The following is a 111,424-nucleotide window of genomic DNA, read 5'->3' as shown; positions in this document are numbered from 1 at the left end:
CCGGCCGTGACCGGGGCTGGCGCTGCGTACCCGGCGACGCTTGGGGTCATCCTCGCCGGCGGGCTGGCGCGCCGGATGGGCGGCGGCGACAAGCCGATGCGGACTGTCGCCGGGCGGCCGATCCTTGATCACGTCATCGAGCGCATCGCCCCTCAATGCGACGGGCTGGTGCTGAACGCCAACGGCGACCCGGCGCGCTTCGCCGCCTGGGGGCTCCCGGTGATCGCCGACACGGTCGAGGACTATCCCGGCCCGTTGGCGGGTATCCTCGCGGCGCTGGAGTGGGCCGCGGAACACCGGCCGGACGTCGAATGGGTGGCGAGTGCGCCGGGGGACTGCCCGTTTTTGCCGCGCGACCTGGTTTCGCGGCTCCATGAAGCGCGCGTCGCCGCCGGCGTGCCGCTGGCCGTCGCGACGTCCGGCGAGCAGGCGCATCCGGTCGTCGGTCTCTGGCAGGTCGGGCTGCGGCAGGACCTGCGCCAGGCGCTGGTCGAGGAGGGCTTGCGCCGGGTCGACCGCTGGACGGCGCGGCACGGCGTTGCCGCCGTCGCCTGGCCGGCGCTGCCGGTCGATCCGTTCTTCAACGCCAATACGGTCGAAGACCTCGCCGAGGCGGAGCGGCTGGCGGCAAGCCTGCCGGCCTGAGGTCAGGCTTTCGCGAAGCCGGCATCCTCCAGCGCCCTGGCGGCCTCCGGCGATGCCAGCGCCTCCAGGAAGGCGGCGACGCCCGGCCGCTCTTTTCGCGCCGTGACGAGGGCGAAGTCGTAATGCTCCTCGGTCAGCGGGATGAACGCCAGGCCGGCGGCGGCAGCGACGGGTTCGATGGCGACGCCCCAGTCGGCGCGTTGCTGTGCCACGGCCGCGGCGACGGCGTTGTGCGACTTCGGCTGGTTGAAATAGCCGTCCGGGCGGGCCCCGCCGAGCAGCCGGTCGATCAGGATCCGGGTTCCTGCGCCCTGGTTGCGGTTGACCATCAGGCAGTCGGGATCGGCGAGCGCAGCAGTGACGGCCTCCTCGGCCGAACGCCCGTCGAACCGCGGGTCACCCGGACGGTGGACGATGCCCTGCATGCGCCGCCAGCCGCGGACGAGTTCCAGCCCGGGCGCCAGGAACGGTTCGTTGTAGGTACCGGTCTTTTCGTCGAAGAGGTGGATGGGCGCGAGATCGCATTCGCCGCGTCGTGCGGCGGCGAGGCCACCGAGGCTGCCGACCGCCAGCGTTCGCACCAGCAAGCCCCTGCGCACCAATGGCGCTGCGACCCTGTCGAGCCCGACGCAATGGCTGCCGATCAGCACGAGGTCGGGGACCCGCAGTTCCGGGGTGAACAGCATGACCTTCGCCCGCGAGCCGGCCGGCAGATGATCGGCCAGCGCCTCGATGCGCAGGAAGCCGTCGGCCTGGGCAAAGGATGTGATGGCACCCGAGCCCTTGCCGGTCGGATAGGCGACAAGCCCCTCGGCGCCCTCGACCAGCGAGGTCATGACGAATTCGGTACGCCCCAGCTCCGAGCCGATGCGCACCGGGACCGTCGCTTCGACCGAATGCTCCGCCCGCGGCGGCAGGCCGGCCATGCGGCGCAGCACAGGGGCGATGATGTCGTGGAAGGTGAACATCGCCGAGGTCGGGAAGCCGGGCAGGATGACCACGGGCTTGCCGTCGCAGACGGCGAGGCAGAGTGGCTTGCCCGGCTTCAGCGCGACGCCGTGGGCGAGAATGCCGGGTGCCCCGAGCCGCGGCACGATGCGATGGCTGACGTCGCCGGCGCCCTTGGAGGTGCCGCCCGAAAGGATCAGCATGTCGTGCGAGGCCAGCGCCGCGCGCATCGCCGCTTCCAGTACCGCTTCCTCGTCGGGGAAGGCGCCGAGGAAATGTGGCTCGCCGCCGTTCTCGGCGACGGCAGCGGCGACGATCGCGCCGTTGACGTCGTAGATTGCCGCGGGACGCAGCGCCTCGCCGGGCGGCACGAGTTCGTCACCGGTGGAGAGGATTGCCACGCGGGGGCGGCGGGCGACGGGAATGGCGGAAATGCCGCAGGCGGCGAGCATGCCGATCTCGCGCGAGCCGATCAGCGTGCCGGCGCGTAGCAGCACTTCGCCACGGGCGATATCCGAGCCGGCATAGGAGACGAACTGGCCGGGGCTCGCGGCCCGGCGGATCTCGATCCCGGCCGCCTCGTCGGCCGGCTGGGTGTGCTCGACCATCACGATCGCGTCGGCGCCGCGCGGCACGGGGCCGCCGGTGGCGATGGGGGTCGCGGTACCCGGCCCTACCGGCAGCAGCGGCTGGGTGCCGCAGGCGATCGTCTCGCCGTTGAGGCTCAGCGTCGCGGGCAGCGACTCGCCGGCACCGGCAAGGTCCGCCGAGCGGATGGCGAAGCCGTCGACATTGGCGCGGTCGAAAGGCGGCACGTCGATTGGCGCGACGACGTCCTCGGCCAAGGCCGCACCGAGGGCCGAGCCAAGTGGTCGCAACTCGGTCGCTGCTCGTCGCGGAAAAAGTGCCGCCTCGAATCGCGAAAGGGCTTCCTCGCGCGAGAGGATCGCGAGGAACTGTTCCTGCTCGTGGCTGCTGCCGCCGGCAGCAGCCACTGGCGGCACGGGGTCATGCGTCATGCGATGCTCGTAGCAGAAACCGGGAAGGCCGCCACCGGCGTTCCCGCCGCGTGACCCTCGCTGTCACCCGGCACGGCGAGCCACGCTTCGGCCTCGGCGAGGCGGTGGAGCGGAAAGCGCCCGATCGCCAGCGGAAGCCAGGTCTCTTTTGCTTCACGGAGCAGGACGAGCTCGGTGACGCCGACGGCGGAGGCGATCTTGCGGGCGAGCGGCAGGATGCGGGCAGGCGGCCGGGCGCGTCCGGAGAGACGGTCGATGACCGGTCGGACTAAGGTCCAGAAGGCGGCCAGTGCCTGGTCCGGGCTGCCGGGCAGGGCGATGACTGGCACCGGGCCGCGCCGGCCGATCGCCGTGGTGGTGCCGGGCGCCTGCGCGATGCCATGCGCCAGCAGGATGCCGCTTGCCGCGAGCGCTCCGGTGGTGACGTCGCCAGCACCGGCGCCGGTGCCGCCGACCATGACGATGATGTCGTCGTCGGCGGCCTCGACCGCGTCGCCGATGGCGGCGACGTCGCGGGCGACGGCGGTCATCGCCGCGACCCGTGCGCCGGCGGCCCGGGCGAAGTCGGCGACGAGTTCGGCGCTTGCGGCACTGCCGGTGTCGCCGCCAACGTTCAGGAGATGCAGTTTCGGCCGGCGGACCGGCAGATCGGTCAGGCCAGCCTGCCGGGCGACGAGGATGTCCAGGGTACTGATGGGCCGCCCCGCGGTGATTGGCAGGAAGCCCGCCGGCAGATCCTCGCCGCGTCGGCTCATACCATGCCCGGACACCACCTCGCCGGCGATCTCGACCAGCGGGCCCGTGCGGTCGACGAACCCCGCCTCGACGACGCAATCACAGCCGTCAGGGAGCGGATCGCCGGGCTCGACCCATCGCAGCGGGCCGGCGGGCACGACCGGCGAATAGGGCGAGGCACCGAGCAGATCGGCGGCCGCGAAGGCGAAGCCGTCGATCGTGGCCGTGTCGGCTGCCGGCAGCGAGGCGGCCAGCGGCGCCGCTTCCGCCGCCACCCAGCCGAGCGCTTCAGATAGCTTCAGGCGGGTTGCCGCGATCGGGTGCAGCCCTTCCGTAAGAAGGGCCAGAGCCGCCTCGACAGGGGTCAGCTCAAGGGCGGGACTCGGCACGATGATCATCGCCCATGATGGGCCGGGCGAGGATTGCTTGGCAACGGCGCCGCTCAGGAGCGGCTGTCGGCGGCGTTCGGGAAGAACAGCTGCTGGCCACCGATCCTGTAGTCGGCGATGGCGGCCTGGCCCTCGTTCGAGATCAGCCAGTCGACGAAGGCCTGGCCGAGTTCGGTCTTCACATGCGGAAATTTCTCGGCGCTGACCAGCATGACGCCGTACTGGTTGAACAGCCGCTTGTCTCCATCGACCAGCACGTCGAGATCGCCGCGATTGCTGAAGGAGAGCCAGGTGCCGCGGTCGGCGAGCACGTAGGCTTCCATGGCGCCGGCGGTGTTGAGGGCGGCGCCCATGCCCTGGCCGATCTCGCGGTACCACTCGCCCTTCGCGGCCTCGATGTCGATGCCGGCATCCTTCCAGAGCCGCAACTCGGCCGAATGGGTGCCGGACTTGTCGCCGCGCGAGACGAACGGCGCCTTGACGGCTTCGATCGCCTGCAGGGCGGCGGAGATGTCCTTGGTGCCGGCGATGCCGGCCGGGTCGCTCTTTGGGCCGATGAGCACGAAGTCGTTGTACATGACGTCGAAGCGCTCGACGCCGAAGCCGTCGGCGACGAAATTCTCCTCCTGCGCCTTGGCGTGGACAAAGACGACGTCCGCGTCGCCGCGCCGGGCGGTCTCCAGCGCCTGGCCCGTGCCCTGGGCGACGACCTTCACGGTGATCCCGGACTCTTTCTGGAAGAGCGGCAGGATATGGTCGAAGAGGCCGGAATCCTGCGTCGAGGTCGTCGAGGCGACAACGATGGAGCGGTCCTGGGCGGTGGCCGGATTGCCGGTGATCGCGGCGAGGAAGGCCCCGCCGACGAGGGCGAGAGTCGACATGAAGGCGCGCATGGCAGTCTCCTTGGGTTGATCTCAGATGACGAGGTCGCCGCGCAGGAAGGCGGCGGCCTCGGGCGTCGACTGGCTGTCGAAGAATTCCGCGACGGGCTTCTGCTCGCGCACCCTGCCGGCGGCCATGAACAGCACCTCGCCGGCGAGGCGCCGGACCTGACCGAGGTCGTGCGAAGCCATCAGCACCTTGATGCCGGAGGCTGCCGCTTCCTGGATGATCGCCTCGACGGCGAGGCTGGCGGCAGGGTCGAGATTGGCCGTCGGCTCGTCGAGCAGCAGCAGTTCCGGCTCGCGGGCGAGGGCCCGGGCCATAGCGAGCTTCTGTTGTTCGCCGCCGGAGAGTGAGCGTGCGGGCCGGGCGGCGTGGTCGCGAAGGCCGACGCGCTGCAACAACGCCTCGGCCCGTAGGGCCCGCAGCCCCCGGGGGCAGCCGGCCTGCGCCAGCCCGTAGACGACATTGGCGAGGGCAGAACGGCGCAGCATGACCGGACGCTGGAACAGCATAGCCCGCCGCACGGGGAGCGAATCGATCCGGCCGCCCCAGGTGACGCGGCCCGAAGACGGCGCCGTCAGCCCCATGCAGATGCGCAGGAGCGAGGATTTGCCGGCGCCGTTCGGCCCGACGATGACGGTGGGTGCGCCGGCGCGGATGGTCAGGGTCAGGCGATCGAGGATGGAGCTTCCGCCGGCGACCAGCGAGACATCTTGGAGAGACAGCGGCAGGTCGGTGCGGGCCAGCGCCTTCATCCGGTCACCCGCCGTTCCGACCAGGCGCGCAGGCCCCAGGCCAGCGCGTTGACCACCAGGATCAGGGCGACGAGGATCGCGCCGAGGCCCAGGGCGAGGGCAAGGTCGCCCTTCGAGGTCTCCAGCGCGATGGCGGTGGTCATGGTGCGGGTGAAGCCGTCGATATTGCCGCCGACGATCATCACTGTCCCGACCTCGGCCGCGGCGCGCCCGAAGCCGGCGAGGAGGGCGGTGACGAGGCTGATGCGGCAGTCCCACAGGAGCGTCGCGACACGGCCGGCCGGCCCGACATTCATCGCCGTCAGCTCTTCGCGATATTCGTGCCAGAGGTCCTCGATCGTCTGGCGGGCGAGCGCCGCGATGATCGGCATGACCAAAAGGGCCTGCGCGATGATCATCGCCTGCGGCGTGAACAGGATGCCCAGCGATCCGAGCGGGCCGGAGCGCGACAGGAGGAGATAGACGGCAAGCCCGACCACCACCGGCGGCAGGCCCATGAAGCCGTTGAGGATGACGATTACCGCGGTCCGGCCGGGAAACCGCGTCAGCGCCAGCACGGCGCCGAGCGGAAACGCCACCAGCGAAGCTGCGGCGACGGCCGACAGGCTCACCAGCAGCGACAGCCGCACGATGGCGTAGAATGCGGGATCGCCGCTGAGTATCAGGTGCCACGCACCGAGAGTATCCGGCATGACGCCTCCCTTCTGGCTTTCTTCTGCAAGGAATCGGTGTATGTCAATTCACGGATTTGGTGCATGCAGGTGCAGGAATATGCCGATGGAATTGCTAACGACGGGCGAGGCCGCCGACTATCTCCGGCTCGGCGAGCGCAAGCTCTACGAGCTGGTTGCGGCGGGGGCGATCCCGTGCTCGAAGGTAACCGGCAAGTGGCTGTTTCCCCGCCACGAGCTTGATCGCTGGGTGATCTCCGGCCTGGCGCGGCCGGCTGGGATGGTGCCGGGCGAGGCGCCGCCGATCGTCGGCGGCAGCCAGGACGACCTCCTGGAATGGAGCCTGCGCCAGTCGGGCTCTGGGCTCGCTTCACTCACCGAGGGCACCGAGGCGGGCGTCGCCCGGCTGCTGCGCGGCGAGATCGCCGCGGCGGCGATCCATTTCCATGGGGCCGCCGACGAGGACAATGTCGCGTTCGTCGAGCGCATGCCGCAGCTGCATGATGCGCTGCTGGTCGGCATGGCGCGGCGCGAGCAGGGGCTGCTGCTGCCGCCTGGTAATTCGAAGGGGTTTGCCAGCCTGGAAGACGTGATCGAAGGCAAGGCCCGGCTCGCCGTCCGGCAAAAGGGCGCCGGGGCACAGATGCTGCTCGACGCGATGCTGGCGCGGCTCGGAGTCTCGGTGGAAAGTCTCAATCGCCTGGAGCCGGCTTGCCTCAGCGGCCCGGACCTTGCGGCCGCCATCCGCGAAGGGCGGGCCGATTGCGGGGTTGCGACGCGCTCGGCCGCTCGCGCCGCCGGTCTCGATTTCGTGACGCTGACCTGGGAGAGCTTCGACCTGCTGATGCGGCAGCGGACCTATTTCACCCCGCCGCTGCAGGCGCTGGTCGAGTTTTTGGCCAGCGAGGGAGTACGGCGGCGCGCCGCCGACCTCACCGGCTACGACCTGACGCCCGCCGGCACGATCCGCTATTTCGCCTGATCGGACAGCGTCGGGACGAGTGGCGTCGCCGCCCGCAGGCGCACCAGGCCGAGGACGGTATCTATGGTCGGCGTTGGGCTGTCGGTGAGGCGCCCCAGCTCCTGCACCGCCGTCACTAGTGCGTCGATTTCCATCGGCCGGCCGAGTTCCAGATCCTGCAGCATGGACGTCTTGTGCTCGCCGACCTCGGCGGCACCGGCGATGCGCTTGTCGACGTCGATGGGAAAGCGGATGTCGAGCTTCTCGGCGATGGCCTGCGCCTCCAGCATCATCTGCCGGGCGACGGCCCGCGTGCCCTCATTGCCGCAGATCGCGGCGAGGGTGGCGCCGGTGAGCGCCGAGATCGGATTCAGCGAGACGTTGCCCCAGAGCTTGATCCAGATTTCCGAGCGGATCTGCGGGCGCACCGGTGCGCGGAAGCCGGCGGCGACCAGCGCCCGCGACAAGGCCAGCGTGCGCTCGCTCTTCTCGCCGGAGGGCTCGCCCAGCGGCAGGCGGTCGCCTTCGGTGTGACGGATGATGCCCGGCGCCTCGATGTCGGCGGCGGGATGGACGACGCAGCCGATCGCCCGCTCGGGGCCGATCGTGTCCCAGATCTTGCCGCCCGGATCCACCGCCTCGACCCGGTGCCCCTCATAGGGCCCGCCGCTGCGGTGGAAGTACCACCAGGGCACGCCGTTCTGGGCGGTGACCACGGCGGTGTCGGGACCAAGCAGGGTGACGAGGCCGGGCAGGATCGCTGGCACCGAATGCGCCTTGAGCGCCACGAAGACGTAATCCTGCGGCCCGAGCTCGGACGGATCTTCCGTCGCCTGCACGGCGACGTTGGTTTCGCCGGCCGCATCGCGCACGGTCAGGCCGTTCTCGCAGATCGCCGCCAGATGCGGGCCGCGGGCGACGACGCTGACCTCCGCGTCGCCGGTCGCGGCGAGCTTTGCTGCGACGAGGCCGCCGATCGCGCCGGCGCCGAAGATGCAGATCCTCATGCCGGCGCCTTGCCGAGGCCGAGCTTGTCGGCAAGGCCGATGCGCTGCAGCTTGCCGGTGGCGCCTTTCGGGATCTCGTCGAGGAAGACCAGCCGGCGCGGCACCTTGAAGTCGGCCAGTTTCGTGGCGCAGAAATCGCGGATCTCGCGCTCGGTGGCGCTCATGCCCTCGCGCAACACGACGGCGGCGGCCACCTCCTCGCCGAGCTTGTCGTGCGGCATAGCGAAGGTGACCACCTGCTGCACCGCAGGATGGTCCATCAGCACGTCGTCGACCTCCAGCGGGGATATCTTTTCGCCGCCGCGATTGATGATCTCCTTCAGCCGGCCGGTGAGCCGAACGAAGCCGTCCTCGTCCATCGTGCCCTGGTCGCCGGTATGGAGCCAGCCATAGGCGAAGGCTTCGGCGTTGGCCTTGTCGTTGTTCTCGTAGCCCCTGGTGACGTTCGGGCCGCGGATGCAGATCTCCCCGATCGCGTCGGCCGGCAGCACCGTGCCATCCGGCGACAGGATCGCCACTTCCGGGCCGGCGGCGGGACCGACGCTGCCGGGCTTGCGCTGGCCGGGCGGCAGGAGATTGGAGGCCATCTGGTGCGCGGCCTCGGTCATGCCGTAGGATTCGATCACCGGGCAACCGAAGGCAGCTTCCAGCTCGCCCATCACCTGCGCCGGCAGCGAGGCGGAGGAGGAGCGGATGAAGCGCAGCTTCGCCTTGTCGACGCTCTCCTGGTTGCGCGGCGCACGGGCGAGGATCGCCTGGTGCATGGTCGGGACGGCCGTGTACCAGCTGGGCCCGGCCGCATCCATCCACGCGAAGAATTTCAAGGCGTTGAAGCCCGGCGTGCAGACGACGGATGCGCCGGCAGAAAGCGACGCTAGCACCGCGGCGATCAGCCCGTGGATATGAAACAGCGGCATGATGTTGAGGCAGCAATCGCGCGGAGTCAGCGCCAGCGTCTCGCGGATGTGGCGCGCCGAGGCCTTCACGTTGCCAAGGCTGAGCGGCACGATCTTCGGGCGGGACGTGGTGCCGGAGGTGTGCAGGACGAGCGCGATGTCGTCGTCCGCGCTGTAGCCCGGCCGATCGGTCGTCCCCACGGGCTCGCCCTCGAGGGTGAAGGCGCCGGCAGGTGCGCCATCGGCGACGCGCAGCCGAAGGACGGCAATGCCGAGCCTGGCGGCGACGGCTTCAGCCGCCTCGTGGCCGGCGGCGTCGACGATCAGCGCTTTGGCACCGAGATCGTTGAGGTAGAATTCCAGCTCGTCCGCCCGGTAGGCCGGATTGAGCGGCGCCGTGGTCGCTCCCGCCGCGACGGCAACGAAGCAGGCCGCCATCTCCGGGCCGTTGGGCAGCACTATCGCCACCCGGTCGCCTCGGCCGATGCCGAGCGCGTTGAGGGACGAGACCGTCGTCGCAACCAGATCGCCGAGGCCGGCAAAGCTCAGGGGATCACGGTCCGGCGCGCCGATGGCCGGATCGGCGGGGGCGCCCCGCCGCAGGAGTTCGAGCATGTGGTTGCCGTCCTTCAAGCTGCGGAAAACCGGCGGCGCGGGGCGCCGCCGGCCGGTTCGGGTTCGCTCGTCAGGACACGGTGACGCGAAGATCGCCGATGCCGTCGATATGGCCTTCCATGACGTCGCCGCGCTGGACGGCGCCGACGCCGGCCGGGGTGCCGGTCATGATGACGTCACCCGGTGCGAGGCGGAAGAGGCCCGACAGATACGAGATCGATTCGGCCACCTTCCAGATCATCTGGTTGAGGTCGCCGCTCTGGCGGGTCTCGCCATTGACCTTGAGCCAGATCGCTCCGGTCTCGGGATGGCCGATCTCGGAGGCCGGCACCACCGGTGACACCGGCGCCGAGTCCTCGAAGGCTTTGCCGATCTCCCAGGGGCGGCCCATCTTCTTGGCCTCGCCCTGCAGGTCTCGGCGGGTCATGTCGAGGCCGACGGCATAGCCGTAGACATGCGACAGCGCGTCCTCGACCGGGATGTTCTCGCCGCCCTTGGAGAGGCACACCACCAACTCGATCTCGTGATGCACGTCGGAGGACATCGCGGGGTAGGGGAAACTGTCGCCGACGATCAGGTTGTCGGGGTTCTTCTGGAAGAAGAAAGGCGGCTCCTTGTTCGGGTCGTGACCCATCTCGATGGCGTGGTCGGCGTAGTTGCGACCGACGCAATAGACGCGCCGTACCGGGTATCGCTGGCTGGTGCCGGCCACAGGCAGGGTCGGGGTCTTCGGGGCGGCGAAGACGTAGTCCTCGCCTGTGTCCGGACGGTTGGCGGTCACGGATATGTTCATCAGCTTCTGGCTCCTGCGTAATATTCGATGCGGGTTTCCAGCCGTGCCACGAGGCCGGCCAGGGTGAGGGCGAGGGTGAAGAGGATCAGGATGAGGGCCCAGAAATGCGCCATCAGGAAATTGTTCGAGTAGAGGGTGAACAGCGCGCCGACGCCGATGATCGACACCAGCAGCTGGCCGATCACCACGCCCTTGACGCCGCGAATGACGCCGAGCCGGACGCCGGAGAGGATTTCCGGCAGCGCGGCGAGGAAGACGATCTTCAGTCGCTCGAACCGCGAGGCGCCGAAGGAATGCGCCATCTCCATCAGCGAGCCCGAAACATGCCGGACGCCGGCCCTGGTATCGAGCGCGATGATGAACACCGAGAACATGAAGACGGTGACGATGACGGTGGGCGTTCCCATGCCGAAGAGGATCATGAAGATCGGCACCAGCGCCGAAAGCGGCGCCGAGAGGAAGATGTTCACCCACATGTTGAGCAGGCCGTCGACCGCCGGCACGAGACCCATCAGGAACCCCATCGCGATGCCGACGACGATCGCCAGCGAAAGTCCCATCACGTAGGAATAGACCGTGATGCGCATCGCCTCGGCGAAGCTCGCCGAGGTCACAACGTCGCCCAGCGCGGCCAGCACCTCGGTGAATGGCGGGAAGAGCATCACCAGCTCGAGCCGGCCGACGATCTCCCAGATCACCACCCAGACCAGCAGCGACGCCATCTTGGGCACCTTGTAGCCATAGAGGGTCATCGCATCTACTCCACGTAATGCTTCAGGCCGTGCCAGATCTCGTCGACCGTATCGAGATAGACGGGATCGCGGCGGATCGCCTCGGGATCGTCGCCGCGCGGGATGTCCGGCTCGATGATCTGCGACACACGGCCGGGGCGGGGCGACAGCATGATGATGCGGTCCGACACGTAGACCGCTTCCTCGATCGAATGGGTCACGAACAGGAAGGTCTTGTTCTCGACCTCCCGCAGCCGGATCAGATCCTCCTGGAACTTGCGGCGGGTCTGCTCGTCGACGGCCGAGAAGGGCTCGTCCATCAGCAGCACGTCGGCATCGACGGCGAGCGCCCGGGCGAGGCCGACACGCTGGCGCATGCCGCCGGAGAGTTCGTGCGGGTACTTGTCCTCGAAGCCGGCGAGGCCGACCTCGGCGATGTAGTGCCGGGCCTTGTCCTCACGTTCCGCCCTGGGCCGGCCCTGCATCTCCAGACCGAAGGCGGCGTTGCGCAGCACCGTTGCCCAAGGCATCAGCGCGAAATCCTGGAACACGAAGGCGCGCTCGGGCCCGGGGCCGGTGACAGGGCGGCCATGCACCAGCACCTCGCCCTGGTTGGGTTTCAGCAGCCCGGCGACGATCTTCAGGAGCGTGGTCTTGCCGCAGCCGGACGGGCCGAGAAGACTGGTCATCTTGCCGGTCTCGAACACGAGGTCGATGGATTTCAGCGCGACGACGTCGCCGTAGACCTTGGAGACGCCGCGGACCTCGATGATCGGCGGTGCGGCAGCGACCCCCGAAGGCTGGGCGGCGGGCGCTCGTGCCGTGGCGGGGAGGATGGCGGCATTACTCATCAGGCGCTCCGCGTCTCGGGCCGGAAGAGGGCCGTTTCGACGTATTGAAGGACGGTGACGGCCAGGACCGCGAAGAGGATGATCGAGGCGATGGCCGCGTACATGTTGTCGTAATTGGCCACCGAGCGGTGGAAGGTGATGAGGTCGCCGATGCCGGTGGGCGTGATCAGCAGTTCGGCGAGAACGACACCCGAGAAGCCTTCCGCGACGCCGAGGCGTAGCCCCGCGAACATCATCGGGCTGGCGGCCGGCAGGATGATCCGGAAAATCTGGTGGCGCCGGCTGCCCATGAAGGACTGGCACATCGACACGAGCGAGGGCGGAACGTTGCGCACCGCCTTGTAGCTGTTGATGGCGATCACCGGCATCGCCAGCATCACCACGGCGAGCACCTTGGACGTCAGGCCAATGCCGTAGACGAAGGTGATTAGCGGAATGAGGGCGCTCATCGGCGCCGCCTGCATGACGATGAACATCGGCAGGGTGAACCACTCGAAGTCCTTGCGCAGGCCCATCGCCACGCCGGACGAGATGCCGACGGTCAGCGAGATCACCAGCCCGATGAGCAGCGGCTCGATGGTGCGCAGGTAGGCCGCGCCCATCGTCCCGTCCGCGACCATGGCGAAGAAGGCACCGAGCGTTGCGGAAAAGGACGGAAAGGCGAAGTTGAAGTTCGAGCGGCCGGCAATCTCCCAGGCAAGGAAGAAGATGACCAGCGACACGATGCGCCATGTCCAGGAGGCGCTGCCGGCACGCCGCAACAGGCCGGGCGGCTCGCTGCCCTGGTCGAAGCCGACTTTATCGAAGGTCGTGTTGGCAGTGGACATGGCGGCCTCACCCTCGTTGTTCTGGACGCGCGCGTAGGACGGCGCAGTGCCGCGCAGGACTGCGGGTGGCATTCGTGACCTCGGGAAATGAAGCGCTGCGCGCCGTCGCGTGATGGCAGAGCGCGCAGTCGCTCCCCGTCAGTTCGCCGGTGCCGCGTCGGCTGCCCCGGCTTCCGCAGGCGCTGCCGTGCCGCCTGCTGCCTTGGCTGCTTCGAGCGGGCCGAAGTCCCAGAAGGCCTCGACGTCGACCTCGCCGTCGGCTTCCACCTGTCCGGCCGCAGCAAGGAACTCGATGTCGTCCTGGACGTCCGCCGGCTCGCCGCCGTCCAGCGGAAAGACGCGGCCCTCGACGGATTCGGTATAGTATTCCGTGATGTCGGCCGCGGCCTCGTCCGGCAGGTCGGGCAGCAGGTCGTATTCGTCGCGCAGCTTGGCCACGATCGTCGGATCGGCGTCGATCTCCGCCCAGGTTCGCAGCAACTCCTCGACGAAGACCTGAACGTCCTCGCTACGCTCCTCGAGGAGCTCCGTGTTGGCGTAGAGCGCCTCGTCGGTGGCGTTGACGCCGTCGATCGGCAGGCGGATGAACTTGCCGCCGCCCTCGCTCTCGAGAAGGCGCATGCCGGCGGAGTCGACGATGGTGGCGTTGATGTTGCCCTGGAGCATCGCGCCGGTCCGCACTTCCGCCCCGGGCACGTAGCTGATGTTGGAATACTTGATGCCGTTGGTCTGCTCCATCAGGCGCATCAGCGCCTCGGTGCCGGAGCCGCGCGAGTGGACGGTGACCTCCTGGCCGTCGAGATCGGACCAGTCCTTGTACATCTCGCTGTTCACGACGGGGAAGAACAGCAGCGTGCTCATCCGGTAGAACATGCGCACCGGCGCCTGCGAGTTCTTCAGGAAGGCGTAAGGGGCGCCGACGCCGATGTCGGCCTGGCCGCCGACCACCGCCTGGACGGCCACGTCCTCGGAGTTGAAGAAGGTCAGCTCCATCGGCACGCCGCGCTCCTTGGCGCGTTCGATGGCGATGAGCAGGTTGAGGCTTTCGACGCTGGCGATGTCGCCGAACGCCACCTGGATCGGATCCTCCTGCGCCATGCCTGGCGCGACCGGCACGAAGCTGGCGACCGCGAAGGCGATGGCGCCCGCGCAAGCTTCTGCGAGCGTTATGCGTCGTGATGTCATGTTGGCCTCCCGATGGTGGCCGGGCTAAGCCGCCGGCCTTGGCTCTCCTCACCGATCTCCCGTCGGCTTATCCAATGTCTGGATTGGTTAGAGTAAATGATACGATTGGTTAGGCGTCAAGCCGCAATTGTGCGCTTCGACATATTGGGCTAATGCGTGAAATCTAACCAATCATTTCATTGGTGAAGTTTTGAAATCGATGACCGGCCATGAAGGGCATCTCATGAGCGTGGACAACGGCCGGGGCGCCGCCCTGGTACAATTGCGGGCCTGGCTGGCGCAAAGGGAGCTGCCGGGCAATTCGCGGCTTCCCCCCGAGCGCGAGCTGGCCGAGATCGTCGGCGTCTCGCGCGGCGACCTGCGCAAGGCGCTGGCGACGCTGGAAGCCGACGGGCTCCTTTGGCGTCACGTCGGCAAGGGCACGTTCACGGGGGCGCGTCCGACAACTGAGATCGACTCCATCGCCGTCATCGCCAACCAGACGAGCCCGGCGGAAGTGATGCGCGCCCGCCTGGTGCTCGAGCCGGAACTGGCCCGCGAGGCGGCTCTCCATGCGACGGCCGACGATATCCGGGCGATGCGGCTCTGTACCGACGGTGGCCGCGCCGCCGAGACCTGGCGGCAATATGAGAACTGGGACAACCGGCTGCACCGCACCATCGCGGAAGCGGGCCGGAACGCCCTGCTACTCTCGGTTTTCGACACGATCAACGCGGTTCGCCGGACCGTCGTCTGGGGCCGGCTGCGCAACGACCAGCTGCTGCCGCCCGCCGATCACCACAGCTTCGGAGACCATGACGCCATCGTCGACGCGATCGAGAACCGCGACCTGTCGGCAGCCGCCAGCCTCATGCGGACGCACCTGCAGCGCGTGCAGGCCAATCTGATCGAGCGGCACCAGTCCGCGCAGGATTGAGCGGCGACATCGGCGGGACGCCGTGAGTGGTGCGGGGTCATACATCCTGCGCTGCCGCTCGGCCGCTTCAAGTCCGGACGGCAAACGCGTTATCCTCGCCGATCTCCAGCGATTCGGATCAGCATGAATACGTCCAGTACCAGCGACGCCGGTGTCGTCATTGCCGGCGGGGGCCAGGCGGGACTGCAAGTCGCGGCGAGCCTGCGGCAGCTCGGCTTCGCGGCCCCCGTCACGATCGTCGCGGCGGAGGATCGGCTGCCGTACCAGCGGCCGCCGCTGTCGAAGACCTACATCAAGTCCGACGCCGGCTTCGACAGCCTGCTGATCCGGCCGGAAAGCTTCTACGTTAAGAACGACATCGCCGTGCGGACGGGGGAGGCGGTCGCTGCGATCGATCGGCGAGGTTCGACGGTCACGCTGGATACGGGCGAGCAGCTGGCCTACCAGCATCTCGTGCTGGCGACGGGCGCCGCCAATCGCGTACTTCCGGTCGAAGGCGTGACACTGCCGGGCGTCCACGGACTGCGGACGGCGGCCGACGCGGAGGCGCTGCGCGCGGCAGTCCATGCGGCGGAGCGGCTGGTCATCGTCGGCGGCGGGTTCATCGGGCTCGAGGTCGCCGCGGCGGTCCGCTCGCTCGGCAAGGACGTCGTGCTGGTCGAGGCCGCCGACCGGCTGATGGGGCGGACGGTCTCGCGACCGGTCTCGGCGTTCTTCCTCGACCAGCACCGGGGTATGGGAACCGACATCCGGCTACAGACGGCGCTGGCGGCGGTAATCGGCGAGGAACGTGCCGAGGGCGTGCTGCTGGCGGACGGGTCGACGATCGCAGCCGACATCGTGCTGATCGCCGCCGGTGTCGTGCCGGAGGACCGGCTGGCGCGTGAAGCCGGCCTCGCCACCGACAACGGCATCGTCGTCGACTCATTCATGACCACGGCGGACCCGCAGATTTTTGCGATCGGCGACTGCGCCGTGTTCGAGAGCCCCTTCACGGACCGGCCGGTGCGGCTTGAATCGGTGCAGAACGCCGTCGACCAGGCCAAGACCGTCGCAGGACGGATCGTCGGCGGCGACGAGCCCTATCGCAGCGTGCCGTGGTTCTGGAGCGACCAGGGCCCCTTCAAGCTGCAGGTCGTCGGCCTGACGGCGGGGGCCGATCATGTCGAGCTCGGCCGGCTCGGCGAGGAGGGCCGGCTCATCGCCTACTGCTTCCGCGGCGACCGGCTGCTCGGAATCGAGACGGTGAACCGGCCCGGGGAGCACATGCTCGGCCGCCGCATCCTCGCCCAGGACCTGAAGATCGCGCGGGCCGAAGCGGCGCGCGACGACTTTGATCTCAAGGCGCATGTGGCGAGCCTGTCCGAACGCTGAGACTGTTCCCACCGCCCCCGTTGCGGGTTCGACTGTGCCGCCGTTGATCCTGATCAAGGCTTGCTGGCCGTTCCGGGCGCCTGATACGACTGCTTCGACGATCAGGGCTCGGCGGCATGACCGACCTGCCGACGGGGCGGCACCAGATTGGGAGAAACAGCATGATGTCGACCGCCGGGACGAACGCGACGCCGGAACTGACGCCGAATTTCCGGCATGTGCGCCTGGAACTCGCCCGCGAGAAGGGACATCCGGAGGGCGACCGGGAGCACGGCTACGACCTTCTCGTGCCGCTGGATGCGGAGGGAAGGCTGGATGCCGCGGAATGGAAGACGCACCAGGCGGCCTGCCGGGTCCGGCGCTTCGTCCACGGGGAGACCGAGCTCGTCGGACGCCTGCGCCGCAAGCCCGGCGGGACCTGGTACTTCGACTATGCCGAAGGTGAGGGCGACGACGAGGTCGGCTTCCGCCTCGGCGAAGAACGTTTCGTGCCGGGGGAATATGTGTCGATCCGCAGTGGCGACGCCATGCACACCTATCAGGTGAAGCTCGTCGAGCGGCTCTGACTCTCGGCGGCATGGCGACCGCCGTTCGACGCCGCGCCACCACATTATCTCCGCCCGCCGCCTCGCACGGTCGGCAAGGCGGCGGTCGAGATCACTGCCTCCGTCGTGATCCATGTAGGCGGTGATGAGGGCCTTCGGAGCTGAGTTCGTGAGCGGCTATTCGACGATAAGGCTGGAAGTGGCTGCGGACGGCATCGCCACGCTGACGCTGGCGCGGCCGGAGCGCCACAACGCGATGGATGCGGCGATGATCGGCGAGCTTGCCGATGCCGCAGCAGTCCTCACGGCCAATGACGCGGTCCGCGTCGTCGTGCTGACGGGCGAAGGGCGCAGCTTCTGTGCCGGTGCCGATCTCGGCTGGATGCAGGCGCAGTTCGCGGCCTCGCGGGACGAGCGAATTCGCGAGGCCACGCAGCTGGCGCGCATGCTGAAATCACTCAACGAGCTGCCGAAGCCGCTGATTGGTCGCATCCACGGCCAGGCGTTCGGCGGCGGCCTTGGCCTGATGGCGGTGTGCGACGTCGCAGTGGGCAGCCTTGCCGCACGCTTCGCCTTCACCGAGACGCGGCTTGGCCTGATCCCGGCAACGATCTCCCCCTACGTGATCGCGCGCATGGGCGAGGGCAGGGCTCGGCGGGTGTTCATGTCGGGGCGTCGGTTCGAAAGCGCCGAGGCAGTCGCGCTGGGACTCCTGGCCCGGGCGGTGCCCGAGGGCGATCTGGATGCGGCGGTGGCGACGGAGGTGGAGCCGTATCTCGGCTGCGCGCCAAGGGCCGTGGCAGCTGCGAAGGCACTCGCGCGCTCGCTCGGCCCGGTCATCGACGAGCACACGATTGCCGCCACGGCGAGCCGGCTGGCCGATTGCTGGGAATCCGAGACGGCCCGTAGCCGAATCTCGGGGTTTCTCGGTCGCTGACGCGGCTGCTGCAGGAATTGCACTGGCGGCACTTGCTGGGCCGAATTCATGAACGGCCGAACCTGCCTCAGCGGGATCGCTGCAGGACGTCCTGCTGTCTGTCGCCAAAGTCGACGACTTCGGAAACCATGATTGATGAGGATCGAGCTCCTCACATCATCGGCAATTGACAGTCTTTGCAAATCAGAATTAGATTTTTTTGCGGCGATATGACGGCTAATTCTGGTTGGAGTTCGCGTGATGAAGAATTTCCTGATCACCCTGGCGCTGATTGCAACATCGATTCTCGTCGGGGTCTCAAGCGCAGCCGCAGGTCTCGTAGCGAAGGTCGATCTTTCCAGTCAAACCATGACGGTTATTCAAAACGGCAAGGTGGCTTATCGCTGGCCGGTTTCGACGGCGCGCAAGGGATACGTCACGCCTACCGGCAGCTGGCGCGCCAAACGCATGCACCGCATGTGGCATTCCCGCAAATACGACATGTCGCCGATGCCCTATTCGGTCTTCTACCACCGCGGTTACGCCATCCACGGGACCGGCGCCGTCAGCCGCCTCGGCCGTCCGGCTTCGCATGGCTGCGTGCGCCTGCACACGGCAAACGCCAAGACATTCTACTCGCTGGTGCGCAAGCACGGCATGGGCAATACCCGCGTCATCGTCCAGCGCTAGCTGGTCGCGGCCAGGTCATGACGATTGTCCTGCCGTCACTGGCGGCGGGACGCATGTCTGGTCCAACCAGAACGATCAGGGCGCGAGCTGGACCACCCGTTCGGCGAGGTCCGCGCCTCTCGGGCGCGCGACCACCACCGTCACGCGATGGCCCATCCGACGCACCCGATCCGCGTCGCGAACCGCGGCCCGCAATGCGTCGACGCGTCGGTCGAACGAGCCATGCGGCGTATGGCAGAACGAGATCGTCCAATGCCGGCCGAGGGGTTCGACGTTGTAGCTGAGTTCCGAGGTATGCATGGTCATGCCTCCCGTACTGCTCGCCTCAATGGCTCATCAGCAGCGGAATCGGAGATGATTTCAAGAGGTCACGCGTCACCCCGCCCAGAATCATCTCCCGCAGCCGCGAACGGCCGTAGGCGCCGGAGACCAGAAGCTCGGCACCGACGATCTTCGCCTCGTTGAGCAGCGCGTCGGCTGGTCGGTTCCATTTCGGCAGATGCCGGACCTCGACGGCGATGCCGTGACGAGCCAGGTGCCGCGCCATGTCGGCCGCCGGCTCGCTGTGGCGCTCCTCGCTCGCGGTCGCTTCGGCCACTGACACGAGGAAGACTTCCCGGGCCCGCTTCAGGAAGGGCAGGGACGCCGCGATCGACCGGGAGCATTCGGTCGAGTCACGCCAGCCGATGACGATCGTCTGCGGATCCCTAGCCTCCGTTGCCTCCGCCGGCACGATCAGCGCCGGGCTGCCGGCGTCGAAAAGTACCGCCGCGATCATGTCGGCCAGCGACCGGTCGTCATCGGGACGTCCCAGGATGACGAGGTCGAGTGTGCGGGCGAGGCGCGCCGCAGCGAACGCCAGCTCGTGCGGCATGCCGTCGACGCGCCGCAACGCGCAGCCATCGCCCAGGCGGTCGAGGCGGCTCCGGATCGCTTTTTCCGCGACATCGCCGGCGGCGCGGCCCTCTTCCCAAATTTCGGCTGCGACGCGCTCGTAGCCGGCGCTGACGGGGATGAAGGAGGTCGGGATGGGGTTGGCGAAGAAGCCTTCGACATGCGTGCCGAATATCGTCGCCAGCATCTGCGCGTAGGCAAGCCGGGGCTCATCGTAGCCGGAGCCGTCCAGATGAACGGCGACGTCGGCGATACGATGGAGGGCCGGCGCCGTCAGCGCCTCGCCTTTCGACCCGGAATATGAGTCGTCGTTCTGAAGGGTGCTCATAATCGATCCTCTCGCTCCCTCACGCGCGCAAGGTCCGAAGGCCAAACCCGGCGTGAAAATGATCGTTCGCAAGCGGCGGGAGCCGCGACGGACTCACCGCGGAACAGCCTGCGCCTGACGATGCGCCGCAGTATCGGGCGCACGGATCGGCAAGGCGTTGATCGGGATCAATCGGCGCGGATTTGTCGCAGGCGGGTCGCGGCGCGCCCTGACGCTATTTGCGGCGCTTCCTCACGGGCCGGCGCGACTGCCAGCGGTCGTGGAACCACATCCATTGCTCAGGATGCTCGCGCACCCAGCCCTCGACGACGTCGTTGAGCAGCTGGCAGCTGGCCTCGACGTCGATCGCGCCCGTGGAGCCGCGCGGCAGGTCGAGGCGCGGCTTCAGTTCCAGCCGGTAGCGGCCGTTCGGCAACCGGATCGAGCGGGCAGGGTAGATCTCCGCATCGTACTGGCGCGCCAGCTTGGGCAGCAGCGGATTGGTCTTGCAGGGCCGGCCGAAGAACGTGGTGCCGACGCCCTTCTGAAACTTCTGGTCGACCAGCATGCCGACGGCGCCGCCGCGCTGCAGGATGCCGGCCAGCGACCAGGCCGCCCCGGCCTTGGAGGGCACCATGTGGCCGCCCGTGGTCCGGCGGGCCGACAGCACTTCCTTGGCGATGTAGCGATTGTTCGGCTGGCGGAACAATGCGGTGAATTCCAGCCCGAAGGCCGCGGCACCGATCGGCAGCAGCTCGAAGCAGCCGAGATGGCCGGTGAAGAAGATGAACGGGCCCTTGCGCTCGCGCAGTTCGATGAAGGTCTCGATGCCCTCGACCTCGATCCGGCCCTCGCCGGGCCGCTCGGGATCGAAGTCGAAGAGATCGTCGAGAAAGACGTACTCCGCCGCGATGCGGCCCATCTGGCCCCAGTTCGCGCGGGCGGTCTTCTCGACCCAGGCTTCGTCCTGCTCGGGAAAGGCCTGGCGGAGATTGTCCTTGGCGAGCTTGTGGCGCGGCGTCAGGGGACCGATCAGGCGGGAGGCCCGGTCGGCGAAGGCGAGGCCCGCCTCGGCGGGCAGCAGCCGGAGCAGCCGCAGGATCGCGAACAGGATCTGCGCCACGACATAGTCGCCGGCCCGCTTCAGCCGCAGCAGGAGCCGCGTGGCCCGTGGACTCATGAGCTAAGGGTTTCCGCGCTCTCGCGGTTCACGTGCAGAATGATCTTGCCGAAGACTTCGCGGGCTTCCATCCGCTTCAGCGCGAGCGCGATCCCGTCGAAGCCGATCTCCGTGTCGATGACCGGGTGAACGATGCCCCGCGCCATCTTCTGCATGGCGTCGCGCATGTTCTCCATGCGGCAGCCGAAGGAGCCGATCAGCCGCAGCTGCTGCTGGAACAGCATCATCAGGTTCATGTCGGTCGACACGCCCGAGGTCGAGCCGCAGGTGACGAGGCGGCCGCCGCGCTTCAGGCAGAGCATGGAGCCAGGCCAGGTGTCCTTGCCGACATGCTCGAAGACGACGTCGACGCCCTTCTTGCGGGTGAGCTTGCGGGTCACGCCCTCGAAGCGGTCGGTGCGGTAGTTGATGACGTGGTCGGCGCCGAGCGCTCTCGCCCGCTCGATCTTGTCGTCGGAGCCGACAGTGGTGATGACCGTCGCCCCCTGTTTCTTGGCGAGCTGGATTGCGGCCGAGCCAATGCCCGAGCCGCCGGCATGGACGAGGATGGTCTCGCCGGGCTCCAGCTTGGCATTATCGAACAGCATGTGCTCGACCGTGCCGAAGGTCACCGGGGCCAGCGCAGCGCCGATCGCGTCGCAGCCGGGAGGGGCCGGCACGAGCAGGCGGGTCGGCAGGTTGACCTTCTCCTGCGCGAAGCCGTCGAGGTGGAAGCCGTGGACGCCGGAGACGTGCTCGCAGAGATTGTCGCGGCCCTCGCGGCAGGGACGGCAAAGCCCGCAGGTCTGCGCGCCATAGATCGCGACGAGCTGGCCGGGCAGCACGTTGCCGACACCGGGCCCGATCGCCTCGACCACGCCGGACGCCTCGGCGCCGACGACGAGCGGCATCTTGCGCTTGGCGAACGCCATGCCGCGCCAGCCCCAGACGTCGATATGGTTCAGCGCGACCGCCCGGATCGAAACGGTTGCCTCGCCGGGGCCCGGGGGCGGTGGCGGCGGAAGGTCGACTTCGCGCAGGTCGCGGTCGCCGACGAGTTGCAATGCCCGCATGGGTCTATCAGCCTCGAATGCTGGCTTCGGCGATGGTCAGGCGCGGGGTTCGCGGCCGATGACCAGGCAGGCGTTCTGCCCGCCGAAGCCGAAGGAATTGGAAAGGACCGCGGCGATGTCGGCCGAACGCGCCTTGTTCGGCACGGTGTCGAGCGGGATTGCCGGGTCGGGGTTCTCGTAGTTGATGGTCGGGGGCAACACGCCATGGCGTATCGACAGCACCGAGAAGGCGGCCTCGATGGCGCCGGCGGCGGTCAGCGTATGGCCGATCATCGACTTGTTGGAGGAGATCGGCGTCGAGGCCAATGCGTCGCCGAAGGCGGCAGCGAGGCCCATAGCTTCCATCCGGTCGTTCTCCGGCGTCGAGGTGCCGTGGGCGTTGATGTAGTCGATGTCGGACGGCTCCATGCCGGCGTCGGCGAGGCCTGCCTTGATCGTCGCGATGATCGGCGAGCCGTCCGGCTTGGAACGGGTGCGGTGGAAATCGTCGGCCCGCTCGCCGCAGCCGTGGATGACGCCGAGGATGGTCGAGCCGCGGGCCCTCGCGGCGGAAAGCGACTCCAGCACGAGCGCGCCGGCGCCCTCCGCCATGACGAAGCCGTCGCGATCCTTGGAGAAGGGCTTGGAGGCCTTCTCCGGAAATTCGTTGTTGGTGGACAGCGCCGAAAGCAGCGAGAAGCGGATCAGCGATTCCTGGGTGATCGAACCGTCGGTGCCGATCGAGATCGCCCGTTCGGTCTCGCCGCGGCGGATCGCCTCGACGCCGAGCTGGATGGCGCTGGCGCCGGAAGCGCAGGCGGTCGACAGCGTGATCGGCAGGCCGCGTGTGCCGAGCCGGTCGGCCAGTAGCTCGGAGATCCGGCTGCACTGGGTGAGATGATAGATCGACCGGTCCGGCTTGTGACGGGCGATTTGCAGCAGGCGGTCGTAGCCGGCTTCCTCGATGTCGGCACCATCCATCCGGTCGAGGCCGAGCCGGTGCTGCCATTCGAGTTCGACCGGCGGCGCGGCGAGGAACAGAGGCCCTGCGAAATCGTCGTCGGGCAGGCCGGCCATGCGAACGGCCTCGGAGCCCGCCGCTTCGGCCATGACGTAGGAGAGGCCCGTGGAGGTGGCGGCTTCGGGCCCCATGAAGTCGACGGAGCCGGAGATCGTCGTGCGCAGGCCGTCGGTGGAGAAGCGGTCGATCCGGTGGATGCCGGAACGCCCGGCCGCGAGCGCGGCCCAATTGTCCTCGACGCCGCGGCCGAGCGGCGAGACGATGCCGATCCCGGTAATGGCGACGATCGGGCGGCCCATGAAGTCGTTTCCGCTGACGCTCATGTCCTCATCCTCACAATCTGCGTCCGTCCACCGCTTCGAGCAGGCAGACGCCCTCGGCATGAACATGGCCGATGCCGGTGACGACGGCGTGCTTCGGCGGGGTCTCGGTCGGACGTTCCTCGCCGCTGTCGAAGGGCGGTGGCACAATGCCGCGTGCCAGCGCGCCGGCGGCCAGCGCCACCCCGGCCGGCACCTGCGCCTCGAACGAGTGGCCGAGGATCGTTCCATAGGCCCGAAGCGACGCGTCGGGAAGCCAGCCGCGCAGGACGCTGCGTTCCACATCCGTGAGCGCCGCGATGCCGGTCGCGCCGGAGAAGATCATCGTGTCCTGGCCGCTGCCGTCGATGTCGGGCAGCATCCGCCTGAAACGGTCTTCGGTCGCCGCCGGCTCGCGGCGGCCTCGATCGCCAGACACGGCAGCGAGCCTTGCATAGGCGGGCGCCGAGCGAGCCGCCGCATGTTCCGCCGACTCCAGGATCAGGAAGGCGCCGACGCTGCCGACGGTGATCCCGTCATGCGGCGCCGAGCGGGAAAACACCGGCCGCCACTCGTCCCGCAGCATCAGCCCGGCGAGCTCGAAGTTCAGGATCAGATCCTTGCGCTCGGCGGAGAAGGCGCCGCCCACCAGGCAGATGTCGCTCTGGCCGGCGGCGATTCGGGCCCGCGCCGAGGCGAGGGCGGAGATGCCGGCCGCTTCCTCGCCCATGAAGGTGCGGGACGAGCCCGTCACCTTGTGGACGATCGAGATGTTGCCGGCGAGAAGGTTCGAGAGCTGGGCGAGAAACAGCGTCGGCCGCAGTTCGGTCGACAGCGTGTCGTTGATCACCTGCTCGCGGTCGTTGGCGCCGCGGGCCCGCTCGATCACCATGGCATCGACCGTTGCATCGCGCTCGCCGCCGCCCGCCGCGACGACCATGTCGATCTTGGCGCGCACCGCTTCGTCGGCGGGGATGCCGGCATCCTCGAGCGCCAGGCCGGCAGCGTAGGTGCCGAGCTTCTGCCACGTCTCCATCTGGCGCTGGTCGCCACGCTTGGGGATCTGGCTGGACCAGTCCATCGGCGGCAGCGGATGCACGAAATACGGGGCGTAACCTTCGGCGTCGATGGACGGCTGAGGGCCACGGCCGATGAGATCGAGATGTGCGCCGATGCCCTCGCCGAGGGACGAGACGAGGCCGATCCCGGTGATGACAACGTCCCTTGGACTGTCGCTCATGTCTTCATTCCAGTTTCGAGGTCTGCCGCTCCCTTCGGCAGGACCTGCGATCCCTTCATGCCGATGACCACGACGCCGACGCGCCGACGCGCGGTCGGTGGTCAGGCGGTCTTGGCGGCCCGCAATTCGTCGATCTTGGCGCAGAGGTTCTTCAGGACGAAATATTCCTCGGTGGGAACGTCGCCGTCGTTGACCTCCTGGGTCCATTTCTCGAGCGGGATCTTGATCCCGAATTCCTTGTCGATGGCGAAGACGATGTCGAGGAAATCGAGGGAATCGATACCGAGGTCGTCGATCGTGTGGCTTTCCGGCGTGATCTGGTCGCGGTCGATTTCACTCGTTTCCGCGATGATGTCCGCGACCCGGTCGAAGGTTGAAGACAATGGGGAAATCCTTGAACGTTGGGAGAGGTGCTGAATCCGGCGCGAACCTATAGGGAATTCGCCCGGAAAAGCAAAGCGAGGATCATCCGCAGCCGGGCGGGCCCGAGATACTCGGCGCTTCGCTTGCCTCTCGCCATGCGATTGCTCTGGCTCAGGCGGCGATCGGACTGCCGGAGGGTGTGGGCCGAGAGAGCCGCGCGTCCGAGGGGCCTTGCAATATTTCACCGATCGGTGACGCAACGCCTTGGGCCGCCCAGCATTCTCGAATGTAAGCATCAGCCAATACCCGCGTCGCGGGCCCAAGGGAACCACATCATGACCGCGACGGGAGATAGCGACAGAAGCCTCTTTCTCAGCAGCCGACTCATCCGCGCGGCAACGGCGCTCGGACGTGTCACGTCCCAGGTGCACAAGGGCCAGCACGGGCTGACGCTCCCCGAATTCAGTGTCCTGATGATCCTCGGCGGCGACGACGGCGCCCAGACCTCTTCCTACATCGTCGAGACCACGGCGATGGACAAGACCAAGGTCAGCCGCGCGGTCTCCTCGCTCGATCGGCGCAAATGGCTGAACCGGACCCGGGCGACCTCCGACCGCCGCTTCGAGTACCTGGCACTGACGCCAGCCGGCCGCGCCGCCTATGCGCAACTGCTCCCGAAGGTCGAAAGCGCCGAAAAGACGGTGCTGAAGAACCTGACCGAAGACGAGATAAGCGGCCTGGAACGGGGGCTGGCAGGATTGGATCGTGCCTTCGGGGAGCGGGCGTGAGCAGGTCCCTGCCATCCGCCACCGATCATTCCCCTCAGGTCAGACATCCCAGGTCAGATCGGATCTTCGCCGGCCTCGCCCGCTATGTTCTCGCGCGTCGGCATGCGGCGGATCTCCGGGATCACGTCGCGGGCGAACAGCGCGTGTAGCCGCTGCAACTCCTTGACCGGCGCCTCATGCTCGTCGACCCTTATGTCCCACAGCGGATAGTCCTCGGTATCGACGATATAGATCGTCGCCGAGCGTTCGCCCTTGCGGTCGCCACCTGCGAGATCGCCGGCGACGATGGCTGCCAGAAGGCGGTCGGCGAGAGGGGTTCCGGAGCCACTCTCGTAGGCGGCGGCGGCGTCGGCGAGAACGGTTTCGCCGGCGAGCCGGTTTCCCTGCAGGCTGTAGCCATCGCCCTCCTTCGATCCGGCCCAGTCGAGGCAGTCGTCGCCGGTCCAGACGGCGGTGTCGCCGTGCCTGTCGATGAGGGCGAACTGCCGGTTCTGGATGGCGGGATCCATGTCGATCAGGCGGTTGCGCGCCTCGCGCGCCGGCATGCCGTCGCGCAGACAGGCGAGGCCGTCAATGCCGAGATACGGGTTGACGCGCGCCTGCGTTGCAACGGCACCGACGCCCGCCGCGGCGTGGGTCAGCAGCTTGCCCACCGCGGGAACGCCGGTCGTCGCGGCAATGCCGAACTGGCCGGTGCGGGGGCAGCGGGCGATGATGGAAAAGGTCAAGCGCTTGTCACCAGCGGTCGCGGCGGGCGTCGAAGCGCCGGCGCCGATCGTCGAAGCGGTCGTGAGCTTCGCGGCCCCGAAAGTTGCTGCCGCCGGTGTCCCAACGCCCGCGGCGGTCATACCTGTCGTCATGGCGCGGGCGATAGGCCTCGCGATCCCGATGATGGTCGCGCCGGCGGTCGTGTCGCCATTCGTCGCGGTCACGATCCCGCCAATGCGGTCGGTCGTACGAACCCCGGTGGTGCCGGCGCCAGTCTTCGCCGCGGCCGAAATAGCGATGATGGCGGACGTCGCCGCGCCACGACCGATGGTCGCCGCGGTACTGCACCACTCGCTCGGTAGCGCCCGTGCCTTCCCGGGGACCTGGCGCCGCCGCTCGCGCAGCATCTCCCACATTCGTGGCGGGGATGGCGGCAAACGCTGGCGCGGTCCCGGTCAGCATCAACACCAGCAAGGCCACTCGAAACATCGTCCTCTCCCGTCGCCAGGCTTTTTCCATGTCGGAAACATGGGCGCGCCGGTGCCGGCTGTCATCGGAAGGCCGGCGCAACGGCCTTGATTATCCGGCAGGGCAGTTAACAAACGAGCCTCCGTGGTCGCCGGACCGGTCCCGATGCCAAAAGGCACGTTCCATGATATGGCCGGACGAAGGGCCGGCGGATGCCGCCCGGCAAACCGAGGCCGCCGCGCGGCTTCTCGCCACCAGCAGACGGGCGCGCATCCAGCATGACGGCACACGCGAATATCCGGGACGGCAGCCGCTTCGCGGTCGCGCCGATGATCGACTGGACGGATCGCCACTGCCGCTACTTCCACCGGCAGCTCACTCGGCGATCGCTGCTCTACACCGAGATGATCGTCGCGGACGCTATCATCCGGGGCGACCGCGACCGGCTGCTCGGCTTCGACGCGGCGGAGCATCCGGTGGCGCTGCAAATCGGCGGCTCGGATCCGGCGAAGCTGGCGGAGGCCTGCCGGATCGCCGGTGCCTACGGCTATGACGAGATCAATCTGAATGTCGGCTGCCCGTCGGATCGCGTCCAGTCGGGCGTCTTCGGCGCCTGCCTGATGCTGCAGCCTGAACTCGTCGGCGAGTGCCTCGCCGCGATGGTCGCGGCGAGCCCGGTGCCGGTGACGGTGAAGTGCCGGATCGGCGTCGACGACCAGGATCCGGAGGAGGCGCTCGACCGTCTCGCGGACGAAGCCGTGGCCGCTGGCGTCGCCGCGATATGGGTGCATGCCCGCAAAGCCTGGCTGCAGGGGCTGAGCCCGCGCGAGAACCGCGATATCCCGCCGCTCGACTATGACCGGGTGCATCGGCTGAAGCGCCGGCTGCCGGGGGTCTTCGTCGGACTGAACGGCGGCCTTCAGACGCTCGACGCCGCCATCGCCGAGCTCGATCGGGTCGACGGCGTGATGCTCGGACGCGCCGCCTACCAGACTCCGGAGCGATTGCTCGAGGTCGACGCCCGCGTCTTCGGCGAGGAGGCGCGGCCGGTGGATTATCCCGCCATCATCGACGCCATGGCGGACTATGCCGGTCGGCACATCGCCGATGGCGGCCGGCTGGGGCAGGTGACACGCCACATGATCGGCCTGTTCAACGGCATGCCGGGCGCCCGGCGCTGGCGGCAGATCCTCTCGGACGGCGCCGTCCGGCCCGGCGCGGGGCCTGCGCTGCTGCACGAGGCGTTCGCCGCGGTTCGCGTAACGCCTGCGGAGCGTGACGCCGCGTGACGTCTCGCGCAGGCGCTCAGTGCACGCGAGACGGTGGATATCGCGACTTCGGGGATGTAACGCGCCGTGTACGCGCCTAAGAGGACTGATGTCGTTCGATCTCGCGTCGCTCCTCTCCCTGGCCATCCCTATTCTCATTGCCGCCGTCGCCGGCGGCTTTCTTGCCGGGCTTTTCGGGATCGGCGGCGGGGCAATCTACGTTCCGATCCTCTATCAGACCTTCGAAGTGCTCGGCGTCGACCACTCGGTGACCATGCATCTGGCCATCGGCTCGTCGATCGCGATCATCGTGCCGACCTCGGTACGATCGCTGGTGGCCCATTGGCGCAAGGACGCAGTGGACTGGCAATTGCTGCGAGAATGGGTCGTGGCCGTGCCGCTCGGCACCATCGCGGGCGTCACGTTGGCGACCTATGCCTCCTCGGAGGCACTGCGGGGAATTTTCGCCGTGCTGGCCACCTTGCTCGGCATCAAGATGCTGTTTGGACGAGTGCCCTATGTCCTCGCCCAGGACCTGCCGGGCCTGGCCGGCCGATCGATCGCCGGCTTTTGCATCGGAGCCTTTTCGGCGCTGATGGGGGTGGGCGGAGGTGTTCTCAACAACACGTTCATGACGCTGTTCAATCGCCCGATGATCCAAGCGGTGGCAACCAGCGCCGGTGTCGGCGCGCTGATATCGGTCCCTGGCCTCGTCGCCTACATCATCGGAGGCTGGGGCGATCCGCTGTTGCCGCCCTACAGTGTGGGCTTCGTCAGCCTCGCCGCCGTCGCAGTGATTACGCCGGGCTCTCTCCTGGCGGTCCCGGCAGGCGCGGCGCTGGCGCACCGGCTCAGCCGGCGCCAGCTCGAAATCGGCTTCGGCTGCTTCCTGCTGCTGGTTGCCGCGCGCTTCGTCTACAGCCTGCTCTGAGGCGCGTCGCGTCCACGGCGATCTGGCGCCGCTAGTCGGTCAGGATCAGCCGGTCGCCGCGGAAGTCGAACGATGTCAGTGTCGACAGGAAGCTCATCCCGAGCAGCACCACACCAAGACCCTGTCCCTCGATAACCGCCGCGTCGACGTCGTGGCGTACGATGTCGCCGATCCGGACCGTGTCCAGCCGCAGCGGTGCCGCGTTGGCGACGCCGTTGGCGGTCATGACGCGCTGTGAAAAGCGCAGGTTGTCGGTCGCGATACCGAGTGCTTCGGCCGAGGCGCGATCCATGGCGACGACCGAGGCGCCGGTATCGACCATGAAGGAGACCGGCGTGCCGTCGACCGACCCGTTCAGGTGGAAGTGGTTGTCGATGCCGCGCGTCGCCATGAACTGCGTGCGGTCGGAGCCGGCGACGGCTACGACGCTGCCCGGCACGAGCGCGGCAAAGAGCCGGTTCTTCAATGCGTTCAGCTCGGGGGCGGAAGCGTAGAGTCCGATCAGCACCAGGAAGGCGAGACCCCAGATCGCCGCTGCCTTCAGGGCGAAGCCGAGGCGGGTGCGCAGCATCAGCAGCGCGGTCGAGGCGAGCGCCAGACCCCAGGCGCCGTAATAGGCGAGGCCCGCGAACTGGTCGTCCGGAAGTCCGGCGATCTCGCCGTCGCCATTGAGCACCAGCACCAGGCAGGCGACGCCAAGCACCGCCAGGATCACCCAGAGGAGGACGTTCTTACGCATCGTCGGCGCCTCCCTCAGCCCGGGCGCGGGCCAACGCGCTGCGCCGCGTCTCGCGGCGCGGTGGGCGGGTGAGGGTGGCCAGCCGCTCCGGCAGCACCGTCATCAGTTCGCCCCGCTCGGCCGGGGTGAATCCCGTCCAGCCGGCGATCTCGGCGCCGGTCCGGCCGCAGCCGAAGCAGTAGCCGCTCAGCGGGTCGAGGGTGCAGACGAGGTTGCAGGGGCTTTCGATGGTCATTCCGGTCCTGGCTCGCGGCATGCAGCCGCCTTCGCCGAGATATGGCGAGCCGGCGCCGGACGGGCAAGCGTCCGAGGCCTGACGATCCTGTCAGATTGGATCGAAGGCTGCGACGATGGAGGCGAGCGCAGCGAGGGCAGCGTCAGGCGATCTCGTCGAGGGCTTCCATGACCTCGAGGACGCGCGAATTGGGAAAGATCGCGATCGCCTCTGTGCCTTCGCGCAGGCGCGACTGCAGCTCGAAAGAGCCGTCGTGCATCTTCACCAGTGCCTGGACGATGGGCAGGCCGAGGCCGGTTCCCTGCTCGGCGCTCTTGATGGCGACGGAGCCCTGTCCGAAGGACGAGAGCACGATCGGGATTTCTTCTTCGGGGATTCCCGGTCCGTTGTCGCTGACCGAGACATACTGGCCGCCGCCGGCCGTCCAGCCGACGCGCAGCAGGATCTTGCCGCCGCGCGGCGTGAACTTCACGGCGTTGGAGAGGAGATTGATGACGATTTGCCGGAGCGACCGCTCGTCGGCCCACATGGCCGGCAGGTCCTTCTCGAACTCGGCCCTGACCTCGAGCTCCTTGGCATCCGCCTTGACCCGGATATAGGCGAGACAGTCGCGGGCGATCGCGACGAGCTCGACGGCCTCCTCGTTGAGGTTGTAGCGTCCTGCCTCGACGCGGGAGAGGTCGAGGATCTCGTTGATCAGGCCCAGCAGATGCTGGCCGGAGGAATGGATGTCGTCGACATATTCCTTGTAGGCGGGGTTGCCGACCGGCCCGAGGATCTCCTTGCCGATGACTTCCGAGAACCCGAGAATGGCGTTGAGCGGCGTGCGCAGCTCGTGGCTCATCGTGGCGAGGAAACGGGACTTAGCAAGATTGGCGTCCTCGGCGCGCCGCCGCGCCTCGTCCGAGACGATCTTGGCGGTCTCGAGTTCGGCGATCAGGTCGTCCTTCTCGGCCTGGTGCTTCATCCGGTCGAGGGCGCTGCGCCGCAGCCGCTCCGCGACGATGGAAAAGAACGGCACGGCGCCGAGCAGCACCACTTGCATCGTCCCGGTCACCGGCTGCGGCGACGACAGGATCGCGACCACGAGCAGCAGCCCGGTCGGCACGAAGGTCAGGGGGACGACCCCCTTCAGCGTGTACGAGATCATCGCGATCATCGCGACGGCGAGGAAGATCACCGTGAACTGGAAGATCTCGAAGCGCATCGGCCCGCAGGCCTCGCAGGACAGCGTGGCGAGATAAGCCCAGGAAAGACCGGCGACGACATGGCCGAGCAGGAAGAGCCGGCTCCAGCGCCGCACGTCGACGGTGTCGCTGGAGCGCGCGGCGAAGCGCCGCGCGATGAGCACGAGCCCGAGATGGCTGGCCAGCGCGAACAACGTCCAGAGCATGGCCGTCGCAGGCCCGGTGAAGACCGACAACGCAAAGCCGGTGAGGATCACCGGCAAAGGCAGGACAACCGCCGCCGCCTGCACGGAGGCGGCATGCTGCGCCAGAAGCTCGCGCCCGTAGCTGTCGGATACGCCGCCCCGTGACGATAGCCGCTCGCGGGTGCGCCGCAGCGTGCGGTTCAGGTCGGCATTGCCCGACGCGCGCCGCGGGACGAGCTGGGAATCGTAGAGCGGGTGGGCTGCGATGGACATGAACTCGATCGATCGCCTGGATACGCGGATGACGACCGATCATGTTTCGGGAAGCTTAAAAAAATGCCTTAAGGAAGAGCGAAAATGCCGATTGCCTGTGGAAAATCCGACCGCGCCCCGAAGGGATGGACGCTCCGGCTCGCACAGGTCGCCCGCGGCAGCCGCGACCGCAGGGGGCTTGGCAGTCGCCTGTGACCTGCCTACTCATCGAGTGGCATTCGGGGAGGAAGAACGATGAAGCTGTTCGACGGTGGCCGCGCGCCCAATCCGCGGCGTGTCAGGGTGTTCCTGGCCGAAAAGGGGCTCGAGGTGCCGATGGAGGCGGTGGACATGGGCCAGATGGCGCATCGCTCCGAGGAGATCGCCCGGCGCAACCCCCTGAAGCGGCTTCCCGTGCTCGAACTCGACGACGGCACCGTGCTGACCGAATCGATCGCGATCTGCCGCTACTTCGAGGAACTGCATCCCGAACCGGCGCTGTTCGGCACCGGCGCCCTCGACCGCGCGCGCGTCGAGATGTGGAATCGCCGGCTCGAACTCGGGTTCTACGCCGCGGTGGCCGCCGCCTTCCGGCACACCCATCCGGCGATGGCGGCGTGGGAAGTGCCGCAGATTGCCGCCTGGGGTGAAGCGAACCGGCCCAAGGCACTCGAATTTCTCGAAGTCTTCGATGCGCATCTGGCGGACAACCGCTTTGCCGCGGGCGACGATTTCAGCGTCGCCGACATCACCGGTCTGATCGCCTGCGACTTCATGAAGCCGGCGAAAATCGCGATGCCGGAAGGGCTAGACAACGTCGCGCGCTGGTACAGCGAGGTCTCGTCGCGGCCGAGCGCGGCGGCTTGACGGAAAGCGCGTTTCCGCAGACGCCCGAAGCGCTGTACGGGACGATCCGCGGCTGCCGGATCTGCCGGGACGCGCCACTCGGCGCGCCGCTGCCGATCGAGCCGAATCCGATCCTGGTGGTCTCGTCGACGGCGCGGCTGGTCATCGCCAGCCAGGCGCCGGGCAATATCGCCGACCGGACCACGATCCCGTTCAACGATCCCTCGGGAACCAGGCTGCGGCAATGGCTGGGGATCGGGCGGGACATCTTCTACGATCCCGCCCGCCTGGCGATCGTGCCGATGGGCTTCTGCTTTCCCGGCAACGACGCCAAGGGCGGCGATCTCCCGCCGCGGCGTGAATGCCGGGTCACCTGGCACGAGCTGGTGATGGCCTCGATGCCGCAGGTCGAGCTGGTGCTGGCGATCGGGCTCCATGCGCAGCGCTTCCACATCGTCGAGGGCGCGGGCGCGAGCCTGACCGAGACCGTCGCGGACTGGCGGAAAATCCTGGCGGGACGCGGGCGCTATGCGCCGGTGCTGCCAATGCCGCATCCGTCCTGGCGGAACACGCCATGGCTGAAGCGCCATCCCTGGTTCGACGCCGAGCTGGTACCGGAACTGCAGCGGCGCGTCGCCGAACTCGTCTGACGCCGGGCAGGGCGCGCCGTGCCACCGCGCCCTGTTGTTTTTGCCGAGGCTTGTCTATCACTCGAAGCGAATGACGGGAGTGGTGCGGCGATGGACCGGCTGGACAAGAAGATTTTGAGGCTGCTGCAGGAGGATTCGACGCTGGCGGTGGCCGACGTCGCCAAGCGTGTCGGGCTGTCGACCACGCCCTGCTGGCGCCGCATCCAGAAGCTCGAGGAAGAGGGCGTCATCAAGCGCCGCGTCGCCATCCTCGACCCGGTCAAGGTCAATGCCCGCGTCACCGTGTTCGTCTCGATCCGCACCAATTCGCATTCCAACGAATGGCTGAAGCGCTTCTCCGAGGTGATCGGCGAGTTTCCGGAGGTCATCGAGTTCTACCGGATGAGCGGCGACGTCGACTATCTGCTGCGCGTCGTCGTGCCCGACATCGCCGCCTACGACGCGTTCTACAAGCGGATGATCGCGAAGATCGAGATCCGCGACGTCTCCTCGTCGTTTGCGATGGAGCAGATCAAGTACACCACAGAGCTGCCGCTCGACTATCTGGTGCTCGACAAGGAGCCGCGCGGGGATTGAGTCGCCAGCGCGGATAGACGAGTCGGCAGAATCGGTTGCGGAGGATTGTTGCGGCGTCGCGCGAGCTTGTTCATGCGGCCCGCGCGACATTGGCGAGAACGCGTTACCGGTTGAGGCGGGCGAGCAGGCTCGACGTGTCCCAGCGCTTGCCGCCCATCGCCTCGACCTCCGCGTAGAACTGGTCGACGAGTGCGGTGACGGGCAGGGTGGCGCCGTTGCGCCTAGCCTCAGCGAGGCAGATGCCGAGATCCTTGCGCATCCATTCGACCGCAAAGCCGTGCTCGTAATGATCGGCGATCATCGTCTTGTAGCGGTTCTCCATCTGCCAGGAGCCGGCGGCGCCCTTGGAGATGACGCCGATCACCTTCTCGATGTCGAGACCGGATTTCTGGCCGAAGGCGATCGCCTCCGACAGGCCCTCGACGAGGCCGGCGATGCAGATTTGGTTCATCATCTTGGTCAGCTGGCCGGAGCCGGCCGGACCCATCAGGCCGACCATCTTCGCGTAGGCATCGATCACCGGCTTGGCCGCCGCGAAGTCGGCTTCCTCACCGCCGCACATCACGGTCAGGACGCCGTTCTCGGCGCCCGCCTGGCCGCCCGAAACCGGCGCGTCGATGAACTTGAAGCCCTTTTCGCGCGCCGCCGCATCGAGTTCGCGGGCGAGTTCGGCCGAGGCGGTGGTGTTGTCGATCAGCGTCGCGCCCGGCTTCATGCCGGCGAAGACGCCGTCGTCGCCGTAGACCACCGAGCGGACATCGTCGTCATTGCCGACGCAGGTGAACACGAAGTCGGCGCCGTCGGCGGCTTCACGCGGCGTCGTGGCATGGGCGCCGCCATGTTCGCCCGCCCATTTCTGCGCCTTCTCCGCGCTGCGGTTGAAGACGGTCACGTCATGGCCGCCCTTCGCCTTGAGGTGACCCGCCATCGGGTAACCCATCACGCCCAATCCGATGAATGCTGTCTTCGCCATGCCGGCTTCCCCCCTTGATCGATGCATATGTCGGGCCGGCGGTGCGGCGGCCCGATCGGCTTTTCCCTGTTGTGCGGCTCGAAGTCGAGACCCGCTACCGCTTCAGATGCCTTGTCAGCCGACGCTCGGCGAAGTTCGTCGCGTGGCGCAGCGCCTCGACGATGGAGAGATACAGCAGGGCGGCCCAGACATAGGTCTGGAAGTCGAAGGTGCGCGAATAGGCCTGCCGCGTCTCGCCGAACAGGTCGTAGACGGTGATGATCGCGACGATGGCGGAGGCCTTGATCATCAGGATGATTTCGTTGGCGTAGGGACGCAGCGCGACGATCATCGCCTGCGGCAGTACCACCTTCCAGAAGATCACGCGCCGCGACAGACCGAGCGACCTGGCGCCCTCCCACTGGCCGCGCGGCACGCTCTCGATGGCGCCGCGCAGTATCTCCGCCTGATAGGCGGCAGTGTTCAAGGCAAGCGAGAACAGGGCGCAGTACCAGGCCTCGCGAAAGAACCCCCAGAGCCCGATCGCCTCGAAGAACCCGCGGAACTGTCCGAAGCCGTAATAGACGAGGAAGATCTGGGCGATCAGCGGCGTGCCGCGGAAGAAATTGACGAAGGCAAACGCTGACCATTGCGCGACCAGGTTCTTCGACATGCGGCCGAAGGCAAGCGGCACGGAGACGATCGCGCCGCAGACGAAGGAGACGACGACCAGCGAGACGGTGACCCACAGGCCGGAGAGGTAGGACAGGCCAAAGCGGCTGAAGAGCGTCAGGTCGAAAACCGCGGCGAGGTAAACGACGAAGCCCACTGCGGCCACGATCCAGAAGGCGATGGCGAGGATGCCGGCGATGGGGCGACGCCGGGCGAGGGCTTCCGGCGGTGGCGAGGCCGCGATGATCCGCTCGGCGACGCTCAACTCGCCATCTCGCCGCGCTTGGTCCAGCGACCGATTCTCCCGAGCGCAAAGGACGAGATCAGGGTCAGGATCAGATAGAGGGCGCAGGCGACGCCGAAGAACAGGAAGGGCTCCCGGGTCACGCGCGCGGCGATCTGTGTCTGTCGCAAAATCTCCGTCAGTCCGATCACGGAAACGAGGGCGGTGTCCTTGATGAGGTTCTGCCAGAGATTGCCAAGGCCCGGCAGGGCGATCTTGATGAGCTGCGGCAGGATGATCAAAAGCATGACGCGGGACTTGCGGAGCCCCAATGCGGCTCCGCCCTCGCGCTGGCCATTGGGAATGGCCCGGAAAGCGGAGAGAAAGACTTCGCTGGCGAAGGCCGTGAATATCAGGCTGAGCGTGATGACGCCGGCCTGAAAGCTCGACAGCGCGATCTCGGGCAGGCCGCTCGCGCCGCTCAACGAGCGCAACGCGCTGTTGAGGCCGAAATAGACCAGGAACAGCGTCAGGAGCTCCGGCAGGCCGCGGAAGATCGTCGTGTAGATGTTGGCCGAGAGATTGAGCAGCCGGTCCTCCGACTGCTTGGCGAGCGACAGGAGGAAACCGGCGACGAGGCCGATCGGCAAGGTCACCAGCGACAGCGACACGGTCAGAAGGACACCGGCCGCGATTTCGTCGCCCCATCCGGTCTCGCCGAAGCCAAGGAGAACCAGTGCCTCCTGCATCAGGCGCGCCTCCTGGTCCGGAGCCGCATCTCAGCCTCGCCGACGGATTGTTCGCCGCCGACCGGTCTTGCGACCTTTCGAGACCGGCCTAGTGTCGTGCTCCCAATCACGGAGAACTTTCCGCCATGACGATGTCCCGACGCTCGCTTCTTGCCGGAGCGCTGGCCGCTCCCGTTCTCGTCAAATTCGCACTTGTCCCGGCGAACGCACAATCCGCGGCTGCGGGCGGCGCTTCGCAGTTCGTCGCCGTGCAGCGCCTGAAGGTGGGAGATGCGATCGTTACCGCTATCTCCGACGGCCACCTGACGATCGATACCGCGCTCTTGTCCAACATCACGCCGGAGGCAGCCAGCGAGATCCTGTCCGCCGCCTTCCGGGAGGGCGCCTCGCCGGTGGTGACCGGCGTCAATGCCTATACCGTGCAGACGGCGGACCAGACGGTGCTGATCGATGCCGGCGGCGCAGGCATGCTGCCCAGCCTCGGCCAGCTGATGCCCGGGCTCGATGCGGCCGGCATCGCCCCGGACGCGATCACGGCGGTCCTGCTCACGCATCTGCATCCCGACCATATCGGTGCGATGCTGGTCGACGGGCAGCCGGCGTTCCCCAATGCCGACGTTCACCTGCATGAGATCGAGACGTCCTTCTGGGCGAGTGCCGACAACCGCGAAGCGGCGCCCGACGAGTTCAAGCCCTTCTTCGATGGCGCCAAGGCGGTGATCGATGGCTACGGTGACCGCGTCAAGACCTTCACCGGGTCCGCGGAAGTGGTGCCCGGCATCACCGCCCGCGAGCTGTTCGGCCACACGCCCGGCCATTGCGGCTTCCTCGTCGGCAGCGGCGAGGACAGTCTCCTCGTCTGGGGCGACATCGTCCATGTGGCGCCGGTGCAGTTCGCAAAGCCTGGTGTCGGCGTCGCCTTCGACGCCGATGGCGCAACGGCCATTGCGACCCGCCAGGCTATCCTGGCAGAGGTCGCGGCGGAGCGCACACGCGTTGCCGGCATGCACATCTCGTTCCCGGGCATCGGCCATCTCGTGAAGGGGCTGGAGGAGGACACCTACGCGTTCCAGCCGTCCCCCTGGACCTACGAACTCTGATCGCATCGCCCGTCGAAGCGCGGCGTCGCGTGACGCCGCGCTTTCTTCGTGACCCAGTCTCACTCGCCGTAGACGTCGAAGTCGAAATACTGGTCCTGGATGGTCTTGTAGGTGCCGTTCTCGCGGATGGCGGCGATCGCCTCGTCGAACATGCCCTTCAGCTTATCGTTGCCCTTGCGCAGGCCGATCCCGACGCCGCTGCCATAGATGGCGGGGTCGGCGGGCAGCGTGCCCAAGATCTTGCAGCAGGCGCCTGCCTCGCTGTCGATCCATTCGGACAGGACCACGACATCGTCCATCACCGCGTCGACGCGGCCGCTCTCGATGTCGAGCTTGTACTCTTCGGCGGTCGGATAGAGCCGGATGTCGGCGTCCGGGAACAGGGCTTCGGCGGCCTGGGCGTGCGTGGTCGCCGTCTGGGCGCCGATCGCCTTGCCGGAAAGCGCCTCGGCCGTGGCTTCCGCGATGTCGGAATCCTTCGGCACGGCGATGGCCGGCGGCGTCTGATAGTATTTGTCGCTAAAGGCGATCTGCTGCTCACGCTCCGGCGTGATCGACATCGAGGCGATCAGGGCATCGAAATTGCCGTTCTGGAGCGCCGGGATCATGCCGTCCCAGTCCTGGGTGACGAAGGTGCACTCGACCTTCATCTGGTCGCAAAGCGCCTTGGCGATGTCGACGTCGAAGCCCTTGAGCTCGCCGGCCGCGTCGAGAAAGTTGAAGGGCGGATAGGCACCCTCGGTCCCGATCACGACCTTGGACCAGTCCTTGTCGGCGTCGCTTTCCTGTGCGGCCGCGGGACCGGCGAGCAGGGCAGCGACCGCGGTGGCGAGCGCGAGAGTTCGGGTGAATCGCATGGAGACCTCATCGTTGTTGTTGGCGGTCACGCTGCTCGGACGCCCGGAAAAGCAGCATGCCGCGAAGACAGGCGATGCTGCCATTTTTTCGCCTTGCAAGGCAACCGTGACGATAGGCCCCACCGATATCTCAGCCGCTGTTCCGCACCCGCTTGGCCAGAAGCGTGCAGACGAGGCCGGCAATCCCGAAGCCGAGCATCAGCAGCGCCATCCCGAAAGCGCCGCCCGTGCCTGTTGCGAGAATCGCGGCGAGGATCGAGGCGACTGCCCCGAGCCCGATTTGGCAGGCGCCAAGAAGGCCCGCCGCAGCGCCCGCCGCCTCGGGGCGCACGCTGACGCCGCCGGCCGTCGCGGTGGGCAGGACGAGGCCGTTGCCGAGACCGACCAGCATCATCGGCGCGAACAGCGTCATCGGCGACTGCATCCCGGCGCCGATCGCGACCGCGCCGACCACGGCGGCGAAGACCGTCAGCGTGGTGCCCGCGACCATCATCGTCTTGATGCTGAGGCGTTCCGAATAGCGTGCGGTTCCGTAATTGCCGATGACGTAGCCGATCGAGCAGAGGATGAACCAGAAGCCGTAGCCGGCGGGGGTCATGTGCAGCACCTCGACGGCGATGAAGGGCGCGCCGCCGAGAAAGGCGAAGAACACAGCCGAGGTGAGGGCCGATGCGCCCACGTAGATCCAGAAGGCGCTCGATCCCAGGAGGAGCGAGTAGCTGCCGAACTGCGAGAAGAACGGCTTGCCGCGCTCGGCGTTGGTCTCGGACAGGTCGAAGGCGAGCAACCCGACGGTGAGAACGCCGACGCCGCCGAGCAGCCAGAACACGCTACGCCAGCCGAAGGCGGTATCCATCAGTCCGCCGAGAGCGGGGCCGATCATCGGCGCCACCGCAAGTCCCATCGTCACGTAGCCGATCATCGCTGCCGCGCGTTCGCGGCTGTAGACGTCGCGCACGATCGCCCGGGAGAGGGCGATGCCGGTCGCGCTCGCCGACTGCACGATGCGGCCGGCCAGGAACAGTCCCGGTCCCTCGGCGGCCAGGCACATGGCCGTGCCGACAAGGAAGAGCATCATGCCGCCGAGGATCACCGGCCGCCGGCCATAGCGGTCGGACAGCGGGCCCGCGATCAGCTGAATGAGCGCCGTCGCGATCAGATACAACGACAGGCCGAGTCCGATGGTCGCGCCGTCGGCCTGGAGATCCCGTGCGATCGACGTCATCGAAGGAATGAAGATGTTGATCGCCAGCGGCGACAGCGCCGAGGCGATCATCAACGTGACGAGCATCGGACGCCGGGCGATGGCGGTGGTGGTCTGGTCGGTCATGGGGACTTCCCTGCGGGATCGTGCGGCAACGCAGAACGGCTGAAGCGCCCCGGCAGGGGGGCAGCGAACATCATCAATGCACCTGCTGGGTCGGCGGGACCTCGACCACGCCGCGCAGCCGCTCGCGATACAGCGTATAGAGGCCGCTCGCCACCACGATGGCCGCGCCGAGCAGGGTCAGCGGCGCAGGCAGGTCGCCGAATACCAGATAGCCGAGCAGCAGCGCATAGAGCAGGATCGAGTAGCGGAATGGCGCCACGAAACCCATGTCCCCGGTTCGCATCGCCTGGACGATGAAGATGTAGCCGACGGCTATCGCGGCCGCAGCGCAGCAGAGGGTGACGAGGAGCGAGGTGGAGACGGGCTGCCAGCCGCCGGAGAAAGGCAGCAGCAGCCAGCCGACCAGGGAGACCGCTATGGAGGTCACCAGAGCGATGAAGATCGACGGGACCGCCTTGTCCATGCGGCGGGTGGAGAGATCGCGGACCGCGGCAAAGACCACCGAGGCAAGCACGGCGACGGAGTAGATCGTGAACCCCTCCGTGCCGGGCCGCACGATGATCATTACCCCGATGAAGCCGACGGCGATTGCCGTCCAGCGCCGCCAGCCGACCGGTTCGCCGAGGAACAAGGCGGCCCCCAGCGTGACGGTCAGCGGTAGCGCCTGGAAAATGGCCGAGGCGTTGGCGATCGGCATCTGGCCGAGGGCGGTGATATAGGAAAGCGTTGCTAGGATGTCGGCGGCGGTGCGCAGCAGCAGCCGCGGCGACAGCGCCAGCCGCATCGGCCGCAGCGCGCGCAGCTTCCAGGCGAGGATGTAGAGGAACAGCGAAGCCGCAACGCCGCGTATCGCCATGATCTGCGCCGGCGAGACATCCGCCGAGGCGATCTTGACGAATGTGTCGTTGATGACGAAGCCCGCCATGGCCAGCAGCATGAACAGGGCGGCGCGGATGTTGTCGCTGTACAAGGAGGCGGCCAGGGAAAACTGCGGAAGGGACGATCAGTCTCCCTTACGCTCACCCCTGCCGCTTGGCGAGGCCAGAATGCGGTTGCGCGCCGCTCGATCTTTCAAGTCCCGTCCCGGTCCGGGCTTTCGCGGGGCGAGGGGGCGGTCAGCCGCTGGACGGTCCGCGCAGCGACATCGTCACCGGACCGACGAGCGGATCGTAGGTGGCGCGAAGCGCTTCCGGATAGCGGATCGACACGGAATGCACGAGGTCGCCGCGGAAGATGTAGCGCTCGTAGAAGATGCGACCGTCCCGGTAGCCGGACACCACCACCCATCGCCGTCCGGAGCGATCATAGGTGACGTCGTCGACCGAGCCGCGGTCGCGCACCACGGTCCGCGGCGTTTCGCCTTCCTGGCGGGGACGGGCGTAGATGAAGATTTCCGCGCCTTCCGGCGAGGTCCAGCCGAGGCCGTCGCCATTCGTCGGCGCCGGCAACGGGTCCGGAAACAACTCGGCCGGGAAGGTGGCGGTCGTCCCGAAGCGTTCGTTGCGATAGGTCACGTCATCTGCCAGCGCAGGTGCTGCAGCAGTGAAGGCGAGGGCCAGTCCGGCCGCCGCCAGAGACAGTCGTCGATATCCCACGGGATTATCCTCCGGTCACGCTCATGTGCCGTGAGACCGAAGGTTTCCGCGTCGTGCGGTCGATGACGAAGTCATGGCCCTTCGGCTTGCGGCCGATCGCCTCGTCAATGGCATTTGAGAGCAATTCGTTCCCTTCCGAGGCGCGCAGCGGCGCACGAAGGTCGGCGGCATCCTCCTGCCCGAGACACATGAACAGCGTTCCGGTGCAGGTGATGCGGACGCGGTTGCAGCTTTCGCAGAAATTGTGGGTCATCGGCGTGATGAAGCCGAGGCGACCGCCGGTCTCGGCGACTTCCACATAGCGGGCTGGCCCGCCCGTCCGGTAGGGAATATCGCGCAGCGTCCAGCGATCCGCGAGGTCGGCGCGGACCTTGCTGAGCGGCAGATACTGGTCGGTGCGGTCCTCGTCGATCTCGCCCAGCGGCATGGTCTCGATGAGGGTGAAGTCGATACCCTCGCCATGCGCCCACTCGATCATCGAGGGTATCTCGCCTTCGTTGAAGCCTTTCAGCGCAACGGCATTGAGCTTGACGCGGATCCCAACGGCCTGCGCGGCCCTGATCCCTGCCATCACCTTGTCGAGTTCGCCCCAGCGGGTGATCTGGCGGAACTTGTCCGGGTCGAGCGTGTCGAGCGAGACGTTGAGCCGCCTGACGCCGCAATCGGCAAGCTCCGGCGCGAAGCGCGCGAGCTGCGAACCATTGGTGGTCAGCGTCAGCTCTTCCAGCGCGCCACTCTCCAGATGCCGAGACAGCGAGCGGATCAGGTGCATGATGTTCTTGCGCACCAGCGGTTCGCCACCGGTGAGTCGCAGGCGCTTGACGCCCTTCTCGACGAAGCAGCTGGCCAGCCGGTCGAGTTCCTCCAGCGACAGGAGGTCCCGCTTCGGCAGGAACGTCATGTCCTCGGCCATGCAGTAGACACAGCGGAAATCGCAGCGATCGGTGACCGAAACCCGCAGATAGGTGATACTGCGGCCGAACGGATCGATCATTTCCGATCCGAAGGAGGCCGGGGCGACGGGGTCGAGGAGGCGGGTGATATCCATTGCCCCGAATGTGGAAGCCCCGTCACGCCGGGTCAAGCCGCCAACCGCAGTCGCCGACACACAAAGCCGGCACACCGGCGAAAAGCCGAAGCGCATACGAGAGGACCGCATCCGCGATGAACGCATCTGTACCCCCCGAGGAAATCCGCGTCAGCCCCGACCGCCAGACCCTCATCCTGGTCCAGCCGGGCGGCGCTCGGGACGAGCTTTCGGCCGAGATGCTGCGGGTGATGTCGCCGTCGGCGGAGGTGCAGGGCCATTCGCCGGAACAGCGCAAGACGATCGGCGGCAAGCGCGACGTGCGGATCACCGACGTCCGACCGATCGGCCGCTACGCCGTGCGCATCGTGTTCGACGACCGCCACGACAGCGGCATCTATTCCTGGAGCTATCTCGCGGAGCTTGCCCGCGACGCGGCGCAGCGCTGGCAGACCTATCTCGACGAACTGGCAGCGAAGGGGCTGCGGCGGGAGCCGTGAGGGTTTCGTCTGCCCGGTCGTCTGGCGCTGATCAGTAGATCGTCTGGCGCATGCGCTCGGGATAGGCGGCGTCGTAGGCCGCCGCGTCCACTTCGCGGTCGAGCGCGGCGAGGATCTCGCCGGTGCTGGGCAGCTGGCTCCGCTCGATCCGCGACTCGGGCTCCCAGAGACGGGAGCGCGCAAGCGCCTTCTGGCACTGGAAATAGACGCGCTCGACATGCACCCGCAGCACGGAGCGGGGCGCCTTGCCCTGAACGGCGAAGCTCGCCAGCAGTTCTGGATCGACGTCGATCTCCGCCGTTCCGTTGACCCGCAGCGTCTCGCCGACGCCGGGGACCAGGAACAGAAGTGCGACACGCGGGTCCTCGACGACGTTGCGCAGCGTGTCCACCCGGTTGTTGCCGCGCCGGTCGGGTAGCAACAGCGTCCGCTCGTCGGCGACGGTAACGAAGCCGGGCGCGTCGCCGCGCGGCGAGCAGTCGAGGCCGCCCGGACCCGCGCTCGCCACCAGCACGAAGGGCGCGTGCTCGACGAAGGCCCGGTAGTGCGGCGAGAGGTGGTCGATTTCCTTCATCAGCGAACCGCGAACCGGCTCGCCGTAGACGGCCTCGAGATCGGCAAGCGTGCGCAGGAGGGTTGTCGCCATGCTCGGGTCCTCGCGTTTTATGCCGTGTCAGCGCTCGAAGGGCGGCAACGCGTCGAAGGCGCTCTTCAGGGCGTCCGACCAGCCCTCTGAGATCGTCTGGTAATAGGGATCGTTCTTGTCGAAGCGGCGCTTGTAACCGGCCTTCAGGCTGTCCGCCTCGTAGAACTGCATGTCGATCGGCAGGCCGACGGAGAGGTTCGAGCGGATCGTCGAGTCGAAGGAGACCAGCAGCAGCTTGGCGCATTCCTCCAGCGACATCTTCGGATCGTAGGTGCGGATGATGATCGGCCGGCCGTATTTATGCTCGCCGATCTGGAAGAACGGATTGTCGACGCCGGCCTCGATGAAGTTGCCCTGCGGATAGATCAGGAAGATCCGCGGCTTGCCGCCCTTGATCTGGCCGCCGAGGATGAACGAGCCCGAGAACATCGCGTCGGCCGACTGGCCGGCGGGCGTCGTATAGGAGATCACCTCCTTGACGGTCTCGCCGACGAGCTTGGCGGTCTGGAACATCGAGGGCTGGGTGAGGATCGACGGGTTGCGCTCGGCCGGCGCTAGGCCGCGCTCGTCGAGCAGCGAGATCGTCGCCTGTGTCGTCGCGAGGTTACCGGCGCTGAGCAGGCACAGGAAGCGCTCGCCCGGCACTTCCCAGACCTTCATCTTCGACACGACGGAGATATTGTCGACACCGGCATTGGTGCGGCTGTCGGACATGAAGACCAGGCCCTGGTCGACGGAGAGACCGACGCAGTACGTCATCGCTTTTCGATACCCCCGAATCGCGCCGGACTCGCCGCTTCGCGCCGGGGGATCATTAGACGATGCGGCTGAACCCGCAATCGCTGGCGAACCGATTCCCGCGATCTTCACCGCAATCAGGACGATTTGCCTCGGCAAGGCCTGCGAAGAGCAATCCGTTGCGTCAGGGATAGAAGCGGTAGCTCTTGGCGATCTCCACGGCGAGGCGGTTGTTCTCGACGATGAAGCTCTCGAGAAACTCGTGCAGCCCGCCATCGATGATCTCCTGGACCGACGTCTCGGCGAAGCGTCGGTTGAGCCCGGCGGCGGTCAGGTGGCAGGGGTGGTGGGATTCGTGGTTGCGGTTGAGATAGGTCAGGCTCTCTTCCAGCGCCTTGTAGCAATAGGCGAGCGAGCGGGGCATCCGCCGGTTCAGCATCAGGAAGTCGATGATGCTCGTCGCCTGGTAGTCATTGTTGTACTCCCATGCGTAGGAGCGATGCGCCGAGACAGAGCGCAGGATCGAGACCCAGTGGAAATTGTCGAGCGGCGAGCCGACCGAGGAATGCTCGGGCAGCAGCACCCAGTATTTCACGTCGAGGATCCGTGCCGTGTTGTCGGCCCGTTCCACGAAGGACCCGGCATTGCAGAAGTCGAAGATCTCGTTGCGCAGCATGGTGCCATAGAAGGCACCCCGGATCAGCGCCGACTGGCGCTTGACCATGTCCAGCACCGCCGGCAGTTCGCGCTGGCTGACCGGCCCGACCAGGCGCTGCTTCACGATCAGCCAGCTCTCGTTGACGGTTTCCCAGAGGTCGCGGGTGAGGGCGGTGCGCACCATGCGGCCGTTGCTTCGCGCCGTGTCGAAGCAGGAGCGGATGCTCGAAGGATTGTCGCGGTCGCGCAGCAGGAAGTCGATCACCGAGTCGGCGTCGAAATCGTCGTATTTCTCCAGATAGGCGTGCTCGACACCGGCCGAGACCAATACGGATTGCCACTCGTCCGGTTCGGCGGAAAGGTTGGTGAGCGAGATGCGCAGGCCCGCCTCCACCAGGCGCGCCATGTTGTCGGCGCGCTCAATGTAGCGGAACATCCAGAACAGCCCGTTGGCGGTACGTCCGAGAAGAGCCATGATCTAGAGCCTCAGCAGGATGGAATGGTCGGTCGACATCGCGGTCATCGGATCGGCCTCAATCCCGCAGGACCCAGGTGTCCTTGGTGCCGCCACCCTGGCTCGAATTCACCACGAGGGAGCCCTCCTTCAGTGCGACCCGGGTCAGCCCGCCCGGGATGATGTGGATCGTGTCGGAGACGAGGACGAACGGCCTGAGATCGACGTGGCGCGGCGACAATCCCTGGTCGGTCAGGATCGGCACGGTGGACAGCGCCAGCGTCGGCTGGGCGATGTAGTTGCCCGGACGTTCGCGAAGCTTGGCGGCGAACTCCGCGCATTCGGCCTTGGTCGACGCAGGGCCGACCAGCATGCCGTAGCCGCCCGAGCCGTGCACCTCCTTCACCACCAGTTCCGCCAGGTGCTCGAGCACGTAGGCGAGGCTGTCCTCGTCGGCGCAGCGCCAGGTGGGCACGTTCTCCAGCAGCGCCTTGCGGCCGGTATAGAACTCGACGATCTCCGGCATGTAGGAATAGATCGCCTTGTCGTCGGCGATACCCGTCCCCGGGGCATTGGCGATGGTGATGCCGCCATTGCGGTAGACTTCCATGATGCCCGGTATGCCGAGCACCGAGTCCGGCCGGAAGGCCTTCGGATCCAGATAGGCGTCGTCGACCCGGCGATAGAGCACGTCGATCGGCGTGTAACCCTCGGTGGTGCGCATCTGGATGCGTCCGCCGATCTCCCGGACGTCGGAACCCTCGATGAGCTCGACACCCATCTGGTCTGCCAGGAAGGCGTGCTCGTAATAGGCCGAGTTGTGGATGCCGGGGGTGAGCACGGCAACCACCGGCTTGTCCTTGCAGGCGGGCGGCGCGACCGCGGCCAGCGAGCGGCGCAGGTGATGCGGGTAGGTCTCGACCGGTCGCACGCGGTTCTGCGCGAACAGCTCGGGGAACATCTGCATCATCGTCTCGCGGTTCTCGATCATGTACGAGACGCCGGACGGGGTGCGGGCATTGTCCTCGAGCACGTAGAACTCGTTCTCGGCAACCTGGACGATGTCGGTGCCGATGATGTGGGTGTAGACGCCGCCAGGCGGGCGGAATCCCTCCATCTCGGGCAGATAGGCCTCGTTGCCGGTGATCAGGCTCTGCGGCAGCTTGCCGGCCTTGATGATCTCCTGGTCATGGTAGATGTCGTCGAGGAAGGCGTTGAGGGCCTGGACGCGCTGCTCGATGCCTTCGGCCAGACGATCCCACTCCGCCTTGGCGATGATTCGGGGCACGAGATCGAAGGGGATCAGCCGCTCTGCCGCCTCCTCGTCGCCATAGACATTGAAGGTGATACCGGTGCGGCGGAAGAACTCCTCCGCCTCGTGCGCCTTGGCGCCGAGTTCCTCGGTGTTCTGGGCACAGAACCATTCGTGAAAGCGTCGATAGGGCTGACGGACCGTCCCGTCAGCCAGCAGCATGTCGTCGAATGGCTTCACCGTTGTCCCCCAGATCGTTCACTCAGCCTAAAGAGAAAGCGGAGCCCCGGAAAAGCAAGCCTTTCCAAAGAACGGGTTGCCGATTGCCTCGCCATTGCGCAGCCTGGTGCCGCAATTGCCGCGGCTGCAGGCATGTAGCGACCGATCCCCCGTACTCAGGTGCGAACGCCGAGGACGGCCAGGATCCGGAGCGCCTCGGCGAGGTCGTTGCGGGTCGCTGCGGCGGTGAGGCAGATTCGAATTCGGGCGATCGATTTGCGGCCGGCGGCAAACGTGCCGGCGGAAACGACGCCCACCCCGGCGGCCCGGCAGCGCAAGACCATCTCGTCCGGATCGCCCTCGACCTGCAACCATGCGTGCGGGGCCGGCGGCTGGGCGGTCGGCCCGAGCATGGCGAGCATCTGGCGCCAGCGCGCGGCGATCTCCGCACGCTGCCACTCGACGCGCGTCTGGGCGAATCCGTTGTCAATCCAGTTGGAACCGATCAGCATCGAGAAAGGAGCCATCAGCCATGTCGTCAGATGCAGGCTGTCCTGCAGCTTCTCCAGGCTTCGGTCGTCGCCGGCGACGAAGCCGAAGCGCAGGCCCGGAAGCACTGACTGGGACAGGCCGGAGACGATGACGCCGCGGGGACCAAGATCTCGCGACAGGGGCGGCAGGGCGCCCAACGGGCCGTAGACGTCGTCCTCGACCACGGTCAGGTCGTGGCGAACGGCGACAGCCGCCACCGCCCGCCGGCGCTGCTCGCTCATCACGGCCCCGGTTGGGTTCTGCAGGGTGGGCACGAGGATGGCGATCCGCGCGGCCGAGCCTCCGGCTGCAGCGTCCAGACCCTCGGGCGTCACCCCCTCGCCATCCTGCTCCACCGGAACCAGACGGAGGCGCAGCTGCTTGGCCAGGATCTTAATCCCGGGAAAGGTGAACGATTCGACGAGGATCGGGTCGCCGGGACGTGTCTTCTCGAGGAGCAGCGCCTGCAACGCGGCATGTGCCCCTGCGCAGGGAACGATGATCTGTGGTCGCCGCTCCAAGCCTCGCCACGTCAACCAGTCGCCGATGGCGCGGCGGGTCCGCTCGATCAGGCGCGGCGGCGGGTAACCGGCAAGATCCGCATGATCGCGCGGCGTCAGGCCCGCAAGCGCGGCGGCCAACGCTTCATCCCCGGGCGGCGAAGCCGGAACCGCCGTCGACAGATCGTACACCGGCGGCGCGGGTGGTCGCGAAGCGAACATGTTCGCATCGGTGCCCGGCCCGAGAACGTAGGTCCCCCGCCCGACCTCACCGCCGACCAGTCGCTGGCGGGCCGCCTCCTGGTAGGCGCGGCTGACCGTCGAGAGCTTGACGTTGAGGCTCGTCGCCAGTTCGCGCTGCGGCGGAAGGCGATCACCGGCCTGCAGCATGCCGGATGCGATGTCGGTGGCCAGCTGGTCGACGATCTGCCTGAAGCGGATGTTGCCAATTTCGAGTTGCGGCTTCCACATCGAATCAGCGAGCCTGCGACGGAGGGGACGTTACGATGTCATTGCCCAATACATCTTAGAATTTCCAGGGGGATTGTAATCCGTCCATGGGTATCAGCAAGTTCGCTCCGCCGGTCAGGGGGCGGTGTCTGTGCGGTGCGGCCGCGATAACTAAGGGTCACCAGCGGCGTTATTACGAGGTTTTGATCACTGCCTGAAAAGCCGGCGCCCAAGTCGGTCGCGTCGTTTGCTCGGACGAAGGAGGCAAGGCATCGGCGGGGGAAGGACGCAAGGCCGGCGCGTGATGTGCCACGCGGCGGCCGACGCGACGGCGCCGGATCCTCGACGACGAGCCGAGTTTTTTCGATCAGGGCGATACCAGGCGAAGCAGGTGCGCGAGATCCTTGAAGAAGATCTTGATGTGGGCCGCGGGTCGTGCGCGCACAAGCTTCTTGTTCATGTAGGCCTCCCACGTCAGGCGCTGCACGTCCTTGTCGCGGCAGATGGCCACGAAGCGTTCGCGCTGGCGGTCGGAACGGTACCAGAAGGTTTGCATGATGCCGAGGATCCAGAACACGCGTCCGTGCTCCCGCATGAAGACCTTGCGTGCCGTTGAAAGCGCTCTGGCGTCGCCGGTGGCAAGGAATGCGAGGCCGGCCTCGGCGACCATCCTTGCGCTGATCATGGCGTAATAGATGCCTTCCCCCGAGGCTGGCGCCACGACCCCGGCGGCGTCGCCGGCGAGGATCACGTCGCGGCCATTATCCCATCGCCTGAGCGGTTTCAGCGGGATCGGCGCGCCTTCCCGGCGGATCGTCTCCACCCGGTCGAGTCCGGTGGCGGCTCTGAGCCGTGCCACGGCCGGACGCAGACCATAACCCTTTTCGGCGCTACCGGTGCCGATGCTGGCGGTCGCACCGTGCGGGAAGACCCAGCCGTAGAAATCCGGCGAGATCACCCCCTGGTAATACACGTCGCAGCGGCGTGAATCGAAATCGGCCTCGCCCGCGACAGGCGACCGGACGATCTCGTGATAGGCGAAGACGAACTTCATCCGGTCGGCGCCTTTGATGTTCTGCCGGCCGACAGCGGAACGGGCGCCGTCGGCGCCGATCACCAGCCGCGCCGCGATCGCGCCGGACGCTGCATCTTTGGCGAGACCGGGCGCACGGTAGCGCACGACCGCGCCGCCGTCGGCATCCCGCTCGATCTGCTCGAAGGTGCCGGTGAGGCGCCGCGCCCCGGCGGCGGCGGCGCGGACGCGCAGCCACTCGTCGAAATGTTCGCGATCGACCATGCCGACATAGCCGCCGTCCTCGATCGGCATCGGGACGCGCCGTTGCGACGGGGCAACCATCCGGGCCGAGCCGATGCGTGCCACGATCAGTTCGGAAGGGATGTCGAAGTCGCCAACCAGCCGCGGCGGGATCGCCCCGCCGCATGGCTTGATCCGCCCGTCTCGGTCGAGCAGCACGACGGATCGGCCGGCCCGCGCCAGCATCTCCGCGGCGGTTGCCCCCGCGGGCCCGCCGCCGACCACCACGACATCCGCGCTGTCCATACCGCCTCCCGACGTGCTCATGCCGCCACCGCCCGGTCGTTGCCGGCGCTCGCCGCTTTGGGAACCCGGTGCGACCCCGCCACCGATATCGCGCCGAGTGCGAGCGCTGCCGATATGAGGAACAGGATCGCTTCCAGGCCGAAGACGATGCCGTAGGCCGCGTCGGACCGACCGACGATGGCCGTTGCCGCATCGACGAGGACGGTTCCGGCAAAGCCGCCGGCACCGAAGGCAATTGCCTGCGCCGCGCCCCAGAGGCCCATCCGGACGCCCTCCCGGGCCTTCTTGCCGTCCCCGGCGAGCGCCATCATCGACCCGATCGCCGCCACCGCGAAGACGCCGTTGGAAACGCCGAGCGCGAACACCGTCTCATGCAGCGGAAAGCCGTCCGGCGCGCCACTGGCGGTGGCGAGCATTGCCAGGCTGGCGGCGGAGCCGACGCAGCCGAGCACGCAGAAACCGCGCAGGAGCCCGGGAAAGCGGCGCGAGAGAAGGGCGCCGGCGAGGGCCACCAGCACCATGCCGATGACCACGCCGCCGTGCTGGACGCTCGACAAGCGGGTCGTCCCGCCCGGGGTCATGGCGAAGACGAGGCCGGCGAAGGGCTCGAGGATGAGGTCCTGCGCGCTGTAGGCGAGCATCGACACGAAGACGAAGATGGTGAAGCGCCGCGTCTGCCGCTCCCGCCAGACTTCACCGAACGCCTGGCGGAACGCCGGCCTTGCCTGCGGCTCGTTAAGCCGGGCGGCGGGAGAAGCCGGCTCGATGCCTTGCACGGCGGCGACAGCCAGGACCAGGGCCGCGCCGGCCACGACGGCGGTGACGACGACCAACCGCAGCGGCGAGTAGGGATCGAGAAAGCCGCCGGCGGCGCCGGTCGTCACGGCGAAGCCGGCGATCATCATGATCCATATCAGCGTCGCGGCCGGCGCGCGGCGGTCGGGGGCAACGCTGGTGGCGACGAGGGTGAGGAGGTTGGTGCCGGCGGCGCCGACGCCCGCCCCGATCAGCAGGAAAGCGAAGGCCGCGGCCATCGTCCCGGCGAGCGTCGAGACGGACATGAGCGCTGTCGCAGCAGAGGCGCCTACCGTTCCGACCGCCAGCACGACCATGCCGCCGATGATCCAGGGCGTGCGCCGCCGGCCGCCATCGGCGCCGTGGCCGAAGCGGGGTCGCAGCATCTGCACCGCATAATGCAGCGCGACCAACGCGCCGGGTAGCATTGCCGGCAGCGCCAGTTCCACCACCATGACGCGGTTCAACGTTGCCGTGGTCAGCACGACCATCGCGCCCAGTGCCGTCTGGACGAGGGCGAGGCGGACGATCTGCAACCATGACAGCCCCATCGCCTTCAGCCTCCGATCACGCTGCTGACGGCGAAGGCCGCGACCATCATGCCGGCGACATAGAGGCTGGTGCCGGTGGCGTTGTACCAGGGGGCTCGCTCCCGCGGCGCGGCGAGCAACCGGCGCATCAGCACCAGCTGGGCCCCGATCAGTGCGGCCACGGTGAGCGAGTAGATCGGCGCGGACCAGAGGAAGAGCAGCGCCACGACGAGCAGTTGCGGCATCAGCATGACGACGCAGGCGAGGATCGCGGCAGTGGTCACGCCGTATTGCACCGGCAGGGTGCGGACGCCGAGCGCCGTATCGCCTTCCACCGACTTGAAGTCGTTGAGGGTCATGATGCCGTGGGCGCCGATGCTGTAAAGGACGGCCAGCAGGATGATCCCTCCGTCGGGGAGGCCGCCGGCGACCACCGCCGCGCCGGTGAACCAGGCGAGGCCCTCATAGGCGATCGCCACGGCGGCGTTGCCCCACCAGCCGTTGCGCTTGAGGCGGAACGGCGGCGCGCTGTAGGCCCACGCCAGGGCGCAGCCGGCGATCGAAGCCGCCAGCACCCAGGGGCCGAGCAAGGCCGCCACGACGAGGGACAGCCCGGTCCACAGGATGGCCAGATAAAGCCCGGAGCGCCCGGGCATGCGGCCGGAGGGGATCGGCCGCTGCGGTTCGTTGATCGCGTCGACATGCCGGTCGAACCAGTCGTTGACAGCCTGGCTGGCCCCGCAGAGCAGCGGGCCGGACAGGACGATCCCGGCGATGACGATCCAGAAGACTGCGGTCCCGTCGGAGAGCGCCGAGGAGCGGGCCGAGATGGCACCGCAGCCGAATGCCCACATCGGGGCGAACCAGGTGATGGGTTTCAACAGTTCGAGCGCCGCCGAGGCGGTCGGACGCGTCTGCCGGGTTGCGTCGAGGGTCAGGCGGCTCATGACCAGAGGCTATGCGGGCGCCCGCGTTGTGTCAATCAATCTTGACACATCAGTCTCGGCCTACTGACAGGCTGCGCTTACGCTTGCGGCGACGACATGGCCACGCCGCAGCACTCGGCGCTAGTTCGCCGGATCCTCGCCCGCATCGGGGGAGGGGTCGCCGATACCGTAGCGGCGGAGCTTGGAATAGAGGCTCTGGCGGCTAAGGCCGAGCATCTCGGCCGCCGAGGCACGGTTGTTGCGGGTCAGGTCGAGCGCTGCCTCGATGCACAGCTGCTCGATGATGTCGGCGGTCTCGCGGACGATCTCGCGCAGCGGCACCCGTCCGACCAGTCCGGTCATGTCGTTGGCCGAGCGCAAGGGCTGCGTGGCGGAGGCAAGCTGGGGCGCGCGCGCCGCCCGGCGCAGCGAGAAGCCGTAGAATTGCTGGCCGCTCTCCTTCAGGATCGACCCGCTGAGTTCGACGTCGACCGCCCCGCCGTGCTGGGTGTGGAGCACGGTGGAAAAGCTCCGCACGACCCCCTCGGCCTCCACCGCCGTCTTGACCACGGCCATCTCAACGCCGCGCCGGCCGATGATGTCACCCAACGACTTGCCGGTTGCCTGGCGCCCGGTGGCGATCTCGGCAAGATCAAGAAAACTCTCGTTCGCCGCTACGATCTTCAGATCGCTGTCGACCACGACGATCGCGTCCGGCAGCTCGCGCCCAGCCTTGGCTATCAGGTCGTGTGCACCGGGCGACAGGCTGTCGGTGCCGTTGCGTCCGAAGCGGATGGAAAGCCGCGTCGCGCCATGCTGGCGATAGAAACGGGCGGAAATGCCGGTTGCGCTGTCATCATCCCGAAGCGCGAGATCGGCGATCTCGATATCGCCGGAGGCTCGGGCTGCGGCAACGAGCCTGTCGAGGTCCCGGACGCTTCGCTCGGCGAACAGCGATTCAACCGAGGCGCCGGCAATCTGGCGGCCGTCGCTCTCCAGCATCCGCCGCGCCGCCGAATTGGCTTCGAGGATCTTGCCGCTGGCCGCGTCGGCAATGATGATCGGGTCGGAAGAGGTATCGAAGAAGACGCGGTACTGGGACTCGGCATTCTGCAGCCGGGCGTAGTCGCTCTCCATCGCCAGCTGCGTCTCGACCAGCTTCTGCTGCAGGATCGAGATGGTGCGAAGATCGCGGCCGAGGGCAAGACGCGCGCCGTCCCTGGTCAGCGAGAGCATAGCGTAGCTGATCGGCAGGTCCGGACCGCCGGGCATGGGGTGGTTGATCTCGCGGCGCGGCGCCGCCTCGCTCGGGTTGCCGTCGCTGAGCATCCGGCCGACCTTCGCGCGACACTCGACCGTCACGACGTCGGCGAAGGCCTTGCCGATCCAGCTCGCAGGCACGTCGCCGAAAAGCTCCGCATCGCGGACAGCGACGTCGGCGATGACACCCTTGACGTCGATCAGAAGGGCAATGTCGGTCGATGCCGTCACCATGTTGGCGACGAGCGTTGCTTCGAGATTCGCGAAGGATCGGCCCGGGTCCGAGAAGGCGCTGCCGGAATTGGAGTAATTGATTCCCATGTTACCCGCTATCTATGCCAAGTCCCTCCGGGATTGACTGGTAACTGCTCAATGCGCAGTCCCGACGCGGGCACAGCATATCCGCCTTGGCGATGGCTGCAAGCGCATCCGTCTCCACCAGATCCGCACCGTAGCCCTCTAGCGGTTCCTGGGTCGCCTGGAAAGCCCAGCCGCCCAGAAACACCCGCAGGTCGGGAGAAAGGGCGGCGGCGCGCAGCGACGCGACGGATCCGGCCATGCCCTCCAGCATCCGCTCGCTGCCGACGCTGAGGCCGATCGCGTCGAATTGCTGGGTCGCCAGATCATTGTGCAGTTCCTCCCATGTCGCCGCCGGCTCGACAAGCGTCGCCCAGCCGGCCCTGAGGAACATCTCCGCCAGCACGAACAGGCCGAACGTATGCTGCTCGCCCGGGACGGGCGCGAGCAGCAGGCGCCGGGTGCTTCGCTGTGACGTGACGGCGAGTTCGCTCGCCATGCGGCGCATCATCTGTTGCAGATGCGCAGATTTGGTGGTGACGTCGACGAAGCTGAGCCTGTCCTCCTCCCAAAGCACTCCGATCTGCCGGATCGTCGGCGCCATGACGTGAAGAAAGATGTCGTCGAGGTCGAGCCCCTCCTCGACGAGGTCGACCAGAAACTGCCACTGCGCCTCATGGCGATCGGACAGGACGAGACCGACGATCCGGTCGACGTGGGTCCGTCGCCGGAGCGTCGCGACCGCCGCTGACGTGGCGCGCGGCATCCGGTGGGCATCATACAGCCGCGGGATCACCATCGACACGATCGCCTGGGCGAGACGGTTCTCCCAGCCGTTCTCCGGTGGAGACATGGCGCGGGCCCCGGACGGTGAGGGCGAGGGGCGTGTGTCCAATTCAGTTGACGGTAGCGGGCGGCGCGGTCGAGCCGCGGTGAGGTCGCGACCCGGCACATTCTCACGCAGAATCCCGGCCATCGGTTCCTCCCTCCGGCGCATCGATTACTTCGAATTATGGCCGGGTGCCAGCAGTCGTGGCGCCTGACGAAGCTTTTTGTTTTTCCTCCAAATAAATGTCTCTCAATCGCGGGGCGATTGCAACGCCCGGATGACAGTCCGGTGTAAAGTTTTTTGAGCGTCAATTTTACTTGACACATTGCGGCTGCCCACCGCAGACTTCCCCCATGAAGCCGCACCAGCTCACCGTCCGCTTCGATCCGCCGCCGGCTCCAATGAGGTCCGGTGGCCTCTACACGGAAGCGGAGCGGGCGCGGCGGGATGCTTCGGTCTGGACCTTCGTCCAGGGGATCCTCGCGCCGCTGCAGTTCCTCGTCTTCCTCGTCAGCCTGGCGCTGGTGCTGTGGTGTCTCGCGACCGGCGAAGGCGCCTTTGCAGCAGCCGCGTCGGTCGTCGTGAAGACGCTGGTGCTCTACGCGATCATGATCACCGGCTCGATCTGGGAGAAGGTGGTGTTCGGCCGCTATCTCTTCGCCCCGGCGTTCTTCTGGGAGGACGTCGTTTCGATGCTCGTCCTGGCACTGCACACGCTTTACCTCGCCATGCTGCTCCTCGGCCTCGGCACCGTGACGGAACAGCTGGCCGTGGCGCTCGCCGCCTATGCCAGCTACGCGGCCAACGCGACGCAGTTCCTTCTGAAGCTGCGCGCCGCACGGCTGGAACGGCCTTCCTACTCTCCGGTGGCTTCATGAGCCCCGTCGTTCAGCCCGCCGCCCGTCCCGCCCCGGTTGTCGGTTGTGCCGAGCGGCCGGTGCTGCGCGAGCGCGGCCAGCGCGAGGTGTTCTGCGGGCTGACCGGTATCGTCTGGTTGCACCGCAAGATCCAGGATGCCTTCTTCCTCGTCGTTGGCTCGCGAACCTGCGCCCATCTCATCCAGTCGGCCGCCGGGGTTATGATCTTCGCCGAGCCGCGTTTCGCCACCGCCGTCATGGAAGAGCGCGACCTCGCCGGCCTTGCCGACGCCAACGAGGAGCTCGACCGCATCGTCGCAAGGCTGGTCGAGCGGCGGCCGGACATCAAGATGCTCTTCCTCGTCGGCTCGTGCCCCTCCGAGGTCATCAAGCTCGACCTGTCCCGGGCAGCCGCCCGGCTCTCGCAGCGCCATGCGCCGGGTCTGAGGATCCTCAACTATTCCGGCTCCGGCATCGAGACGACCTTCACGCAGGGCGAGGACAAGTGCCTCGCTTCGCTGGTCCCCGAGCTTCCAGCCGTCACGGCCGAGCCGCAGCTGCTCGTCGTCGGCGCGCTCGCCGACGTCGTCGAGGACCAGTTCGCCCGGCTCTTCGCCACGATGGGGATCGACGACGTGCGGTTCCTGCCGCCACGCCAGTCGCGCGACCTGCCGCCGGTCGGGCCGGGGACGCGCTATCTCCTGGCCCAGCCATTCCTCGGCGATACGGCCCGGGCGCTCGACGAGCGTGGCGCGGTGCATCTGCCGGCACCGTTCCCGCTGGGCGCCGAGGGCACGACGAAGTGGCTGAAGGCCGCGGCCGACGCCTTCGGGGTCGACCCGATGCGCTTCCGCTCGGCGACGGCGGCAGCCGAGGCGCGGGCGCAGCAGGCGCTTGCCGCCTATCGCGACCGGCTCGAGGGAAGGCGGATCTTCTTCTTCCCCGACTCGCAGCTGGAGATCCCGCTCGCCCGGATGCTGTCGCGCGAGCTCGGCATGCGCCTGACCGAGATCGGCACGCCGTATCTGCACCGTACCCATCTGGCGGAGGAGCTGGCGCTGCTGCCGGAGGACGTCGTCCTGTCGGAGGGCCAGGACGTCGACCGGCAGCTCGACCGGGCGCGGGCCGAGCGCCCCGACATCACGGTCTGCGGCCTCGGTCTCGCCAATCCGCTCGAGGCGGAGGGGCTGACGACCAAATGGTCGATTGAGCTCCTGTTCACGCCGATCCAGGGCTACGAGCAGGCCGGCGATCTCGCCGCTTTGTTCGCCCGGCCGTTCGATCGGCAGACGCGGCTTCGGGTCTGAGGGAGGCGGCGATGCAACTCACCGTCTGGACCTATGAGGGACCACCGCATGTCGGGGCCATGCGCATCGCCACCGCGATGGAGGGCGTCCACTACGTCCTGCACGCGCCGCAGGGCGACACCTACGCCGACCTCCTGTTCACCATGATCGAGCGGCGCGACAAGCGCCCGCCGGTGACCTACACGACCTTCGAGGCCCGCGATCTCGGATCCGACACGGCGGCGCTGTTCCAAACGACGCTACGCGAGGCCTATGAGCGCTTCCGCCCCGAGGCGATGCTGGTCGGTGCCTCCTGCACCGCCGAGCTGATCCAGGACGATCCGGGCGGCCTCGCCAAGGCAGCCGGCCTGCCGGTGCCGGTGATCGCGCTCGAGCTGCCGTCCTACCAGCGCAAGGAAAACTGGGGCGCGGCGGAGACCTTCTACCAGCTGGTGCGCACGCTTGCCGCGCCGCCCGCTTCGGCGGACGGATCGACGGCTCCGGAACGGCCGGCGCGCCGGCGCCCGCTCTGCAACATCCTCGGGCCGACGGCGCTCGGCTTCCGGCATCGCGACGATCTCGCCGAGATCCGCACGCTGCTCGCCTCCCTCGGCGTCGATGTCGGGGTGGTCGCGCCGCTCGGCGCCTCGCCGGCGGACCTCGCGCGGCTCGGCGAGGCGGATTTCAACGTCGTCCTCTATCCCGAGATTGCCGGCGTCGCCGCAAGGTGGCTGAAGCGGAGCTTCGGCCAGGCATTCACCACGGTCGTGCCCATCGGCGTCGGCGCGACGCAGGAGTTCATCGCAGAAGTCCGGCAATTGGCCGGCATCGATGCCGAAACGTCGCTGCCCGAGACGCGGTTGCCGTGGTTCTCGCGGTCGGTCGATTCCAGCTATCTCACCGGCAAGCGCGTCTTCGTCTTCGGCGACGCGACCCACGCCATCGCCGCCGCACGGATGGTGACCGAGGAGTTCGGCTTTACGCTTGTTGGATTAGGCACTTACTCGCGGGAGTTCGCGCGCGAGGTGAGGGTCGTCGGTGAGGCACATGGCCTCACCGCGCTGATCACCGACGACTATCTCGAGGTCGAGGAAGCGATCGCGGCGCTGCAGCCGGAACTCGTGCTCGGCACGCAGATGGAGCGCCACATCGCCAAGCGGCTCGGGATCGGCTGCGCGGTGATCTCGGCGCCTGTCCACGTCCAGGACTATCCGGCCCGCCACTCGCCGCAGATGGGGTTCGAGGGCGCCAACGTCCTCTGGGACACGTTCGTGCATCCGCTGGTCATGGGGCTCGAGGAGCACCTGCTCGGCATGTTCCGCGACGATTTCGAGTTCAACGACGCGGCGCGCCCGTCGCATCTGGGCGCCGGCGAGCGGGTCGAGGCGGTCGCGCCGGCCGCTGCGCAGGCCGAGGCGGCGACGCTGGAGGCCGCCGGCTGGGGCGAGGACGCCGAGGCCGAGCTCCGCAAGATCCCCTTCTTCGTGCGCGGCAAGGCCCGCCGCAACACCGAACGCTTCGCAGCCGAACGTGGTCTGTCCCGGATCACCGTGGAGACGCTCTATGACGCCAAAGCCCATTTCGGCCGCTGACCCGGCTGCGGCGCGCGGCGGCGACGTCGCCATCCGAATGGTCATCATCACGCTCGACGGCCATGTCGCCGGTGCGGTGGCGGCGGCGCGGCAAAAGCTGCGGCGAGAACTGCCGGGGCTCGACCTCACCGTTCACGCGGCCACCGACTGGGACCGCGATCCGGCGGCTCTCGGCCGCTGCCTCGCCGACATTGCCGCTGCCGACATCGTCTTTGCGGGCATGCTGTTCCTGGAAGATCACATCATGCCCGTGCTGCCGGCGCTGCAGGCGCAGCGCGACCATTGCGACGCCATGGTCTGCGCCATGTCGGGCGCCGAGATCGTCCGGCTCACCAAGCTCGGCAAGTTCGACATGAGTGCCAAGAGCAGTGGCGCGATGTCGCTGCTGAAGCGGCTTCGCGGGTCGCGCAAGACCAAGGGCGAGAGCTCCGGCGCCAAGCAGATGGCGATGCTGCGGCGGCTGCCGAAGATCCTGCGCTTCATCCCGGGCACCGCCCAGGACGTGCGGGCCTATTTCCTGATGCTGCAATACTGGCTGGCGGGATCGGACGAAAACATCGCCAACATGGTGCGATACCTCGTCAACCGCTATGCGGACGGGCCCCGCGCCGTGCTGCGCGACCGGGTGCGCCCGGGCGAGCCACATGTCTATCCGGATGTCGGGCTGTACCATCCGCGGCTGCGCGACCGGATGGCCGTTCGACTGCAGAGCCTGCCGCAATCGGAGGGCGAGGCGGGCACGGTCGGCCTGCTGGTGATGCGCTCCTATGTGCTGTCCGGCGATACCGGGCACTATGACGGGGTGATCGCGGCGCTGGAGGCGCGGGGGTTGCGGGTCATCGCGGCCTATGCCAGCGGGCTGGATTCGCGGCCCGCCATCGACGCCTATTTCAAGCGCGACGGAAAGCCGACCATCGACGCGATGGTCTCGCTGACCGGCTTCTCGTTGGTCGGCGGCCCAGCCTACAACGATGCGCGGGCGGCCGAAGAGGCGTTGGCCGGGCTCGACGTGCCGTTCATCTCGGCGCAAGCGGTCGAGTTCCAGTCGCTGGACGAGTGGCGCGTCTCGCCGGCCGGGCTGACCCCGGTTGAATCGACGATCATGGTAGCGATCCCGGAGATCGACGGCGCAACCGGCACGATGCTGTTCGGCGGGCGCACCGTCATCCCCGGCTCCGACGGGCATCGGGAAATGACCGCCGAGCCGGACCGCGCCGACATGCTGGCGCGCCGGGTCACCAAGCTGATTGCGCTGCGCCGGCGCGCCAAGGCCGAGCGCCGCATCGCCATCACCATCTTCAACTTCCCGCCGAATGCCGGCAGCGTCGGCACCGCCGCCTATCTCTCCGTCTTCGCCTCCCTGTTCAACACGCTGAAGGCGCTGAAGGCCGACGGCTATGACGTCAGGATGCCGGCCAGCGTCGACGCGCTGCGCGAGTCCATCCTCTTCGGCAACGCCGCCCAGTTCGGAGCGCAGGCCAATGTCCATGCCCGCATCCGGGCCGACGACCACGTCCGGCGCGAGCCGCATCTCGCCGAGATCGAGGCGCAGTGGGGACCCGCGCCGGGGCGCCAGCAATCGGACGGCGCGTCGATCTTCGTGCTCGGCCACGGCTTCGGCAACGTATTCGTCGGGGTGCAGCCGGCCTTCGGCTACGAGGGCGATCCGATGCGGCTCCTGTTCGAGAAGAGCTTCGCGCCGACGCACGCCTTCTCGGCCTATTACCGCTGGCTGCGCGAGGAATTCCGCGCCGATGCGGTCCTGCATTTCGGCACCCACGGCGCGCTGGAGTTCATGCCGGGCAAGCAGGTGGGCCTGTCCTCGGCCTGCTGGCCGGACCGGCTGATCCAGGACCTGCCGAACATCTATCTCTACGCCGCCAACAATCCGTCGGAAGGCACGATCGCCAAGCGCCGCGCCGCCGCGACGCTGGTGTCGCACCTGACGCCGCCGGTCTCGCATGCCGGACTCTATCGCGGCCTCGTCGACCTCAAGGCGACGATCGAGCGCTGGCGCCAGACCGCGCCCGACGCCGCCGCCGAGCGGCTGAGCCTCGCCGAGACGATCGGCGCGCAGGCGGTCGAACTCGATCTCCTGAAGGCCGGCGCCGACGGCGAGGCCGAACCCTTCGATGTCGAGGCGCTGCGGCTGGCCGTCACCGAGCTTGAGACGACGCTGATCCCGCACGGGCTGCATGTGGTCGGGGAGACGGTCACCGATGCCGAGCGGCTCGACCTGCTGTCGGCGGTCGCCGAGATGGCGCTCGGGGCCGAGCCGAACCGTGCCGCGCTCGAGCTGCTGTCTGCCGGCGACGAGGGCGCGGCGCTTGCTGCTTGCCTCAAGACCGATGGCACCGAGCCGATCCTCGCCGCGAACACCATCGCCTCTCTCATCCGACTAGACACTGATCTGCGTTGTGACACCGAGCTGACGGCTTTGCTTGCTGCATTGGACGGGCGGTTCATCCGGCCGGTCGCGGGCGGCGACCTCCTGCGCTCGCCGCAGATCGTGCCGACCGGGCGGAACGTCCACGGCTTCGATCCCTTCCGCATTCCCAGCGCCTTCGCCGTCGCCGACGGCCGCCGGCAGGCGGATCGGATCCTCTCTCGCCACGCCGCCAGCGGCCACGCGCTGCCGGAGAAGATTGCGATCGTCCTGTGGGGCACCGACAATTTGAAGAGCGAGGGCAGCCCGCTCGCCCAGGCGCTGGCCCTGATGGGCGCGACGCCGCGCTATGACGGCTTCGGCCGGCTCGCAGGCGCCGACCTTGTGCCGCTGGAGGTTCTGGGCCGGCCGCGGATCGACGTCTTGATCACCCTGTCCGGCATTTTCCGCGACCTCCTGCCGCTGCAGTCCAAGCTCTTGGCGGAAGCGGCCTTCCTCGCTGCCTCGGCGGACGAGCCGCTGGAGCAGAACTTCGTGCGCAAGCACGCGCTCGCCTATGCCGAAGAGACCGGCTGCGATTTCGAGACCGCGGCGCTCCGGGTGTTCTCCAATGCGGACGGCGCCTACGGGTCGAACGTCAACTTGCTGGTCGATTCCGGCGCCTGGTCGGAGGAGGGCGAGCTTGCCGCCGCCTACACCCGCCGCAAGTGCTTCGCGGTCGACCGCAAGGGCCGGACCGGCGAGCAGGCGGCGCTGCTGAAGGCGTCCTTCGCCCGGGTCGAGATGACCTACCAGAACCTCGAATCGGTGGAACTCGGCGTCACCACGATCGACCATTATTTCGATACGCTCGGCGGCATCAGCCGCGCGGCTTCGGAGGCCCGCGGAAGCACCGTCCCCGTCTATATCGGCGATCAGACCCGCGGCGAGGGCAAGGTCCGCAGCCTCGAGGAGCAGGTGGCGCTCGAGACTCGCACGCGGACGCTCAACCCCAAATGGGTCGAGGCGATGCTCGCCCATGGCTACGAGGGCGTCCGCCAGATCGAGAGCCACGTGACCAACACGCTCGGCTGGTCGGCGACGACCGGCCAGGTCAGCCCCTGGGTCTACAAGCGGCTTGCCGAGACCTTCGTGCTCGACCCCGCCATGCGCGAGCGCCTCGCGGCGCTCAACCCGACGGCGTCGGCCCGGATGGTAGACCGCCTGATCGAGGCGCAGGAGCGCCGCTACTGGCTGCCCAGCGACGCCGAACTCGACGCGCTCAGGGAAGCCGGCGACGAACTCGAGGATCGGCTCGAGGGCATCAAACCCATGGAGGCGGCGGCATGAGCGCGCTGAAGACGACCCTGCCGCTGCCGAATGCGCTCCACCGCCGCGAGGACGGCGAGGGCAGCGTCCAGGTGCGGATGGAGAGCAGCCTGAAGATCGAGGGCGCCCTCGTCTTCGCGATCTACGGCAAGGGCGGGATCGGCAAGTCGACGACCTCGTCGAACCTGTCGGTGGCGTTCTCCAAGCTCGGCAAACGGGTGCTGCAGATCGGCTGCGACCCCAAGCACGATTCCACCTTCACCCTGACCAAGCGGCTACAGCCGACGGTCATCGACGTACTGGAGTCGGTGAACTTTCATGCCGAGGAGCTGCAGCCGGAGGACTTCGTCTTCGAGGGCTACAACGGCGTGATGTGCGTCGAGGCGGGCGGGCCGCCCGCCGGCACCGGCTGCGGCGGCTACGTCGTCGGCCAGACGGTGAAGCTCCTGAAGGAGCATCACCTGCTGGAGGACACCGACGTCGTGATCTTCGACGTGCTCGGCGACGTCGTCTGCGGCGGCTTCGCCGCGCCGCTCCAGCATGCCGACCGCGCCCTCGTCGTCACTGCCAACGATTTCGACTCGATCTTCGCGATGAACCGGATCGTCGCGGCGATCCAGGCGAAGGCCAAGAACTACGACGTCCGGCTCGGCGGCGTCATCGCCAACCGTTCGGCGAACACCGACGAGATCGACCGCTTCAATGCCGCCGCCGGGCTGCAGCGGGTGGCGCATTTCCCTGATCTCGACGTCATCCGCAAGAGCCGGCTGAAGAAGTCCACCTTGTTCGAGATGGAGGCCTCGCCGGAGCTCGAGGCGGTTCAGAACGAATATCTGCGCCTTGCCGCCTCGCTCTATGCGGGCGTCGCGCCGATGGACGGTCGCGCCATGAAGGATCGCGACATCTTCGATTTCCTGGGGTTCGAATGACCGGCGTGGCGACATACGAGACGCGGCGCGGCGAGATCGAAACCTATTTCGATCGCACCGCCGCCGAGACGTGGAAGCGGCTGACCTCGGACGCGCCGCTGGGCCGCATCCGCGCCAGCGTGCGGGCCGGGCGGGACGCGATGCGCGAGGCGCTCTTGGCGATGCTGCCGGCGGACCTTTCCGGCCGCCGCATCCTCGATGCCGGCTGTGGCACCGGCGCCCTGTCCATCGAAGCGGCGCGGCGCGGTGCGGACGTGGTGGCGATCGACCTGTCGCCGACGCTGGTCGCCCATGCCGCAGCGCAGGCGGCGGAAGCCGGTCTCGGCGGCCGCATCCGCTTCATCGCCGGCGACATGCTGGACGGGGCGCTCGGCCGCTTCGACCACGTCGTGCTGATGGACTCGCTGATCCACTACGACGCCCCCGACGCCGTCGCGTCGCTCGCCACTTTGGCGATGCGCACGGACGGATCGATCGTCTTCACCGTCGCCCCGAAGACGCCGGCGCTGACCTTGATGCACATGGCCGGGCGGCTGTTCCCCCGCGCCGACCGGGCGCCGTCGATCGTGCCCGTGGAGGCCGGCCGGCTGGCCGCCGGGATCGAGGCGCATCCGGCGCTGGCGGGCTGGGATGTCGGCCGGGACGCACGGATCACCAGTCTCTTCTACAAGAGCCATGCGCGGGAGCTCGTCCGGGCATGACCGAGATCGTCCGCAACCGCTTCGAATTCGGCGCCTTCACCCGGGCGCTGATGCCGTTCGCCGATGCGGCGGCGACGGACCTGCCGCTCGGTCGGCTGTTGCGGTTGTCGCTGTTCCAGGTCTCGGTCGGCCTGACGCTGGTGCTGCTCGGCGGCACGCTGAACCGCGTGATGGCGGTCGAGCTCGGCATTCCGCTGTCGGTGATCGCGGTGGCCATGGCGCTGCCGCTGATCTCCGCCCCGGCGCGGGCGCTGATCGGCTTCAAGTCGGACAACCACCGGTCCTATCTCGGCTGGCGGCGGGTGCCGTATATCTGGTTCGGGTCGCTGATACAGTTCGGCGGCCTGACGCTCATGCCCGTCTCGCTGCTGATCATCGCCGAGGACATGCCGGGCACCGACGGTTTCGGCGAAGCCGGCATGGCGCTGGCCTTCCTGATGGTCGGTGCCGGCATGCACACGGTGCAGACGGCGGGTCTGGCGCTGGCGATGGATCTGGCGCCGCCCGAGAAGCGGCCCCGCGTCGTCGCCATGCTCTATACGACGCTGCTGCTCGGCATGTTCGTCGGCGCCGTGGTGATCGGCCAGTTGCTGGCGGATTTCACACCGCTCCGCCTCATCCAGATCCTCAACTGGTCGGCGATCATCACCTGCGCGCTGACCGCCATCGCGATCTGGAAGCAGGAGCCGCGGCGGCGCGACATCGGGCCGGATACCGCGCCGCCCGAAAAGCCGAAGCTGCGCGAGGCGATCGCCTCGCTCGCCGCCGAGCCGGGCCTGATGCGGCTATTGGTGACGCTGGCCTTCGGCACGGCGGCCTTCGGGATGCAGGACATCCTGCTCGAGCCCTATGGCGGCGAGGTGCTCGGCATGCGGGTCGGCTCGACGACGCTGCTGACGGCGCTGTTCGCGGCCGGCAGCTTCGCCGGCTATCTCGTTGCCGCGCGAGTTCTTGCCCGCGGTGGCAACGTCTATGTCGTCGCCGCCGTCGGCCTGATGCTCGGGCTGCCGGGCTTCTCCGCCGTCATCCTCTCGGCGCCGTTCGGCTCGGTCGGCCTGTTCTGCGCCGGCACCGCCGGGATCGGTCTCGGCGCCGGCCTGTTCTCGGTGTCGATGCTGATCGCCGCGATGGGCATCGCCGGCGAGGGCCGCAGCGGCCTCGTGCTCGGCGCCTGGGGCGCCGTCCAGGCTATGGCCCTCGGCCTTGCCGTCGCCTTTGGCGGTTTCCTGCGCGACGGTGTCGGCCTGCTCGCCGATGCGGGCTGGCTCGGCGCCGCCTTCAGCGGACCGGCCGCCGCCTACGGCGTCGTCTACCATTTCGAGATTGGCCTGCTGTTCCTAACGCTTGCCGCGCTGGGTCCGCTGGTCGTTCCGGCCCGGGTCAAGCCGCGGCCGGCCCCGTCGCCCGGCTTCGGCCTGGCCGACCTGCCCAACTGAACCGTCGCCGCCTGGGAGAGACTGCCATGCCCCTCATCCCCTTCACCGAGCAGTTCGATATCCCGCTGCTGCTCGTCTTCCTGTTCTTCCTGTTCTTCCTCGGCCTCGTCTACTACCTGCGGTCCGAGGACAAGCGCGAGGGCTACCCGCTGGAGTCCGACCGCACGCGCGGCACCGGCGGGCGGATGCAGGTGGTCGGGTTCCCGCCGATGCCGTCTCCCAAGGTGTTCCGGCGCTCCGACGGCTCGGTCCAGCTGGCGCCGCGTCCGGCCCGCGAGCGGGAGATCAACGCCATTCCGGCCTATGAATTCCCCGGCGCGCCGCTGCTGCCGCTCGGCGATCCGCTGGTCGACGGCGTCGGCCCCGCCTCCTACGCGCTCAAGGAGGACGTGCCGGATCTGACCTATGAGGGCACGCTGAAGATCGCGCCGATGCGGAGCAACCCGCAATACCGGATCGCGGCCGGCGATCCCGATCTCGTCGGCATGGAAGTGGTGGCCTCCGACGGCCGCGTGGTGGGCACGATCGTCGACATCTGGCTCAACGCGGCGGAATACTTCATCCGCTACCTCGAGGTGGAGACCAGCCTCGAGGCCGGCGGTCGTCGAATCCTCGCGCCGGTGAGCTTCGCCGATATCCGCGCCTCCCGGCGGGCCGTGCACTTCGGCTCGCTGACCGCCGACCAGTTCAGCCGCGTGCCCGGCCTTGCCAGTCCCGACCAGATCACCCTGCGCGAGGAAGACCGGCTCAACGGCTATTTCGCCGGGGGCTACCTCTATGCCGGCACGACACCGAAAGGATTCCTCGCATGACCATGGCGGAATTCGACGATATCCGCACCGAACTCAAGCAGGAGGAGCTGCCTGCCGGGGAACGGATGCTCTGGCAGGGAAAGCCGGACTGGTGGCGCCTTGCGCTCGGGGCATTCCAGCTGAAGGCGGTGGGCGTTTACTTCCTCGCCTTCGCCCTGTGGCGGTTCGGCATGACCTACTGGGAGACCGGCATCGCCCTCGCGGCGCTGAACGCGGTCCTGACGCTTCTGCCGTCGCTCGGTCTCGGCGTCTCGCTGATCCTCCTGCTCGCATATCTGACCGCTCGGGCGACGACCTTCACGATCACCGAGCGGCGGCTGGTGCTGCGCTATGGCGTCGCGTTGCCGGCGCAGCTCAACGTGCCGCTGAAGGACGTGGAGGCTGCCGCCGTGCGGCTCTACGCGGACGGATCGGGCGACATTCCGCTGACGCTGCCGGATGCCGGGCGCCCCTCCTATTTTCAACTCTGGCCCTATGCGCGGCCGTGGCGGCTCGGCCGCAGCGAGCCGATGCTGCGGGCGGTGCCGGATGCCGAAGCTGTCGCGCGGCTCCTGTCCGAGACCTTGGTCGCGGCGCAGGGCGGCCAGCGCGTCGCCGTCGCACCCCCACCGGTTTCGGCCCGCTCCGCGCCGGCCGGCCATGCGGCAGCGGTTTGAGGAGGCGAGAATGGCCAAGCCCCGCCAGAGCGCGATCAACTTCTATCCCACCCCGGACCGGCCGATCCCCAAGCCGATCCTGTTCGGTGCGGCAGCGCTGGCGCTCGGCGCCATCGCCGTGATCGGCACCGGCCGCGCCACCGGCATCGGCATCGCCGGAACGCCGACGGTCGAAACGCTCGCCCATCGCGAACTGGCGCTCGACGAGCGGACGGACGGATCGGCGGCGCTGCTCGACGCCCACTCCCGCGAGGCGCTGATCACCATCGTCGAGGGCGAGGGCGCCTTCGCGATCGAGGCTCTGCGCAATTTGCAGCGCAACCGGCTGCGCAAGGGCATCGACGATGCCGCGCCCTTCCTGCTGGCGCTGAAGGCGGACGGGCGACTGGTGCTGGAAGACCCGCGGACACCGCAGCAGGTCGAGCTGCGCGCCTTCGGCGAGACCAACATCCAGGCCTTCGCGGCCCTGCTCGATCCGACCGGGGAGGGCGGACAATGATCCAGGCACTGTTAGGCGGCCGCCGCGAAGAGGTCGGCTGTACCGTCGAGGTGGTGAACACTTTCGAGAGCCTCGAGGCGCATGTGCGCTTCGACGGCGGCGTCACCGTCGAGCCCGGCGACGAGGTGCTGGTGCACGGGGCGCCGGTCGAGGTCCCGTACGGCCACCGCGCCAGCGTGCGCCGCGTCGCCACCATCAAGCGCGCCGGCTGGCTGGAGAGAGGCTGGGTCCGGATGACCGGCGATCTCGAATTCATGGAACTCTGCGAGTTCTCGTTTTCGGAAAGGGCAAGCCTATGAACGCGCATGCATCGATTGCCGCGTCGGCCGGAGCCGACGCGCTCAACGAGACCACAAAGGCGGCGCAGCAGGATACGCTGCTCACGCCGCGCTTCTACACGACCGATTTCGAGAAGCTCGACAAGGTCGACGTCTCCGGCGTGCGCCGCGAATGGGACGAGCTCATCGCCGAACTGAAGTCGGACCCCAACAAGGGCCATTTCCGGCGCAACGCCGACTGGAACACGATCGATCTCGACAGCCTGCCCGAAGGCCTGCGCAAGGAGTTCGTCGACTTCCTCGTCTCGTCCCTGACGGCGGAATTCTCCGGCTGCGTGCTCTACAAGGAGATGAAGCGGCGTGGCACCAATCCCGACATCTGCGAGCTGTTCTCGCTGATGAGCCGCGATGAGGCCCGCCATGCCGGTTTCATCAACGACGCGCTCAAGGAATTCGGCATCGGCGTCAATCTCGGCTTCCTGACCAAGGCCAAGAAATACACCTATTTCCAGCCGAAATTCATCTATTACGCGACCTATCTGTCCGAGAAGATCGGCTACGCCCGCTACATCGCGATCTACCGGCATCTCGAGCAGCACCCCGAGCGCCGCTTCCACCCGATCTTCAAATGGTTCGAGAAGTGGTGCAACGACGAGTTCCGCCACGGCGAGGCGTTCTCGCTCCTGATGCGCGCGGACCGCAGCGTCCTCGAAGGGCGCAACAAGCTGTGGATCCGGTTCTTCCTGCTGGCGGTGTTCGCGACGATGTATGTCCGCGATCATGCCAGGCCGGAGTTCCACAAGGCCCTCGGCCTCGACCCGACGGCGTACGACTACCGGGTGTTCCGCATCACTTCGGACATCTCGCGCCAGGTCTTCCCGATCATGCTCGACATCGACGATCCCCGCTTCCGCGCCGGCCTGGAGCGGATCCTCGCGGCAAGCCGCACCGTGGCGGCGGGGCAGGAAAAGGGTGGGATCGCCGGGCGGCTGATGGCCTGGAAGGGCAAGGCGTCCGCCGCCCTGACCTTCGCGCGGCTCTACACGCTGCCGGTCATCCGCAACGAAATCCCGGTCGACAGCCGGCTCGTCCCCGCCTGGTAGCCGGCGGCGGCGCCCGACGCTGCCGCTGACAAGATCGACGTCCTGCCCCGACGACCGGGACAGGGCGGGCCGCCCGCCTGTTCATGACGCCGTGGAGTCCAGTCGATGACCGAGTATCTCTATCCAGCCCTCTTCGCTCTTGGCGTCTGGTGGGCATCGACGGTCCTCATCATCTATCTCGACGGCCTGCCGCGCTGGACCTTCAAATACTCGATGATCGGCGCGACGGTAATCTTCGCGATCTCGCTGATCGGTCTCGAACGCACGGCGGGCGACGCGACGATCGCCGGCGCCTATTGGGCATTTACCTTCGGGCTGCTGGCCTGGGGCTGGCAAGAGATGAGCTTCTACATGGGCTACGTCACCGGCAGCCGGAAGCAGCCCTGTCCGGAAGACTGCCGGGGCTGGAAGCATTTCGGCCATGCCATCCAGACCAGCCTCTACCACGAGCTGGCGATCATCGCGGCGGCGGTGGCGGTCGTCTGGCTGACCTGGGGCGGACCCAACCAGATCGGCATGTGGACCTTCATGGTGCTGTGGTGGATGCACCAGAGCGCCAAGCTCAACGTCTTCCTCGGTGTGCGCAACCTCAACGAGGAGTTCCTCCCGGAGCATCTGGAGTTCCTCAAGAGCTTCCTGACCAAGCGCTCGATGAACCTGCTGTTTCCGTTCTCGGTGACGATCTCGACGGTGATCACTGCGCTGCTCGTCGTCGCCGCGATGGCGGAGGGCGCCAGCGCCTTCGAGCGCGCCGGCTACACCTTCCTCGCCGTGCTGATGGGCCTGGCGATCCTCGAGCACTGGATGCTGGTGCTGCCGATGCCGTCCGGCGCGATCTGGGCGCCGGGGCTGAAATCGCGCGGCGAGCGCCAGCCCTTCGATGCCGAGATCGTCGTCGGCTTCCTCGGCGCCGGCAAGACGACGACATTGCGGCGGATGCTGGCCGAGGCCGACCCGAACGTGAAGACAGTCGTCCTCGTCAACGATTTCGGCGAGCTCGGCATCGACGGTTCGCTGCTCGAGGGCCAGGGTGCCGACGTCGTCGAACTCGCCAATGGCTGCATCTGCTGCTCGCTGCGCAAGGACCTGTCGGCGCAGCTGCGCGAGGTGGTCGCGCGCATCAAGCCGCAACGCGTCCTGATCGAGCCGTCCGGCGTCGCCGACGTCGCGTCGCTGCTGCGCGTCCTGCACGAGCGGGAGATCGGCGACCTCTTGCGGTCGCTGCGGCTCTACACCGTCATCGACGCGGGCGCCTTCCTGCGCGATTTCGCCCGCATGCCGGAGTATTTCCGCCTGCAGGCGAAGCTTGCCCCGGTGTTCATCCTCAACAAGACCGATCTCGTCACGCCCGGCGAATGCGAGACGGTGCGCGAGACGCTGACGGCGCTCAACCCGGCGGCAGAGATCCTGCCGGCCCGCTACGGCGTGGTCGAGGCCGGGATCGATACGTCCACCGCGCTGACGACCTGGCGGGAGACGGAGGGCGTTGACGCGCTGGATCGCGGCCACAGCCATGGCGGTCACGCCGGCGCGGCGCGCAACGGTGCCGGGCCGGCGGCAGACGCCGTTGCTGCCACGCCCGCCGAAATATCTGCGCATCGCCATGATCATAACGGGCACGATCACGACGCGCGTTCCCACGATCTCGGCGCGCATTCTCACGGCCACGACGCGCATGCTCATCACCCCATCGACGCAGGCGGCAACGGGAACGGTCACGGCCATGATCATGCCCATGAAGAGGCTGCGATGGGCTTTTCCTCCTGGAGCCGTCACCTTGCCGGACCCGTCGACGCGGAGCGGTTGCGCCAGACGCTGGCGGTGATAGCCGCCGGCGAGGTCGGCGAGATCGCCCGGATGAAGGGGATCGTGCGGTCGAGGGGCGGCTGGCTGCGGTTCGATGTCGCCGGCGGCTGGCCTTCCATCGCGGCACATCTGCCGACACCGTCCGAGGCGCCACGCGCTTTGGCGATCGGCCGGAACCTCGACATGGCTCGGCTCGACCAGATCTTCGCCGATCTGGTTGCCGAAGCGGGTCCCGCCGAGGGCAGGTCTGCCATGGCTCCGGCCCTCGACGCGCAAGGCCTACGGCCGGCGATCGTCCACTAGTTTGCAGACGCCGGCAGGCCGATCTTTCCGGCAGATCATGGCCGGCCTCGGCTTGTCCGTTGGCAATGGCTTGCGGCAATGATGCTGCGGCCCGTTCAGCCGCCGACAAGCGATCGCCCGGTGCCGGTTGCGGCTGCGCGACAATTCGGCCGTTTTCACCAGCCATCACTCGGTGCCGACAAGCGCCCTTTAGCGGTTCGCTTCGTCCGGCGCTGCCGATCTCGGGCTGCCGCTTGTCCTTCGTGTGCCCTTCGCCGCTCGTGAAGAAGCGCTGCTGCCCGTTGCGACGAACGTTGGTGCGAGGGACGTCGCGGCCCTCTCGTCGGAGCGCGAGGCTCGAAAGTACCGAGACCGATGGCAGGGGCCGACGCTTGAGATCGTCTGCAATTGCCTGCTCGCCCTGAACGGACCCAGACATCGGAAATAGGCGGCGGCGCACCGAACCCCGGTCCGCTCGGGCAAGGCCGCAGAAGGTCGCGCGCGGCGCTATCCCTGTCCGCTCCTCCCCCGCGGCGGGCCGCGCAAGGGCCTCGGCGAACAGCCGGAAGCTCGGTCGGCAAGAAAAAGGCGCCTTGTAGGGCGCCTTTTTCGGTTTGGGATCGCTCCGGGTGGATCAGTTTTGAGGCGCGGGGACGATCGTGGTCGGCGCCGGATCTGCCGCAGGCCCTGGCTGCGGATTTACAGGCAGCGGGTTGCTCGGCGGCTGGCCCATCGAGGGCGCGTCGGAGGCCTCCGGCGCTCCGGGCGCTGGCGAAGCTTCGGGCGTCACCTCGGGACTGCCGGGAACCGGCGCCTGCGGCGCCGACCCATCCGGCGACGGGGCGTCGCTTGGGCCGGGCGGGGCTGGCGCCGGATCGGCCGGTGCGGCCGGAGTCGGCGTGACCGTGCCGCCCAAGGTCGGGTCGGCGGCCGGCGCATCCGGCTCGCCCGCCGGCGGCAGTCCGGTGCCTTCGCCGGCTGGTTCCACCGACTGCTCGATCGCGTCCTCGGCGATCGGCGGCGCGACGACTGCGGGTTGTTCTGCCGCCGCGTCGGGTCCTGCCTGCGCCACGGGAACCGCTTCGCCGAGGATGATCGCCTGCTTCGGCCCTGGGTCCGGCGGCTGTCCGTCCACGGTGAGGCCGGCCAGATAATGCTCCAGCAGATTGTAGCCGCCGAGCGGCTTGTTGTTGCCGTGATGACAGGTGCCGCAATTGGCCTTGCCCGGGTCGCCGAGCGGGCCCTTGCGATTGTCGGGCAGGACCGCGGCCAGCGGCTCGATGTAGTTGACGTTGATGTCGCGCGCCATCCGGATGCCCCAATAGGCGATCCAGCGGAACGGGGTCGACTGGGTCCAGTCCTGGAAGGAACGGGAATTGTGGCAGTAGGTGCAGTTGACGCCGAGCGATTCCGACATCTGCATCATGAAGATGTAGAGGTTCTCCGCGCCTTCCACGGTCGTGCCAGGACTGTCCGGGCCGGGGAAGGGCGTGCGGGATTCGATGTTAGCCGACAGGGGATCGGCCTGCAGATACTGGCTATAGGGCACGTCGGAGAAGAACTCTGTGATCGACGCGGCCTCAAGATGCCAGGACTGCGGCTTGCCGAGGAACTGGTCGCCGGTTGGTTCATTCTGGCTGTACCAGAGCGCCGGCGGCACGTTCTCGCCGCGATGGCAGGTATAGCAGGTGACGCCGGAGGGAGCGACGTGCTCGGCCCACTGAGCGTTGATGTGCTGGACCATCCGCAGCATCGTGCGGGACACGACCTTCGTGTACAGGGCGTCGCTGGCGAAGCCCTCCTCTGAAGTCAGGTCATGGCAGTACTCGCAGCCCTGGACCGGCGAGACCCATTCGGTGATCGCCAGCATCAGCCGGGTGAACTCCGCGTCGGTGAGATTGCCGAGAATCTGGACATTCTCGTAGATCTCGCTGGCGAGCGGGCTGTCCGTGTTGTCGGCCGGATCCAGCGGAACCGGAAGCGCCGCATATTGCAGCTGGCGGTCGGCGTCCCGGAGCTGCGCCAGGCCGGTGCCCGGCGCGCCGGTCTCGAGTGTCTCGATCGGTGGCAGGATCCAGGGCGGGATCGCCAGGCCGAGCAGGGCGAGGGCGCCTGCCACGATGGAAAGGACGATGGGAGCCGATCTCATTGCGTGACGCTCCTCATCGTGTCGTCAGGGGTGGGAAAGGCGGGATAGACGGAGGGGTACTCCGGCGCGATGCCGTGCCTGACGCCCCAGAGGTACCAGTTGTCGACGACCGTGCCGGTGAGCAGCACGCCGATCGCGCCCGTGAAGGTGGTCAGCACCGCGAACCACCAGGCCCAGCGGTGGATGGATTCGTAGGAGGCGTTGAAGCCCATGGTCCAGCGCCAGAACAGGCCGGCGCGCTCTGCCGCGGTGCCGCGGTCGACGATCTCCTCCGCCTCGCGTTCGCCGCCGAAGCGGGACACGGCGAGGATCGTCGCGCCATGCATCGCGAACAGCATCGTCGAGCCGTAGAGGAAGACGATCGAGAGCATGTGGAACGGGTTGTAGTACCAGTTGCCGTAGAGGACCGAGACCGATGCGGTCCAGTTGAGGTGGGTGATGATGCCGAAGGGCACCGCCTCCGACCAGGAGCCCATCAGCACCGGCCGGAACAGGCCGAGGCTGAGGAACAGAAAGATCGCCGAGGCGAAGGCCCATGAGGTGTGGGTGCCCATGCCGAGAGCCCGGGCCCTGGTATAGGAGCGGACCCACCACAGAAGAACGGACATGGTCAGGAAGAAGCCGGCAAGGATCCACCAGCCGCCGTCGCCCAGCGGCACCAGCGGGTTGAGCCCGTATTTGGCTGGCGGCGGATCGAGTGACAGGAAGGCGATGTTGCGCACGAAGGCGTAGGGGTCCCAGTTCACCGACGCCCACATGTTGAGCCCGATGATCTCGATGGCGATGAAGCCGAAGGCGAGCGAGGCAGCGCCCGACCAGCCGAGATAGAGGGGCCCCAGCTGCGGGTCGCCGATCTTGCCGAGTAGGTGGCTGAAGCCCTTGGCCTGGATCCGCGGCACATCCCCGGCCGGTAGCGGAACCCCCGGATCGAAGGGGCCGCGGATCTGGACCCTGTTGTAGATGCTGGCGTAGTAGCCCATGGCTGGTCCTCCCTTCAGTAGCTGACATCGCCGATGGTGGCGGGGGTCTGGAGGTAGAAGTCGAACCAGTTCGGCCAGCCGCCATCCCAGAACGGGCCGGAGATGATGATGCAGACCGCGCTCCAGAATCCGGCATTCAGGGCGAAGAACAGGCCGAGACGGTGGATGCCGTAGGGGCCGATCGAGTAGCAGATGAAATCGCGGAAATAGGCGTTCTCGTGCTCGCCATACTTGACCGTCTTGCCCTTGCCGGGGTTCACGGCTGCAAGGATCACGCCGGCGTGGAGGCCGAGAAACATCGTCGTGGTGAAGAAGAACGTCACCGCCAGCATGTGCGCCGGGTTCAGGTGAAAGTGCAGGGACTGGTAGCCGACATTCGAGACCCAGTCCAAATGGCTCATGATGCCGTAGGGAAAGCCGTGGCCCCAGGCGCCCAGCAGGAGCGGTCGGATCACTACCAGCGACACATAGGCCAGCACCGCGAAGGAATAGGCGATCGGCACATGCCAGCCGATGCCGAGCTTGCGGCAGATCTCGATCTCGCGCAGCGTCCATGAGACGAAGCCGCCGATCGCGCACATGGTGACGAGCTGCCAGATGCCGCCGTCGTCGAGCGGCGCCAGTCCGAGGCCGTAGGCGACGGAGGGCGGTGCGACGCTGACAGCGAAGATATTGTAGGTGTCGCCCTGGCTGATGTCGTAGAAGATCAGCAGCGATCCGAGCAGCGAGAAGAACGCCGCCGTGACGCCGAAGAACCCGACATAGAATGGGCCGACCCAGAAGTCGAAAAGGTCACCGCCGACGAGGGTCCCGCCCCGGACGCGGTATTTCCGTTCGAAAGACAGCATCGCCATGGCAGACAACTCCTCTCTGGATGGGTGTTGTGAGGGGCGGCGACGCTGGCCCGCCGCCCCTTGTGTCGTCGGACCGGACTAGCTCGGTCGGACCGTCATCTCGACCTGTCCGGTCTGGACGGTGCCTGCCGCGTTCGGATTGGCCAGCCAGTTGAAGCGGGCCGTCGACAGCAGGATGAAGTGGATCAGCAACGCCAGCACCAGAAGGAAGGTGAAGAGCCCGATCAGGGCCCGGCGCGGATCGAAGAGAAGCCAAATTCGCCACATGGTTCGCCTCCTTAGCTGATGAGGGTGAGTAGGGGCTGCACCACGTCGAGGCTGGCCGCACTGACCTCGGGGGTCTGCAGCCAGGGCCGCCAGATCCAGACGAGAATGTGCGCGACGACCGCGATGCCGGTGAAGACGGCGAAGGACGTCACGAAGAGTCCGTTGAACTCCTGTGCCTCCCTCTCCGTCATGCCGGAAAGCGTGCCCGCTTCCCGGCCAGCTGCCGTGAGATGATCTGCCATGTTCCTTTCTCCGTTGATCTTGGAAGTCTTCGCCAGCGCCCGTTTGTCACCGGGCCCTGTCGAAGCGGGGGTTCCCGCGCCGTCACCGCATGAAGGCGTAGGGAAGGACCGAATGGGCCGTGGCCCGGGCGTCGCTGACGACGGCGAAATATGCGCCGGGCTCGAAGGGCAGCGGCCGGAGCCGCGGTGGCAGCAGGCGCGAGATCAGTGACACGGCGAGAAAGAGCGGAAAGGACAGGGCATAGATCAGCCGATATTCCTGTCGCTCGGCGCGAAACAGCGACCCCGTGTGACGGTTGGCGACGCTCATAGGACTTCCTCCATGTCGGGACGGGGTTGAGGGAACGGGGGGGCCGCGGCGGATCATGCCGGTTCCTCCCGCCATTGCCGGGCGCGCTCGACGTGCCCTTCGGTGACGGTGGTGCGGCCGGCCTGCCGGCATGCGCGTTCGGCAAGATCGCGAAGCCTTCTCGCGGCGGAGATGCGGACAAGCACCGGCTCGCGGTCGATCACCGCGTCGAAGGCGGCGTTGGCCGCCTTGTCCCAGGCGAGTTCGCCGCGCTGGCGCGCGGGCGTCGGATCCACCCGGTCCATCTCGGTGCCGAGCGGCAGGATGTTAAACAGCGCGTCGAAGAGGGCATTGCAGACCTCCTGGACGAGGTAGGTCGCGCCCGAATAGCCCATGAACGGTGTGCCGGTGTGCCGGCGGATCGCGGCGCCCGGAAACGAGGCGGGGATGTAGGTGCCGCGCCCGCCGGTCTCGGCGAGATACATGCGCTCGTTGTAGCTGCCGAAGAGCACCAGCGGCGGCGTGTCCCTGACCATCTGGCGCACCGCGTCGTTGAGCGTCTTCTGGCCGGCCTTGCGCGGCACCGCGAAGGTGCAGGGCAGGCCCATCTCGTCCTCGAGGAAGTGTCTTATGCCGCGGGCATAGGTCTCGTTGGCGACGACGGCGAAGCTTGCCGTGCCGAAGAAATCCTGGGTGACCGAGCGCCAGAGGTCCCAGAGGGGCTTGATCGTGGTGTGCTTCTCGCGGGCGATGAACGGCTCGGGGTCGAGCCCGAGCATTTCGCCGAGCTTGCGCAGGAAGGCGGTGGTGGAATGCAGGCCGATCGGCGCCTGGAGGTAAGGCCGATCCAGCGCCTCGCAGAGCTGGCGCCCGTATTCGCGGTAGAGGCAGACATTGGCGTCGGCGACGGTCAGCTTCGGGATGTCGCGCAGATGGCTGCCGAGCGGGAAGACGCAGTTGACCTCGGCGCCGATGCCCTCGATCAGGCGGCGGATCTCGGCAAGATCGGAGGGCATGTTGAACATGCCGTAGGCCGCGCCGATGATGTTGACCCTGGGCTTCTCACCCTCCTTGCGCTCGCGCAATGCGGGGATCTTGCCCTTCTTCGGCCCGAACTCGGTCAGCAGCCATTTCATCGCGCGGTCGGCGCACTGCCACTGGTCCTCGTCGATGGTGCGCGGCAGGAAGCGCTTGAGATTGGTGCCCTCGGGCGTGACGCCGCCGCCGATCATCTCGGCGATCGAGCCGGTGACGACGAGTGCCGGCTGGGTCGGGTCGAGCGTCGCATGGGCGCGCTTCATCGCGCCCTCGGTGCCGGTCTGGCCGAGATTGTCTTCCGAAAGGCCCGTGACGACGATCGGCAGCTCGTGCGGCGGCAGCGCGTCGGTGTAGTGCAGCACCGATGTGACCGGCAGGTTCTCGCAGCCGACCGGGCCGTCGATGATGACCTGCAGGCCCTTCACCGCGGTGAAGACGTAGACGGCACCCCAGTAGCCGCCGGCGCGGTCGTGATCGAGGATCAGCATCAGACGTCCCCCATCCCGGCGTCATAGGACGACGACTTGACGGTGATCGGCACGTCGGTGCGGCGGCTGACCTTGCGCGGCGCGGGGGGAACGTCCTCCCAGATGCCGGCGGTGTGGCCGGTGCCGACGCCCTCGAAGAAGTCGCGCATCGTGTCGAAGCGCGACTTCGAGGCGATCGCGGCGTTGATCACCTGGGCGAGCGACCCGGCGCCGGCCGGGCCCATCAGCGGCCGGGCGGAGATCAGATTGGTGAAGTACAGCGCCGGCGTGCCGGACTGCTTGGCCTTCTGGACGACCGGCGTCGTTCCGATGGCAAGGTCGGGCCGGAACTCCTCGAAGGCGGCGAGGTCGCTTTCGAGCGATGCGCGGAACACGACATGGACGCCGCGAGCCTCAAGCCACTCGCGATCGGGATCCGACCAACGGGTGCGCGGGCAGGCGGTGCCGACATAGCGCAGATCCGCGCCGCTCTCGACCAGCAGCCGCGCGACAAGGAGCTCGGAGCCTTCATAGCCCGACAGCGTGATCCGGCCGTTGATCGGCGAGCCGGCGATGGCGCCGCGGATCGCCGGCAGGATGGCGTTCTGGGCCGCTTCGATGCGGGAAGCGGGGACGGAGGCGGCCTCGCCGATGGCGCGCAGCCAGTCGGCCGTGCCGTCGGTGCCGACCGGCGCCGAGCCGACGACCGGGCGCCCGGCATTCTCGAACTCGCGGATGGATGCCGAGTAGAACGGGTGGATCGCGGCGGCGACGCTGCAGTCGAGCGCGGCATAGAGCTCGCGCCATTCCCGTGTCGGAACCGCCGGGCCGGCGACGAGGCCGAGCGGCTCGAGCAGGCGGCCGATGACCATCGGGTCGGCCGGGAACATCTCGCCCAGCAAAGCGACGCTCGGCCGGTCGGCGCGCGGCGCGCGCGGCGCGGCGACCGGCCCTTGCTCCGCCTCGCCGCGGGCATAGGCGAGCATCGCGCCGGCGAGGATGTCCTTGGCCTCGGCATGGGTCGGCACGCCGAAGCCGGGAACGTCGATGCCGATGATGCGGACGCCGTCGATCGATTTCGGCAGCAGCCGCAGCGGCACGCCCGAGGCCGTCGGCACGCAGAGATTGGTGACGACGATGGCGTCGTAGAGGGCCGGGTCGGCCAGATTGTGGACCGCCTCGCGGATGTCCTCAAAGAGCTTGCCGGTGACCAGCGTCTCGGAATTGAACGGCACGTAGCCGACGGTGCGGCGTGCGCCATAGAAATGCGCCGTGAAGGTCAGGCCATAGACGCAGCAGGCCGAGCCGGAGAGGACGGTCGCGGTGCGGCGCATCCTGAGGCCGACGCGCAGCGATCCGAAGGCCGGACACATGGATTGCGGCTGATCGTGCGGCCCCTGCGGATAGTCCTTCGCGTACTGGTCGAGGATGTCGCTCTTGCCGGCTGCCGCGGTCGCGGCGCGCATCTCTGCCTTGCCGGCATGGCAGGAGGCGTCGCCTTCGCGCGCCGAGGGGGCAGCCTGGAGCGTGCCGTCGGTCCGGTCGGTGTCGTCGGGAGCTTGATCGCGCGGGCCGTAATCCATTTTCATGCCCTCACGCGTCGTCGTAGACGACTTCGAGGGACGGGCGGACCGGCACCGGCTTGCCGCGCATGTCGGCCTGGCTCGCCGGCTGCAGCACGACGTTGCGGCTGTTCTCCTCGCTCGAGAACAGCGATAGCAGGCCGTCCTGGGTCAGCGGCGTCGGATGCACCGGCGGCGCTTCGGCGACATTCTGCGCCAGCTCCTCGAAGAGCGGCGCCCAGCGGCCGCCGGGGATGCCGACGATCTCGTAATTGGCGCTCTTGCGGCGGATATCCTCGTCGGCGGGGATCGACGACAGGACCGGAATGCCGACCGCCTTGGCGAAGGCCGCGGCCTCGCCGGTGCCGTCATCCTTGTTCACCACCATGCCGGCGACGCCGACATTGCCGCCGAGTTTGCGGAAATATTCGACCGCCGAGCAGACATTGTTGGCGACGTAGAGCGACTGCAGGTCGTTGGCGCCGACGACGATCACCTTCTGGCACATGTCGCGGGCGATCGGCAGGCCGAAGCCGCCGCAGACCACGTCGCCGAGGAAGTCGAGCAGCACGTAGTCGAAGCCCCATTCGTGGAAGCCGAATTTCTCCAGGAGCTCGAAGCCGTGGATGATGCCACGGCCGCCGCAGCCGCGGCCGACTTCCGGGCCGCCGAGCTCCATGGCGAAGACGCCGTCGCGCTTGAAGCAGACGTCGGAGACGTCGACTTCCTCGCCAGCGGCCTTCTTGGCCGAGGAGGTCTGGATGATGGTCGGGCAGGCCTTGCCGCCGAACAGCAGCGAGGTCGTGTCGGATTTCGGGTCGCAGCCGATCAGCAGGACGCGCTTGCCCTGCTGCGCCATCATGTAGCTGAGATTGGCGAGGGTGAAGGATTTGCCGATGCCGCCCTTGCCGTAGATCGCGATGATCTGGGTGTCCTTGGTGACCGGCCCGGAAGCAACGCCGGCCAGCGGCTCGGCGCCCTCGGCGCGCAGGCGTTCCACCATCTCCTCCGTGGAGCCTCGTGCCGCGCGTGTGTCGCTCAGAGCGGTCATTGTGTGGCTCCCCATTTCAGGATCATCTTCAGGCAGGAGACGTCCTCGAACGCCGTGCGGTAGGCTTCGCCGGCTTTGGCGGGCCCATGTCTGTGGGTGACGAGGCCGGCCAGCGAGAGGCGGCCTTCGGCGACCAGCCGCGTGACGGCCTCCATGTCCGCCGGCAGCCATTCGGCGGCGACGCGGATCCGCGCCTCGCGCATGAAGGCGGGCGGGAAGGCGAAGCTGAGCGGGACCTTGTAGAAGCCGGCGAGGACGATCTCGCCGCCGCGGGCGAGCCGCGGGATCAGCAGGTCGAGGATGTCCCCGGCGCCGCTGACATCGAGGATCGCGCCGTAGTCGGACCGCTCGTCGTCGGAAGGGTGACAGACCGCGTAGCCATCTGCACCGCCATGCCGGCGGGGCTCGATTTCCCAGACGATCGGGCTGCCGCCGAGCGCCACGGCGATCCGCGCCGAAAGGCGGCCGAGGACGCCGTGGCCGATGATGAGTTCGGGGATGGCGTCCGCGGCGACGATGGCATGGTGGGCGGTGGCGGCGAGTGCCAGCAGCACCGCATCGGCGCCCATCGACTCGGGAACGCGGGTGACGCGGCGCGCCGGCGCCAGAAGCTGCGAGGCCGACGCGCCGAACAGGCCGCGGGCGTCGACGAAGCCGTTCGAGCCCGGCACGAAGACGCGGTCGCCGGCGGAAAGATCGCCGTCGCCGAAGGTCTCGACGACTTGCCCGACCGCCTCGTAACCGGGAACCAGCGGGTAGCCGAGGCCGGGAAAGGGCGGCATGTCGCCGGTGAAGAGCAGGCGCTCGGTGCCGGTGCTGATGCCGCAATATTCGACCGCGACCCGCACATCCCCGGCCTCTGGCTCGCGCAGGCCGATGCGGCGGACCGCGATCTGGCCGGGCTGCGGGAAGAGGATGGCGTCGCTGAGCATCACGGGGGTCCAGGAATCGGGTAGGCTCACTGTCAATCTAACTTGACACATATATCTGTCAAGTAAATGCGACGCTGCGGCGCGGTATTTCCGCGACGACGATCTTCGTGGCGACGGGGAGGGCGGTCGGGATCTCGCGGGCCCGCGAGAGACCGGCGCGTTTCATCAGGGCGGCGATCTCGTCGGGGGTGCGCGGACGGCCGCTGCCCATGGCGCGGAGGTAGAAGCCGAAATACGCGTCGGCGACCGGACCGCTGTGGCGGTCCCCGCTCATCGGCTCGGCGATCATCACCACGCCGCCGGGCCGCAGGCCTTCGCGGATGCGGGTGAGCAGCGCGACCACCGCCTCGTCGTCATGGTCGTGGACGATCCGGACCAGCGTCGCCAGGTCGTAGCCCTCGGGCAGGGGATCGGTGAAGAAGTCGCCCTCGTGGACGGTGATGCGGCGGCCGTTTCGCGTCCCGGGGAGGCGCTGCCGGGCGACCGCGGCGACCGCCGGCAGGTCGAAGAGATGCAGCTCCGCGTCGGGATGGTGGGAAGCGAAGGCGGTAAGGAACCGGCCGCTGCCGCCGCCGACATCGAGGACGCGGCGCGCCCAGGAGAGATCGGTGGCGGCGAGCACCTCGCGCGCGACGATGTCCTGGCTGGCCTCCATGAGATCGGTGTAGGCGGCCATGTCGGCGTCGCCCGCGCTGGCCTTGGCATCGTTGGCGGCCTTGCCCTTGCGGGTCTTGGGCCGGGCGGCATAGGGCCAGAGCCGCGACAGGCGCGCGCCCTTGCCACCCTTGAGCAGCGCCACCGGGTCGGCGAGGTCGGCGTAAAGCGCATCGTGGTGCCGGATCATCGCCAGGGCGCCGGGATTGGCCAGGAGCGCGGCCCCTAGTGCACCGAGTGCATAGGTGGCCTCCTTGTCGAGCCCTTCCTCGATCTCGATCAGGTCGAGCGACGCCGAGGCGCGCAGCAGCACCCGGGCAGCCTCCTCGTCCAGTTCCAGTCGACCGGCGATCTCGGACAGCCTGAGCGGGCGGTCACGCAGCGCCTCGTAGAGGCCGAGCTGCACGCCCGCCGAGAGGACCTGCGAGTAGACGAAGCCGGCACAGAGATCGAAAAGCCGCCGCGAGGCTTCCTGCGCGAAGGGACGGGTCAGTGGAAAGCGCGTGGCGCGCGCCTGAAATGCGCCGTCGGCCAGCTTGCGGTTCCGATAGGCCCGCCAGCGCTCCCGCGCCGGACGGAAGAAGCGGCGGATCTCGCCGATCGGATCGGCCCAGCCGGAGGGGCGATCTGCGCCGGGATCGTCAGCGGTCTCCATCGTGCTCGACATGCCGTCCACCCTAGTTGTCCGATCGATGTAAACTAAATTGGACAACTGTCATTCGGTCATGTCAAGATAATCATACACTCGGACAAGGAGCCGGCATGCATGTCGCCATCATCGGAGCGGGCGTAGCGGGACTGGCGGTGGCAGCGCGGTTGGCTGCCTCAGGTCACGCGGTGACGGTTCTGGAGAAGGACCGGACGCCCGGCGGCAAGCTGCGCGAGCGCGTCGTCGCTGGCCGCGCGGTGGATGTCGGGCCGACCGTGTTCACCATGCCCGACGTCTTCGAGGACATTTTTGCCGCCGCCGGCGAACGGATGGCCGATCACCTGACCATCACGCGGTCGCAGACGATCGCCCGGCACGTCTTCGCCGACGGATCGCGGCTCGATCTCTTTGCCGACCAGCAACGATCGGAACAGGCGGTCGAGGCCTTCGCGGGCCAGCGGGCAGCCGAGGAGTACCGCGACTTCTGCCTGCGCGCGAAGGGCGTCCACGACATGCTGGCGCCGATCTTCATGCGCGCCGAGCGCCCGGGCGGGCCGCTGGCGCTGGTCGCGCGGGCGGGGCCGCGGGGCCTCGGCGGCATGCTGCGGATCGGCGCGCAGACGACGCTGTGGCGCTCGCTCTCGGCGCAGTTCTCCGACCCGCGCCTGCGCCAGCTCTTCGGGCGCTATGCCACCTATAACGGCTCCTCGCCCTTCCTCGCGCCGGCGACGCTGATGCTGATCGCTCATGTCGAGCAGTCCGGCGTCTGGCTGATCGAGCGCGGCATGCACAGGCTGGCGGAGGCGCTGGTCGGCCTCGCGGGGCGCCATGGCGCGCAGTTTCGCTACGGCGCGGCGGTGGAGGCCGTGGAAACCCGGAGTGGTCGGGTCGCCGGGGTCCGGCTGGCCGGCGGGGAGACCGTCCCGGCCGACGTAGTGGTCGCCAATTGCGATGCCAATGCCTTGGCGAGCGGTTCTCTCGGTGCCGAGGTGGCCGCAGCCGCGGGCTCCCCGCTACCGGCCGGCGAGCGGTCGCTGTCGGCCCTCACCGCAGCCGTCGTCGCACCCGCCAGCGACTTTCCCTTGCTTCGGCATAACGTTTTCTTTTCAGCCGATTACAAGGCCGAGTTCACGCAGATCCTTCGCGATCGGCGGCTGCCGTCCGACCCCACCGTCTATGTCTGCGCTGCCGATCGCGACGACCGGGGCGCGCGCCACGAGATAGGCCCGGAGCGGCTGTTCCTGATCATCAATGCGCCGGCGGACGGCGACACGCGGAATTTCGATCAACGGGAGGTCGAGGCATGCCTGACAGCGGCGTTCTCCAGAATGGAGGCTTCAGGCTTCCGGGTCGACCGGGCGTCGGCTTCGATGCACCTTTCGACGCCCTCCGATTTCGCGCGCCGCTTCCCGGGGACGGGCGGAGCGCTCTACGGGCGGGCCTCGCATGGGTCGATGGCTTCGTTCCGGCGTCCCGGGTCCCGAACGAGCCTGCCCGGCCTCTATCTCTGCGGCGGCAGCGTCCATCCCGGCGCCGGCCTGCCGATGGCGGCCCTGTCGGGCAAGCTGGCCTCGGACGCCATCCTGGCGGACCGCGCTTCGACCAGCCGGTCCCGCCTGGCGGCTATGCCTGGTGGTATGTCGACGCGCTCTCCAGCGACGGCGCCTTCGGGCTGACGCTGATCGGCTTCGTCGGCAGCGTCTTCTCGCCGTACTACCGCTGGGCCGGAAGACGGGCGCCCGCCGACCACGTCTCCCTGAACGTCGCGCTCTACGGGCCGGGCTGCCGGCGCTGGGCAATGACCGAACGCCGAGGCGCCGCGCTGTTCCGCGATCCGCAGACGCTGGCGATCGGGCCGAGCAGCATGCGCTGGGACGGCGCCGGGCTCACCGTCGAGATCGACGAGGTGACGCCGCTGCTGCCCAAGCGGGTGCGCGGCCGCGTGCGCCTCTATCCCGAGGCGGTGGTGAACCATCCCGTCGTCCTCGACCGCGACGGCCATCATTGCTGGTGGCCGATCGCGCCTTGCGCAAGGGTCGAGGTCGAACTCGACCAGCCCGCCTTGCGCTGGTCGGGCAGCGGCTATTTCGACTTCAACACCGGCGAGGTGCCGCTGGAATCGAGCTTCCGGAACTGGAACTGGTGCCGGGCGAGCCTGCCGGAGGGAACGGCGGTGCTCTACGATCTCGTTGACCGAGAGGGCGAGGCGTGTTCGCTGGCGATCCGCTTCGATCCTGGTTCCGGTGTCACCGATTTCGAGCCGCCGGCGCCGGCGGCCTTGCCCCGAACGCGATGGCGGGTGGCGCGTGCGACCCGATCGGACGCCGCAGGCACGCCGCGGATCCTGCAGACGCTGGAGGATTCGCCCTTCTACGCCCGATCGGTGATGGAGACCCGGCTGCTCGGGCGTAGCGTCACGGCCATCCACGAAAGCCTCGATCTCGATCGTTTCGCGCTGCCCGTCGTCCAGGCAATGCTGCCGTTCCGTATGCCGCGCCGTTTCTGGTGACGGCCGGGCGACGTCCCGTACGCGGAGATGGCGGGGTTCGCCGGGTTGCCGCGGGACTTGCCGTGACCTCTCGCGCCCGCGACGCCCTGGCGTTGCCGGATTGAGTAAGCTTTTCAACGCCCGAGACGCCGCTATAATCCATCTGCAACCGCGCCAGATTGCCCGCACGGGTTCAACACGCGTTACGGGAATCTGACCGATGAGCCTTCCTTCGCTGCTGACCCTCGGGGTATTCATCGTGCTGGTCTTCGCTGTCGCCATGAGCGGCGCGATCTTCAAGCCGGGGCCGTGGTACCAGCGGCTGGACAAGCCCTCCTGGACGCCGCCGAACTGGGCGTTCCCGGTGGTGTGGTCGGCGCTCTACGTGATGATCGCCGTCGCCGGCTGGCGGGTCTACGAGACCGCTGGTTTGGTGGCGCTGCCGTTCGCCGTCTACGGCCTGCAGCTCGTCCTGAATTTCGCCTGGTCGTGGCTGTTCTTCGGAATCCGTCGTCCCGATCTCGCCTTCGTCGACGTCGTGCTGATGGCGCTCGCCATCGCCGCCAACATCGCCCTGTTCGCGCCGATCGACGCCATCGCGGCCTGGCTGATGGTGCCGTATCTGGTCTGGGCGATCATTGCCGCCTGCCTCAACCGGTCGGTCTGGCGTCGCAACCCGCAGGAATTCGCACGGGCCTGATATCGCTGCCTGACGGCTCCTGCCTCAGGCCTCGGCCGGGACCAATTCGGATCGGTGGGCGAAGGCGCCGCGCATGGCCGCGGCGACGCGCTCCGGAGCTTCCTCGTGGGCGAGGTGTCCAAGTCCGGTCAGCGGCACGACGTCGCCATAACGGATCATCCGCGCGACCTTGAACGAGACTTCGGGCGGGACGGCACGGTCGCCGGTGCCGGCAATCAGCGTCAGCGGCGTCGCGAGGCGCGGCAGGTCGCGGGCCAGCGTATCGAGATCCCAGTTCGCCATCATCGTCAGCGCGCCTTCCACGTGGCGAGGGCTGGCGAGCAGCGTTTCGTAATAGGCGATGCCCTCCGGCGTCAGCCGCGAGCCGGTGCTGTCCATCAGCCGTGCCACGGCGCCGCCATTGCGGGCGCGCCAGGAGAAGAAGCGCGGCGCGACGGGGTTGAGGAAGAGCAGCTTGGCGAGCTGCGGAAAGAGATGTGCGGCGACGCCCGGAAACGGCAGCAGCGCGCCGTTGAGAGAAACGATGCGCTCCGGCGCCAACAGGCCGTCGAGCGCCATGCGCACGAGGATCGCCGCTCCGGCGGAATGGCCCGCCGCGTAGGTCGGCCGGACCTGCAACTGGACCAGCAATTCGCCCAGCATCCCGGCCCAGCCGGGCAAAGACGGCCGGCGCCAGGGCGCGCGGTCGGTGAAGCCGTGGGAGGGCAGGTCCAGCATGACGATCGTGTGGTCGCCGGCAAGCCTCGTCGCGAGATCGCGGAACGAGTGGGTGGATGCGCCGGTGCCGTGGACGAGCAGCAGGACGGGGCCCTCGCCGAAGATCTGCACGTGCCACTCGAAGCCGGCCGCCGCGACGAAGCGGCTTGCCGCCCGGTGCGGCCAGTTCGCGCCGTCACGCGCCCAGTCGAGTCGGCGGGTCACGGCCGGCCGTCGCGGGCCATGGCGGAGACCGCCGTAGACAGAGCGCGGGAATCGGCCCGCGGCAGAGCGAGGTAGGTGGCGCCCATGGAATCGGCGACGTCGCGCGCGGCACTGCCGGGCCGCTGCGCCGTGTCTATGAGGAGGCTGGCGATGCCGGCAGCGCGGACGGCGCGGGCCGCCGCGTGGGCGTCGGCGGCTGCCGCGGCGCGGCCGGCGACACCATCGACGCCGATATTGGCGCGCCCATCGGTGAGGAGGGCAATCAACGGCGTGCGGCCCTCGCGGGCCGAGCTGCGGGCCAGCGACAGGGCTGCGGTGATGCCGCCTGCCAAGGGCGTGCCGCCGCCGGCCGGAAACGCGGCGAGTGCACGCTTGGCGCGGGTCAGCGACTTGGTCTCCGGCAGCAGGATTTCGGCCTTCGTGCCGCGGAAGGCGACGAGCGCGACGCGATCGCGCCGGACGTAGCATTCCGACAGGATCAGCTCGACGGCGCCCTTGGCCTCGGCGAGGCGGGCAAGCGCTGCCGAGCCGGACGCGTCGACGGCGAAGATCGTCGCCGTCTCGCGCTTCGTACGATAGCGCCGGACGCGGAAATCATCCTCGCGGACCTGCACGCTCGTCGATTGGACGCTCGTCGATGCCTGACGTTCGCTTTTCCGCAGGACCTGCCAGGGCGCCGCAGTGGTGAGGGTCGCGACGAGGTCGAGGCGTTCACGCCGCGGATCGCCGGCCTGCGTGCCGACGACCCGGCCGTGGCGCGGCGCCCGCATTGCCGCGCCGGAGCGGCCGGAAGGGCGGCGCACGAGATCGAGCCGCGCCTGGCTCGCGAGCCGCGCCAGCAGGCCTTCGGGAAGCCGCGCCTTTGCGGCATCGACGACGAGATCGGACGGCGGCTCGCCACCTTGCGCGTTCTCGTCGGTGTCGTTGCCGCTCGATGGCGGCTCCTCCTGCGGTGAATCGTCGGAAGGGGCGTCCGCCTCATGCTCGTCCTCCGCCTCTGGCGCGCTCGGCAGCCGGGTGGCGCGGGGGAGCAGCACATGGCGGATCGCTGCTTCAATATCCTCTTCTGCGACCACCGGGCGACCAGCCAGCGCCGCGGCGGCGCGCGCCACGCGCAGTGCCATCATCGGGGCCCGCAGCGAGGCGATGCCGAAGGCCCAGGCGGCCTGGCAGAGCTGGGCCGCCGCCTCGCCGCAGGTCTCGGTGCCACGCAGTCTTTCCCGAGCGGCCGCGATCGAGATCCGGTCGCTGGACGGCGCTTCGCCGCGGCGGGGGTCCGCGCCATCGAGTTCGATCGATAGCGCCAGCCGGTCGCAAAGCGCGCTCGCGGGCGCCTCGTCCGGGCCAATGCCTTCGTCGAGCGCGAGAAGGCCGAAACAGGCCGGGACTTCTGCGGAAAACCCGTCCCGTTCGATGCGCACGAATCCCGAGTCGAGGCACTGGACGACGAGGCCGCAGGCCTGCGGCGCCATCCGTTCGGCCATTGCCGCCACGAGCACGCCCCGATGGGCGCTCGCGAGAAGGCCGGCCCTCGATACCGGCCGCCCGGCGGCGAGTGTCGCGGCCAGATCGATCCCGCCGGTGAGCGCATCGGTCGTGCAGCCGGCGGGCATGCGGCGGACGGGTTCGCTCGCTGGAAGAAGCGCGGTCAGCTGGCGCATCAGGCTGTCCCGGGCAAAGCCGGCGCGCGAGCGCAACCGCAGCCCAACGCAGGGATCGACGGCAAAGAGCGTCATCGCCTCCACCGCCTCGGCCCAAAGCGCCGCGGCGATGTCGACGGTGGCTTCAGGGAATTCGTCCGCGGCATTGGCGGCGCGGTCGGTGACGGCGGAGAGGGCCGCCGGGCTCACGCCGCCGCTTCGAGTTCGCCGACGGCGCGTTCGACCCGGGCGGCCGATCCTGCCTCGTCGAGCGGATCGCGGCGCAGCCGATGCGACAGCGCCAGCGGGGCGAGGCGGGCGAGATGCGTCCATTCGACCACCGCGTCGCCCTCCAGCGCCGCCAGCGCCCGGGCCGCGCGCATCAGCGTCAGCTCGCCGCGCAGCCCGTCCGTGCCGAGGCGAAGCGACAGCTGCGCCGCCTTCTCCAGCGTCGCATCCGGGACCGCAATGGAGCGCAGGCGCTGGCGCCCCGCCATGATGGTCCCGCGGACGGCGGCATTGGCGGCATCGTAGCCGGCGGCGAAGCCCTCCGGGTCTCGCTCAAAGGCATCGCGTCGCTTGACCACCTCGATCCGCGTCGCAAGGTCGGTCGGCGTGGTGACTTCGACCGAGAGGCCGAAGCGGTCCAGCAGCTGCGGGCGCAGTTCCCCTTCTTCCGGATTGCCGCTGCCGATTAGCACGAAGCGGGCGGGGTGGCGGACGCTGAGCCCTTCCCGCTCGACGACATTCTCGCCGGAGGCCGCAACGTCGAGCAGCAGGTCGACGAGGTGGTCCTCGAGCAGGTTGATCTCGTCGATATAGAGGAAGCCGCGATTGGCCCGCGCCAGCAGCCCCGGCTCGAAGCGCTTCTCGCCCGCCGTCAGCGCCCGCTCGAGATCGAGGGCGCCGACGATGCGGTCTTCCGTTGCGCCGAGCGGCAAGTCGACGACCGGCACCGGAACGGGCGTGGCCTTCGTCTGGCCGGTTCCGCCGTCGCGGCAGGTTTCACAGGCTTCGGTGCTTCGCGCCGGATCGCACCGATAGGCACAGTCGCTGGCCTGCATCGGTGGCAGCACCGCCGCCAGAGCCCTGACGGCGGTGGATTTACCGGTACCACGGTCCCCGAAGACGAGGACGCCGCCTACCGTCGGATCGACCGCCGCGATGGTCAGGGCCAATCGCATGGCATCCTGTCCGACGATCGCGGAAAACGGGAACACGGTTTTCATGCGATCCAAGCTAGCCGTAAACTTGGCTTTTGAGAAGCGCTGTAAAGCTAGCTTGACAGATTTCTCTGCCGACGGTGGTCAGGTGTCGGCGATGCCTGGTCGGGTGCGCGAGGCGATGCGGAAACACACGAGGCCGATGAGGCTCGAGATGCCGCCGACGGCGAGCGCCAGATCGTAGCCGCCGAGTTCCCAGAGCAGCGATCCGGCAAAGGGCGACAGGGCGAAGGCCGCCAGATAAGGCACGGCAATCGATCCGCTGATCGCGCCGAAATTCTTCTCGCCGAGCACCTCGCGGATCATCACCGGCTTCATGATGCTGATGATGCCGTGGCCGCTGCCCTGCAGGACGACGAAAAGCGCAACGAAGGCCGGCTGGATCTCGGCCAGCAGCAAGGCGACGGTCGCGAGGAGAATGGCGGCGAAGCAGCCGGTCGCGACAGCGCGGCCGGAGACGTGCTTCTCCGAGGCCATCAGCGCGAGACGTCCGGCCACCTGCATCGGTCCGATCATCGAGGCGGCAAAGACCGCGGTGCCGGCGCCGACGCCGCGATCGGCGAGGATTGGCAGGAGGTGGTTGATGACGATGCCGTGGTTGGCCCCGAGCAGCGAGAAGCCTGCCGCGAGAGACCAGAAGACGGGGTTCTTCCAGATGGCGGGCGGCGGCTCTGTCGAGCGGGCTGAACGGGAGGCGGCGACGGGCGGCTGCCGCGAGCGCCATTCCCTTTCCAGATGGCTGGTACCGAGCCACAGCAGCGGCGCGCCTATGGCAGCGACGAGGATCGCGAATGTCCAGGTCGCCGCGTGCCAGCCACCCGCTTCCGCGACGAAATGGTTCAGCGGAAAGGAGAGGGTCCCGGCGAAACCGGCGACGAGGGTGATCAACGTGATTCCCCGCCTCGCGTCGATGCCGCGGGTCCGGGTGACCAGCGCAAAACAGGGCTCGTAGAGGCTTCCGCCCATGGCGAGGCCGATCAGCAGCCATAGGAACGCAAAGATTTCGACCGAGCCGGCGAAAGGCAAAAGGGCCAGGATCGCGGCGCCGAACAGCGCGCAACCGGTCATCAGCAGCGGCCCATGCCCCCGGTCGATCAGCCGGCCGGTGAGCGGCGAGACGACGGCCGACACCATCACCGCCGCGGCGAAGGCGGCCGTCAGCAATGTCTTCGGCCAGGCCTCGGCCTCTTCCCATCGCAGCAGCAACGCCGGAAAGAGGTAATACAGGCCGGCCCAGACGATGGTTTCGCCGAGGGCGAGGCAAAGCAGCGCGCGGGTGAGGGTCATCGCCGGAATGGGCTTGCGTCGGCCGGTGCGCGGGCCACGCGGCAGGCGCCCTGCGTCCGCGCACACGCGGGGCGGCCGGAGCAGCGCCAAGGACCGCTCTCGCAACCATCGATAAGGCGGCGGAATACCATGCCGCCGGCACTACCGTGCCGGCTTTCAAAGTCAATCGGATTCAAGGCGGGATCAGCCTTCTCTGATGATACCGGGCAGGTATGTGGTCGCCCTGCACGTGCCCGGGCGTGCCAGGCTCGAAGGCCGGCGCGATCCGTGCTAGGCGCCGCGGAACCTGCCGCTTGCCGGCTCCACCGGCGCCTTCTCTGCCTTCGGCGCAACAAGGGGATGACAGATGCGTCTTGCCACCTACCCAAGCCTCGACGGCGCCAGCGTGATCGTCACCGGCGGCGCCTCCGGAATCGGCGCCGAAATGGTGCGGGCCTTTGCCGAGCAGGGCGCCCAGGTCGGCTTCGTCGACATCGACCGCGAGGCCGGAACGGCGCTGGCCACAGAGCTTGCCGGCAGCAAGGGCGGAGTCGCCTTCGAACCCTGCGACCTTCGCGACATCTCCCAGCTCCGCATTGCCTTCGCTTCGCTCGCCGAGCAGCATGGTCCCGCGACGGTGCTCGTCAACAACGCCGCACGCGACGACCGCCATGGCTGGCAGGACATGACGCCGGATTATTTCGACGAGCGGATCGCCACCAATCTCCGGCACATGTTCTTCGCCATCCAGGCCGCCGCGCCCGGGATGATCGACGCAGGCGGCGGCTCGATCATCAATATGGGGTCGAACTCGTGGTGGGAAGCGGTCGGCGGCATGCCGGCCTACACGACCGCCAAGGCGGCCGTGCACGGTCTCACCCGCTCCTTCGCGCGCGACCTCGGCGAACACCGGATCAGGGTCAACACGGTGGTACCGGGCTGGATCATGACCGAGCGCCAGAAGCAGCTCTGGGTGACGCCGGAATCGATCGAGAAGCACCGCCAGCGGCAGTGCCTGCCGGACCTGATCGAACCCGTCCACGTGGTGCGGATGGTGCTGTTTCTCGCCTCCGACGACGCCGCCATGTGCACGGCGAACAACTACATGGTCGAGGCCGGCTCGATCTGATACCGCGTCGCTGGCAGCGCTTGCGTATGCATCCTTAAGTTGCATAATATCCTGGTGACGTGAACCAGGAGATGCGCTTGGCCGAAAGGTTGGACCGAGACGTAGCGGCGGCGATCGGTTTGCCAGCGCCGGCAATCTCGCGGGCACGTTTCGAACGCCTCGCCGCGCACCATGGCACGCCATGTTTCGTCTATGATGGTGCCGCCATGCGGGCCGCCGCCTGTCAGCTGCTGGCGGCGCTGCCGGCCGGCGCGCCACTCTTCTACGCGATCAAGGCCAATCCCAATCCGGCAGTCGTAAGGCTGTTCGGCGCGATGGGGCTCGGCGCGGAGGTGGCCTCGCGGGGCGAACTCGCGCTGGCGCTGGCGGCCGGCATTGCGCCGGGGCGGATCGTGTTCTCGGGGCCAGCCAAGACCGACGCGGATATCACCGCTGCCGTCGCGGCCGGCATCCTCGCCGTCCAGATCGAGTCGCCGGACGAGGTCGAGCGGCTGCGCGTCATTGCGGCGTCGCAGAACCGGCGCGTCGGCGTGACGCTGCGCCTGGACATTCCGGCCACGCAGGCGGCGCGGCGTGGCGGCTGGGTCGGCGATTCGGCGTTCGGCATGGACGAGGCGGCGGCCATCACGATCCTTTCGGATCAAGCGCCGGCGTCGCCGCTCGACATCATCGGCTTCCACAACCACCAGGCGTCGGGTTCGCTCGTCGCCGACGATCACGTCGCGCGCTTTGGCGCATTCCTCGAAGCCGTACTGCGGCTGTCGCGTCACCGGAAGCCGCTCCTGGTCAATTTCGGTGGCGGGTTCGGCGCGCCGTTCTATGCCGACGACGCGCCGCTCGACCTCGGCCCGATCGCCGCGTTCCTGCGCGGGCCGGTCCGCGCGGCACTGGCCGAGGCGGGCCTGTCGCCACAACTCGGCTTCGAGGCGGGACGCTATCTGGTGCGGTGCGCCGGCACTTACCTTTGCCGCGTCGTCGCCGTGAAGACGACGCATGGCCGCCGCTTCGCCGCGCTCGACGGCGGCAGCCACCATGTCGCCAGCCTGTCGGGGACGCTGCGCTTCCTGCGCCGGCAGGTGGCGGTGGCGGGGCCGCCGCGCGCCGGCGCCAGCCTGCCGATCGAACTCTGCGGGCCGCTCTGCACGCCGACGGACCGGCTGGCGAGCGCGGTGCCCCTGCCGGCCGATCTCGCGCCGGGCGACCTCTTGGTCTTCGGGAATTGCGGCGCCTATGCGAGGCAGGCCAGCGCGCTGAACTTTCTCGGCCATGACTGGCCGCCGGAAATCCTCGTCGACGGCGCCCGCGAGACGCTGGTGGCGCGGCGGGTGCGCTTCGAGGAGGTGCTGGCGCTGCAGGCGGTGCCGGACGATCGGGCCGCGTCGTGACCTACCGGTCGCTGGAGCGGGCCAACGCCTATTTCTACGATCCCGATCGGCGTCTTGCCGTGCTGAAGCGGCACGGCGCCGTGCGGTATCTCTCCTCGGGGGTGAACCATTTGAAGGCGCCGGCGGTGCTGCTGGAGATCGCGGCGCGCGAACTGACGGAGCGGCGACTGGTCGAAAACTACACCGCTCCCGGCGGCGCGCCGGCGCTGCTGGCAGCCATCGCCTTCGAGACGCACGAGCGGGTCGGGGGCGACCAGGTACGTGGGGGCGTGGGGCTCGCGAACATCGCCATGACGGCCGGCGCGACCGGGGCCCTGGCCGCCGCCTTCCGCTACATGGCCGATGTCGCGGGGGCGCGCACGGCGCTCGTTCTCAGCCTCAACTACAGCTATTTCTCCGCCATCTGCGACGAGTGCGGCATCGTCTACCGGACGGCATGCTCGGCAGAAGAGGCCCGGATCCTGCCGAGCCTCGACGAGGCCGCCGAGTGCCTGCGGCGCGAACGGCCCGACATCGTCGTGCTGACCCAGCCGACCAACCCGTCGGGCGAGGCCTATAACGCCGGTGAACTGGCGCGGCTCGTCGAACTGGTCGAGGCGGCTGGTGCCTGGCTGGTGTTCGACGAGGTGCCGGACCTTGCCTGGCCCGACGATCCCGACCCGCCGCATCCGGTCGCCACCGACATGCGGGGCTTCCCGCGGCGGCTGGTCTGGATCAACTCATTCTCCAAGTCGCGCAGCCTGGCGGGCCTCAGGGCCGGCTGGATCATCGCCGACGAGCCGGTGATCGGCTTCGTGCGCCGGCACAACGAGCGCTCGCTCTGGTCGCCGGTTCATCCGGGGGCGAGTGCCCTGGCGGTGGACATGGTGCTCCGGGCGGCGGCGCGGCGAGTGAGGGCACTTCATTTGGGGTGTGCCGAGGTCAGCACGGCTGCCATCGACGCGGCGGTGGCCGGCGCGGTCCGGCAGGCATCGCGCTATCTGCGGCTTTTCTCGCCCTGGGGCGACGACTTCGCCAGCTTTGGCGGGCTCTGGCATTTCCTCGACGCGACGGTCGACTGGCCTCTGGCATTTCGCCGCTATGCCGCGGAACTCGCGGCGACAGCGGCTGTCTGCGCCGCAAACCGCCGCGTGTTCGAGACGCGCCTGGGCTCCGCCGTTCAGACCCGCATCCGGCCACAGCGCGGCTTCAACCAGTGCGTCAGGTTCGGTGTCGAGGCCTCTGAATGGCAGTTCGCGCGGCAGGCGTTCGACGAATCCGGGCTCGACTTCTACACCGAGCGTGTCTTCGCCGATCATGATCGCGAGGACGCCCATGACTACTGGGTGCGGATATCCACGGCGAGCGAGGCGGCGGGTTTCGCCGATGGCTGCGAAAGGCTTTCACGCCTGCTCTGTCGCTGAGAGGATGCGCCCGGGCCAGCGATCGCCCCCGCGGATCTTCGCCTCGACGCGTCGGATCGCGGGAACGCGATGCTTGGCGAAGAAATAGTCGAAGCTTTCCGAAAAGCTCGCCATCGCGGTCTCGCGCGGATGGTCCATATGCGCGGAGAAAATGCCGCGGGCCTCGATGAAACTCGCGCCGAGCTTCATCAGGCGGTAGCCGAGCTCGATCGCCTCGGCGCCCCAGCGGAGGCCAAAGCCGGAATCGTAGCCGCCCGCTTCTTCGAAGAATCTGCGGCCGAGCGCGACGCCGGAGCCGGAATAGCCGAGCCAGACCTCGTCCGCCGGCCCCTCCGCCAACGTCTGGCTGACCAGCCGCTCGAAGCGGTTGCGATGGATGCATTGCCGGGCAATGGCGGGCCAGTTTTCACGGACCATCCTGCGGGTGACGAGTCGGGTCGCGAGCGACGAGCCTGGCGCGAGGACGGTGCCGTCATAGCGTAAGCCGCGCTCCGGGTCGCGGAACGCGGCGAGGTAGCGCAGGACGTAAACCGGCGCACGGACCACACGGCGCACGCCGCCGCCGAGCAGCGCCAGGGTCTCGGCGAGATAGTCGGGCGAAAGCAGAACGTCGTCGTCCATGAATAGCAGCTGTGCTGCGCGCGCTGCCGCAGCGCCATGGTTGCGCGCCGATGCCTGGCCGGCCGCGGGCGTGCGCAGCATCTGGATCGGCAGGCCGGCGGCGCGCGCAGCCGCCACGGCACGGTCGGTTCCCGCCGGTGCCCCGTCGGCCACGACGATGCTCTCGAACCGGGCGGTGCCGATGGTCTGGGCGATCAGCGAATGAAGGGCGAGGATCAGCCGTTCGGGCTTGCCCGATGTCGGGATCACGACCGAGATGGCGGGGGCCGGCACGCCGGCTAGCCCACCGCCACCCGGCTGCGGGCAGCCGGAAGCGGACGAGCCGAGACGGGCCGGTCGCGGATCGGCGTCACCCAGGCATCGATGCCGCTGGGGAAGTGCCGTTCCTCGAAGGCCGCGACCGCGCTGCGGGCGCAGGCTTCGAGGCTCGCCGGCGGTCGGCCGTAGGCCTCGCGTTCGGCTGCCGCATCGACGAGACAGCGCATGAGCTCTGCCAGGGCGCCGCCGATCCCTCGGCGATAGGCAGCGATCCGGCGGATGCGGTCGAGCGCCGTGCCGTCCTCATGGCGAGCGCGGTCGCGCAACGTCTTGAGCAGCGGCGGCAGGATTTCGTCGACCAGCACCGACCAGCGGTTGGCCTCGCCATTCAGGGCTGACCAGAAGGCGGCGACGTGTGGATTGTCGATGGGCGTCTTCTGACAGGTGGCGGCGGCGCACCAGCGGGCGCGGCTCGCCGCGTCGGCCGGATCGAGGTGCGGCAGCACGGGCTTGCCGCGCACCTTGTCGTGCCGCCGCGCAGCGGCAGTGCCGCAATGGACCTTCAGCTTGTTGACCAGCCAGAGCGGCTGGCTCGAACGCCAGAGCTGCGTGCGCTCGATGAAGCCGATGGTGTCCTCGACCTCGTCCAGCCCGGATTCCCAGTCGAGCAGGATGATGCTCGGCATCACGTCGAGGCGCAGTTGCCGCGCGAGCGCCATCGCGGCCTCGTTCTCGGCCACTGTCTGGCCCTTTGCCCAGCGCTTGAGCGTCTTCGTCGAGCCGGATTCGAGGCCGAACAGGATCTGGTCGAACCCTGCCTCCCGCAGCCGCACGAGCGTTTCCGGAACCAGCGAGTCGACCCGGCATTCGGCGTGGAAGCGGATCGCGAGTCCGCGTCGCAGGATTTCGTCGGCGAAAGCGATCATCCGCCGGTTGCTGGCCTCGCCGTAGCCGAGGAAATTGTCGTCCGCCATGTAGAAGCGCGTGACGCCGAGGTCCCGGACGCAGGCCTCCATTTCGTCGACGACGTCGCGCGGGTCCCGCATGCGGTAGGTCGCTTCGCCCATGCCGCGAACGACGTTCGGAACCGTGCAGAAGGTGCAGAAGGCCTTGCAGCCGCGCGACGTCGTGAGATAGGCGCTCGGCACCGGCAGGCCACGCTCGCGCAGCCCCGCGATGACGTCGCGCGAGGGATGCGGCAGCGTGTCGAGGTCGGCCGGTGCGGCCCGCGAGCTCCGGGCGATGCCGCTGTCCTGCCGCCGCACGAGCGAGGGAACGGTGCCGAGGTCGCCGCCGGCCGCGATTGCTTCCGCCAAACGGGCCATGGCGGTCTCGCCCTCGCCCTCGACCACGGCGTCGATGAACGGGAAATTTTCGAGCAGGAGTTCCGATATGGCCGAGGCGAGGGGGCCGCCGAAGAGGACGAAGGTATCCGGCCTGATCCGCTTGAGTTCGGCCGCGGCGGTGAGGGCGCTTGGCAGCTGCAGGTCGTAGAGCAGCGACAGGCCGGCGATAGCGGGCGCGAACTCGGCGAGGCGACCGACCAGTTGGGCATCATCGAGCCCTTCGTCCGCCGCGCTGAAGATGCGGACGTGATGGCCCGCGCGGCGCAGCGTCGCCGCGAGATATTCGATGCCGAGGAATTCCCGCGACAGGGTGTAGTCGCTGCCGAGTGCCACGGCGTCGCGGCAGATCTCCGCGTAGCTTCGCCGCATCTCCTCGCGATGCTCGCGGTCCGGGTCGTCGCCGTAGGCGGTCTCGCGCGGGCCGACCAGCGCGACCCGAAGGGGCAGCGCTGCCTTCATCCCGCAAATGACGCGCCGACGAGGGGCGTCGCCAACTCGTCTCGATGCCGGGCGAGATAAGCGGCCCACTGCCGGACCGAGGCAAGCGCCGGATCCATCAGCGCCTCGTCGGGAATGTCGATCCCCAGTTCGGCCTCGACGTTCAGGATGAACTCCAGATAGTCCACAGAGGTGAGGCCGATGGCACCGAAGCTGTCCCCGTGCAGGTCGGCATCGGCGCGGACCATCTCGTTGGCGGCGGTCAATCGGCCCAGGATGGCCGCGAGCCTGTCCTCGATGTCGCGGGTCTCGTCCCGCTCGCCCGGAATGTCCATGTCGCATCACCCGATCAAGCACCCGATGCGTGGATACTATCCAGGATTGCAAATAATACAACCTTAAATAGTATGTATGTCATGGACGACGGTGGCAGTTCTCCTCCCGATGCGTTGGCCGCCTGGGGCGGGTCGATGCTCCGCGAGTTCGCGGCGAAGCAGCAACTGGTGGACCTGACGCACATGTTCTGCGACCGGGTGAGCCCACGGGACAGGAAGGAGCTCTGCGCCCTGAGCGATGCCTGCGCCGCCCTCGCGGATGGTGACATCGACTTCGCTGCTCTGCAGGCGCTTCTTGCCGCGACCCCTGGCTCCCGGGATGCCGCACGGCTTTTCCAGGCGGCGATTGGCCGGAGCAGCCAACGTGTGGCGGGCATGGCGCTGGCGGTCGCCTATCTGCCATTCCCGGCCGTGGACGCCTTTGCGGCCTGCGTTAGCGGCGCAACCAGCCTTCGCCGCGTCGCCGCCATGGTCGACCCGGGCCGCCGGCTGGTACCGCGGACGCGGCTGTTCCTCGCCGATCGCCTGATGCGTGATCCGACGGTGTACGGTCTGGTCGCGGCATCGTCCGCTGCCGCAGCGCTCCTCGCCAATTCGCCAGACTGGCGGGCGGCGGAAGTCCCGACGGTGCGTCTGCGCCGCCTCGGCCGTTTTGCAGCAGCGCTGCCGGCAAGGCAGGCAAGCTTCGGCGCCGGGTTGCGTGCCTGCCGCGACGGCGATTGGCGACGCGCCGCACATCTTGCCCGCGGGATGACGATTTCCGGCGAGCACCCGGACGACAGTGCCGCGCTGGCCGACCTCCTGGCGGTCACGCTGCTGCCGACCTGCGACACGCTGGACGCGGCTGCGCGCCTGCTGGCCCTGCCGACACGCGGTCAGCCGGAGAGAACCGCCGCTGGCACAGACGGCGCCAGCCGAGCGGCCGGCAACTCCGCCAGCCGCGTCAGTGCCGCAGCCGAACCGAACATCGGCATCAGGGCCATCTCGGCCAGCGAGGCTTCCCCTTCCAGATAGAGATTGATCATGTCGGCCTGGCTGAAGCAGGTCCGGCAGACCGGCACGCGCGGCGGCTCGCGCGCCATCAGCTCGTAGAGCTTGTGCCGACCGATCTGGCTGACGGCCGCCTCGATTCCGTCACGGCGGACATTGGCGATCTCGCTCGTCCAGCCGACCGGGCAGGGGGTGATCGCGCCGGTATCGAAGAGCTGAGCGGCGGCTGCGGTCAGATGGCAGCGCTGCCGGCGGATGCCATCTGCCTCATCGAGGAAGTCGGCGAGGCGTCGGTAATAGGCGAGTGGCCCGAGGACGCTAGCGAAGCCGGCGGGCAGTCTTCGCAGGCGATCCGCGAAGCCGCGCCGTGCCTCGCGGCCGAACAGGCCGGCGGCGTGAACGCCCCGCACCGGAATCGGCACCAGCAGGGTCCGGCAGGGCAGCGCCGCCAGGAACGCCAGGAAATCGAAGAGCCGCGGCGCATTGACGTCGCTGACCACCATGGTGATCTCGAGCGGACGACCGGCTGCTGCGATGTAGCCCAGCGCCGCCATGACCCTCTCGCCGAGGCGCGACGAACGCCAGCGCAGCGCGTTCATGGCGTCGTCGTGGCCGTCGAGCGACAGGTTGAAGCCGACATTCGGCAGCTTCGACAGCCGAGCGACGATCGCCGGCGTCAGCTCCGTGCCGTTGGTCAGCACCTGGACATGGGCGTAGCGGCCCGCCAGTTCCTCGATCAGTTCGACCGCGTTGACCAGCAGGAACAGCTCTCCGCCGCTCAGCTTGAGGACGGGCGCATCGACATGCCGCCGCAGCCCATCGACCATGGCGAGGACCTCGCCAACGGCGATGGTCGCGCCGCGACGGCGGGCGGAGGCGGACGTCGCGGCGCCGAAATCGCCGGCATCTGCGACACTCGTGCAGTAGCTGCACTTGAGGTTGCAGAAATTCCCGGCGACGATCAGATCATGATAGAGAAAGCGCTTCATGTCGGGTGCCCCGCAACGGTCGGAGCATGGCACAAGCATAAGGCAGAATGCAACCGGAGGTTACATTTCCGGTGTCAGCCGAGTTCGCGGCCGTCGCCGCCGATCGCCAGTTCGTAGACCACGTGCTTCTCCTCGAAGCCGGCAAGCCGGTAGAGCGCCCGCATGGCCTCGTTGGACGTGGCGGTGCGGCCGACGATGCGGGTATAGCCGGCCGCCCTCGCGTGGGCGAGCACCGCCCGCAGCAGCATGACGGAAGCGGCGGACCCGGCGCGTTCGCCATCGACATAGAAGGAGCGGAAATCGGCGTATTCGTCGCCGGTGATGAAATTCTGCCGCGGCGCGACCCAGGCCCAGCCGACGATTTCCCCGTCGCGCTCGGCGACCTTCGTCCAGTCGCCGCCATATTTCACCAGCTTGCCGAGTTTCTTGCGGTAATGCGCGAGATCCGTCACCGCTTCCTCGGCGAAAGAGCGCTGCGCGATCGCGGCCTCGAACTCGGCGACGCGGTCGACGTCGCGCAGTTCGAGATCGCGCAGGACGAGGCCGCTCGACTGGTGTCGGACTTCTGACGGGACGGACATCGGGCACTCCGGTCGGCTGGGCAGGCCGCGCAACCGCGGCGCGCGGACTTGAAGCCCGCTGGTCGCCTCACTATAGGGCAGCGATCCGGCTGAAAAGCGGGCTGAAGCCGCGCCGAACATTCATCTGCAACCAAAGGATGCAATCATGCGAATTCGCCAGGTCGTGGCCGACATGCGCGACTGCTCGTCCGCCATCGAGGACGAGGCGCTGCTGCGCGACGCCGCACTGGCCGGCGCCCGGGCCGGCGGCGCTACCGTCATCGGCGAGCACGCCCAGCGTTATGTGCCGCACGGGTTGACGCTCGTCGTGTTTCTCGCCGAATCCCATATCATGCTGACCACCTGGCCAGAGTTCAAAATGGTGCTGGTGGACGTGCTGCTGTGCAATCCCGAGATGGACGAGGACGCGGTCGTCGACGAGATCGCCCGGCTGCTTTGCCCGGACGGGCTGGTGGAGAAAAGTTACGTGACCCGCCATATAGAGCCGCTCGAGCATTGAACGATCTGACCGATGCCTGGTGGCGCTTCGTGCCGGCGCCGCCGCCCGATGAAGCGGCCTTGACGCTTGCAGCCAGAAGCGGCCGCGGCGCCTTGTCGCGTTCGCTGCGCGACGCCCGCCAGCGCCTCGGCACCGGCCGCACGATGAAGCTGCTGCAGTCGGTCGACCGGACGGCGGCGCTGCGGCCGATCCGGGTCTACTTCGCCGCGTCCTACCAGCCGCGCGTCATCGCCGACGCGCTGGTTCTGGCCTTCGCCATTGCCGGGCTCGACCTCGAACTCGTCGCGGAGGAGGGGCTGGTGCCGGGCAAGGGAGCGGCCGATACCGAGGCCGGCTTCGACTGCGCCGTCCTGTCGGTCGCCTCGTCTATTGCCGAGGACAACGCGTCCGGTGTGGCCGTCCTGGCGGCGGCCGGGCATTTGGCCGCGGACTTCGGCTGTCCTGTCGGGGTCATTCCGGGCGTGGCCGGCGGCTCTGTGTCGACGGACGCGTTGCCCGCGGGCGTGACGGTCTGCCCGGTCGCGGCGGGGCAGACCGGCAACGAGCCGCTGTTCGACACCCGCTTTGCCGGCACTCTCGGCACGATCCCTTCGCCACGCGGCGCCGATGCAATCGCCGACACCGCGGCGGGCTTTGCCGCCCGCATCGCCGGGCGCGCCCCGAAACTGCTGGTGACGGATCTCGACGACACGCTGTGGTCGGGCGTGCTGGGTGAAACCCCGACCCTGACGCCGCGGCCGGCCTACGGCGCGGCGCTGGCCGCGCTGGCAGAGCGCGGACTGGTGATCGCGGCGGCGAGCCGCAACGATCCCGTCGCTGTCGATGCCGCGCTGGCCGACCTGACAGGCGGAAACGTGCTTCCCCCCTTCGCCAGCCTCGCTGTCGGCTGGGAGGACAAGCCGGCCCTGGTGGCCAAGGTGCTCCAGGCAGTCGGGCTCGCAGCGGAGCACACGATCTTCATCGACGACGATCCGGTGAACTGCGCGAGCGTCGCTGCCCGGTTTCCCGACATGGATGTCCGCCGGTTCGCCGGGGACGAGGTGGCGTTTTCCGCCGTGCTCCTCGCCGAGCCCTTGCTCGCCGCCACGGCACCGACGGAAGCTGCCGCGGACCGTTCCGCCTTCTATCGCCGCCGCGCCGCGGTGGAAGAGGCGCGCGAGCAGGCATCCGACGACACGGCATTTCTCGAACGTCTCGGCACAAGGGTCACCGTCGTCGCCATCACGCCGGCGGGCGTGCCGAGGGCGGCGGAACTGGCGCGGCGCGTAAACCAGTTCGCACTGACCGGCTTCCGGCCGAGCGAGATGGCGCTTGCCGGTCGGGGCAGCCCGTTCGATTTCCTCGTGCGCCTCGACGACGTCTTCGGGAGCCACGGGCTGGTGGGCCTGATGCTGGCCCGGCGCGACGGCGACGCCGTGGCGATCGACAATCTGTTGCTCTCCTGCCGGGCGCTGCAGCGGCGCGTCGAGTTCGCCATGCTGGCCGTCCTGGCGGAGCGGGCGCGTGCCGCCGGGGTCAGCCGCCTAGTCGGGACCGTGGAGGATCTGGAACGCAACGCACCGGCCCGCGGCCTCTTCGCATCGGCCGGCTGGCAGGAGGATGCGGGGCGCTGGACACTCGCACTCGACCCCTCCAGGCAGCGCCCGGCGGCGGCGTGGCCGGACGGCGTGGTGCTCGAGACGCAAACCGAGATCGAGGAAATCCGATGAACGACAACACCGGCGATGCGGTCGCGGCAGAGGTGATCCACCTGGTCGCCGAGGTGCTGGCAATGGACCCGGCCCGCCTGCATGAGGACACCCGTGCCGAGGAGGTCGAGGGATGGGATTCCTTCGCACTGGTGCGGATGGTCTTCGCAATCGAGGCGGCGTTTCCTGTCCGCTTCACCCTGGCTGAAATCGAGGGCATCGACGGGATCGCGCCGTTGATCGCGGTGGTTCGCCAGAAGGCCGAGCCGGCCGCCTGATCGGCGCCTTACGGCCTTAGCGGACGGCCGCCGCGCTGACGCGCGAAGACCTGGCCGCTGCAGCGCGGGCATCCGGCAGCCTTCAGCGCCTCGATCGTCGCGAAGCGCTCGCCGGTCCCGACCGGCGTCGCAAGGCCGCATTCGGTGCAGCGGTAGGAGCGCTCGCGCGGCCGCACCTCGCCGGTATAGATCGGCGTGTCGAACCGTTCCCCGGTGGTTGCAGGGCGCGTGCGGCTGGTGGTTTCCAGCTCGATGAACTGGCCGGCGGAGCCTAGGATCGAGGCACCGCCATAATGGTTGAAGGACGGCCGCATGCACAGGATGGCGAGGCCAAGTTCGCCCAGCCGCTGCTGCAGGTCGAGCCGGTCGTCGGGAGCAAGGTCGGCAAAGGACAGGAACAGCTTCAGCCCCGGCCCGGCCTCCAGCGCCTCGATCCCGCGGGAGACGAATAGCCCCATGCCGTCCAGCGTATAGGGCGGGTCGGTCGCGAGGACGTCGAACCGGCCGACGAGCGCTGCTGGCAACGGGTCCCGCAGATCGTGCGCCACCGGCTCGAAGACGATGCCGTGACGGCCGGCGCCGCGTTCCAGATGCGCGATGCGGCCGGGGTCGAGTTCCAGCACGGTCAGGCGGCGCGGCCGCGCATCCACGGCTTGCGCGACGAGGCCGATTGCCACCGAGAGGGAATCGTCGTCGCCGATCAAGAGGATGCGTCGGCCGGCCAAGGCGCCGGCGCGGTGCATCGCCAGAGCGCGCCGGAGGGCCGTTTCGGCGGTGCAGGGCGCCTGGTCGAGCGTGACGTCGACGGCCGGACCATCGGCGACATGCGCCTCCATCGCTGGCAGGAGCGGAACGAGCAGCGGGTCGAGCCCGTCGCCGGCATCGTCGGCTTGCCTCGCCAGCATTCGGCGCGGACGCGGCGTCGCCGTCTCGCGAGGGTCCACCGGCTTCAGCGCGAGGCCCAGTTTCTCGGCAGCAAAGTCGCGCCCCGTTGGCGTAAGGCCGACGCCCTGTCCACGCTCGAACAGGCCGCGGGTCTCCAGTTCGCGCCGGACGGCGCTGACCACGGGCAAGGGCATGCGGACGAGCCGAGCCAGGTCGCGCAAGGCCAGCGGGCCCTCGCTCGCCACGGCCCGCACGATGCCGGCGACGCCCTCGCGGCCCTCGCGAAGGCTCGTCGCCTCGGCGACGTCGGCGAGGACATCCGGGTAGGATGCGGGAGGATTGATGTCGTCTTCCGGGGTCGGTGTCATGTCGCCATAGAACCGACCAGGCGGCTGCTGTCCATCGGCAAGCGTCCGGCGCCCGCTGCCGCGAAGGTCATTTCCACGGGCAGGCCATCGCCGCCGAGATCGAGCGCCCGCGCCTTGCAGAGCGCGATCTGCGGCGTTCGCAGCCGCGTGCGGAAGACCGCTAATGCGGCAAGCTTCAGCGTCAGGGCGTTGAGGCTGGTCTTGATGGGCCGAGAAAAATCGCCTTGGGGCAGCTCGGGCATACCTGCGGCATAGGGGAGATCCTCGTAGAAGGTGATGCGCGCCGGCTCCAGAACGCGAGCGGCGAGCAGTTCTTCGGTCGCCAGCGCCACCAGCACATGATCGAGATGGCCGCCGATCCCGGACGGTGCAAGCACTGGCGCGCTCCGGCAGGCGGGTTCGGCCAGAACGGCAGCAAGGCAGTCTGCCAACGTCGAAATTTCCCCCGCCACGAGCGGTTCGGCGCAAATGGTCTCCCGATTCCAGCCGAGCGTTTGAGCCAAGGACAGTCCGTGCCGGTCCTGCGCGCCTGAAAAAGCGAGGTCGCGGCTTTCATAGCCGAGGATGCGACCGGCCAGTCGATCCTCGGCGCGCGCGACTTCGCCCAGTGCCGAGCCAGGCACGCGCAGCCCGGTCTGGTAGGACTGATCGGAGAAGATGTTGCAGACCAGCTGCCGGCGACCATGACAGCGCCGCGCGGCCAACTGGGCGCCGACCGAGAGGGCCGCGTCGTCGACATGGGGCGACAGGATCACGGCCTCGACCGGGGCGGCGGCCTGATCCCGAACGGCCGGGAGTATCGTTGCGATGCCCGCTTCGCAGAGTTGCGCGAAGGCGTGCGCTGTCGCCGGCTCGTCGAGCGGTAGGCTGGCGACCGCCGTCTCGACAGCGAGGGCGGCTGCCAGATCGGCCGCTGCCGGATCGACGGGAATGCGACGCCCCCCGAAGGTGCGGATCCCGTCGGTTCCCGTCGTGAAATGCGGTAGCAGGCATACTGTCGCGCCCGGCCCGAAAGGTGCAAGGGCATCAGCGCAGATCATGGAACGGGTTCGCGGACGACCGGCGTGATGTCCCGGTCAGCCCTTGGTTGGTCCCCGGCCACCGCCGCGACGATCGCCGCCCGGTCGGGCTTGCCGGCGGCGGTGCGCGGCAGGCTCGCGAAAGTCAGCACCAGCGGAGCAGGTGCATTCGTCGCTGCCACGGCCACGCGTACGTGCTCCCGGTCGACACCGGATCCTTCGCAGGCGACGACCAGCAGGTCGCGGTCCGGCGCCCACGGCGCGACCGTGGCGATAGCCACGGCATCGCGGACGCAAGGGACAGCCAGCGCCGCCGCGACGACCGCCGCCCCGTCGATCGTCCTGCCATCGAGCTTGAGGCGGTCGTCGAGCCGGCCGTGCAGGCGGATGCTGTCCCCGGCGAGCAGCGTGGCGCGGTCACCGGTGCGCCATATCTGCGAAGCCCCGGCGGCGGAAGTGCTCGCCAGAACCGCGTGGCCGAGATCGAGCACCAGTTCCGCGGTCTCGCCGGGCACGGACGGGGCGACGATGCGGACACCATCGAAAGGGCGGCCGATCACGCCTTCGGGCAGGGCCGTCGCCGCGCCGAATGTGGCGCCGGTCTCGCTGCTGCCGTAGTTGCGGCCGAGCGGGCAGCCGAAGCTTTGCTCGAACGCTGCGGCAAGGCGGTCGGAGACCGGTCCGGCGCCGACGATCGCCAGACGGGCCTTGGATCCGCCCGATGCGCGATCGGGCCCGGCCGCCGCGATCAGCAGGCGCGCCATCGGGACGGTCAGGACCGCCACGTCGAAGGCGCCGGCGCACAGGCGCCGGGCGAGCCGCCTTGCATGAAAGGCCGTGGGCAGCGAGACGACCCCGCCGGCAGCCGCGGCGCCGAGAAAGGCGCCAAAGCCGAAGGAATGGCAGATCGGCGCCGCCACCAGCACTCGCTCCCCGGGCGAAAGGCCATAGCGCGAGACGTAGCGGCCCGCCTCCGCCAGCAGGCTCGCCGTGCTGCGCGGAGCCGGCCTCGGCAGGCCCGTCGATCCCGAGGAAAGATGGATGATCGCAGGGCAGTCTTGGCCGCTCACGAGCGATGGCGGATCGGCGGCAAGGCGGACCGGCATGTCTCCGCGCCAGTCCCAGTGGACCGACGGCATGGCTCCGGCGGAAAGAGGGGCAGGGACCACGACCGGCACCGCACCCGCCTTCCACAGGCCGATGACGCGGGAAAGCAGGGACGCGCCGCTATCGACGAGAATGCCCTGGCCGGCGACAACGGCCGGAAAGGCGTCACCGACGGCATTCTCCGCTGATCGGGCATATTCGCTGAACGCGAGGCTCTCGCCTGGCCCCGTCTCGATGCGGCATCCAGCCAGGAGCTCGATCAGCGAGGCGAAGGGGTATCCGGCGGAGCTCATCGCACGGCGTCAGGCAGGCATTGTTGCGTGATGTGCCACCTGTCTTGCCGGGTGCAAGGGCACGCGGAGCGTCGCCACGGCATCAGCGACATCGGTCAGCAGCGCTTCGTCCCCCAAGAGCAGCGGGTGCGCGAACCAGATGGCCTCCCGCGCCGCGCGCTCCGCCACCGGCGTAGCCATGCCGGCATAATCCGGCGCCCGGCCGTTCCGCCCTACCAGCGAGGCGAGCGCCGCGGGCGCGAACATCTCCGTGTGGTGCACGGGCGGGAAGCACCGAAAGGCGGGGACGCCCATCTGGCGCAGCGATGCGGAGAGCGTTGCTGCGTCGGCGCCGCCGAACGCTGCCGGGTCGAACCAGGCCAAGGTCATGTAGCGGCCATGGCGCTCCACATGCGCCCGTGTATCCAGCGGCTCGAGGCCGGCATCGCGCAGCCGCGCCTCGAAGATCGGGGCGTTGCGGTCGCGCAGCGCCATGTCGCCCGGCAATCGTCGCAGCTGCCCGACAAGCAGAGCGACCTGCAATTCGGTGAGGCGCATGTTGGTCGTCGCCATCAGATGGCGGTACTCGGTATCGCCCTTCGGCCGGCCGCAGGAATGTAGCGGAAACGTCTGTGCCGCGATGTCGGCACGGCTCGTCGCGATCGCGCCGCCCTCGCCGCAGGTCATCAGCTTGCCCGACTGGAAGCTGAAGATCGACGCATCGCCGATGGCACCGAGCGCGCTGCCAAAAGCCCGGGCGCCATGGGCGTGCGCGGCATCCTCCACCACCGACAGGCCGTGGCGGCCGGCGATCGCCATGATCGCGGGCATGTCAGCGGCCTGACCAGCCATATGCACCGGCACGACGCAGCGCGTCCGCGGCCCGATCGCCGGCTCGATCAGTGCCACATCGATGTTGAGCGTTTTAGGCTCGACGTCGACGGGAATCGGCCAGGCGCCAAGCCGGAGCACCGCCGAGGCGGTGGCAATGAAGGTGCAGGCGGGAACGATCACCTCGTCCTCGGGCCCGACCCCGAGTGCCGCCAGCGCCAGTTCGAGCGCGGCGGTGCCGTGCGAGACCAGCCGGACATGGGCGACGCCGAGCATCTTGGCGAAGGCCGCCTCGAAATCGTCGCCTCGCGTGCCGTTGCCGCGCCACCAGAGTCGCGAGTGCAGGACGTCCTGCAAGGCTCGCTCGTCGGCCGGGTCGTAACGCGGCCAAAGCGGGATACGGGAAGCAAAGTCAACCTGCATGGCGATCGATCCTACTAAACCACAGGTAGTATCATCGCCGCACATGATAGCGTCAAGTTGTCACTTCTCGCGCCGCTCGAGCAGCTCCGACGAGCGGCGCGTGAGGGCCGGCGGGATGGCGGACCGGTACAACCTCGCCAATGTCCGCGACGTAACGCGCCGTGCACAACTCGAAGAAGGGCGACAGGCCGAGGCTGCCGCCGATCACCAGACGATGCGGGTCAATCAGCTTGACGACCACCGCCAACGCCTCGGCGACCGCGTCGGCAGCACGGTCCAGGATCGGACCCGCCGCCGCCCGAGGCATGGCAAAGATGTCGAAACGAGGATTGTGCTCCTCGCCGAGTTGCCGTCGGAAGGCGCGGCCGGAAGCCGCCGCCTGGAGACAGCCGGTGGCGCCGCAGCTGCAGGCAAGACCGGCGGCAGAAGGCACCTTGAGGTGGCCGATGGCCATCGCCGAGGCCGAGCGCCCCAGAAGCAGCTGCCCGCCGACGACCGCGCCTGCGCCGATCCCCGTGCCGATCTGCAGCGAAACGGTAATCTCGTCCGCTGAAGCGGACCTGCGATGCGCGGCAAGGGCAGCGGCGTGCCCGTCGTCCAGTAGGAAGGCTCGGCCAGCCCATTCACCGGGAACGATAGGCTGGCCCTCGTAATCCGGCCGGTTCGGCCAGCGCAACACGCGCCCGGTCCGGTCGCAGAGCGGCGCGGCGGCGATCGCGACGAGCTTGGGACGGCCTGCTGCACGCCACGCCGCCCATATCACCTTCGCGCAGTCTGCAGGCGTTGCCGGCGTGGGGAGGCGGGTGTGCCGCGTCACGCGTTCGTCGTCGTCCACCATCCCCATGCGCAGGAAGGATGCGCCGAGATCGACGGCGAACACCGCGCTCATGCTTCCACCGCCGCCAGGGCGTCGCCGACACGAGCGAGGAAGGCGAGGTCCGGCGCCTCCGACCAGCCCTCGCAGCATCGCGTCGCGAAATTGTCGAGCATAGCCGCAAAGCCCGCGATCTGTGGCGCCGTCCCGGGCGCGAAGTCCTGAACCGCTCCGATCCCGCCGGTCGTCGTCATGAGCCGCTGATGCGCGACCCGACGCTCGCCGGAAAAGCCGAATAGCCCCTCCAGACAGCAGCGGCCCCTGTCCCCCACGGCCTCGAGCCGCACGAGATCGCCCGGCTCGTCGTCGCGCCACCGCAGCGACAGCGTCAGGCTGCAACCGGCAAGGGTGATCTCCGCAGCGAACTGGTCGCAGACCGTCATTTCCCTCGTTGCGCCGCCGCCGTACCAGCCGGCCGGCGCAGCGAACGAGGGAACGAAGGCGGTTCGTCGCCGCAGGAGGAGACCATCGCACTGCCACTTGAGCGCCGCACCCGCGAGATCGAGGAGGTGGGGTCCGAGATCGGCGAGAACGCCGGTCCAGCCGTCGGAAGCAGCAAGGTGCCAGTCGGTGGCGGGCACGCCACGATGGCGGTGCCAAACGAGATCGAGGCGGCGGAGCGGGGCGATCTGGCTGCAGCACTCCAGCCAGCTTCGCGCGTCGGCGCGATGCCGGCACGCGGCCGAGGGCAAGAGCGCGACACGGCCCCTTGACGCAGCCCGGCGCAAACGGCCGAGATCGGCGCTGTTTCGAAGCACCGGCTTTTCCACGAGGCAGGGAATGCCTGCTTCCAGCGTTGCCACCGCGTCGTCGAGGTGACTGGCATTCGGCGATGCCACGACGACGGCGTCGACGAGTCCGGCAAAAAGCGCCTCACGGGTCGCCGCGATCTCAGCCTCGGGAAACAGGATCCGGAGGGACGGCCAGTGCGTGGCATTGGGCTCGACGATCGCCGTCACAGGCAGTCGCCGGCTGCAGCGCTCCAGCGCTGGCGCATAGCAGTTGCGCACGACCCAGCCACCGCCGCAGAAGCCCAGCCGGATCGGCGCGCTCATGCTGCAACGATTGCCGCGGTCCGGCGGCCGGAGATCGCTGCCAGCACATCCTGCAGGGTGACGGCCTCCTCGCCCTCGAAAGCAGTCCGCCGAAAGATCTCGAACAGGACAAGGTCGGCCGGCTCGGCGAACAGCGCATCCAATTCGTCGCGCCGCGGTGCATCCGCCAATGCCCGCCGGCTGAGCGCATGGAAGCGGTGGAGATGGCTGCGCGCCGCCTCCGGCATCATCAGTTTCGGCCGCTCCGGGATGTCGCCGATCAGGGCGCCGAAGCGCTGCCGGGCGAAACGCCGCAGTATCGCCTTGCCGCTTCCGGCCGCCGAGCCGGCGACGTGCGGCAGGGGCAGCGAACGGACGAAGCCCGCCAGCCGGTCATCGAGATACGGCACGCGTATCTCAACGGACGCTGCCATGGAAAGACGATCGACCGGCTGCAGGTGCCCGCGGTCCAGCGGATCGGCCAGATCGTGTTCCAGGAACGCCCGCCGGGCCTCGCCTTGGGCCGAAGCCGTGCGCAATCCCTCGAGCCGCGCCACGACGCCGGCGCTCGGGGCCAGCCCCGCGCGACGCACCCTGGCCAACGCGGCATCCATCGCTTCGATCGCGGGCCGGGGGTCCCGGTAGCGCTCGTAACCGCCCATCAACTCGTCGGCGCCCTCGCCGTTGAGGCAGCACCGGGCGCTGGCCCCGATCCGCCGGCAGAGCAAGGCGAACAGCGGACCGGCGGCGAGGTCCGGCATCTCGACATGGGCGATGGTCGCCGGGATCGCTGCGAGAAATTCCTCGAACGGCACGACAAGAAGCTGGTGCCGGGCGCCGATCCGGTCCGCCAGCCTCGCCGCAGCGACGGCGTCGGGGTGATCGACAGACTCGGCGACGGTGAAGGTCCGGAGCGGCGCGCCGACGCTCTCGGCGGCGAGCAAGGCCAGCACCGCCGAGTCGAGCCCGCCGGAAATGCAGGCGACGACTTCCACATCGGCGGCGAGATGACGAGCGAGGGCGGCGGCGAGGGTGGAGGCAAACACAGCGTCGGCATCGACTTGTGCGATCGGCTCGCCTTCCTGCGGTGATGCCTCGCTGACGAAGCGGCGCTGCGGCCCGACCGCGACGCGGCCCGCCCAGGTGATGGCCATCATGTGTCCGGGGCGGAGCTCGGTGACCCCGTCGAAGAAGGTCGCGCCATCGACAGGCACGCCGATGACCGTGAAATCGGCGAGGGTCTGGAAGTCGAGGCGGGGCGTTGCGGCTTCCCGGGCGATGGCGCTCGCTTCCGAAGCGAAGATGAAGCGGCCCGTCGCCTGGTCCTGGCTAAAGGCGAGAGGCTTGATCCCATAGCGGTCGCGCAGCAGCAGGAGCCGGTCGGGATACCGGACGGCGACGGCAAACATGCCGGAGAGCTGTGAGGCTGCGGCATCGCCCCATGCTGCAAAGGCACGAAGGACGACTTCCGTGTCGCTCGGACCGCGGCAGATGTGACCTTCGGCGGCGAGGACCCGGCGCAATTCCGGCGCGTTGGTGATCTCGCCGTTGAAGGCGACGGCAATCCCCGTCGCGGCATCTTCCATCGGCTGGGCGCCGTCCTGTGGCGCGACGATGGCGAGGCGGGCGGCGCCGATGGAGACGGGTCCGCGGACGATCTCCCTGCAGGCGTCGGGACCACGATGCCGCATCCGGTGCAGGAGCGTGCCGCAGCTGGGGAGCGGCTCGGCAAGCGACACGCAGCCGGCGATGGCGCACATGGTTCAGCTGCCCCGGCTGCAGGCGACGATGGCCGCCGCCACCTCGCTCGCTGCCTCCCGCAGTCCCGGCGTCTCTGGATCCGCACCCGTTCGCGCCGCGTATAGTCGAGGCAGGCGATGGAACGGCATGGCGGGGCAGAGGTGATGCTCGACGTGGTAATTGTCGAAATTGACCAGGTAGCTCCAGACGGACGGCGCCCGGTAGCTCCGGGCATTCTCCTCGGCGCGCCGGGTTGCCGTCGGTCGTCCGAGATGCTCGGCGGCGGTCATCAGGAAGTGCAATGGCGGCGCAACCACGAAAGCGGGAATCAGCCAGCCGACAAGCAGCAAACGGGGTGCGGCGCCGAGTCCCGCGGCGAGCAGCGCCAGGGCCAGCCCGGCCAGAAGGATCTGCTCGTGCCGCGCCATGGCGAAGCTGCGGCGGCCATGGGGAGCGATCCTGCAACCGCCTGCCATCGCGATCGTCGTTCCGGCAAAGCGCAGGAGCCGGTCCGGCTCGAAGACGTGCAGGAACAGGGCGCGCGGGGACCGGAAGTCACGGCAGCTTCGGTCGAACACGTCGCCCGGGGTCCCGACATGGCGGTGATGATGCAGATGGCGAATCCGCGTGTCGGTGAAGCCGGCCAGCATCGGCGCTCCGAGCACAAGTCCGGCGAAGCGATTGGCCCGCTCGCCGGGCAGAAGGATGCCATGCAGCGCCTCGTGCTGCAGTTCCAGGCCGTGGGCGTAGAGGATCGCGAGCCCGGCGATGATCGCGAGGATCATCGGCCCCGAAGCTGTTGCCGCTGCGGCGAGCAGCGCGGCGATCCCGCTGGCCCACAGGGTCAGTTTGAGAACCGACAGGCTGTAGGAGGGCGCCAGGCTGATCCCGGACGTTGCTCGGCGGTTCATGTCGGCACCTCCACGGGAAGCGGTGCGAGAGCGCTGGCTGCATAGGGACGGGAGAAGATGTGCAGGCGGTCGCCGACGAGGAACACGGCCGCAAGCGTCGTCGGTGCCTCGGATCCGACAGCATCGACATCCATCCGGCGGGCCGGTGTACCGTCGGCGCCCTGCTGCCAGAAACCGGTTTCCGAGGCATAGGGTCGGCAGCGCCGCGCGACGATCGCACCGAGCCAGGGGGCGCCGCTTGGCGGCCTGTAGGCTGTCACCCGGCAGATGCCGCCGGCTTGCAGGCGCACCGCAATGAGCGGCCGCTCGGGGATGTCGGCCGCGACCTCGCAGCGTCGGCAGATCACGAGGTGCCGCGTTGCGCTCGCTGCGACCTGCAGGGCGTGTCGGTTCGCCGGCGCACGGCAATGCGGACAGACAGCGGGCGTGACGTCGATGCTGGCCCCCACCCGTGCCCAATGGCTTTCCAGGCCCTCGCGGGCCAGCGCAGTGCAGAGTTCGGCAAAGTCGGCCCTTCGGTCCTCGTCGACCTCGGCGTGCAGCCG

The 111,424-nt window shown here is 68.3% G+C and carries 109 protein-coding genes (2 of these 109 running past the window's edge); 39 read left to right on the top strand and 70 right to left on the bottom strand.

Annotated elements, in window-relative coordinates; genetic code table 11:
• Both GGR03_RS05225 and mobA read left to right on the top strand, forming a co-directional pair.
• On the top strand, positions 1-10 hold the end of the coding sequence (locus GGR03_RS05225) for a formate dehydrogenase accessory sulfurtransferase FdhD (RefSeq protein WP_183206464.1). The gene continues 875 nt to the left of window position 1, outside the view; 10 of the gene's 885 nt are visible here — the last part of the coding sequence; its start codon lies off the left edge, out of view; the stop codon is at positions 8-10.
• Positions 7-645: a molybdenum cofactor guanylyltransferase MobA gene (mobA, locus tag GGR03_RS05220; protein ID WP_183206463.1), complete on the top strand. Its 639-nt coding sequence runs from the start codon at positions 7-9 to the stop codon at positions 643-645. Before GGR03_RS05225 ends, mobA begins: the two co-directional genes overlap by 4 nt.
• A gap of 2 nt (positions 646-647) precedes the next feature.
• On the opposite strand, the gene GGR03_RS05215 is transcribed toward mobA, so the two are convergent.
• Genes GGR03_RS05215 through GGR03_RS05195 form a run of 5 tightly spaced genes read right to left on the bottom strand, consistent with a single transcriptional unit; the run spans position 648 to position 6,068 of the window.
• On the bottom strand, positions 648-2,612 hold the full coding sequence (locus GGR03_RS05215) for a molybdopterin biosynthesis protein (RefSeq protein WP_183206462.1): 1,965 nt from the start codon (positions 2,610-2,612) through the stop codon (positions 648-650).
• The gene (locus GGR03_RS05210) at positions 2,609-3,745 is read right to left on the bottom strand and encodes a molybdopterin-binding protein (protein WP_183206460.1); all 1,137 of its coding nucleotides are present in this window, start codon (positions 3,743-3,745) and stop codon (positions 2,609-2,611) included. Before GGR03_RS05210 ends, GGR03_RS05215 begins: the two co-directional genes overlap by 4 nt.
• A 44-nt stretch (positions 3,746-3,789) precedes the next feature.
• Positions 3,790-4,629: an ABC transporter substrate-binding protein gene (locus GGR03_RS05205; RefSeq protein WP_183206459.1), complete on the bottom strand. Its 840-nt coding sequence runs from the start codon at positions 4,627-4,629 to the stop codon at positions 3,790-3,792.
• A gap of 21 nt (positions 4,630-4,650) precedes the next feature.
• Positions 4,651-5,376 carry an ATP-binding cassette domain-containing protein gene (locus tag GGR03_RS05200; protein WP_183206458.1) on the bottom strand — a complete coding sequence of 242 codons (726 nt, stop codon included), beginning with the start codon at positions 5,374-5,376 and terminating at the stop codon, positions 4,651-4,653.
• Entirely contained in the window at positions 5,373-6,068 is a 696-nt protein-coding gene (locus tag GGR03_RS05195) for an ABC transporter permease (protein WP_183206453.1), read from the bottom strand. The genes GGR03_RS05200 and GGR03_RS05195 overlap by 4 nt, the downstream gene beginning before the upstream one ends.
• A gap of 85 nt (positions 6,069-6,153) precedes the next feature.
• On the opposite strand from GGR03_RS05195, the gene GGR03_RS05190 reads away from it, so the two are divergent.
• Positions 6,154-7,029, top strand: coding sequence for a helix-turn-helix transcriptional regulator (locus GGR03_RS05190; protein ID WP_183206451.1), 876 nt, complete (start codon positions 6,154-6,156; stop codon positions 7,027-7,029).
• Here GGR03_RS05190 and GGR03_RS05185 read toward each other — a convergent pair.
• From GGR03_RS05185 to GGR03_RS05155, 7 genes are all read right to left on the bottom strand, one after another.
• A complete protein-coding gene (locus tag GGR03_RS05185) occupies positions 7,017-8,015 on the bottom strand; it encodes a 2-dehydropantoate 2-reductase (protein WP_183206449.1) in 999 nt (332 codons plus the stop codon). The genes GGR03_RS05190 and GGR03_RS05185 overlap by 13 nt on opposite strands.
• A complete protein-coding gene (locus tag GGR03_RS05180) occupies positions 8,012-9,526 on the bottom strand; it encodes an acyl--CoA ligase (protein ID WP_183206448.1) in 1,515 nt (504 codons plus the stop codon). Before GGR03_RS05180 ends, GGR03_RS05185 begins: the two co-directional genes overlap by 4 nt.
• A gap of 70 nt (positions 9,527-9,596) precedes the next feature.
• Complete coding sequence (locus tag GGR03_RS05175; protein WP_183206447.1) at positions 9,597-10,319, bottom strand: fumarylacetoacetate hydrolase family protein; 723 nt, start codon at positions 10,317-10,319, stop codon at positions 9,597-9,599.
• A complete protein-coding gene (locus tag GGR03_RS05170; protein WP_183206445.1) occupies positions 10,319-11,071 on the bottom strand; it encodes an ABC transporter permease in 753 nt (250 codons plus the stop codon). Before GGR03_RS05170 ends, GGR03_RS05175 begins: the two co-directional genes overlap by 1 nt.
• Positions 11,072-11,076: 5 nt before the next feature.
• Entirely contained in the window at positions 11,077-11,901 is an 825-nt protein-coding gene (locus GGR03_RS05165; protein WP_183206444.1) for an ABC transporter ATP-binding protein, read from the bottom strand.
• On the bottom strand, positions 11,901-12,800 hold the full coding sequence (locus tag GGR03_RS05160; protein ID WP_246367590.1) for an ABC transporter permease: 900 nt from the start codon (positions 12,798-12,800) through the stop codon (positions 11,901-11,903). The genes GGR03_RS05165 and GGR03_RS05160 overlap by 1 nt, the downstream gene beginning before the upstream one ends.
• A gap of 66 nt (positions 12,801-12,866) precedes the next feature.
• Complete coding sequence (locus GGR03_RS05155) at positions 12,867-13,913, bottom strand: ABC transporter substrate-binding protein (RefSeq protein WP_183206443.1); 1,047 nt, start codon at positions 13,911-13,913, stop codon at positions 12,867-12,869.
• A 223-nt stretch (positions 13,914-14,136) separates the two neighbouring features.
• Here GGR03_RS05155 and GGR03_RS05150 point away from each other — a divergent pair, with 223 nt between their 5' ends.
• From GGR03_RS05150 to GGR03_RS05130, 5 genes are all read left to right on the top strand, one after another.
• Positions 14,137-14,829, top strand: coding sequence for a FadR/GntR family transcriptional regulator (locus GGR03_RS05150; protein ID WP_183206442.1), 693 nt, complete (start codon positions 14,137-14,139; stop codon positions 14,827-14,829).
• A 123-nt stretch (positions 14,830-14,952) separates the two neighbouring features.
• Positions 14,953-16,203: an NAD(P)/FAD-dependent oxidoreductase gene (locus tag GGR03_RS05145; protein WP_183206441.1), complete on the top strand. Its 1,251-nt coding sequence runs from the start codon at positions 14,953-14,955 to the stop codon at positions 16,201-16,203.
• Positions 16,204-16,364: 161 nt separating this feature from the next.
• Positions 16,365-16,769 (top strand): hypothetical protein, encoded by a 405-nt coding sequence (locus tag GGR03_RS05140; RefSeq protein WP_418885006.1) that lies wholly within the window; start codon positions 16,365-16,367, stop codon positions 16,767-16,769.
• A gap of 148 nt (positions 16,770-16,917) precedes the next feature.
• Complete coding sequence (locus GGR03_RS05135; RefSeq protein ID WP_252920092.1) at positions 16,918-17,685, top strand: crotonase/enoyl-CoA hydratase family protein; 768 nt, start codon at positions 16,918-16,920, stop codon at positions 17,683-17,685.
• Positions 17,686-17,925: 240 nt separating this feature from the next.
• On the top strand, positions 17,926-18,354 hold the full coding sequence (locus GGR03_RS05130) for a L,D-transpeptidase (RefSeq protein ID WP_183206439.1): 429 nt from the start codon (positions 17,926-17,928) through the stop codon (positions 18,352-18,354).
• 75 nt (positions 18,355-18,429) lie between these two features.
• Here the strand turns inward: GGR03_RS05130 and GGR03_RS05125 are convergent, their stop codons facing one another.
• The 7 genes from GGR03_RS05125 to GGR03_RS05095 all read right to left on the bottom strand — a co-directional run bounded on the left by GGR03_RS05125 (position 18,430) and on the right by GGR03_RS05095 (position 24,709).
• A complete protein-coding gene (locus tag GGR03_RS05125) occupies positions 18,430-18,660 on the bottom strand; it encodes a hypothetical protein (RefSeq protein WP_183206438.1) in 231 nt (76 codons plus the stop codon).
• Positions 18,661-18,679: 19 nt separating this feature from the next.
• Complete coding sequence (locus tag GGR03_RS05120) at positions 18,680-19,576, bottom strand: universal stress protein (RefSeq protein ID WP_183206437.1); 897 nt, start codon at positions 19,574-19,576, stop codon at positions 18,680-18,682.
• A 214-nt stretch (positions 19,577-19,790) separates the two neighbouring features.
• Positions 19,791-20,735: a lipid A biosynthesis lauroyl acyltransferase gene (locus tag GGR03_RS05115; protein ID WP_183206436.1), complete on the bottom strand. Its 945-nt coding sequence runs from the start codon at positions 20,733-20,735 to the stop codon at positions 19,791-19,793.
• On the bottom strand, positions 20,732-21,787 hold the full coding sequence (locus tag GGR03_RS05110) for a zinc-binding dehydrogenase (RefSeq protein WP_183206435.1): 1,056 nt from the start codon (positions 21,785-21,787) through the stop codon (positions 20,732-20,734). The genes GGR03_RS05115 and GGR03_RS05110 overlap by 4 nt, the downstream gene beginning before the upstream one ends.
• Positions 21,788-21,823: 36 nt before the next feature.
• Positions 21,824-23,110, bottom strand: coding sequence for a beta-ketoacyl-ACP synthase (locus tag GGR03_RS05105; RefSeq protein ID WP_183206434.1), 1,287 nt, complete (start codon positions 23,108-23,110; stop codon positions 21,824-21,826).
• Positions 23,111-23,120: 10 nt separating this feature from the next.
• Positions 23,121-24,326: a beta-ketoacyl-ACP synthase gene (locus GGR03_RS05100; protein ID WP_183206433.1), complete on the bottom strand. Its 1,206-nt coding sequence runs from the start codon at positions 24,324-24,326 to the stop codon at positions 23,121-23,123.
• A 101-nt stretch (positions 24,327-24,427) separates the two neighbouring features.
• Positions 24,428-24,709, bottom strand: a complete 282-nt coding sequence (locus tag GGR03_RS05095) for an acyl carrier protein (RefSeq protein WP_183206432.1) — start codon at positions 24,707-24,709, stop codon at positions 24,428-24,430.
• A gap of 315 nt (positions 24,710-25,024) precedes the next feature.
• Here GGR03_RS05095 and GGR03_RS05090 point away from each other — a divergent pair, with 315 nt between their 5' ends.
• Entirely contained in the window at positions 25,025-25,477 is a 453-nt protein-coding gene (locus tag GGR03_RS05090) for a MarR family winged helix-turn-helix transcriptional regulator (RefSeq protein ID WP_183206431.1), read from the top strand.
• 53 nt (positions 25,478-25,530) lie between these two features.
• Here the strand turns inward: GGR03_RS05090 and GGR03_RS05085 are convergent, their stop codons facing one another.
• On the bottom strand, positions 25,531-26,205 hold the full coding sequence (locus GGR03_RS05085; protein WP_183206430.1) for a DUF1028 domain-containing protein: 675 nt from the start codon (positions 26,203-26,205) through the stop codon (positions 25,531-25,533).
• Here GGR03_RS05085 and GGR03_RS05080 point away from each other — a divergent pair.
• From GGR03_RS05080 to GGR03_RS05070, 3 genes are all read left to right on the top strand, one after another.
• Positions 26,189-26,764 carry an NADH dehydrogenase [ubiquinone] 1 beta subcomplex subunit 11 gene (locus GGR03_RS05080; RefSeq protein ID WP_183206429.1) on the top strand — a complete coding sequence of 192 codons (576 nt, stop codon included), beginning with the start codon at positions 26,189-26,191 and terminating at the stop codon, positions 26,762-26,764. The two genes, GGR03_RS05085 and GGR03_RS05080, sit on opposite strands and share 17 nt — an antisense overlap.
• A gap of 167 nt (positions 26,765-26,931) precedes the next feature.
• Positions 26,932-27,942, top strand: coding sequence for a tRNA dihydrouridine(20/20a) synthase DusA (gene dusA, locus GGR03_RS05075; protein WP_183206428.1), 1,011 nt, complete (start codon positions 26,932-26,934; stop codon positions 27,940-27,942).
• A gap of 88 nt (positions 27,943-28,030) precedes the next feature.
• The gene (locus tag GGR03_RS05070) at positions 28,031-28,852 is read left to right on the top strand and encodes a sulfite exporter TauE/SafE family protein (RefSeq protein ID WP_183206427.1); all 822 of its coding nucleotides are present in this window, start codon (positions 28,031-28,033) and stop codon (positions 28,850-28,852) included.
• Between the two features lie 31 nt (positions 28,853-28,883).
• Here GGR03_RS05070 and GGR03_RS05065 read toward each other — a convergent pair whose 3' ends face one another.
• From GGR03_RS05065 to GGR03_RS05055, 3 genes are all read right to left on the bottom strand, one after another.
• A complete protein-coding gene (locus tag GGR03_RS05065; protein WP_183206426.1) occupies positions 28,884-29,591 on the bottom strand; it encodes a retropepsin-like aspartic protease family protein in 708 nt (235 codons plus the stop codon).
• Positions 29,584-29,820, bottom strand: a complete 237-nt coding sequence (locus tag GGR03_RS05060) for a DUF1289 domain-containing protein (protein WP_183207037.1) — start codon at positions 29,818-29,820, stop codon at positions 29,584-29,586. The genes GGR03_RS05065 and GGR03_RS05060 overlap by 8 nt, the downstream gene beginning before the upstream one ends.
• Before the next feature lie 148 nt (positions 29,821-29,968).
• The gene (locus GGR03_RS05055; RefSeq protein ID WP_183206425.1) at positions 29,969-31,471 is read right to left on the bottom strand and encodes a sensor histidine kinase; all 1,503 of its coding nucleotides are present in this window, start codon (positions 31,469-31,471) and stop codon (positions 29,969-29,971) included.
• Between the two features lie 234 nt (positions 31,472-31,705).
• On the opposite strand from GGR03_RS05055, the gene GGR03_RS05050 reads away from it, so the two are divergent.
• The 3 genes from GGR03_RS05050 (at position 31,706) to GGR03_RS05040 (ending at position 33,522) form a co-directional block, all read left to right on the top strand.
• Positions 31,706-32,317, top strand: a complete 612-nt coding sequence (locus tag GGR03_RS05050) for a glutathione S-transferase family protein (RefSeq protein WP_183206424.1) — start codon at positions 31,706-31,708, stop codon at positions 32,315-32,317.
• Positions 32,314-32,946, top strand: coding sequence for a uracil-DNA glycosylase family protein (locus tag GGR03_RS05045; protein WP_246367588.1), 633 nt, complete (start codon positions 32,314-32,316; stop codon positions 32,944-32,946). Before GGR03_RS05050 ends, GGR03_RS05045 begins: the two co-directional genes overlap by 4 nt.
• Before the next feature lie 90 nt (positions 32,947-33,036).
• Entirely contained in the window at positions 33,037-33,522 is a 486-nt protein-coding gene (locus GGR03_RS05040; protein ID WP_183206423.1) for an Lrp/AsnC family transcriptional regulator, read from the top strand.
• 103 nt (positions 33,523-33,625) lie between these two features.
• On the opposite strand, the gene GGR03_RS05035 is transcribed toward GGR03_RS05040, so the two are convergent.
• From GGR03_RS05035 to GGR03_RS05025, 3 genes are all read right to left on the bottom strand, one after another.
• Positions 33,626-34,495: an NAD(P)-dependent oxidoreductase gene (locus tag GGR03_RS05035; protein ID WP_183206422.1), complete on the bottom strand. Its 870-nt coding sequence runs from the start codon at positions 34,493-34,495 to the stop codon at positions 33,626-33,628.
• A 94-nt stretch (positions 34,496-34,589) separates the two neighbouring features.
• Positions 34,590-35,411, bottom strand: coding sequence for an ABC transporter permease (locus tag GGR03_RS05030; protein WP_183206421.1), 822 nt, complete (start codon positions 35,409-35,411; stop codon positions 34,590-34,592).
• Complete coding sequence (locus GGR03_RS05025) at positions 35,408-36,118, bottom strand: ABC transporter permease (RefSeq protein ID WP_183206420.1); 711 nt, start codon at positions 36,116-36,118, stop codon at positions 35,408-35,410. The genes GGR03_RS05030 and GGR03_RS05025 overlap by 4 nt, the downstream gene beginning before the upstream one ends.
• A gap of 125 nt (positions 36,119-36,243) precedes the next feature.
• Between GGR03_RS05025 and GGR03_RS05020 the strand changes: the two genes are divergently transcribed.
• Positions 36,244-37,218 (top strand): MBL fold metallo-hydrolase, encoded by a 975-nt coding sequence (locus GGR03_RS05020; RefSeq protein WP_183206419.1) that lies wholly within the window; start codon positions 36,244-36,246, stop codon positions 37,216-37,218.
• Between the two features lie 59 nt (positions 37,219-37,277).
• Here GGR03_RS05020 and GGR03_RS05015 read toward each other — a convergent pair whose 3' ends face one another.
• The 5 genes from GGR03_RS05015 to moaA form a co-directional block, all read right to left on the bottom strand.
• Positions 37,278-38,075: a lysine/arginine/ornithine ABC transporter substrate-binding protein gene (locus tag GGR03_RS05015; RefSeq protein WP_183206418.1), complete on the bottom strand. Its 798-nt coding sequence runs from the start codon at positions 38,073-38,075 to the stop codon at positions 37,278-37,280.
• Between the two features lie 130 nt (positions 38,076-38,205).
• Positions 38,206-39,405 (bottom strand): multidrug effflux MFS transporter, encoded by a 1,200-nt coding sequence (locus GGR03_RS05010; protein ID WP_246367587.1) that lies wholly within the window; start codon positions 39,403-39,405, stop codon positions 38,206-38,208.
• A gap of 73 nt (positions 39,406-39,478) precedes the next feature.
• Complete coding sequence (locus tag GGR03_RS05005) at positions 39,479-40,342, bottom strand: DMT family transporter (protein WP_183207034.1); 864 nt, start codon at positions 40,340-40,342, stop codon at positions 39,479-39,481.
• Between the two features lie 178 nt (positions 40,343-40,520).
• Entirely contained in the window at positions 40,521-41,000 is a 480-nt protein-coding gene (locus GGR03_RS05000; protein WP_183206417.1) for a hypothetical protein, read from the bottom strand.
• 4 nt (positions 41,001-41,004) lie between these two features.
• Entirely contained in the window at positions 41,005-42,048 is a 1,044-nt protein-coding gene (gene moaA / locus GGR03_RS04995; protein ID WP_246367586.1) for a GTP 3',8-cyclase MoaA, read from the bottom strand.
• 116 nt (positions 42,049-42,164) lie between these two features.
• On the opposite strand from moaA, the gene GGR03_RS04990 reads away from it, so the two are divergent.
• Positions 42,165-42,527, top strand: a complete 363-nt coding sequence (locus GGR03_RS04990) for a gamma-butyrobetaine hydroxylase family protein (protein ID WP_183206416.1) — start codon at positions 42,165-42,167, stop codon at positions 42,525-42,527.
• A gap of 31 nt (positions 42,528-42,558) precedes the next feature.
• Here the strand turns inward: GGR03_RS04990 and GGR03_RS04985 are convergent, their stop codons facing one another.
• The 10 genes from GGR03_RS04985 to GGR03_RS04940 form a co-directional block, all read right to left on the bottom strand.
• Positions 42,559-43,173: a pyridoxamine 5'-phosphate oxidase family protein gene (locus tag GGR03_RS04985; RefSeq protein ID WP_183206415.1), complete on the bottom strand. Its 615-nt coding sequence runs from the start codon at positions 43,171-43,173 to the stop codon at positions 42,559-42,561.
• A 27-nt stretch (positions 43,174-43,200) separates the two neighbouring features.
• A complete protein-coding gene (locus GGR03_RS04980) occupies positions 43,201-43,932 on the bottom strand; it encodes a proteasome-type protease (protein ID WP_183206414.1) in 732 nt (243 codons plus the stop codon).
• Between the two features lie 163 nt (positions 43,933-44,095).
• Positions 44,096-45,043, bottom strand: a complete 948-nt coding sequence (locus tag GGR03_RS04975; protein WP_183206413.1) for an alpha-E domain-containing protein — start codon at positions 45,041-45,043, stop codon at positions 44,096-44,098.
• 58 nt (positions 45,044-45,101) lie between these two features.
• Positions 45,102-46,496 carry a circularly permuted type 2 ATP-grasp protein gene (locus GGR03_RS04970; RefSeq protein ID WP_210292039.1) on the bottom strand — a complete coding sequence of 465 codons (1,395 nt, stop codon included), beginning with the start codon at positions 46,494-46,496 and terminating at the stop codon, positions 45,102-45,104.
• A 173-nt stretch (positions 46,497-46,669) separates the two neighbouring features.
• Positions 46,670-47,995 carry an aminotransferase-like domain-containing protein gene (locus GGR03_RS04965; protein WP_183206411.1) on the bottom strand — a complete coding sequence of 442 codons (1,326 nt, stop codon included), beginning with the start codon at positions 47,993-47,995 and terminating at the stop codon, positions 46,670-46,672.
• Between the two features lie 346 nt (positions 47,996-48,341).
• Positions 48,342-49,535: a geranylgeranyl diphosphate reductase gene (locus tag GGR03_RS04960; protein ID WP_183206410.1), complete on the bottom strand. Its 1,194-nt coding sequence runs from the start codon at positions 49,533-49,535 to the stop codon at positions 48,342-48,344.
• Between the two features lie 17 nt (positions 49,536-49,552).
• Positions 49,553-50,881: a BCD family MFS transporter gene (locus GGR03_RS04955; RefSeq protein WP_183206409.1), complete on the bottom strand. Its 1,329-nt coding sequence runs from the start codon at positions 50,879-50,881 to the stop codon at positions 49,553-49,555.
• Positions 50,882-50,886: 5 nt separating this feature from the next.
• A complete protein-coding gene (gene chlG / locus GGR03_RS04950) occupies positions 50,887-51,807 on the bottom strand; it encodes a chlorophyll synthase ChlG (protein WP_183206408.1) in 921 nt (306 codons plus the stop codon).
• Positions 51,808-51,927: 120 nt separating this feature from the next.
• Entirely contained in the window at positions 51,928-53,367 is a 1,440-nt protein-coding gene (gene ppsR / locus GGR03_RS04945) for a transcriptional regulator PpsR (RefSeq protein ID WP_183206407.1), read from the bottom strand.
• Between the two features lies 1 nt (position 53,368).
• Positions 53,369-54,196 (bottom strand): cobalamin B12-binding domain-containing protein, encoded by an 828-nt coding sequence (locus GGR03_RS04940; protein ID WP_183206406.1) that lies wholly within the window; start codon positions 54,194-54,196, stop codon positions 53,369-53,371.
• A 377-nt stretch (positions 54,197-54,573) separates the two neighbouring features.
• Here GGR03_RS04940 and bchF point away from each other — a divergent pair, with 377 nt between their 5' ends.
• The 13 genes from bchF (at position 54,574) to puhE (ending at position 70,124) form a co-directional block, all read left to right on the top strand.
• Positions 54,574-55,050 (top strand): 2-vinyl bacteriochlorophyllide hydratase, encoded by a 477-nt coding sequence (bchF, locus tag GGR03_RS04935; protein ID WP_183207032.1) that lies wholly within the window; start codon positions 54,574-54,576, stop codon positions 55,048-55,050.
• Positions 55,047-56,336, top strand: coding sequence for a ferredoxin:protochlorophyllide reductase (ATP-dependent) subunit N (locus tag GGR03_RS04930; protein ID WP_183206405.1), 1,290 nt, complete (start codon positions 55,047-55,049; stop codon positions 56,334-56,336). The genes bchF and GGR03_RS04930 overlap by 4 nt, the downstream gene beginning before the upstream one ends.
• Positions 56,337-56,347: 11 nt before the next feature.
• Positions 56,348-57,907, top strand: a complete 1,560-nt coding sequence (gene bchB / locus GGR03_RS04925) for a ferredoxin:protochlorophyllide reductase (ATP-dependent) subunit B (RefSeq protein WP_183206404.1) — start codon at positions 56,348-56,350, stop codon at positions 57,905-57,907.
• Positions 57,879-61,622, top strand: a complete 3,744-nt coding sequence (locus GGR03_RS04920; protein ID WP_183206403.1) for a magnesium chelatase subunit H — start codon at positions 57,879-57,881, stop codon at positions 61,620-61,622. Before bchB ends, GGR03_RS04920 begins: the two co-directional genes overlap by 29 nt.
• Entirely contained in the window at positions 61,619-62,530 is a 912-nt protein-coding gene (gene bchL, locus GGR03_RS04915) for a ferredoxin:protochlorophyllide reductase (ATP-dependent) iron-sulfur ATP-binding protein (RefSeq protein ID WP_183206402.1), read from the top strand. The genes GGR03_RS04920 and bchL overlap by 4 nt, the downstream gene beginning before the upstream one ends.
• Positions 62,527-63,231 (top strand): magnesium protoporphyrin IX methyltransferase, encoded by a 705-nt coding sequence (gene bchM, locus GGR03_RS04910; protein ID WP_183206401.1) that lies wholly within the window; start codon positions 62,527-62,529, stop codon positions 63,229-63,231. The genes bchL and bchM overlap by 4 nt, the downstream gene beginning before the upstream one ends.
• The gene (locus GGR03_RS04905) at positions 63,228-64,667 is read left to right on the top strand and encodes a BCD family MFS transporter (protein ID WP_183206400.1); all 1,440 of its coding nucleotides are present in this window, start codon (positions 63,228-63,230) and stop codon (positions 64,665-64,667) included. The genes bchM and GGR03_RS04905 overlap by 4 nt, the downstream gene beginning before the upstream one ends.
• A gap of 26 nt (positions 64,668-64,693) precedes the next feature.
• Positions 64,694-65,479, top strand: a complete 786-nt coding sequence (gene puhA, locus GGR03_RS04900; protein ID WP_183206399.1) for a photosynthetic reaction center subunit H — start codon at positions 64,694-64,696, stop codon at positions 65,477-65,479.
• Positions 65,476-66,135: a photosynthetic complex putative assembly protein PuhB gene (gene puhB / locus GGR03_RS04895; RefSeq protein WP_183206398.1), complete on the top strand. Its 660-nt coding sequence runs from the start codon at positions 65,476-65,478 to the stop codon at positions 66,133-66,135. The genes puhA and puhB overlap by 4 nt, the downstream gene beginning before the upstream one ends.
• A 10-nt stretch (positions 66,136-66,145) precedes the next feature.
• Positions 66,146-66,634, top strand: coding sequence for a photosynthetic complex assembly protein PuhC (gene puhC / locus GGR03_RS04890; protein WP_183206397.1), 489 nt, complete (start codon positions 66,146-66,148; stop codon positions 66,632-66,634).
• Positions 66,631-66,933 (top strand): hypothetical protein, encoded by a 303-nt coding sequence (locus tag GGR03_RS04885; protein ID WP_183206396.1) that lies wholly within the window; start codon positions 66,631-66,633, stop codon positions 66,931-66,933. Before puhC ends, GGR03_RS04885 begins: the two co-directional genes overlap by 4 nt.
• Positions 66,930-68,015, top strand: a complete 1,086-nt coding sequence (gene acsF / locus GGR03_RS04880) for a magnesium-protoporphyrin IX monomethyl ester (oxidative) cyclase (RefSeq protein ID WP_183206395.1) — start codon at positions 66,930-66,932, stop codon at positions 68,013-68,015. The genes GGR03_RS04885 and acsF overlap by 4 nt, the downstream gene beginning before the upstream one ends.
• 105 nt (positions 68,016-68,120) lie before the next feature.
• Positions 68,121-70,124 (top strand): putative photosynthetic complex assembly protein PuhE, encoded by a 2,004-nt coding sequence (gene puhE, locus GGR03_RS04875; RefSeq protein ID WP_183206394.1) that lies wholly within the window; start codon positions 68,121-68,123, stop codon positions 70,122-70,124.
• Positions 70,125-70,737: 613 nt separating this feature from the next.
• Here puhE and pufC read toward each other — a convergent pair.
• From pufC to GGR03_RS04820, 11 genes are all read right to left on the bottom strand, one after another.
• Positions 70,738-72,252 (bottom strand): photosynthetic reaction center cytochrome PufC, encoded by a 1,515-nt coding sequence (pufC, locus tag GGR03_RS04870; RefSeq protein ID WP_183206393.1) that lies wholly within the window; start codon positions 72,250-72,252, stop codon positions 70,738-70,740.
• On the bottom strand, positions 72,249-73,232 hold the full coding sequence (gene pufM, locus GGR03_RS04865; protein WP_183206392.1) for a photosynthetic reaction center subunit M: 984 nt from the start codon (positions 73,230-73,232) through the stop codon (positions 72,249-72,251). The genes pufC and pufM overlap by 4 nt, the downstream gene beginning before the upstream one ends.
• A gap of 14 nt (positions 73,233-73,246) precedes the next feature.
• On the bottom strand, positions 73,247-74,086 hold the full coding sequence (pufL, locus tag GGR03_RS04860) for a photosynthetic reaction center subunit L (RefSeq protein WP_183206391.1): 840 nt from the start codon (positions 74,084-74,086) through the stop codon (positions 73,247-73,249).
• Positions 74,087-74,164: 78 nt separating this feature from the next.
• Entirely contained in the window at positions 74,165-74,353 is a 189-nt protein-coding gene (gene pufA / locus GGR03_RS04855) for a light-harvesting antenna LH1, alpha subunit (protein WP_183206390.1), read from the bottom strand.
• An 11-nt stretch (positions 74,354-74,364) separates the two neighbouring features.
• Positions 74,365-74,595, bottom strand: a complete 231-nt coding sequence (gene pufB / locus GGR03_RS04850) for a light-harvesting antenna LH1, beta subunit (RefSeq protein WP_183206389.1) — start codon at positions 74,593-74,595, stop codon at positions 74,365-74,367.
• 82 nt (positions 74,596-74,677) lie between these two features.
• Complete coding sequence (locus GGR03_RS04845; RefSeq protein WP_183206388.1) at positions 74,678-74,905, bottom strand: hypothetical protein; 228 nt, start codon at positions 74,903-74,905, stop codon at positions 74,678-74,680.
• 53 nt (positions 74,906-74,958) lie between these two features.
• On the bottom strand, positions 74,959-76,410 hold the full coding sequence (gene bchZ / locus GGR03_RS04840) for a chlorophyllide a reductase subunit Z (protein WP_183206387.1): 1,452 nt from the start codon (positions 76,408-76,410) through the stop codon (positions 74,959-74,961).
• On the bottom strand, positions 76,410-77,972 hold the full coding sequence (gene bchY, locus GGR03_RS04835) for a chlorophyllide a reductase subunit Y (RefSeq protein ID WP_183207031.1): 1,563 nt from the start codon (positions 77,970-77,972) through the stop codon (positions 76,410-76,412). Before bchY ends, bchZ begins: the two co-directional genes overlap by 1 nt.
• Before the next feature lie 10 nt (positions 77,973-77,982).
• Complete coding sequence (locus tag GGR03_RS04830; RefSeq protein ID WP_183206386.1) at positions 77,983-79,002, bottom strand: chlorophyllide a reductase iron protein subunit X; 1,020 nt, start codon at positions 79,000-79,002, stop codon at positions 77,983-77,985.
• Complete coding sequence (bchC, locus tag GGR03_RS04825; protein WP_183206385.1) at positions 78,999-79,934, bottom strand: chlorophyll synthesis pathway protein BchC; 936 nt, start codon at positions 79,932-79,934, stop codon at positions 78,999-79,001. Before bchC ends, GGR03_RS04830 begins: the two co-directional genes overlap by 4 nt.
• Positions 79,935-79,992: 58 nt before the next feature.
• The gene (locus GGR03_RS04820) at positions 79,993-81,255 is read right to left on the bottom strand and encodes an acetylserotonin O-methyltransferase (protein WP_246367585.1); all 1,263 of its coding nucleotides are present in this window, start codon (positions 81,253-81,255) and stop codon (positions 79,993-79,995) included.
• Positions 81,256-81,350: 95 nt separating this feature from the next.
• Here GGR03_RS04820 and crtD point away from each other — a divergent pair, with 95 nt between their 5' ends.
• The 3 genes from crtD to GGR03_RS04805 all read left to right on the top strand — a co-directional run bounded on the left by crtD (position 81,351) and on the right by GGR03_RS04805 (position 84,425).
• Complete coding sequence (gene crtD / locus GGR03_RS04815; RefSeq protein WP_183206384.1) at positions 81,351-82,913, top strand: 1-hydroxycarotenoid 3,4-desaturase CrtD; 1,563 nt, start codon at positions 81,351-81,353, stop codon at positions 82,911-82,913.
• Positions 82,914-83,035: 122 nt separating this feature from the next.
• Complete coding sequence (locus GGR03_RS04810; RefSeq protein WP_183206383.1) at positions 83,036-83,746, top strand: carotenoid 1,2-hydratase; 711 nt, start codon at positions 83,036-83,038, stop codon at positions 83,744-83,746.
• Between the two features lie 199 nt (positions 83,747-83,945).
• Positions 83,946-84,425, top strand: coding sequence for a TspO/MBR family protein (locus GGR03_RS04805; RefSeq protein WP_183206382.1), 480 nt, complete (start codon positions 83,946-83,948; stop codon positions 84,423-84,425).
• Positions 84,426-84,449: 24 nt separating this feature from the next.
• Here GGR03_RS04805 and bchO read toward each other — a convergent pair whose 3' ends face one another.
• From bchO to GGR03_RS04785, 4 genes are all read right to left on the bottom strand, one after another.
• A complete protein-coding gene (gene bchO / locus GGR03_RS04800; protein WP_183206381.1) occupies positions 84,450-85,346 on the bottom strand; it encodes an alpha/beta fold hydrolase BchO in 897 nt (298 codons plus the stop codon).
• The gene (locus GGR03_RS04795; protein ID WP_183207085.1) at positions 85,343-87,196 is read right to left on the bottom strand and encodes a magnesium chelatase subunit D; all 1,854 of its coding nucleotides are present in this window, start codon (positions 87,194-87,196) and stop codon (positions 85,343-85,345) included. The genes bchO and GGR03_RS04795 overlap by 4 nt, the downstream gene beginning before the upstream one ends.
• Positions 87,193-88,215, bottom strand: a complete 1,023-nt coding sequence (bchI, locus tag GGR03_RS04790; RefSeq protein WP_183206380.1) for a magnesium chelatase ATPase subunit I — start codon at positions 88,213-88,215, stop codon at positions 87,193-87,195. Before bchI ends, GGR03_RS04795 begins: the two co-directional genes overlap by 4 nt.
• A gap of 78 nt (positions 88,216-88,293) precedes the next feature.
• On the bottom strand, positions 88,294-89,496 hold the full coding sequence (locus GGR03_RS04785; protein WP_183206379.1) for an MFS transporter: 1,203 nt from the start codon (positions 89,494-89,496) through the stop codon (positions 88,294-88,296).
• A 346-nt stretch (positions 89,497-89,842) separates the two neighbouring features.
• Between GGR03_RS04785 and GGR03_RS04780 the strand changes: the two genes are divergently transcribed.
• The 3 genes from GGR03_RS04780 to GGR03_RS04770 all read left to right on the top strand — a co-directional run bounded on the left by GGR03_RS04780 (position 89,843) and on the right by GGR03_RS04770 (position 93,392).
• Entirely contained in the window at positions 89,843-90,604 is a 762-nt protein-coding gene (locus GGR03_RS04780) for an SDR family NAD(P)-dependent oxidoreductase (protein WP_183206378.1), read from the top strand.
• A 77-nt stretch (positions 90,605-90,681) separates the two neighbouring features.
• Positions 90,682-91,989 (top strand): type III PLP-dependent enzyme domain-containing protein, encoded by a 1,308-nt coding sequence (locus GGR03_RS04775; protein ID WP_183206377.1) that lies wholly within the window; start codon positions 90,682-90,684, stop codon positions 91,987-91,989.
• Positions 91,986-93,392 (top strand): aminotransferase class I/II-fold pyridoxal phosphate-dependent enzyme, encoded by a 1,407-nt coding sequence (locus GGR03_RS04770; protein ID WP_183206376.1) that lies wholly within the window; start codon positions 91,986-91,988, stop codon positions 93,390-93,392. The genes GGR03_RS04775 and GGR03_RS04770 overlap by 4 nt, the downstream gene beginning before the upstream one ends.
• Here GGR03_RS04770 and GGR03_RS04765 read toward each other — a convergent pair.
• The 5 genes from GGR03_RS04765 to GGR03_RS04745 all read right to left on the bottom strand — a co-directional run bounded on the left by GGR03_RS04765 (position 93,372) and on the right by GGR03_RS04745 (position 98,950).
• A complete protein-coding gene (locus tag GGR03_RS04765) occupies positions 93,372-94,286 on the bottom strand; it encodes a glycosyltransferase (protein WP_183206375.1) in 915 nt (304 codons plus the stop codon). The two genes, GGR03_RS04770 and GGR03_RS04765, sit on opposite strands and share 21 nt — an antisense overlap.
• 5 nt (positions 94,287-94,291) lie before the next feature.
• Entirely contained in the window at positions 94,292-96,076 is a 1,785-nt protein-coding gene (locus GGR03_RS04760) for a B12-binding domain-containing radical SAM protein (protein ID WP_183206374.1), read from the bottom strand.
• The gene (locus GGR03_RS04755; protein ID WP_183206373.1) at positions 96,073-96,390 is read right to left on the bottom strand and encodes an acyl carrier protein; all 318 of its coding nucleotides are present in this window, start codon (positions 96,388-96,390) and stop codon (positions 96,073-96,075) included. Before GGR03_RS04755 ends, GGR03_RS04760 begins: the two co-directional genes overlap by 4 nt.
• A gap of 875 nt (positions 96,391-97,265) precedes the next feature.
• Entirely contained in the window at positions 97,266-98,369 is a 1,104-nt protein-coding gene (locus GGR03_RS04750) for a radical SAM protein (protein ID WP_183206372.1), read from the bottom strand.
• 74 nt (positions 98,370-98,443) lie between these two features.
• Entirely contained in the window at positions 98,444-98,950 is a 507-nt protein-coding gene (locus tag GGR03_RS04745; RefSeq protein ID WP_183206371.1) for a GNAT family N-acetyltransferase, read from the bottom strand.
• Positions 98,951-99,095: 145 nt separating this feature from the next.
• Here GGR03_RS04745 and GGR03_RS04740 point away from each other — a divergent pair, with 145 nt between their 5' ends.
• The 3 genes from GGR03_RS04740 to GGR03_RS04730 are packed head-to-tail and all read left to right on the top strand — an operon-like array spanning position 99,096 to position 101,415.
• On the top strand, positions 99,096-99,449 hold the full coding sequence (locus tag GGR03_RS04740) for an S-adenosylmethionine decarboxylase family protein (protein ID WP_183206370.1): 354 nt from the start codon (positions 99,096-99,098) through the stop codon (positions 99,447-99,449).
• Entirely contained in the window at positions 99,446-101,158 is a 1,713-nt protein-coding gene (locus tag GGR03_RS04735) for a hypothetical protein (protein ID WP_183206369.1), read from the top strand. The genes GGR03_RS04740 and GGR03_RS04735 overlap by 4 nt, the downstream gene beginning before the upstream one ends.
• On the top strand, positions 101,155-101,415 hold the full coding sequence (locus GGR03_RS04730) for an acyl carrier protein (protein WP_183206368.1): 261 nt from the start codon (positions 101,155-101,157) through the stop codon (positions 101,413-101,415). The genes GGR03_RS04735 and GGR03_RS04730 overlap by 4 nt, the downstream gene beginning before the upstream one ends.
• Before the next feature lie 8 nt (positions 101,416-101,423).
• Here the strand turns inward: GGR03_RS04730 and GGR03_RS04725 are convergent, their stop codons facing one another.
• The 9 genes in view from GGR03_RS04725 to GGR03_RS04685 are tightly spaced (at most 52 nt apart) and all read right to left on the bottom strand, a layout consistent with a single transcriptional unit that may run on beyond the window.
• Complete coding sequence (locus tag GGR03_RS04725; protein ID WP_183206367.1) at positions 101,424-102,668, bottom strand: bis-aminopropyl spermidine synthase family protein; 1,245 nt, start codon at positions 102,666-102,668, stop codon at positions 101,424-101,426.
• Positions 102,665-103,708: a PIG-L family deacetylase gene (locus GGR03_RS04720; protein ID WP_183206366.1), complete on the bottom strand. Its 1,044-nt coding sequence runs from the start codon at positions 103,706-103,708 to the stop codon at positions 102,665-102,667. The genes GGR03_RS04725 and GGR03_RS04720 overlap by 4 nt, the downstream gene beginning before the upstream one ends.
• Positions 103,705-105,087, bottom strand: a complete 1,383-nt coding sequence (locus GGR03_RS04715; protein WP_183206365.1) for an AMP-binding protein — start codon at positions 105,085-105,087, stop codon at positions 103,705-103,707. The genes GGR03_RS04720 and GGR03_RS04715 overlap by 4 nt, the downstream gene beginning before the upstream one ends.
• A gap of 9 nt (positions 105,088-105,096) precedes the next feature.
• On the bottom strand, positions 105,097-106,320 hold the full coding sequence (locus GGR03_RS04710) for a DegT/DnrJ/EryC1/StrS family aminotransferase (protein WP_183206364.1): 1,224 nt from the start codon (positions 106,318-106,320) through the stop codon (positions 105,097-105,099).
• Positions 106,321-106,372: 52 nt separating this feature from the next.
• Positions 106,373-107,209, bottom strand: coding sequence for an ROK family protein (locus tag GGR03_RS04705; RefSeq protein WP_183206363.1), 837 nt, complete (start codon positions 107,207-107,209; stop codon positions 106,373-106,375).
• The gene (locus tag GGR03_RS04700) at positions 107,206-108,249 is read right to left on the bottom strand and encodes a Gfo/Idh/MocA family protein (protein WP_183206362.1); all 1,044 of its coding nucleotides are present in this window, start codon (positions 108,247-108,249) and stop codon (positions 107,206-107,208) included. Before GGR03_RS04700 ends, GGR03_RS04705 begins: the two co-directional genes overlap by 4 nt.
• The gene (gene asnB, locus GGR03_RS04695) at positions 108,246-109,988 is read right to left on the bottom strand and encodes an asparagine synthase (glutamine-hydrolyzing) (RefSeq protein WP_183206361.1); all 1,743 of its coding nucleotides are present in this window, start codon (positions 109,986-109,988) and stop codon (positions 108,246-108,248) included. Before asnB ends, GGR03_RS04700 begins: the two co-directional genes overlap by 4 nt.
• A 3-nt stretch (positions 109,989-109,991) precedes the next feature.
• The gene (locus tag GGR03_RS04690) at positions 109,992-110,879 is read right to left on the bottom strand and encodes a fatty acid desaturase (RefSeq protein ID WP_183206360.1); all 888 of its coding nucleotides are present in this window, start codon (positions 110,877-110,879) and stop codon (positions 109,992-109,994) included.
• A protein-coding gene (locus GGR03_RS04685; RefSeq protein WP_183206359.1) for a hypothetical protein crosses the window boundary here: on the bottom strand, positions 110,876-111,424 show its final stretch. Its footprint extends 957 nt past the window's final position; only the last 549 of its 1,506 coding nucleotides appear in the window; the start codon falls outside the window, past its right edge; its stop codon occupies positions 110,876-110,878. The genes GGR03_RS04690 and GGR03_RS04685 overlap by 4 nt, the downstream gene beginning before the upstream one ends.

The organism is Aurantimonas endophytica (assembly GCF_014196845.1).
In the GTDB taxonomy this organism is placed as follows: domain Bacteria; phylum Pseudomonadota; class Alphaproteobacteria; order Rhizobiales; family Rhizobiaceae; genus Aurantimonas; species Aurantimonas endophytica.
This window is presented reverse-complemented; position numbering and strand designations above follow the sequence as displayed.

Bases quoted from the DNA above. Each gene is read 5' to 3' on its own strand.
- GGR03_RS05215 (WP_183206462.1), bottom strand. From the start codon at position 2,612: ATGACGCATGACCCCGTGCCGCCAGTGGCTGCTGCCGGCGGCAGCAGC.
- GGR03_RS05210 (WP_183206460.1), bottom strand. From the start codon at position 3,745: ATGATCATCGTGCCGAGTCCCGCCCTTGAGCTGACCCCTGTCGAGGCG.
- GGR03_RS05205 (WP_183206459.1), bottom strand. From the start codon at position 4,629: ATGCGCGCCTTCATGTCGACTCTCGCCCTCGTCGGCGGGGCCTTCCTC.
- GGR03_RS05200 (WP_183206458.1), bottom strand. From the start codon at position 5,376: ATGAAGGCGCTGGCCCGCACCGACCTGCCGCTGTCTCTCCAAGATGTC.
- GGR03_RS05195 (WP_183206453.1), bottom strand. From the start codon at position 6,068: ATGCCGGATACTCTCGGTGCGTGGCACCTGATACTCAGCGGCGATCCC.
- GGR03_RS05190 (WP_183206451.1), top strand. From the start codon at position 6,154: ATGGAATTGCTAACGACGGGCGAGGCCGCCGACTATCTCCGGCTCGGC.
- GGR03_RS05185 (WP_183206449.1), bottom strand. From the start codon at position 8,015: ATGAGGATCTGCATCTTCGGCGCCGGCGCGATCGGCGGCCTCGTCGCA.
- GGR03_RS05180 (WP_183206448.1), bottom strand. From the start codon at position 9,526: ATGCTCGAACTCCTGCGGCGGGGCGCCCCCGCCGATCCGGCCATCGGC.
- GGR03_RS05175 (WP_183206447.1), bottom strand. From the start codon at position 10,319: ATGAACATATCCGTGACCGCCAACCGTCCGGACACAGGCGAGGACTAC.
- GGR03_RS05170 (WP_183206445.1), bottom strand. From the start codon at position 11,071: ATGACCCTCTATGGCTACAAGGTGCCCAAGATGGCGTCGCTGCTGGTC.
- GGR03_RS05165 (WP_183206444.1), bottom strand. From the start codon at position 11,901: ATGAGTAATGCCGCCATCCTCCCCGCCACGGCACGAGCGCCCGCCGCC.
- GGR03_RS05160 (WP_246367590.1), bottom strand. From the start codon at position 12,800: ATGCCACCCGCAGTCCTGCGCGGCACTGCGCCGTCCTACGCGCGCGTC.
- GGR03_RS05155 (WP_183206443.1), bottom strand. From the start codon at position 13,913: ATGACATCACGACGCATAACGCTCGCAGAAGCTTGCGCGGGCGCCATC.
- GGR03_RS05150 (WP_183206442.1), top strand. From the start codon at position 14,137: ATGAGCGTGGACAACGGCCGGGGCGCCGCCCTGGTACAATTGCGGGCC.
- GGR03_RS05145 (WP_183206441.1), top strand. From the start codon at position 14,953: ATGAATACGTCCAGTACCAGCGACGCCGGTGTCGTCATTGCCGGCGGG.
- GGR03_RS05140 (WP_418885006.1), top strand. From the start codon at position 16,365: ATGATGTCGACCGCCGGGACGAACGCGACGCCGGAACTGACGCCGAAT.
- GGR03_RS05130 (WP_183206439.1), top strand. From the start codon at position 17,926: ATGAAGAATTTCCTGATCACCCTGGCGCTGATTGCAACATCGATTCTC.
- GGR03_RS05125 (WP_183206438.1), bottom strand. From the start codon at position 18,660: ATGACCATGCATACCTCGGAACTCAGCTACAACGTCGAACCCCTCGGC.
- GGR03_RS05120 (WP_183206437.1), bottom strand. From the start codon at position 19,576: ATGAGCACCCTTCAGAACGACGACTCATATTCCGGGTCGAAAGGCGAG.
- GGR03_RS05115 (WP_183206436.1), bottom strand. From the start codon at position 20,735: ATGAGTCCACGGGCCACGCGGCTCCTGCTGCGGCTGAAGCGGGCCGGC.
- GGR03_RS05110 (WP_183206435.1), bottom strand. From the start codon at position 21,787: ATGCGGGCATTGCAACTCGTCGGCGACCGCGACCTGCGCGAAGTCGAC.
- GGR03_RS05105 (WP_183206434.1), bottom strand. From the start codon at position 23,110: ATGAGCGTCAGCGGAAACGACTTCATGGGCCGCCCGATCGTCGCCATT.
- GGR03_RS05100 (WP_183206433.1), bottom strand. From the start codon at position 24,326: ATGAGCGACAGTCCAAGGGACGTTGTCATCACCGGGATCGGCCTCGTC.
- GGR03_RS05090 (WP_183206431.1), top strand. From the start codon at position 25,025: ATGACCGCGACGGGAGATAGCGACAGAAGCCTCTTTCTCAGCAGCCGA.
- GGR03_RS05080 (WP_183206429.1), top strand. From the start codon at position 26,189: ATGATGGAAAAGGTCAAGCGCTTGTCACCAGCGGTCGCGGCGGGCGTC.
- dusA (WP_183206428.1), top strand. From the start codon at position 26,932: ATGACGGCACACGCGAATATCCGGGACGGCAGCCGCTTCGCGGTCGCG.
- GGR03_RS05070 (WP_183206427.1), top strand. From the start codon at position 28,031: ATGTCGTTCGATCTCGCGTCGCTCCTCTCCCTGGCCATCCCTATTCTC.
- GGR03_RS05065 (WP_183206426.1), bottom strand. From the start codon at position 29,591: ATGCGTAAGAACGTCCTCCTCTGGGTGATCCTGGCGGTGCTTGGCGTC.
- GGR03_RS05055 (WP_183206425.1), bottom strand. From the start codon at position 31,471: ATGTCCATCGCAGCCCACCCGCTCTACGATTCCCAGCTCGTCCCGCGG.
- GGR03_RS05050 (WP_183206424.1), top strand. From the start codon at position 31,706: ATGAAGCTGTTCGACGGTGGCCGCGCGCCCAATCCGCGGCGTGTCAGG.
- GGR03_RS05040 (WP_183206423.1), top strand. From the start codon at position 33,037: ATGGACCGGCTGGACAAGAAGATTTTGAGGCTGCTGCAGGAGGATTCG.
- GGR03_RS05035 (WP_183206422.1), bottom strand. From the start codon at position 34,495: ATGGCGAAGACAGCATTCATCGGATTGGGCGTGATGGGTTACCCGATG.
- GGR03_RS05025 (WP_183206420.1), bottom strand. From the start codon at position 36,118: ATGCAGGAGGCACTGGTTCTCCTTGGCTTCGGCGAGACCGGATGGGGC.
- GGR03_RS05020 (WP_183206419.1), top strand. From the start codon at position 36,244: ATGACGATGTCCCGACGCTCGCTTCTTGCCGGAGCGCTGGCCGCTCCC.
- GGR03_RS05015 (WP_183206418.1), bottom strand. From the start codon at position 38,075: ATGCGATTCACCCGAACTCTCGCGCTCGCCACCGCGGTCGCTGCCCTG.
- GGR03_RS05010 (WP_246367587.1), bottom strand. From the start codon at position 39,405: ATGACCGACCAGACCACCACCGCCATCGCCCGGCGTCCGATGCTCGTC.
- GGR03_RS05005 (WP_183207034.1), bottom strand. From the start codon at position 40,342: ATGCTGCTGGCCATGGCGGGCTTCGTCATCAACGACACATTCGTCAAG.
- moaA (WP_246367586.1), bottom strand. From the start codon at position 42,048: ATGGATATCACCCGCCTCCTCGACCCCGTCGCCCCGGCCTCCTTCGGA.
- GGR03_RS04990 (WP_183206416.1), top strand. From the start codon at position 42,165: ATGAACGCATCTGTACCCCCCGAGGAAATCCGCGTCAGCCCCGACCGC.
- GGR03_RS04985 (WP_183206415.1), bottom strand. From the start codon at position 43,173: ATGGCGACAACCCTCCTGCGCACGCTTGCCGATCTCGAGGCCGTCTAC.
- GGR03_RS04980 (WP_183206414.1), bottom strand. From the start codon at position 43,932: ATGACGTACTGCGTCGGTCTCTCCGTCGACCAGGGCCTGGTCTTCATG.
- GGR03_RS04975 (WP_183206413.1), bottom strand. From the start codon at position 45,043: ATGGCTCTTCTCGGACGTACCGCCAACGGGCTGTTCTGGATGTTCCGC.
- GGR03_RS04970 (WP_210292039.1), bottom strand. From the start codon at position 46,496: ATGCTGCTGGCTGACGGGACGGTCCGTCAGCCCTATCGACGCTTTCAC.
- GGR03_RS04965 (WP_183206411.1), bottom strand. From the start codon at position 47,995: ATGTGGAAGCCGCAACTCGAAATTGGCAACATCCGCTTCAGGCAGATC.
- GGR03_RS04960 (WP_183206410.1), bottom strand. From the start codon at position 49,535: ATGGACAGCGCGGATGTCGTGGTGGTCGGCGGCGGGCCCGCGGGGGCA.
- GGR03_RS04955 (WP_183206409.1), bottom strand. From the start codon at position 50,881: ATGGGGCTGTCATGGTTGCAGATCGTCCGCCTCGCCCTCGTCCAGACG.
- chlG (WP_183206408.1), bottom strand. From the start codon at position 51,807: ATGAGCCGCCTGACCCTCGACGCAACCCGGCAGACGCGTCCGACCGCC.
- ppsR (WP_183206407.1), bottom strand. From the start codon at position 53,367: ATGGGAATCAATTACTCCAATTCCGGCAGCGCCTTCTCGGACCCGGGC.
- GGR03_RS04940 (WP_183206406.1), bottom strand. From the start codon at position 54,196: ATGTCTCCACCGGAGAACGGCTGGGAGAACCGTCTCGCCCAGGCGATC.
- bchF (WP_183207032.1), top strand. From the start codon at position 54,574: ATGAGGTCCGGTGGCCTCTACACGGAAGCGGAGCGGGCGCGGCGGGAT.
- GGR03_RS04930 (WP_183206405.1), top strand. From the start codon at position 55,047: ATGAGCCCCGTCGTTCAGCCCGCCGCCCGTCCCGCCCCGGTTGTCGGT.
- bchB (WP_183206404.1), top strand. From the start codon at position 56,348: ATGCAACTCACCGTCTGGACCTATGAGGGACCACCGCATGTCGGGGCC.
- GGR03_RS04920 (WP_183206403.1), top strand. From the start codon at position 57,879: ATGACGCCAAAGCCCATTTCGGCCGCTGACCCGGCTGCGGCGCGCGGC.
- bchL (WP_183206402.1), top strand. From the start codon at position 61,619: ATGAGCGCGCTGAAGACGACCCTGCCGCTGCCGAATGCGCTCCACCGC.
- bchM (WP_183206401.1), top strand. From the start codon at position 62,527: ATGACCGGCGTGGCGACATACGAGACGCGGCGCGGCGAGATCGAAACC.
- GGR03_RS04905 (WP_183206400.1), top strand. From the start codon at position 63,228: ATGACCGAGATCGTCCGCAACCGCTTCGAATTCGGCGCCTTCACCCGG.
- puhA (WP_183206399.1), top strand. From the start codon at position 64,694: ATGCCCCTCATCCCCTTCACCGAGCAGTTCGATATCCCGCTGCTGCTC.
- puhB (WP_183206398.1), top strand. From the start codon at position 65,476: ATGACCATGGCGGAATTCGACGATATCCGCACCGAACTCAAGCAGGAG.
- puhC (WP_183206397.1), top strand. From the start codon at position 66,146: ATGGCCAAGCCCCGCCAGAGCGCGATCAACTTCTATCCCACCCCGGAC.
- GGR03_RS04885 (WP_183206396.1), top strand. From the start codon at position 66,631: ATGATCCAGGCACTGTTAGGCGGCCGCCGCGAAGAGGTCGGCTGTACC.
- acsF (WP_183206395.1), top strand. From the start codon at position 66,930: ATGAACGCGCATGCATCGATTGCCGCGTCGGCCGGAGCCGACGCGCTC.
- puhE (WP_183206394.1), top strand. From the start codon at position 68,121: ATGACCGAGTATCTCTATCCAGCCCTCTTCGCTCTTGGCGTCTGGTGG.
- pufC (WP_183206393.1), bottom strand. From the start codon at position 72,252: ATGAGATCGGCTCCCATCGTCCTTTCCATCGTGGCAGGCGCCCTCGCC.
- pufM (WP_183206392.1), bottom strand. From the start codon at position 73,232: ATGGGCTACTACGCCAGCATCTACAACAGGGTCCAGATCCGCGGCCCC.
- pufL (WP_183206391.1), bottom strand. From the start codon at position 74,086: ATGGCGATGCTGTCTTTCGAACGGAAATACCGCGTCCGGGGCGGGACC.
- pufA (WP_183206390.1), bottom strand. From the start codon at position 74,353: ATGTGGCGAATTTGGCTTCTCTTCGATCCGCGCCGGGCCCTGATCGGG.
- pufB (WP_183206389.1), bottom strand. From the start codon at position 74,595: ATGGCAGATCATCTCACGGCAGCTGGCCGGGAAGCGGGCACGCTTTCC.
- GGR03_RS04845 (WP_183206388.1), bottom strand. From the start codon at position 74,905: ATGAGCGTCGCCAACCGTCACACGGGGTCGCTGTTTCGCGCCGAGCGA.
- bchZ (WP_183206387.1), bottom strand. From the start codon at position 76,410: ATGCTGATCCTCGATCACGACCGCGCCGGCGGCTACTGGGGTGCCGTC.
- bchY (WP_183207031.1), bottom strand. From the start codon at position 77,972: ATGGATTACGGCCCGCGCGATCAAGCTCCCGACGACACCGACCGGACC.
- GGR03_RS04830 (WP_183206386.1), bottom strand. From the start codon at position 79,002: ATGACCGCTCTGAGCGACACACGCGCGGCACGAGGCTCCACGGAGGAG.
- bchC (WP_183206385.1), bottom strand. From the start codon at position 79,934: ATGCTCAGCGACGCCATCCTCTTCCCGCAGCCCGGCCAGATCGCGGTC.
- GGR03_RS04820 (WP_246367585.1), bottom strand. From the start codon at position 81,255: ATGTCGAGCACGATGGAGACCGCTGACGATCCCGGCGCAGATCGCCCC.
- crtD (WP_183206384.1), top strand. From the start codon at position 81,351: ATGCATGTCGCCATCATCGGAGCGGGCGTAGCGGGACTGGCGGTGGCA.
- GGR03_RS04810 (WP_183206383.1), top strand. From the start codon at position 83,036: ATGACCGAACGCCGAGGCGCCGCGCTGTTCCGCGATCCGCAGACGCTG.
- GGR03_RS04805 (WP_183206382.1), top strand. From the start codon at position 83,946: ATGAGCCTTCCTTCGCTGCTGACCCTCGGGGTATTCATCGTGCTGGTC.
- bchI (WP_183206380.1), bottom strand. From the start codon at position 88,215: ATGAAAACCGTGTTCCCGTTTTCCGCGATCGTCGGACAGGATGCCATG.
- GGR03_RS04785 (WP_183206379.1), bottom strand. From the start codon at position 89,496: ATGACCCTCACCCGCGCGCTGCTTTGCCTCGCCCTCGGCGAAACCATC.
- GGR03_RS04780 (WP_183206378.1), top strand. From the start codon at position 89,843: ATGCGTCTTGCCACCTACCCAAGCCTCGACGGCGCCAGCGTGATCGTC.
- GGR03_RS04760 (WP_183206374.1), bottom strand. From the start codon at position 96,076: ATGAAGGCAGCGCTGCCCCTTCGGGTCGCGCTGGTCGGCCCGCGCGAG.
- GGR03_RS04755 (WP_183206373.1), bottom strand. From the start codon at position 96,390: ATGGACATTCCGGGCGAGCGGGACGAGACCCGCGACATCGAGGACAGG.
- GGR03_RS04750 (WP_183206372.1), bottom strand. From the start codon at position 98,369: ATGAAGCGCTTTCTCTATCATGATCTGATCGTCGCCGGGAATTTCTGC.
- GGR03_RS04745 (WP_183206371.1), bottom strand. From the start codon at position 98,950: ATGTCCGTCCCGTCAGAAGTCCGACACCAGTCGAGCGGCCTCGTCCTG.
- GGR03_RS04740 (WP_183206370.1), top strand. From the start codon at position 99,096: ATGCGAATTCGCCAGGTCGTGGCCGACATGCGCGACTGCTCGTCCGCC.
- GGR03_RS04730 (WP_183206368.1), top strand. From the start codon at position 101,155: ATGAACGACAACACCGGCGATGCGGTCGCGGCAGAGGTGATCCACCTG.
- GGR03_RS04725 (WP_183206367.1), bottom strand. From the start codon at position 102,668: ATGACACCGACCCCGGAAGACGACATCAATCCTCCCGCATCCTACCCG.
- GGR03_RS04720 (WP_183206366.1), bottom strand. From the start codon at position 103,708: ATGATCTGCGCTGATGCCCTTGCACCTTTCGGGCCGGGCGCGACAGTA.
- GGR03_RS04715 (WP_183206365.1), bottom strand. From the start codon at position 105,087: ATGAGCTCCGCCGGATACCCCTTCGCCTCGCTGATCGAGCTCCTGGCT.
- GGR03_RS04710 (WP_183206364.1), bottom strand. From the start codon at position 106,320: ATGCAGGTTGACTTTGCTTCCCGTATCCCGCTTTGGCCGCGTTACGAC.
- GGR03_RS04705 (WP_183206363.1), bottom strand. From the start codon at position 107,209: ATGAGCGCGGTGTTCGCCGTCGATCTCGGCGCATCCTTCCTGCGCATG.
- GGR03_RS04700 (WP_183206362.1), bottom strand. From the start codon at position 108,249: ATGAGCGCGCCGATCCGGCTGGGCTTCTGCGGCGGTGGCTGGGTCGTG.
- asnB (WP_183206361.1), bottom strand. From the start codon at position 109,988: ATGTGCGCCATCGCCGGCTGCGTGTCGCTTGCCGAGCCGCTCCCCAGC.
- GGR03_RS04690 (WP_183206360.1), bottom strand. From the start codon at position 110,879: ATGAACCGCCGAGCAACGTCCGGGATCAGCCTGGCGCCCTCCTACAGC.